This is a genomic window from Streptomyces sp. NPDC017890 (assembly GCF_044328675.1).
Taxonomy (GTDB): Bacteria; Actinomycetota; Actinomycetes; order Streptomycetales; family Streptomycetaceae; genus Streptomyces.
The window spans coordinates 336,463-432,190 of sequence record NZ_JBIRHU010000002.1 but is presented as its reverse complement, the minus strand read 5'-3'; the positions used below and the strand labels follow the sequence as shown (position 1 = coordinate 432,190).

Here is a 95,728-nt window from a genome sequence, read left to right as displayed (position 1 = left end):
CGGCCCGTGTACATCGACGGATACACACCCCGGGTGAAGGGATACTCCCCCGGCTCACCCAGCTTCTCCGCCGGATCCCAGCCCGCCTGGGCATCAGGCCCGTAGACCGGTTCGATGGGCAGTCCGGACTCTGACTCGCGCGCCATGGTGTGATGCCTCCCGCTGAGCACATGTTCGAACTGCTCGAACTACCGTCACTTACTCGCCACTGCAGACCGGCCGTTCGACGGACTGTATCCGCGCGCGTGCACCCGGTGGAGAGGCGCACGCTGGGACCTTGCTCACAACCTCGTTGCGGTCCCGGTCACAACGATGCCGTGCCGTTCGTGGAGCGTCATCCGTGGGGAACATCTCGGGGGACGTCCGTGCGGGGCGGTGAGACGGCGGGGGGCCGTGATGCGTATGACGGGTGCGGGAAAGACGGGGAGGGCGACTGCCGTCGCCCTGGGGGCCGTACTGGCGGCGGCCGGCTGCACCGTGCAGGGCACGGGCGTGGACGGCGAGGGGCGCGCGCCGGTGCACATAGAGGTCACCGGGGCGCCGCCGAAGCGCGCACCGGCCGGTGACCGGCCGTTGAGCGCGCCGCCCGCCCGCAGCGAGCCCCGGGTGCTGTGGAGGCGGGGCGACACCGGCCGGGACGTCCGTGAACTCCAGGCCCGGCTGCGCCAGGTGGAGTGGCTCGTCGACGGCCCGACCGGGACGTACGACGACCTGACCGAGCGCGCGGTGAGCGGCTTCCAGGGCAAGCGCGGGCTGCCCGTGACGGGCCGCACCGACACGGTCACCTGGCAGCGGCTGCTGGGGATGTCACGGGAGCCGGGCAGGTGGGAGCTGTATCTGATGGGCGGGCAGCCGGCCGCCGCACCCGACCCGCGCTGTCTGACCGGGCGGGTGCTGTGTGTCAGCAAGTCGAGCCGGACGCTGCGCTGGATGATCGACGGACGGACCGTGTCGACGATGCCGGTGCGGTTCGGCTCGCAGTACACGCCGACCCGGGAGGGCGTGTTCCAGGTCTACTGGAAGTCCCGCCACCACGTCTCGACGCTCTACGACTCGGCCATGCCGTACGCGATGTTCTTCAGCGGCGGCCAGGCCGTGCACTACTCGGACGACTTCGCCGTCCGCGGCTACGCGGGCGCCTCGCACGGCTGCGTCAACGTACGGGACGAGGCGGCGATCGCGGACCTGTACGCGCAGGTGAGGAACGGCGACAAGGTCGTCGTCCACCGATGAGACGGAGAGGTGCGTGAGGAACGGGCGCGGGCGGGACCGGGGGAACATGCCCCGCCCGCGCCGAGGTGCACGAGCCGTAGGTACGGGGGGAACCCCGGCTCGGTGCGAAAGCCGATGACCAGTCGGCTCACTCATTACTGCGTCACGGCGGCCGAAAGTGTCACACCCTCGGCGGAGAAAACCTCCAGATCCTGCGAAAGCGCAGGTCGGACGGTGTCGACGAGAGCGGACGACGCGTGCGGCGGGTGTGCCGGCCACTGCCGCGACAGGGGTGCGAAGGCCGAGGGGGCGTGCGGACCGAGGGGGTGCCCGACGGGCGGGGTTATGTGAGGGCCGTCGTCGTCATCGTCCTTGGCCCCCTTGTCGCCGTCCCCTTTCTTTCCGCCCTCGTCCCCCTCGTCTCCCTTGCCGCTGTCGCCACCCTTGTCGCTGTTGCCACCCTTGTCGCTCTTGTCGTTGTTGTTGCTCTTGTTGCTCTTGTTGCTCTTGTTGCTTTTGTTGCCGGAGTCACCCGTGCCCTTCTCGGTCTCCCGTTCCCGGACCGACTCCCCGGACTCGTCGGACTCCCTGCCCTCCTTGCCGCCGTTGCGGTTCTGGGCGGCGCCGGCGGGCCCGGCGAGGAGGTCGCCGCAGTACTTCCCGACCCGGGACGGGCCCCCGGCCGCGTCCTTCAGCGCGCGCCTGCGGGCGCCCTCGAGTTCCTTGCCGGCACGTACGTCACGGCAGGCGGCCAAGAGGCCCGGCCGTCCGCCGCCGGAGCCGCTCGCCGCCCGGTCGTCGGAGGGGGCGCCCGAGCCGCGGTCCTCGGCCGTGCCGCCGTCGGCGTCGTTCCTGGCGCCGCCCCGGTCCCGCGCGCCGGGCACCGATCCGCCCTGCACACCGTCCAGCGGCGTGGGCGAGGTGGGCGGGCGGTCCGGGGACGCGGCGGCCGAGACGGTGGCGGCGGGTTCCGGTTCGGCGCTGTCGAACGGCGTCGGCAGGAATCCGGTTCCGGCGGCGACCGCCACCCCGCCGACCATGCCGACGGTCAGCGCGGCGGCCAGCCCGAGTCGCAGCGGACGGCTCCGGCGGGGCCGCCGGACGCCGTCGGCGCGGGGGCCGATGCGGACCAGTCCGGTGTCGGAGGGCTGTGTCGCGGCACCGCGCCCAGGGACGGCAGACGTCCCCGACGCAGCGGCCGCCCGCTCTGCCCGTACGTTGCGGAAGGCGGCCAGCGCGGCGGCCTCGCCGGCCAGTTCCTCGCCGGTCGGCGCCGGTGGCGCGGAGAGTGCGCCCAGGGCCCGGGCGAGCCGTTCGGCCCGGTCGCGGGCCGCGGGGTCGACAGCCTCCGGTGACTCTCCGCGCAGCAAGGTCTCCGCCGTTTCGCGGTCCAGCCACCTGTCCTGCTCGTCGGCCATCACATGTCCTTCTGCGTCCGCGCACGCGTATGCGTCACAGTCGCGGACGTCACCGCACGGCGGTGCGGTTCTCGCTGAGGCGGCAGGGCGTCGAGCCCGCCGCTCGATTCCGGATCGCCGCCGAGCAGCTCGGCCAGGCGCTTCAGGCCGCGGTGCGCCGCCGTGCGGACGGCACCGGGCCGCTTGCCCAGGGTCTCTGCGGCACTCTTGGCGTCGAGTCCCACCACCACGCGCAGGACGACGGCCTCGGCCTGGTCCTGAGGCAGCCGGGCGATGAGGGAGAGGGTGCTGTCGGTGGCCAGGGCCTCCATCGCCTCGTCCGCGGTGTCGGACTCGGCGGGCTTGCCGGTGAGTTCCGACTCGTCGCCGACCGTCGCCGGCCGGCGGCCCCGCATGCGGATGTGGTCCAGCGCGCGGTTGCGTGCGATGCGGGCGGCCCAGCCGCGGAACCGGTCGGCGTCCCCGTCGAACCGGTCCAGGTCACGGGCGATCTGCAGCCAGGCCTCGGACGCCACGTCCTCGGCGTCGGGATCGCCGACCAGTGTCCGTACGTAGCCCAGCAGTCGCGGATGCACCGAGCGGTACACAGTCCGGAACGCGGTCTCGTTCCCGTCCTGTGCCGCACGCACCGCGGCGGTCAGCTCCGCGTCGTCCCCCAGCACCGAGCCTCTCTTTGCGCCTCAGCCGGCGCCGCTCTCGCGGACCGGGTACTCGCCGTCGTGGTCCCTCAATCGATGGTTTGCGGTGGTCACTGCGGGTGTGTGGCGGGAGTGAGGCTCCCACTGATCGGCGCGAATGGCACGTTACGTCTTGAAACCGCCACTCGTCCATGTCCCCATCCCATTGCCGTACAAGATGCAACTAAGCCGTGACGCGGTGAGGTGTGACAGAAAACGCAGTCGCGGCGCTGTAAGGAGTACGGGCCGCCGCGCGGCCCGTACCGCGCGACGGCCGGGGCCTCTCCTGTGGGGGGTGGCGGCCCCGGCCGTTGCCTCGGTCGCCTCGGTCGCCGCAGGTGCGAGGCTACTTGCCCTTGCCGGGCGCCTGGTCCGCCCGCCCCGTGCCGCCCCCGTCGCCGTTCCCCTCGCCCGCGTCGTCGGCGTCGCCGTTCGGCCGCTCCGGCACGGCCGCCCTGCCCGGTCTGCCCGTGCCGTCCCGGGCGGTGGCCGGGTGGTCCGGCCCTGCGGGTCCGCCGGACGCCGTGCGGGCGGGGCGCGGGGTGTTCACCGGCCGGACCTCGGTACCACCCGTGGCGGCGGGCGGACGGGAGCGGTCCGGTCCGGCGTCCGCGGCCGAGCCGCCTTTGCCGCCGATCGCCGCGTGGGCGACGCCGCCCAGGGTGATGCTCGCCGGCAGCACCGAGAGCGCGGTCTCCAGCGTGCGCCCCGCGCCTGCGCGTTCACGCGGGCGCCAGTCGTCCCGCCGGCGAGTGCGCGCCGCCCGGCCCGGCGCTTCCGTAGGGTCCGCGGCCGGTGCGCCGTTTCCGTACGGTCCGCGGCCGGTGCGCCGTTTCCGTACGGTCCGTGACCGGGGAACCGTTTCCGTACGGTCCGTGACCGGGGAACCGTTTCCGTACGGTCCGTGACCGGGGAACCGTTTCCGTGCGGTGCCGGCCGGGCCGTCAACGGGGCGGCGCCGTGTCCCGGCACAGCAGCCGGAGCGACCCGTCGCCGGCGAAGCAGCGGCGGGCCTCGTCGATCGGGTCCCACAGGCGGCCGTCGGGCGTGCGGACCCAGTGGTCGCCGCCGGTCGCCCACCATTCGCCACCGGTCTGCCGCACGATCACCTCGCCCGCGTAGGCGCCGAGTCCGCGCAGCGCCGTCTCCACGGCGGCGTACGGCGCTCCCTCGCGCCGGATGCCGTCGATCACGCGGTCGACGCGCCACAGGCTCTGCGCCGAGTAGTCCAGGCGCAGCCGGGCGCCCTCGCGCATCATGGACACGGCGTCCGCCGCCCACCGCACCGGCTTCGCGGCGGCCGGCGGCCGGCTTTCGTGCTGGGTCGTCAATCCGCTGGTCACAGTCGTCACACCTGCTGGAGCGCCGCCGGGCCGGGTTTCGTCACACGGATGCGCGGGCCGTTCCGCAACCGGCGCAGGACCGCCCCACCTCCACCACGTCCGCCGCACGGCCGCCGCGGGTTCGCCGCACGACGGTCACAGGCGGCACCGTGGTGGGCGCTGCCGTGGTGGGCGCTGCGGTCGTGCGGCGGCCGGCCCGGTCAGCCCCGTCCGCGCGCCCGGCGGGACACCACCGCGCGCAGCACCCGGCGCCCCTCCGTGGAGACTTCCAGGGCCCGGCGCAGCCCGGCCGGGCCGTGGCCGGCGAGCACTTCCAGGACGGTGACCTGGCGGCGCAGTTCGGCGGCGACGAGTGGCGACAGTCCGTCCGTACCGCCCGCCGCACCGCCCTCCCGGCGTACGTCGGCCCCGGGGGCGGTGTCCGCCGCGGGGTCGAGGAGCCGGTGGACGCGGAGCGAGGCGACGGAGCAGGCGTCGGCCCACGCCCGTATCCGGGCACCGGAGCACTCGGCCGGCGCAGCGGCCAGCATCCGGCGGGCCAGGAGCACGGCCTCGTCCTCGCCCTCGGCGTCGGGGCCGGCGAGCTTGTCGCGCACCTGCGCCAGCCCCCGCGCCCAGTCGGGCCCGCCGCCGTCGCCCGCGTCGTCGGCGAGGGTCGCCCACAGAGGTCTGAGGACCTCGTCGTCGCCGTCCAGCAGGGGAAGGCAGCGGTCCAGACAAGCCAGTCCGCTCCCGGCGAGTCCGCGTGAGTCGGCCCGCGCGATCAGTTCCACCAGGCTCATCCGATGCCTCCCTGTTCCTGTCGCTCCGGCCCGCTCACCACCACGGATCCCGCATTTCCCCTTACTGCGTGCGACGGCCCGGGAGTGTCACAGCGGCACCACACCCAGCCGGTCGAGGAACCGGAAGAAGAGATTTTCGGCCACCGGGCCGGCATCTTGAGCGGCACCGGCACCGACACCAGCACCGGTATCGGTATCGGTCCCCGCGCCGGCGCCCGGGTCGGCGGCCAGCACCTCCGCCAGCTCCCCCGCGCTCGCGGTGCGCCCGGCCTCGGCGGCCCAGGCCACGGCACGCTCGGCGGCGTCCCGGGGCTCCAGGAAGTAGTCCTCGAGGGTGAGCCCTTCGTTCTCGGCCCCGAGGTACCCGGCCATCGCGGCCCGGGCCAGGCAGGTCGTCCACGCCCCGCTCTCCGGCGCCGCCGCCTCCACGACCACGCAGTCGCTGTCCATGACGTACCCGAACAGCGCGGGTGCGCCGGTCTGCCCGGCCAGGTCGTTCATGTTCCCGACGTCTCCGTCGCCGCCCGGGAACTCCCACACCTGCCAGCCGTCCGGCGCGGACTGGCGCAAGGTCATGTCCGTGGCGCCCGACAGCGCGTCCAGTTCCGTGAGCGGCCGTTCGGCGCGGCCCACGACGAAATACCCCCAGTAGCCCATGTCCCGGCTCCCCCCGGCGTGTCGGTTCGGATCGTCAGAAGACCACCACAGCCGTACGGGAGTTCGCAGCCGTATCGGGCAATCCGCGCGACGCCCGGGGGGCGTGCGGGATCAGTCGAGCCGGTTCGCCAGCGCCTTGAAGTCCGCCCAGGAAAGCTCGGGCTTGTCCGGGTCCCACAGTTTCTGGACCGTCGCCGCCAGTGGCAGCCGGATGCCTTCGGCGACCTGGGCCTGGGTCTGGGCGTTCGGCAGGTCTCCCCAGACGGCGAAGCTGCCGCCCAGGATCTGGTCGTCGTACTTCGCGTCGACCGCGGTGGTGCCGCGCACGACACGCGGGGTCCACTGCTCGTAGATGCGCTCGCCGGTCGGGTAGACGAAGGTCTGCGGCTCGCCGAGCACGTAGTAGAGGAACTCGTCGTTGTAGTTGATGAGTTCGCGGCCCTCGCTGAGGTACTCCGCGGGCTGGCGGGCGCCGATCTCCTTGCCGGTCCAGTAGGCGACCTTGATGTCCTTCAGGGGCTCGACGGACGTGTCCTTGAAGAAGCCGTCGTTCCAGGCGCGCGGCGTGCGGTCGTGGGCCTGGACCGTCTTGGCGCGTCCGTTCAGCCAGCCGGTGGTGAGGTCGGCGACGGTGGCGCCGGAGCCGTACGCCTTGCGGGCGGCGGCGGCGAGCTGCGGATAGGACGCCTCGGGGTTGGACACCACGAGCGCCTGGTACTCGTCGGCGCCGAGGTGGAACCGGGAGCCGGGGAAGAGGCCGGCGTACTCGTCGATCAGGTCGTCGACGATCTCGGCGGCCTCCGGCTTGGAGATGTCGATCGCGCCGCGCGTGGCCGTGCCCTGGGCGTTGCGCAGCTGGAGGTCGGGGTGGGCGGCGATCACGGCGCCGAGGTGGCCGGGCGAGTCGATCTCGGGGACGACGGTGATGTGGCGGGAGGCGGCGAGGTCGACGATCTCCTTGACCTCGGCCTTGGTCAGGTGGTCGTCGGAGACGATCTCGGGGTGCGAGTCGGACTCGATGCGGAAGGCCTGGTCGTCGGAGAAGTGCAGGCCCAGTTCGTTGAACTTCAGGTCGCCCAGCTCGCGGATCCGGTCCTTTATCCAGTCGGCGTCGTAGTGCTTGCGCGCGATGTCGAGCATGAAGCCGCGCCGCGGTTTGGCCGGCTCGTCCTTCACGACGCCCTCCGGTGCGGTGCCGCCGCCGTCCACGGCCTGCTTCAGGGTGCGGGTGCCGTAGTAGACGCCGGCCTCGGCCGGCCCGGTGACGGTGACGCGGCCGTCGCGGACGGTCATGGTGTACGACTCCGGGTCCGCGCCCTTGTCCTGTCCGACGTCCAGCAGCACGTCCCCGGCGCGCTCGTCGTCCTTCTCCCCCGCGTACGTCAGCCCCAGCTCGCCGGCGACCAGGCGCCCCTCGTCGGCGAGCCCGGCGTCGGCGACGACGACGCGGTGCGCCTTCTCCGGCTGCCAGCCGGGGCCGCGGGCCGCCGCGTGGTCGCGTACGGCGGGTATGGTGCGCGGCTCCTCGGACAGCGGGTAGGAGCGGCTGGGGCTGGGCGCGGCGGCCTCTTGGGAGGGTCTCGCGGCCGAGCCCGCGGGCCCGCCGTCGCCCTCACTGTCGGTGGCCCACAGGCCGGTTCCCACACCGAGCGAGGCGACCACCGCACCGGTGATCACGGCCCGCTGCCTCACATTGCGCGCCGGTGTCCGGCGTCCCTGCTGGCTCACAGCGCCAACCTACGGCCGTGAGCTCCGTCATGCGTCCACCACATGTTCTGAAACTCTCCCGTTCGGGTGAAATTCGGGCATCGGACGGACACGACATGCCGTCACTCGATAACGTGACGCCACATCTTTCGCACAATCCCCTGCCGACACACACGTGAAGCCCACGAGGACCCACGCTGCCTGCGCACCGTCTCCCAGACCTCCCCGGCCGAGTGGCCATACCGGTACCGACGCAAACCCGCGTCACACCGGTAACAGCCTCCTCACTGGAACGCTTCAACACCGCGCCCGCCGACGAGGCCGTCCAGACCCTCCTCGCCTGCCTGAACTGCCGGCACTGGGCCCACCGCCTCACCGCCCACCGCCCCTACCCCGACCTGCCCGCCCTCCTCGCGGCGGCGGACGAGGCGGCCTACGACCTCTCCCTGGACGACCTGACGGAGGCCCTGGCGGCGGAGGCCCTGCCGGCCCTGCCACAGGACACGTACGCGGCGGCTCACACGGCCCTGAGCGCGGCCACCGCGGCCTACGAGAGCCGCTTCGGCCACGCGTTCGTCATCTGCCTGGACGGTCTGCCCGCCGACGAGGCCCTGGACCACGTACTCGAAGGCATCCGGTCACGATTGGCAAACGATCCGGAGGAAGAGCGCGGGGTCGCGGCGGAGGAACTACGGCGCCTGGCGAGGGCCCGGCTGACCGGCGCCCTGCAGGGCACCGGTCGGTGACGTCGGCGGCTCCGCCACTGGGCGCGCCCGGCTTCGGGTGACCCGGGGCACGGCACCCGGGCAAACCGCCTGAACCACCCGCCACACGGCCCGTCCACTGCTCTTTTGAGTGCAACTTTGATCACACAGGCAGGCCCCCCGTAAGCGCCGCAGGCAACCGTCGCTACGATGCTGGGGGCCGGTGGACCGTACCCGGCCGGGCCCGACCGACAAGGAAAGCCGGCGCGGCCCCAATCCCCGCTCCCGGAGGAAACTTCCGTGCCGGCTGGAACGCTGTACCGCGGCCGGGAAGGAATGTGGTCCTGGGTGGCTCATCGAGTCACCGGCGTCCTCATTTTCTTCTTCCTGTTCGTCCACGTGCTGGACACCGCTCTCGTCCGTGTGTCCCCCGAGGCCTACGACACCGTCGTGGCCACGTACAAGTCGCCGATCGTCGCGCTGCTGGAGTACGGCCTCGTCGCCGCCATCCTCTTCCACGCGCTCAACGGCCTGCGCGTCATCGCCGTCGACTTCTGGGTCAAGGGCGCCCGGTACCAGAAGCAGATGCTCTGGACCGTCGTCGGCCTGTGGGTCGTGCTGATGATCGGGGCGATCTACCCCGTTCTCGGCCACGCCGCTCGTGAACTCTTCGGGAGCTGACGCCAATGTCCACGACTGAAACCCCCGCTTCCGGAGTCGGCCCCGTCGAGGGCGCGTCGATCTACTCCGTCGACAATCCGGCGCCGCTCATCGAAGCCCCCCGCCAGCGCACCAAGAAGACCCCGAAGTCCACGCGGGGCAACTTCGAGATGGTCGCGTGGCTGTTCATGCGCCTGTCCGGCGTGGTGCTGGTCGTCCTGGTCATCGGGCACCTGCTCATCCAGCTGGTGCTGGACGGCGGCGTCTCGAAGATCGGCTTCGCCTTCGTGGCGGGCCGCTGGGCCTCGCCGTTCTGGCAGGTCTGGGACCTGCTGATGCTCTGGCTCGCGATGCTGCACGGCGCGAACGGCCTGCGCACGGTCATCAACGACTACGCGGAGCGCCCGAACACCCGGCTGTGGCTCAAGGGCCTGCTCTACACCGCCACGGTGTTCACCATCCTGCTGGGCACGCTGGTGATCTTCACCTTCGACCCGAACATCCGCTAGGCACGGGGCTGCGAAAATCATGAAGGTACACAAGTACGACACCGTCATCGTCGGCGCCGGTGGCGCCGGCATGCGCGCGGCCATCGAGTCGACGAAGCGCAGCCGCACCGCCGTCCTGACGAAGCTCTACCCCACCCGCTCCCACACGGGCGCCGCGCAGGGCGGCATGGCCGCCGCGCTCGCCAACGTGGAGGAGGACAACTGGGAGTGGCACACCTTCGACACGGTCAAGGGCGGTGACTACCTGGTCGACCAGGACGCCGCCGAGATCCTGGCGAAGGAGGCCATCGACTCGGTCCTCGACCTGGAGAAGATGGGCCTGCCGTTCAACCGGACGCCGAACGGCACGATCGACCAGCGCCGCTTCGGCGGGCACTCCCGCAACCACGGTGAGGCGCCGGTCCGCCGCTCCTGCTACGCGGCCGACCGCACCGGTCACATGATCCTCCAGACGCTGTACCAGAACTGCGTCAAGGAGGGTGTGGAGTTCTTCAACGAGTTCTACGTCCTGGACCAGCTGATCACCGAGGTCGACGGCGTCAAGAAGTCCGCCGGCGTGGTCGCGTACGAGCTGGCCACCGGCGAGATCCACGTCTTCCAGGCCAAGTCCGTGATCTACGCGTCCGGCGGCACCGGCAAGTTCTTCAAGGTGACGTCCAACGCGCACACGCTGACCGGTGACGGCCAGGCCGCCGTGTACCGGCGCGGGCTGCCGCTGGAGGACATGGAGTTCTTCCAGTTCCACCCGACCGGCATCTGGCGGATGGGCATCCTGCTGACGGAGGGCGCCCGCGGTGAGGGCGGCATCCTCCGCAACAAGGACGGCGAGCGCTTCATGGAGAAGTACGCGCCGGTCATGAAGGACCTCGCCTCCCGCGACGTCGTCTCGCGCTCCATCTACACGGAGATCCGCGAGGGCCGCGGCTGCGGTCCCGAGGGCGACCACGTCTTCCTGGACCTCACCCACCTCCCGCCGGAGCAGCTGGACGCCAAGCTGCCCGACATCACGGAGTTCGCGCGGACCTACCTCGGCATCGAGCCCTACACGGACCCGATCCCGATCCAGCCCACCGCGCACTACGCCATGGGCGGCATCCCGACCAACGTCGAGGGCGAGGTCCTCGCGGACAACACCACCGTCGTCCCGGGCCTGTACGCGGCCGGCGAGGTGGCCTGCGTGTCCGTGCACGGCGCCAACCGCCTGGGCACCAACTCGCTGCTGGACATCAACGTCTTCGGCAAGCGGGCCGGCATCGCCGCCGCGGAGTACGCCCAGAAGGCGGACTTCGTCGAGCTGCCCGAGGCCCCCGAGTCCCTGGTCGTCGAGCAGATCGAGCGGCTGCGCAACTCCACCGGCAACGAACGGGTGGCGACGCTCCGCCGCGAGCTGCAGGAGTGCATGGACGCCAACGTCATGGTGTTCCGCACCGAGCAGACGATCAAGACGGCCGTCGAGAAGATCGGCGAGCTGCGCGCCCGCTACAGGAACGTGGCGATCCAGGACAAGGGCCGGCGCTTCAACACCGACCTGCTGGAGGCCGTGGAGCTGGGCAACCTGCTCGACCTGGCCGAGGTCATGGCGGTGTCCGCGCTCGCCCGCAAGGAGTCGCGCGGCGGTCACTACCGCGAGGACTTCCCCAACCGCGACGACGTCAACTTCATGCGCCACACCATGGCGTACCGCGAGGTGGGCGACGACGGCGCCGAGTCCATCCGGCTCGATTACAAGCCGGTCGTCCAGACCCGCTACCAGCCGATGGAGCGTAAGTACTGATGGCTACCCCTGTCATGGAGAAGAGCGACAAGGCCCCCGAGCCCGGCTTCGCCGACTCCCCGTACATCACGGTCACCTTCCGCATCCGCCGGTTCAACCCGGAGGTCTCGGCCGAGGCGGCCTGGGAAGACTTCCAGCTGGAGATCGACCCGAAGGAGCGTGTCCTCGACGCGCTGCACAAGATCAAGTGGGACCTGGACGGAAGCCTGACCTTCCGCCGTTCCTGCGCGCACGGCATCTGCGGGTCGGACGCCATGCGGATCAACGGCAAGAACCGCCTTGCCTGCAAGACGCTGATCAAGGACATCAGCCCCGAGAAGCCGATCACGGTCGAGGCCATCAAGGGCCTGACGGTCCTCAAGGACCTGGTCGTCGACATGGAGCCGTTCTTCCAGGCGTACCGGGACGTGATGCCCTTCCTGATCACGAAGGACACCAACGAGCCGACGCGTGAGCGCCTCCAGAGCGCCGAGGACCGCGAGCGCTTCGACGACACGACGAAGTGCATCCTGTGCGCCGCCTGCACCTCGTCGTGCCCGGTGTTCTGGAACGACGGGCAGTACTTCGGCCCGGCGGCCATCGTCAACGCCCACCGCTTCATCTTCGACTCGCGTGACGAGGCCGGCGAGCAGCGGCTGGAGATCCTGAACGACCGCGACGGCGTCTGGCGCTGCCGCACGACCTTCAACTGCACGGACGCCTGCCCGCGCGGTATCGAGGTCACCAAGGCGATCGCCGAGGTGAAGCGGGCGCTGATCACGCGCCGCTTCTGACGTCCGCCGGCGCGTGACGCCGTACGTCCGTGAGGGCCCCGTCTCCCCTGGAGACGGGGCCCTCTGGCATATGCCACACGATCGGGTGACGGCCGCCGGAAGCGCCTCCCGGGCCTTCCCCGGCCTACGATGATGCTCTCGACACCAGCCCACGGGAGGCACGTGATGTCCGCTGCATCCGTCGAGCAGCCCTTCGATCACGACGACGAGCCGGTCACGCTCACGACCATCGCCGACGAGATCATGGAGCGCCATCCGGGCTACCGCGTCGAGATCATCGGAGGGAATCTCCTCGTGACTCCGTCCCCGGATGCCCCGCACGCCCGCGCACTGACCAAGCTCATGCGGCCGTTCATCGCCGCAGGGCTGGACGACGGCGAAACCGAGGTTCTGCAAGGCGTCGGCCTCTGGCTGCCCACCGAGGCCGAGGACTACGCCATCCCCGACCTCGCGGTGGTGGACGCGGACGTCGACGACCACCTGGTCGAGAACAACGCCTACGACCCCGTCTGCTTCCGGCTGGTCCTGGAGGTCACCTCCGGCAACTGGAAGAACGACCTGAAGACCAAGGTCGCCGCCTACGCCGCCGCCAAGGTCCCCGTCTATGTGATCGTCGACCGCAAGCACCAGCGCCTGCACGTCCTCACCGACCCCGACGAGGCCGACTACGCCACCCACCGCGTCCACTCCCCCGGCGAGCAGGTCACCCTCCCGGACGCCCTGGGAGCCAAGGTCACGTTGGACGTCGACGAAATCCTTGCCGCCGGACGGCGCAGGCCGGCACCCGGCCAGGACTGACGGTCGCGGGCCCGTTCCAACGGGCGGCGGCACCACCGCGTCGTCCGGTGGTGCCGCCTTGTTCTGTCTTCAGCGCCGGTCAGGGCCCATGGCCGTACGGCCGCGGGGAGCGGTCCCAGGCCCTGTCACGCCGGGGTCAGCCGCGCAGCGGGCGGCCTTCCTTGTCGGTGCGGTCGTTGCTGACCAGGAAGATGATGCCGTCGATCAGCGCCCAGAAGCCCAGGCCACCGCAGGTCAGCAGCTGGGCGACACCGACGCCGACGGAGCCGACGTAGAAGCGGCCGATGCCCAGGGTCCCCAGGAACAGCTGGAGGATACCGGCGACGATCTTCGACTTGTCGGAGTACGGGCGGCCCTGCGGGTCGACGCCGAAGGGCGCGGCGGCGTGCGGGGGAACGGTCATGGTGGTGCTCCTGGGGAGATGCGGGACGGGCCGGGACGGTTTGCCCGGAGGCCAGGAAGGAACACCGCTGATCGCACACCGACCGTGCACGGCGGCCCACGCACTGCCGTGGCCGTCCCCCCTGTGCGTGAGGAGCATAGAGAGACGGGCGGGGCAGGTGGGAGTGGATTCGATCGAATGTTCCCATTCCGTGATCTGTCGATCTGCCGGTCGTTACCGCGGCGGCATGCCACCACGGCGCCGCGGTGCCGCGGGGGCTCAGACGAGGTTGCGGACCACTGTCCAGGCCACCGCCGCCACCAGGATCAGCACCTGCGCCCACGGGGCGATCCGGGGACTCCAGGAACGGCCGCGCAGGCCCTCCACCGTCCAGCGGCCCCACAACGCCAGCGCGAACGGCGCGGCGAGCAGCAGGGCGCGGTTGTCCAGCCAGGCCGCGGCGAACTGACCGTGCATCAGGTCGTACGTCATGCGTGTGCCGCCGCAGGCCGGGCAGAGCAGTCCGGTGACGTACCGGAACGGGCACTGGGGCAGCAGGTGGCCTGACTCGTGCGGGTCGGTGAACCACAGGTACCCGGCGCCCGCGGCGCCCGCGACGAGCACCGCGAGGGGTGCCGCCGCGGGGTGCCACGGCGTGCGCCGCCCTCCGGCCCGCGCGGGACGGGCCGCGTCAGCCACGCAGGACCCGCCCCTGGGCGTCCGTACGCTCGTCGCTGACGAGGTAGATGATGCCGTCGATCAGCGCCCAGAAGCCGAGACCGCCGCAGGTGAGCAGCTGGGCTATGCCGACGCCGACGGAGCCGACGTAGAAGCGGCCGATGCCGAAGGTGCCGAGGAAGAGCTGGAGCACCCCGGTGATGACCTTCGACTTGTCGGAGTACGGGCGCCCGTAGGGGTCGTAGCCGTAGGGCGCGCCGGGGTCGGCGGCGTAGTAGCCGGGCGCCTGCTGGTAACCGGGCGCCTGCTGGTAGCCGGGCGCCTGCTGGTAGCCACCGGGTGCCTGCTGGTAACCGGGTGCCTGCTGGTGTCCGGGTGCCTGGTAGCCGCCGGAGGGCTGCTGGTAGCCGCCCTGCGGGTAGCCGTAGGGGCCGGCCTGGCCGGGTGCGTCGGGGGCCTGGTTCGGGTAGCCGTAACCGGGCGGCTGGGACGGCTGCTGCGGCTGCTCGCTCACGGTGGTGTCACTCCTGGAAGGTGCGGGAAACTGCCGGTCATACTGTAGGACCAGGCGGTCGAAGTGAAGTCGGGCGCCGAGAACGGCCGTCCGCCCGGGCGAGTGACCCCTGAGCCGCCCCGCCGCCGGGTCCGGATCACTTCACGCCGCGCGCACCTAATGTGACGTCATGTCAGATCATGAGTCGTACGAACTGCTCGGGTTCGACAACGTGCTGCTGCCCGTCGGGGACCTCGCCGAGGCCGTCGGCTTCTACGAGCGGGCCGGCTTCCCGGTCGCCTTCCGGCTCGACGAGGCCGGGATCGCACTGCTGAAGGCCGGCGGCGAGACACCGGGCCTCCTGCTGCGCGTGGAGGAGGAGTTCGGGCGGCGGCCGCCGCCGTGGCCCTCGGCGCGGGTGTGGCTGGAGGTGATGGACGCCCGCACCGCGGACCGGGCACTGCGCGACGCGGGGGTGGAGCCGCTCGGCGAACCCTTCCCCGTCGCCACCGGCTGGACCGTGGAGTTCGCCGACCCGTGGGGCAACGTCATCGGCCTCACGGACTACTCCAAGCGACCGGAGCTGGGCCGCCGCCCCTGAACGGCCGCGGCCCCGTCCCGCCAACCCGGAAGCTCGCTTGAACACGTTCAAAAACAGGTCTAGAGTCTCTCTCGTCAGCGTTTTGAACGCGTTCAAGAAGGGGTGGGGCATGGACCGCACCGTCATCGCCTACGTCATCTACCTGCTGGTCAGCATCGGACTGACCATCTGGGTGGCCCGCACGCTCAGCCGCAACGGCCGGGTCTTCCTCGCCGACGTGCTGCACGGCAACGAGAAGCTCGCGGACGCCGTCAACCACCTCCTGGTGGTCGGCTTCTACCTCGTCAACCTCGGCTTCGTCGCCCTCTACCTGAGCGACGACGAGACCGTCGTCGACACCCGCGGGATCTTCGAGGCGCTCTCGACCAAGCTGGGCGTGGTGCTCCTGGTGCTCGGCGTGATGCACCTGGGCAACGTGTACGTGCTCAACCGGATCCGGCGGCGGGGGATGATGGAGCGGGAACAGGTGCCGCCGGTCCCGCCACAGGGCTGGGTGGCCCCGGCGGCCGGTGCCTGAGCCGATGACACCGACGGCACCCGCTCCCCCGACGGCCGTCGCCCCGGTGCGCCGGCTCACCGTCCTCTACGACGCCGAGTGCTCCCTGTGCACCCACGTGCGGGACTGGCTGCTGCGGCAGCCTCGGCTGGTGCCGCTGGAGCCGGTCCCGGCCGGGTCCGACGAGGCACGCCGGCGCTTCCCCGGACTCGATCACGCGGCCACCCTCGACGAGGTGACCGCCGTGGGCGACGCCGGCCAGGTCTACCGGGGCGCCGCCGCCTGGATCGTCGTCCTGTGGGCCCTGCGCGAGCACCGGCGACTGGCCCACCGGCTCAGTACGCCCACCGGGGCGCGGCTGGCCCGTGGGGCCGTCCTGGCCGCCGCCAAGTGGCGGGGCGCGCAACGGCAATGGGGCGGCCAGGGGTACCGCCGCGCCGACGGGTGGGTCTACGAACCGCGCCTCGGGTGGACGTACGCCGGACCCGGCTGCGACGACGGCACCTGCGCCAGTCGTTAGGCTCACTCCCGTGCCAGCGAAGAACGACGGCTCCGACGACGGAGCCCCCCTCAGCAAGTCCGAGCAGACCCGCGCGCTGATCCTGGAGACCGCCATGCGGCTCTTCCAGGAACGCGGTTACGACCGGACGACCATGCGGGCCATCGCCCAGGAGGCCGGGGTATCCGTCGGCAACGCGTACTACTACTTCGCCGGCAAGGAACACCTGATCCAGGGCTTCTACGACCGGATCGCCGCCGAACACCAGGCGGCGGTCCGGGAGGTCCTGGCCCGGGAGACCGATCTGGAGGCACGGCTGGCGGGCGTGCTGAAGGTCTGGCTGGACATCGCGACGCCGTACCACGAGTTCGCGGTGCAGTTCTTCAAGAACGCGGCCGACCCGGACAGCCCGCTCAGCCCCTTCTCCCCCGAGTCGGAGCACGCGCGCGTGGAGGCCATCAACGTCCACCGGCAGGTCCTGGCGGGTGCGAAGACCAAGGTGCACGCGGAACTGCGGGACGTCCTGCCCGAGTTGATGTGGCTCTCCCAGATGGGCCTCTGCCTGTACTGGATCTTCGACCGCACGGAGGGACGCGAGCGCAGCTACCGCCTCGCCGAACGCGGCGCCCGGCTCACCGCGCGGGGCGTCGCACTGGCCCGCTTCCGGGTGCTGCGCCCGCTGGTGCGCGAAGTGCACGAGCTGTTCACGGACTTCCTGCCCGGGATGACCAAGGCGCTCCCGGACCCGGCGAAGAGGACGGCGCCCGCCGAGGACGCCGCCCGGGAGGACCGCTCAGGCCCGCAGTGAGGCCAGCTCGATCACCGTGACGTCCGAGGGCGCCCCCACGCGCGTGGGCGGCCCCCAGGCGCCCGCGCCGCGGCTGACGTACAGCTGGGTGTCGCCGTAGTGTTCCAGGCCCGCCAGCGTGGGGTTGGCGGCGCCCGCGATGAGGTTGCCCGGCCAGAGCTGGCCGCCGTGGGTGTGGCCGGAGAGCTGGAGGTCGACGCCGTGGTCGACGGCGTCGTGGATCTGCACGGGCTGGTGGGCGAGGAGCACGCACGCGCGGGCCCGGTCCCGGTCGCCGAGGGCCTTGGCGTAGTCGGGGCCCTGGCCCTCGTCCTCGCCCGCCACGTCGTTGACGCCGGCGAGGTCGAAGTGGGGCAGCTCGGTGCGGGCGTTCTCCAGCGGGAGCAGCCCGAGCCGCCGGACCTCGGCGACCCACTGCTCGGCGCCGGAGAAGTACTCGTGGTTGCCGGTGACGAAGTACGCGCCGTGCCGCGCCTTCAGCTGGGCCAGCGGGGCCGCCGCCGGGCCGAGGTCCTTCACGCTGCCGTCCACCAGGTCGCCGACCACGGCGATGAGGTCGGGCTGCGTGGAGTTGATGGTGTCGACGACCTTCTGCGCGAAGCCCCGGCCGAGCACCGGGCCGAGGTGGATGTCGCTGACCACGGCGATGCGGAAACCGTGCGCCGCGCGCGGAAGCTTGGCCAGCGGCACGGTGACCCGCTTCACCGTCGGGCCGTTCAGCACACCGTACGTGCCGTAGCCGACCGTCCCGACGGCCGCCGCGGCGGCGGCGCCGGCGACGACGCGGGAGACGAAGAGGCGGCGGGAGGGGAGGGCGAGGGGGCTCTCGGATGTGCCGCCGGCCGGGGCGCCGGGGGCCGGCGTCCGGGGTGTCTCGCCGGCCTCGGGCGTCTCGGGTGTCCCGCCCCCCTTGGGTGTCTCGGGTGTCCCGCCCGCCTTGGGTGTCTCAGGCGTCCTGGGCGGGGCCGTGCCGGCCGGTATGCGCTCCGTGTCCACGGACGGGGCCCGCAGGGGCTCCGGCTCCGGCTCCGCCTGCCGCGCGGCGTCCCGCCGTTCCAGCAACCGCCGCAGCAGCGGACGGACGACCTCGCCCACCAGCAGCGCCAGCAGCAGGTAGATGGACAGGGCCAGCCACAGGTAGCCCGGCCAGGCCAGGACGCGCTCGAGCCAGAAGGGGGCACCCGCGCGCCCCGCGACCAGCGCGCCGACGGCCAGCGCCCAGCCCCCGGCGACCACCACCGCGCCGATACGGCGCACGGGACCGGGGCCCCGGGTCGTGTCGCGGAACAGGCGCCGCCACACGTACCAGTTGGACGCCACAAGGACGCTCACCACTGCCAGCGCGACAAGCGCGTAGACGACCACCATGCCGTCGTATCCCCTCGGTTGTGGCGTCCGTGACGCCTATGACCTTCGGCGCAGTGCGCGCACCGAGCGCAACCCGATGACCCCGACGGCCGTCCCCAGTACGAAGGAGACGACGGCCAGCAGCAGGTGCACCCAGAAGTACGCCGTGGGGTCGCCGTCCTCGAACGCGAGCCCACTGCTGTCCTTGATCAGATTTTTGACGAAAGTGATCCAGATGATCCAGCTCCACACCCCGAAAGCGAGCAGGAACCAGGAGACGGGGCGGCTGAGCTTCATGCATCCAGTATCGCCGCCGGGTGTCCGGATCCGTGTCCGGGGTGGGGAGGGGAGTGGGACCGCACCGCTCGCGGGAGGTACGTTCTCGCTCGTGCCCGCACCCAAGAAGGCCGTCAGGCGATCCCTGTTGGTCACCTCCGCCGCCCTGACCGCTCTCGCGCTCCTCTCCCCCGCCGCGCTCGCCGCCCCGAGCCCTCCGGCGAACCCGTCGGCCGGTCCCTCGGCCAGTCCGTCGGCCACACCCCCCGCGTCGATGTCGGCCGTGGGCGGCGCCCGGCTCGGCAAGCCCGGTACGCAGGTGGATCTGGCGGGTGGGGCACCCGTGCTGCCCAAGGACCTCACCGCCCGTTCGTGGATCGTGGCCGACGCCGAGTCCGGTGACGTGCTCGCCGCGCACAACGCGCACTGGCGGCTGGCCCCGGCGAGCACGCTGAAGATGCTGTTCGCCGACACGCTGCTGCCGAAGTGGCCGAAGACGACCAAGCACAAGGTCGTCCCCTCCGACCTGGCGGGCATCGGCGCCGGCTCCAGCATGGTCGGCATCAAGGAGGAGGAGACGTACACCGTCCACGACCTGTGGCTCGGTGTCTTCCTGCGCTCCGGCAACGACGCGGTGCACGTGCTGTCCGCGATGAACGGCGGTGTCGGTCAGACCGTCAAGGAGATGAACGAGCACGCCGAGGAGTTGCAGGCCCTCGACACGACCGTGGTCAGCCCCGACGGCTACGACGCGCCGGCACAGGTCTCCTCCGCGTACGACCTGACGCTGTTCGCCCGCTCGGGGCTGCAGAAGAAGGACTTCCGCGAGTACGCCTCGACGGTCCGCGCGAAGTTCCCGGGCGAGACGAAGAAGGACGAGAAGGGCAGGACGTCCCGGCAGCCCTTCGAGATCCAGAACACCAACCGGCTGCTCGCCGGCGGCTCGGACGTCGGCGTCTATCCCGGCATCGCGGGCGTCAAGAACGGCTACACCACCAACGCGGGCAACACCTTCACGGGCGTCGCCGAGCAGGGCGGCAAGGTGCTCCTCGTCACGGTGATGAACCCGGCGAAGGACGAGCAGAACGAGGTCTACAAGGAGACCGCCCGCCTGTTCGACTGGGGCTTCGAGGCGGCCGGCAAGGTCCGGCCGGTGGGCGAGCTGGTGCCGCCGAGGAGCGCCGCGCAGGCGAGCCCCGAGCCCGGTGCGGTCGCCTCCGGGGAGGCCGGCGGCAGCGGGAAGGGCGCTGTGGGCGCGCAGCCGGTGGCGGGTGCCCCGGCCGCGGACGGCTCCGGTGGCATCGGAGTCGCGGCCGGCATCACCGCCGGGCTGCTGGTCCTGCTCGCGGGCGGCGCGTTCCTGGTCAACCGGAAGTGGCCGCTGCCGGACCTGGTCCGTCGCCGGACGCGCCCCTGACGTCCTCTCCCCCGGCTCCCTCCGCTTCCCCCACTTCCTCCGCCTTGCTCCCCGTCGCCGTCCAGGAGGCGCAGAACAGCACCAGCTTCGAGGTGAAGTTGATCCACAGCAGCAGGGCGACGGGGACGCCGAAGGCGCCGTACATGCTCTTCGCGGCGACGCCCTGCATGTAGCCGCTCAGCAGCAGCTTCAGCAGCTCGAAGCCGATCGCGCCGACCAGCGCGGCCACCACCAGGCGGCGGCGCGCGGGCTGGACGCCGGGGAGCAGGGTCAGGACGTACAGCAGCAGGAGGAAGTCGGCGAGTACGGCGACGGCGAACGCGGCGATGTGGAGCAGCACCCCGCCGAAGCCGCCCTCGGCGATGCCGAGCTGCCGGATGATCCAGCCGACCAGCGCCGAGGCGACGGTGGAGATGGCGACGGTGACCAGGAGGGCGCCGCCGAGACCGACGAGGACACCGGCGTCCTTGGCCCGGTGCAGGACGGGGTTCTCCTCCTCGTCGGGCAGCTCCCAGACGGCGCGCAGACAGCCGCGGGTGGCGTCGACCCAGCCGACGCCGGTGAACAGCAGCAGGGCGCCGGCGATGAGGCCGACGGTGCCGGCGTTGTCGATCAGGTCCTGGATGTTCAGCTGGTCGGAGATGCCGGGGATCTGCTCGGCGATCGTGTCCTGGAGCTTGTCCTGCTGGTCCTTGCTGAGCGTGGCGGCGGCGACGGCGGCGGCCAGGCTGAGCAGCGGGAAGAGCGCGACGAAGCTGGTGAAGGTCATGGCGGCGGCCAGTCGCGTCCACTTCACCCGGTCCAGCCGCTCGTACGAGCGCCACGCGTGCGTGGTCATCAGCCGCGCCGTCCACGGCCCCACCACGGGGAGCTTCTTCAGCCAGTCCATGATCCGACTCCGCCCCCGCTCGCCTGGGTCCGTGGTCCCGTCGTGTCACCGGTTCCCGCCCCGGTGCGGAAGACCAGTGTTCTTGTGCCCCAGAAACGCAGGATCGTGGCCAGGACCATGCCGATTCCCGCGCCGGAGACCGTGTCGGCGCGCTGCGAGGTGAGGCCGAGGCCGTAGTGGCTGACGGCCAGGCACAGCAGCTGTACGGCGGCTCCGGCGGCGTTCACCGCGAAGAACACGGCGTAGGGGCGCAGGCCCCGGGGGCGGGTGTGCCGGTAGGTGCCGAGCGCGTTGCCCGCGTACGCCACGGAGCAGCCGGCGACGAAGGAGAGGGTCTTCGCGGTGAGCGGGTCGACGCCCGCCGGGCCGCGCAGGGTGGTGAAGAGGGTGAGATCGACGGCGTAGGCGAGGAGGCCGGCGGCGGCGAAGCCGATCACCTCCCGCCGGGTTCCCTCGGCGGGGCCGTCTACCAATTGGCCACCGCCAGGCCGTACATCGCGACCCACACGGCGCCGATCAGCGCGAGCGCCCGGTCGCGCAGGACGACGTCCTCGGGCTCGCCCGCGGTGCCGCGGTCGGCGAAGACCGCGTAGCGCAGGACGGCGAGGACGAAGGCGACCATGGACAACTGGCGCCAGGGCAGCACGCTGGTGTGCGGGACGCCGCCTTCCTCCATGGCCCACATGCAGTAGCCGAGGACGGCGACGCCGGCCGCGAGCTGCCAGACGAAGCGGAGGTAGCCGGTGGTGTACTCGGTGAGCAGCGCGCGGGTGGCGCCCGCCTTCCCGGCCATCTGCACGGCCTCCGAGTAGCGCTTTGCGGCCACCATGAACAGCGCGCCGAAGCCGGTCGTGATGAGGAACCAGCGCGACAGGGGGATGCCGAGCGCGAGCCCTCCGATGATCGCCCGCATCAGGAAACCGGTGGTGACGACGGCGAGGTCGACGACCAGGACGTGCTTGAGGCTGACGCAGTACGCCAGTTGCATCGCGAGGTAGGCGGTCAGCAGGGCCGCGACGGACGGCGGGCACAGCCGGGCCGCGACGACGGGCGCGAGGACGCCCAGGGCTCCGCCGACGGCGTACGCGACCGGCACCGGAACCTGTCCGGCGGCGACCGGGCGGCGCCGCTTGACCGGGTGGGCGCGGTCGGCCTCGGCGTCGCGGGCGTCGTTGACGAGGTAGACGGCGGCTGCGCAGGCGGTGAACAGGACGAAGACCAGGGCCAGCTGGGTGAGCGCGTGCCGGGAGAACAGCTCACCGGCGGCGGCCGGGGCGGCGACGACCAGGACGTTCTTGACCCACTGGCGTGGGCGGGCGGTCCTCAGCAGGCCGGCCGCGATCCCCCTGGGGCGGGGCGGCGCGGGCTCGGAGGGCTGTTCCGGGACGCGTTGCCGCAGAACGGTCGTGTCAGTCACGGTTGCCTCCGCGCATCCAGTCGGCGCCGAGCCGGGCCGTGAGCGCGCCCAGGGCCGCGCCCGCCGCCACGTCGGAGGGGTAGTGGACGCCGACGACCAGCCGGGAGGCGCACACCGCGGCGGCGAGTGGCCAGGCGGCGTGGACGCCGAGCGCGCCGAAGGTGACGGCTGCCGCCGTGGCCGAGGTGGCGTGGGAACTGGGGAAGGAGTGCCGGCCGGCGGTGCGCACCAGGGGTACGACGTGCGAGGGGCGGGGACGGCGCACGACGCGCTTCACGCCCATGCTGACGATGTGCGCGCCCGCGGTGAGGGCCGTGCCGCGCAGCCAGGCCGCTCGCCGCGTGCCGTCCACGGCGGCCGCGGCGAGGCCCGCCGCGAGCCACAGCGCTCCGTGCTCCCCGGCCCAGGACAGGGCACGCGCGGCTCCGGCCACGCGCGGGTCCGTGCCGCAGGCTCTGAGCGCCGTCACGATCCGGTGGTCCATGTCGTCGAGGTCGTCCATGTGGACTCACTGTTCACCCCGACGGCACGGGAAGTCCGGCATGATCGAGCGACATACCATTAATCACCCGTTTCAGGGATGGGCGGAATGTTTTGGAACTAACCGTTCACATAGTGGCGATACGGTCACCGGCATGTCTGCCGACACCGTTCCCGACGCCGCCCCGGGTTCCGCCGCCGAATCGGGCTCCGCCGCCGAGTCGGGCCCCGACGCCGAGCCGGACTCCGACGCCGGCTGGGGTCCTGTCACCGGATGGGGACCCGACGGCGACTGGGGCCCCGTCACCGGGTGGGGCCGCACCGCGCCGACCGCCGCCCGGCTGATCCGCCCGCGGACGTACGAGGAGGCCGCCGTCGCCGTCCGGGACTGCGGGGCCCGCGGTGGCATTCCGCGGGGCCTGGGACGGGCGTACGGGGACGCCGCGCAGAACGCGGGGGGTGCCGTGCTCGACATGACGGCCCTGGACCGCGTGCACGCCATCGACGCCGACGGCGGCACCGTGCTCTGCGACGCGGGGGTCTCCCTGCACCGGCTGATGGAGGTGCTGCTGCCGCTCGGCTGGTTCGTGCCGGTGACGCCCGGCACCCGCTACGTGACGGTCGGCGGGGCGATCGGCGCGGACATCCACGGCAAGAACCACCACGTGTCGGGGTCCTTCGCCCGGCACGTGCTGTCGTTCGAGCTGCTCACCGCCGACGGCCGGGTCCGCACCGTGGACCGGGGCACGCCGCTGTTCGACGCGACCGCCGGCGGCATGGGCCTGACCGGTGTGATCCTCACCGCGACCGTGCGGCTCCAGCCGGTCGAGACCGCGCTGATGTCGGTCGACACCGAGCGCGCCGCCGACCTGGACGACCTGATGGCCCGTCTGACGGCCGGCGACCACCGCTACCGTTACTCGGTCGCCTGGATCGACCTCCTCGCGCGCGGCGCGGCGACCGGCCGCGCGGTGCTCACCCGGGGCGACCACGCCCCCCTGGACGCGCTGCCGCGCGGCTCCCGGGCGCGGCGGGAACCCCTGGCCTTCCGCACCGCCCGCCTCCCGGCCGCCCCCGACTTCGTCCCGGAGGGGCTGCTCAGCCGGACGACGGTGGGCCTCTTCAACGAACTCTGGTACCGGAAGGCCCCCCGCCGCCGTACCGGCCGGCTCCAGCGGATCTCCACCTTCTTCCATCCCCTGGACGGGGTACCGCACTGGAACCGGATCTACGGCCGGGGCGGCTTCGTGCAGTACCAGTTCGTCGTCGGGCACGGCCGGGAGGACGCCCTGCGCCGGATCGTGCGGCGCATCCGCGAGCACCGCTGCCCGTCCTTCCTCGCCGTCCTCAAGCGGTTCGGGGACGCCGACCCGGGCTGGCTCTCCTTCCCGGTGCCCGGCTGGACCCTGGCCCTGGACATCCCGGCGGGCCTGCCGGGCCTCGGCTCCTTCCTCGACGGCCTCGACGAGGAGGTCGCGTCGGCCGGCGGCCGGGTCTACCTCGCCAAGGACTCCCGGCTGCGGCCCGAGCTGCTCGCCGCGATGTACCCGCGCCTGGACGACTTCCGCGCGCTGCGCGCGGAGCTGGACCCGGGCGGGGTGTTCGTCTCGGACCTGTCCCGGCGCCTCGGCCTCTAGGACCCCGTTCAGGCCCCCTCCAGGCCCCCTCCACAAAACCCCAGGAGCTGTCGTGAAGGACGCCTTCGGCATCCCCCAGTCCCTTCTCGTCCTCGGCGGTACGTCCGAGATCGCGCTCGCCACCGCGCGCCGCCTGGTGGCCCGCCGCACCCGCACCGTGTGGCTGGCCGGCCGTCCCTCCCCCGCCCTGGACGCGGCGGCCGGGCAGCTGCGCGGCCTCGGCGCCGAGGTGCGCACCGTCGCCTTCGACGCGCTCGAGAGCGAGTCCCACGAGGCGGTGCTCGGCAAGGTCTTCGCCGAGGGCGACATCGACCTGGTGCTGCTGGCCTTCGGTGTCCTGGGCGACCAGGCGCACGACGAACGCGAGCCGCTGAACGCCGTGCGGGTCGCGCAGACCAACTACACCGGCGCGGTCTCGGCCGGGCTGGTCAGCGCCCGCGCGCTGCAGGCGCAGGGCCACGGCTCCCTGGTGGTGCTCTCCTCCGTGGCCGGCGAGCGGGCCCGCCGCGCCAACTTCATCTACGGCTCCAGCAAGGCCGGCCTGGACGTCTTCGCCCAGGGCCTCGGCGACGCGCTGCACGGCACCGGCGTGCACGTCATGGTCGTACGGCCCGGGTTCGTGCGGTCGCGGATGACCGCCGGGCTTCAGGAGGCGCCGCTCGCCACGACGCCCGAGGCGGTCGCCACGGCCATCGAGCTGGGGCTGCGGCGCCGCTCGGAGACGGTGTGGGTGCCGGGCGCGCTGCGCGTGGTGATGTCGGCGCTGCGGCATCTGCCGCGGGCGGTGTTCCGGCGGCTGCCGGTGTAGGGCCCCGGACGGGCTCTAGCAGACCGGCAGGGAGCCGCTCTCCACGCGTCCCGCCTGCGGGGGCACGGTGGTGCTGCCGAAGGGGAACTCGCGCAGCTTGCGCCACACCCCGTCGGCGCCCTGCTCGTAGAGCGCGAAGCCGGTGCAGGGCCACTGCGCCTCGTAGTCGGAGAGCTCCTCGAAGGCGCGGTCCATCGCCGCTTCCTCGATGCCGTGCGCCACGGTGACGTGCGGGTGGTAGGGGAACTGCAGTTCGCGGGGGACCGGGCCGGAGGTGTCCCGGACGCGCTTTTGCAGCCAGGAGCAGGCCGCGGCGCCCTCGACCACCTGGACGAAGACCACGGGTGACAGCGGGCGGAAGGTCCCGGTGCCGGACAGCCGCATCGGGAAGGGCCGGCCGCGCGCCGCCACCTCCGCCAGGTGCGCCTCGACCGCGGGCAGCGCGGCGCCGTCGACCTCGGTCGGCGGCAGCAGGGTGACGTGCGTGGGGATGCCGTGAGCAGCGGCGTCGCCGAAGCCCGCGCGCAGCTGCTGGAGCTTGCTGCCGTGAGGCTCCGGGACCGCGATCGACACGCCGATCGTTACGGTCCCCACGTCGTCTCCTGTCGTTACGTGCCACTCGTCGGGTGTCGCTGTGCCGGACACCCGGATATCGACTGTACGGCCACGACCCCGCCCGGGGCAGGCGCAACCGGCGTGATGTGCAGCGCTACGGCGGCGTGCCGGGGCGCACGGGAGGGCTGTGATCAGTGCCGGGACGGCATCCGGTCAGTGCTTGGCGGGCAGGAAACCCACCATGTCGTACGCCCGGGAGAGGGTCTCCGCGGCGACGGCGCGGGCCTTCTCCGCGCCCTTGGCCAGGATCGCGTCGAGCGTCTCCGGGTCGTCCAGGTACTGCTGGGTGCGCTCCCGGAAGGGGGTGACGAACTCCACGACGACCTCGGCGAGGTCCGTCTTCAGCGCACCGTAGCCCTTGCCCTCGTACTTCTGCTCCAGTTCGGGGATCGCCGCGCCGGTGAGGGTGGAGTAGATCGACAGCAGGTTGCTGACCCCGGGCTTGTGCTCGCGGTCGAAGCGGATCACGGTGTCGGTGTCGGTGACCGCGCTCTTCACCTTCTTCGCCGTGGCCTTCGGCTCGTCGAGCAGGTTGATCAGGCCCTTGGGGGTGGCCGCCGACTTGCTCATCTTGGCGGTCGGGTCCTGCAGGTCGTAGATCTTCGCCGTCTCCTTGAGGATGTACGCGGAGGGAACGGTGAAGGCCTCGCCGAAGCGGCCGTTGAAGCGCTCGGCCAGGTCGCGGGTCAGCTCGATGTGCTGGCGCTGGTCCTCGCCGACGGGGACCTCGTCGGCCTGGTAGAGGAGGATGTCGGCGACCTGGAGGACCGGGTAGGTGAACAGGCCGACGGAAGCGCGGTCAGCACCCTGCTTGGCGGACTTGTCCTTGAACTGGGTCATGCGGCTCGCCTCGCCGAAGCCGGTGAGGCAGTTCATGATCCAGGCGAGCTGGGCGTGCTCGGGGACGTGGCTCTGGACGAAGAGCGTGCAGCGGTCCGGGTCGAGTCCGGCGGCCAGCAGCTGGGCCACGGCGAGCCGGGTGTTGGCGCGCAGTTCCTTCGGGTCCTGCGGGACCGTGATCGCGTGCAGGTCGACGACCATGTAGAACGCGTCGTGGGACTCCTGGAGGGCCACCCACTGGCGGACGGCGCCCAGGTAGTTGCCGAGGTGGAACGAGCCTGCGGTGGGCTGGATCCCGGAGAGCACACGAGGTCGGTCATTCGCCATGCCCGCCATTCTCTCAGGTCCCACCGGCGGCTCGTTCCCCCGGGCGGCGACCGTCAGCCCAGGTCGATCTCCGGGTAGAGCGGGAAGCCCGCCACGAGGTCCGTCGCCCTGCGGGAGATCTCGTCCGCGATCTTGGCGTCGAGGACGTGGGACGCCTTGGAGACGGCGCCCGACTTGGTGGTGCCCGGCTCGGTGGTGGTCAGCACGCGGTCGATGAGGCCCGCGACCTCGTCCATCTCGGCGGTGCCGAGGCCGCGCGTGGTCAGCGCCGGGGTGCCGATGCGGATGCCGGAGGTGTACCAGGCGCCGTTCGGGTCGGCCGGGATGGCGTTGCGGTTGGTGACGATGCCGGAGTCGAGGAGGGCGGCCTCGGCCTGGCGGCCGGTGAGGCCGTAGGAGGACGCCACGTCGATCAGGTTGAGGTGGTTGTCCGTGCCGCCGGTCACCAGGGTGGCGCCGCGGCGCATCAGGCCCTCGGCGAGGGCTCGGGCGTTGTCGACGATGCGCTGGGCGTAGTCCTGGAACGCGGGCTGCCGGGCCTCGGCGAGGGCGACGGCCTTGGCGGCCATGACGTGCGGGAGCGGGCCGCCGAGGACCATCGGGCAGCCGCGGTCGACCTGGTCCTTCAGGGAGTCGTCGCACAGGACCATGCCGCCGCGCGGGCCGCGCAGCGACTTGTGGGTGGTCGTCGTGACGATCTGGGCGTGCGGGACCGGGTCGAAGTCGCCGGTCAGCACCTTGCCCGCGACGAGGCCGGCGAAGTGCGCCATGTCGACCATGAGGGTCGCGCCGACCTCGTCGGCGATCTCGCGCATGATCCGGAAGTTCACCAGACGGGGGTACGCGGAGTAGCCGGCGACGATGATCAGCGGCTTGAACTCGCGGGCGGAGGCGCGCAGGGCCTCGTAGTCGATGAGGCCGGTCGCCGGGTCGGTGCCGTAGGAGCGCTGGTCGAACATCTTGCCGGAGATGTTGGGGCGGAAGCCGTGGGTGAGGTGGCCGCCGGCGTCCAGGGACATGCCGAGCATGCGCTGGTTGCCGAAGGCCTGGCGGAGCTCTGCCCAGTCGGCGTCGGTCAGGTCGTTGACCTGGCGTACGCCGGTCTTCTCCAGGAAGGGCACCTCGACGCGGGCGCCGAGGACGGCCCAGAAGGCGACGAGGTTGGCGTCGATGCCGGAGTGCGGCTGGACGTAGGCGTGGCGGGCGCCGAAGAGCTCGCGGGCGTGCTCGGCGGCGAGGGACTCGACGGTGTCGACGTTGCGGCAGCCGGCGTAGAAGCGGCGGCCGACGGTGCCCTCGGCGTACTTGTCGCTGAACCAGTTGCCCATCGCCAGGAGCGTGGCCGGGGAGGCGTAGTTCTCCGAGGCGATCAGCTTGAGCATCTCGCGCTGGTCGGCGACCTCCTGGCCGATGGCGTCGGCGACGCGCGGCTCGACGGTGCGGATCGCTTGCAGCGCGGCACGGTAGGCGACGGACTCGGGGGTGAGTTCTGCGGACACGGGGGCCTCCGGACGTCGGAATCAGCGTTCAGGTCGGCCCAGGCGCTCGGCTCTTGTCGCTCGGACCGCTTCCCGATGGTTCGTCCCATCCTTGCGCGCCAGTCACGGCCCGGGCCCAGGGTACCGGGTGCGTTCTGCCGGTGCCTTCCGTGTCCGCGATGCGGGAGCGTCCGCGTGGTTGTCGTTCCGTCGCGAGTGCGCGTCCGTTGCGGCTGGTCGCGCCCACGCGGCGGAGCCGCACGTGTCACAGCCCCGCACCCCTGCGGGGGCTCTCCCCGAGGCCGGTTCAGAGGATCACGTGGGGCAGGAACCTCGCGTACTCGTCCGTCACCAGGCCGGACGACTCCCTGATGCCCAGGCCCGCCGACTCGTTCTCCACCACCCAGGCGCCCAGGACGACGCGGTTGCCGTCGAAGTCGGGCAGGGGGGCCAGTTCCTGGTAGCAGCAGGGTTCGGTGCGCTCGGGTGCCTCCGTGCCGGGGCGGTGGATCGTGACGCCGGCGCCCTCGCGGCCCAGCAGGGGCTTGGCGACGTAGCCCGTCGTGCCGGCCATCTCCCTCGGGCCGTCGAGGTAGGCGGGGAGGAGGTTGGGGTGGCCGGGGTACAGCTCCCAGAGGATCGCCAGCAGCGCCTTGTTGCTGAGCAGCATCTTCCAGGCGGGCTCGATCCACAGGGTGGTGCCGGTGCCGCCGCCGTTGTCGAGGGTGTCCAGGACGTGGTCGGCGAAGCGGTCGGTGGTGAGCCACTCCCAGGGGTAGAGCTTGAAGATGCTGCGGATGAAACGCAGCCTGGTGTCGACGAAGCGGCCGGACAGGCGGTCCCAGCCGATCTCCTCCACGGAGATCCACTCGGTTTCCAGGCCGGCCTGCTCGGCGGTCTCCTTGAGGTAGGCGACCGTCATCAGGTCCTCGCCGAGCTCGTCGGCCTCGGAGTTCGCGAAGTACAGGGGGCTGCCGGGCGGGAGGAGGGCGGCCTGCTTCCTCCAGGCGTCGACGAGGCGCTCGTGGAGGCTGTTCCACTGGTCGGCGCCGGGGAAGCGCTCCTCCATCCAGAACCACTGCGGGGACGCGGCCTCGACGAGCGAGGTCGGGGTGTCCGCGTTGTACTCCAGGAGCTTGGCGGGGCCCGTTCCGTCGTAGCGCAGGTCGAAGCGGGCGTAGACGGAGGGGAGTTCGTCGCGGCGGTGCCAGGCCTCGGTGACCGCCTGGATCACCCGCGGGTCGGTGATGCCGAGGTCGGCGAAGCGGCCCGCGGTGACGATGTGCCCGGCCGCCGCCAGGCACATGCGGTGGAGTTCCTCGACGACCTCCTCCAGCGCCTCGACCTCCGGGAGGGAGAAGACGTAGTAGGCGCTCTCGTCCCAGTAGGGGCGCAGGGAGTCGTCGGGGTAGCGGGTCAGGGGGTAGATGCAGCCCTGTTCCTCGACGGTCTGCTGCCAGCCGGGGCGGGGCTCGGTGGTGCGGCGTTCCATGTCCGGGCTCAGCCGCCGCCGCTGCCGGAGCCCTCGCAGCCGAAGCCGCCGCGGTCGACGGCTTCCTCGCGGCTGAAGGTGCCGTAGTCGGCCCAGCCGTTGCTGACGTCGGCGTCGTAGTACCAGTCGGCGTCGCCCACGGACTTCGAGCCGGTCTTCTTCTTGCCCTTGCCGTACGAACCGCCGGACGAGCCCGACTTGCAGTTCTTGTCGGCGACGACCTTGTAGCCGTTGACGTAGTCGTAGCTGTCGCGGTCCACGCAGCGCCGGTCGGGGTCCGAGCCGCACGCGCTCAGGGCCGCCGCGAGCACTCCCATGCCGCCGAGCACCACGGTGCTCGACCGCAGCCGTCGCCGGGTCTTCGCCATGTCCGTCTCTCCCCCGTTGTCCGCTTTCCGGTACGACAGTTGGGCCGATCGAGTGTACGACCGTCGCCGGGGGACTCTACGGCAGCGCCCGGCAGAGCGCGTCCAGGGCCCCCGCCCAGGCGTGGTCGGGCGGGGTGCCGTAGCCGACGACGAGGGCGTCCAGCGGGGCGACGGCGGCGTCCGGGTGCCGGAACATGGACAGGCCGTGGACGGCGAGTCCGTGCCAGGCGGCGGCCCGGACGACCTGCTGCTCGGTACCGGGGGGCAGTTGGAGGACCGCGTGCAGTCCGGCGGCGATGCCGGTGACGCGCACCTCGGGGGCACGTTCGGCGAGGGCGGCGACCAGGGCGTCACGGCGGCGCCGGTAGCGCAGGCGGGCTGCGCGGACGTGCCGGTCGTAGTCGCCGGAGCCGAGGAACTCCGCGAGGGTCAGCTGGTCCAGGACGCCCGGGGTGCGGCCCGCCATGCCGTCCATGGCGTCCTCGACGAGCGCCGGCGGCAGCACCAGCCAGCCCAGGCGCAGCGCGGGGGCGAGGGACTTGCTGGCGGTGCCCAGGTAGACGACGCGGTCGGGGTCCAGGCCCTGGATGGCGCCGACGGGCTGGCGGTCGTAGCGGAACTCGCCGTCGTAGTCGTCCTCCAGGATCAGTCCGCCGGTGCGGCGGGCCCAGTCGATCAGTGCCGTCCGGCGCTCGGGGAGCAGCGGCAGGCCCATCGGGAACTGGTGGGAGGGGGTCAGCAGGACGGCCCGCGCGGCGGCCGGGTCGTCGAGGGGTCGGGTGCCGCGGTCGTCGAACGGCAGCGGGGGCGTGTCGCAGCCCGCCCGTCCGAGCAGCCGGCGGTGGTGGGGCAGGCCGTAGGACTCGACCGCCACGGAGCCCGCTCCCCTGCGGCGCAGCAGTTCCGCGAGGACGCCGAGTCCGCCGAGGAAGCCGGCGCAGACGACGATCCTGTCCGGGTCGGCGTGCACGCCGCGGGCGCGGGAGAGGTAGCCGGCGAGCGCGGTGCGCAGCTCCACCCGGCCTCGGGGGTCGCCGTAGCCGAGGGCCTGGTCGGGGGCGGCGGTCAGGGCGCGGCGGGCCGCCTTCAGCCACTGCGCGCGGGGGAACGACGCGAGTTCGGGCGTGCCGGGGACGAGGTCGTAGGCGGGCCGGGCGGGTTCCCGCCGGTGCGGTGCCGGGCGGTGGCCGGGGGTGGCGGGCGTCCGGTCGGCGACCCGTGTGCCGGAGCCCTGGCGGGCGGCGAGCCAGCCCTCGGCGACCAGGTCGGCGTAGACCTCGGCCACGGTGTTGCGCGCGACGCCCAGGTCGGCGGCGAGCGAGCGTGAGGAGGGCAGCCGGGTGCCGGGGGCCAGCCGGCCGCTGCGGACGGCGTCGCGCAGGGCGCCGGTGAGGCTGCGGCGCAGCCCGGGGCCGGAGCGGTCCAGGTGCAGGTCGATACCGAAAGTGGCCCACGGTTTCCCCATGGAAATGGACCATACCTCTGGGCTGCCTGACTCCTAGTCTCGAGGGCATGACGACGAACACGACACACACCGCCACCACCGCCCCCGCCACCACCGCCCCCGACGCCTTCGCCCCCGAGGAGGCCCCCCGGCTGGAGTGGGCCAAGCACGCCCCCGAGGTCTGGAAGGCGATGCTGCGCCTGGAGAAGGCCTCCGCCCAGGGGGTGGAGCCGAAGCTGAGGGAGCTGGTGAAGATCCGCGCCTCCCAGCTGAACCACTGCGCCTTCTGCCTGGACATGCACACCAAGGACGCGCTCGCGGCCGGTGAGAGCGTGGAGCGGATCGTGCAGCTCGCCGCGTGGGAGGAGTCGCGGCACTTCTACACGGAGCAGGAGCTCGCGGCGATCGAGCTGACCGAGGCGGTCACCGTGCTGACGGACGGGTTCGTGCCGGACGAGGTCTACGCGAAGGCCGCCGAGTTCTTCGACGAGACCGAGCTGGCCCACCTGATCGCCGCGATCACGGTGATCAACGCCTGGAACCGGTTCGGCGTGACGTGCCGGCTGACGCCGGGCCACTACACGCCCGGACAGTTCCAGTGACCGCACGTACGACGCACCTGGACGACGGCGTCCGCGCCGCGCTGCGGGCCGTGAGCGCCGCCGCCGGACAGGGCCTCGGCGACCCGCCCCTGGCGGAGCTGGTGCAGATCCGCGCCTCGCAGCTCAACCACTGCGCGTTCTGCCTGGACATGCACCTCGGCATCGCGCGCGAACGGGGGGTGAGTGAACGGCAGCTCGGTCTGCTGAGCACCTGGGAGGAGGCCGGAGACGTCTTCGGCGGGCGGGAGCGGGCCGCGCTGGCGCTGACCGAGGCGGTCACCGTGCTGGCCGGGGGCCCCTCCCGGGCTTGCGGAGCCGGGGGAGGGTCCGTGCCGGACGAGGTGTACGGGAAGGCCGCCGAGTTCTTCGACGAGGCCGAACTGGCCCATCTGATCGCGCTGATCACCGCCGTCAACAGCTGGAACCGGCTGATGGTCAGCCGGCGGATTCCCCCGGGGAGCACTCGATGGTGACCAAGGCGGAACGGTTCCGCGACCTGCACCACGGCCGCGCGCCGGGCGACCCCCTCGTCCTGCCGGGCCCCTGGGACGCGGCGAGCGCCCGCGTCTTCGCGGAGGCCGGGTTCCCGGCGCTCGCGACGCCCAGCGCGGGAGTCGCGGCGTCCCTCGGGTACGAGGACGGGGCGACCCCGGCCGACGAGATGTTCGCGGCGGTCGCGCGGATCACCCGGGCGGTGGACGTGCCCGTGTCGGCGGACGTCGAGGACGGGTACGGGCTGGCGCCGAAGGAGCTGGTGGAGCGCCTGCTGGAGGCGGGCGCCGTGGGCTGCAACCTGGAGGACTCCGCCGACGGCGTGCTCAAGGACCCGCGCGGGCACGCCGAGTGGCTGGCCGAGGTACGGGCCGCGGCCGGGGACCGGCTCTTCGTCAACGCCCGGGTCGACACGTTCGTCAGGGGCGTCGACGATCCGGAGGCGGCGATCGAACGGGCCGCGCTGTACGTCGCCGCGGGCGCCGACTGCGTGTACCCGATCTTCGCCCCGTCCGGCGTACTGCCGGTGCTGCGGGCCGGGATCCAGGGGCCCGTCAACGTCGGCGCGGTACCCGGCCAGGGCCCCTCGCCCGCCGAACTCGGCGGGCTCGGGGCCACCCGGGTCACGTTCGGGCCGGGTCTCCAGCGGCGCGCGACGCGGGCCCTGCGGGAGATCACGGCCGGGCTGACGGAACCGACCGCCCCGGCCGCCCCGGCGGAGTGAGGGCCGGCTAGGGCAGCCACTTCTCCCAGACGGACTCGTGGCTGTCCACCCACTTCTTCGCCGCCTCGTCGGGCCGCATCTTCTGCTCGGCGATCATCAGGGAGACCTGGTTCTGGTCCTCGGTCGTCCAGTTGAAGTTCTTGAGGAACTCCGCCGCGTCGCCGCCGTTCTTCTCGAAGTCGGCGTTGAGGTACTTCTGCAGCTCGGTGACCGGGTAGGCGCAGTCGACCTTCGCCGGGTCGGCGTCGCAGCCCTCCTTGTACGGCGGCAGCCTCACCTCCGTCATCGGGACCTTCTCGAACAGCCACTGGGGGGTGTACCAGTAGGTCAGGAAGGGCTTCTTCTCCTTGGCGAACTGCTTGATCTGGGTGATCTGCGCGGCCTCGGAGCCGGCGAAGACGACCTGGTAGTCCAGGTCCAGGTTCCGCACCAGGGCCTTGTCGTTGGTGACGTAGGACGGGGAGCCGTCCATCAGCTGGCCCTTGCCGCCGCTCTCCGCGGTGCGCAGCAGCCCGGCGTACTTGTCCAGGTTCTTCCAGTCCGTCACGTCCGGGTGCTTCTTCGCGAAGTACGTCGGGACGAACCAGCCGATGTGCCCGGTGACGCCGAGGTCGCCGCCGGGGGCGATGGTGTTCTTGTCCTCGACGTAGCGCTGCTCCTGCTCGGGGTGGCCCCAGTCCTCCAGGATGGCGTCGACGCGGCCCTGGCTGAGCGCGTCCCAGGCGGGGACCTCGTCGACCTGGACGGTGTCGACGCGGTAGCCGAGCTCGTGCTCCAGCAGGTACTGGGCGACGGCCACGTTGGCCTGGGCGCCGACCCAGGACTGCACGGACAGGGTGACGGTCCTGGCGCCCTGCGCGTTCGCGTACGGGGACGCCTGCTCGGTCATGTCGGCGGCGCCGCAGCCGGTGGCCAGCACCAGCACGGCGACGGCCGCCGTGATCCGCTTGCGTGGCATCTCAGGCTCCCTGCTTCGTACGGCGTTCGGTCGGCTGGGTGACCCGGTCGAGCATCAGGCCGAGGCAGACGATCGCCGCGCCGGCCACCAGGCCGGTCGCCAGGTCGCCCTGCGCGAGGCCGAAGACGACCTGGTAACCGAGGGCGCCTCCGCCGACCAGGCCGCCGATGATGACGACGGCGAGGACCAGGACGACGCCCTGGTTGACGGCGAGCAGCAGGGACCGGCGGGCCAGCGGGAGCTGCACCTGCCGCAGTTGCTGCCCGCCGGTGGCGCCGAGCGAGCGGGCAGACTCCATGGCGGCGGGGTCGACCTGGCGCAGCCCCTGGGCGGTGATGCGGACGACGGCCGGGAGGGCGTAGACGACCGCGGCGGCCACGGCCGGGGCGCGGCCCACGCCGAAGAGGGCGACGACCGGGATCAGGTACACGAACTGCGGCATCGTCTGGAAGACGTCCAGCACGGGCCGCAGCACGCGTTCGAAGCGGTCGCTGCGGGCGGCGGCGATGCCCGTCGCGAAGCCGATGACCAGGGTCACGGCGACGGCTGCGAGGACCTGCGAGAGCGTGTCCAGGGACGGCTTCCACACGCCGAGCACGCCGATCGCGGCCATGGCGAGGACGGCGGTGAGCGCGGTGCGCCAGGTGCCGATCAGCCAGGCCAGGGCGGCGACGACGAGGAGTACGGACCACCAGGGCAGCCAGTGCAGGCCGTCCCTCAGCGGGTTGAGGACCCAGCTGGTGAAGTGGGCGGCCCAGTCGGCGGTGCCGCCGATGACGGGCACGCCGGAGTACAGGTGGGCGGTCATCCAGTCGACGGCCCGGTTGACGGGCTCGGCGATGTCCACCTCCCAGGCGTCGGGCCAGTCGAGGAGGCCGGCGATCCGTCCGGCGACCGCGACGGCCGCGGCGGCGGCCAGGGCGTACAGCCAGGTCAGCGGGGGCTTCCCGGTCTCGCCGAGCCGCTCCCCCGCCGCGCCGGTCACGCGGTCCAGGACGACGGCGAGCAGCACGATCGGGATGCCGGCCGCTAGGGCCGCGCCCACGTCGACCGACGCAAGGGCCTGGTAGACGCGGTCGCCGAGGCCGCCGGCGCCGATGACGGAGGCGATGACGGCCATGGACAGCGCCATCATGATCGTCTGGTTGACGCCGAGGAGGAGTTCCCTGCGGGCCAGCGGGATGCGGGCGGTCAGCAGCCGTTGGCGGGCGGTGGTGCCGAGGGACTCGACGGCTTCGAGGACCTCCTTGTCGGCGCCGCGCAGGCCGAGGGCGGTGAGCCGGGCCATGGGCGGCGCGGCGTAGACGACGGTGGCCAGGACGGCGGCGGGGACGCCGATGCCGAAGACCAGGACGACGGGGAGGAGGTAGGCGAAGGCGGGCAGCACCTGCATGGTGTCGAGCACCGGGCGCAGGGCGCGGTCCATCCGGTCGGAGAGACCGGCGGCCAGACCCAGCAGGGCGCCCACGGCGACCGACGCGAGGACGGCGACGGCCATCAGCGCGAGCGTCTGCATGGTCGGCACCCACATGCCGAGCAGCCCGCACGCCAGGAACGCCGCGGCGGTGCCGAGGGCGAGCTTCACGCCGGCCACCCGCCATGCGGTCAGGGCACCGATCGCGGTGACCCCGGCCCAGCCGACGGCGAGGAGGGCGAGGTACACGGCGCGTACGGCGATGACGACGACGTTGCTGACGTGGCCGAAGAAGTAGAGGAACAGCGGGTGGCTGTCGCGGTTGTCGATGATCCAGTCGCTGGCCCTGCCGAGCGGCTCGGAGACGTCGACGGTGAGGGCGGACGGCCAGGTGCCGCCGGACCACTGGGCGACGGCGAGGGGGACGAGGACCGCGGCGGCGACGGCGAGGGCCAGGAGTTTGCGGGCGGCCGGCCGGCGCAGGACGCCGGGGAGCGCGGGGCGGGCGGCGGGTGCGGTGACCGTGGCCATCAGACCGCCTCCTTGCGCTGATCCGCCTCCTCGGCGCGGTCCGGCTCGGGGGCATCAGCCTCCCCGGGGCGTTCCGCCGCCTCGCGGACCTCGCCGCCGGTCCCGGCGACGACGCCGAGCAGGGCGTCCGCGTCGACCACGCCGAGGCAGCGTCCGCCGTCCATCACGCGGGCCGGGGTGCCGGCCCGGGCGACGGCCTCGATGGCCTCCGACACGGTGGCGTCGGGCCGCAGCGCGGGGCCGGTGCCGGCCTCGTCGGCCGAGGAGGCGGGGCGCATGGCCGTACGGACGGTGAGGACCTGCTCGCGCGGGACGTCGCGGACGAACTCGCGGACGTAGTCGTCGGCGGGCGAGCCGACGATCTCCTCCGGGGTGCCGAGCTGCACGACGCGGCCGTCGCGCATCAGGGCGATGCGGTCGCCCAGTTTGAGGGCTTCCTGGAGGTCGTGGGTGATGAAGACCATCGTGCGGCCCTCCTCGCGGTGCAGCCGGACGACCTCCTCCTGCATGTCCCGCCGGATCAGCGGGTCGAGCGCGCTGAACGGCTCGTCGAAGAGCAGGACCTCGGGGTCGACGGCGAGGGCGCGGGCGAGGCCGACGCGCTGCCGCTGGCCGCCGGAGAGCTGACCGGGCTTGCGGTGCTCCAGGCCCTGGAGGCCGACCTTGGTGACGACGGCGGCGGCGCGCTCGCGGCGCTCGGCGCGGCCCATGCCCTGGACCTCCAGGCCGTACGCCACGTTGTCCAGGACGGTGCGGTGCGGGAGCAGGCCGAAGTGCTGGAAGACCATCGCGGCGCGGTGGCGGCGCAGTTCGCGCAGCCGGGACCTGTCCATGGCGCGGACGTCCTCGCCGTCGATGGCGATGGTGCCGGCGGTCGGCTCGATCAGCCGGGTCAGGCAGCGTACGAGGGTGGACTTGCCGGAGCCGGACAGGCCCATGACGACGAAGACCTCGCCCTTGCGCACGTCGAAGGAGACGTCGGCCACGGCGGCCGTGCAGCCGGTGCGCGAACGCAGCTCGGCCGGGCTCAGGGCGGCCAGTTCGGGGTCGGCGGGGATCCGGGCGGCCTTGGGGCCGAAGACCTTCCACAGGCCGTCCACGGAGAAGACGGGAGCGGCCGGCTCGTCGGTACCCGGCGGCGTACCGGCGCCGAGGGCGGTACTCGCGGTACTCATCGGGCGTCACCACCGATCAGGTCGGCGGCGCGCTCCCCGACCATGAGCACGCCGATCATCGGGTTCACGGCCGTCATGGTCGGGAAGACGGAGGCGTCGGCGATGCGGATGCCCTCGAGGCCGCGGATACGCAGCTCGGGGTCGACGACGGCCAGTTCGTCGGTGGCGGCGCCCATCTTGCAGGTGCCCGCCGGGTGGTAGACGGTGTGGGCGACCTTGCGGGCGTACTCGCTCAGCTCCTCGTCACCGGTGACGTCGGGGCCGGGAGACACCTCGCGCCCCAGCCAGCCGGCCAGCGGCTCGGTCCTGGCGACCTCGCGGGCGATCCTGATGCCGTCGACGAGGGTGCGGCCGTCGTAGTCGTCCTCGTCGGTGAAGTAGCGGAAGTCCAGGGCGGGCTTCACGGACGGGTCGGCGCTGGTCAGGCAGAGGCGTCCGCGGGACTTCGGCTTGGGGATGTTCGGGGTCATGGAGACGCCGAACTCCGGGCGCTCGTAGCCGAGTCGCTCGGGATTGTCCGTGAAGGGGATCTGGTAGAAGTGGAACATCAGGTCGGGGCCCGCGTGTCCGGGGTCGCGGCGCACGAAAAGACCGGCGTCGGAGTCCATCGCGGAGTTCTCCGGGATGGGGCCGTTGGTCTCCCACACGATCACCGACTCGGGGTGGTCGAGCAGGTTCTCGCCGACACCCGGCAGGTCGAGCACCACGGGTATGCCGAGCGCTTCGAGGTCATCGCGGGGGCCGATGCCGGAGTGCAGCAGCAGGCGCGGCGAGTCGACCGCGCCGGCGCAGAGCACCACTTCGTTCCGGGCCTCGACGAGGATCTCCTCGCCGTCCTTGGTGCGGACGTGGACGCCCCCGGCGCGGACGCCGTCGAGCTGGAGCTTGTACGCCCAGGTCTCCAGCATGATCGTGAGGTTGGGCCGCTCGTCCATCACCGGGTGCAGGTACGCCACCGACGCCGAGGACCGCTTGTTGTTCTCGGGGTGGTAGGCGAGGTCGAAGAAGCCGACGCCCTCGGTGAACGGCTTCTTGTTGAAGCCCTCGATCCGCGGGACCTCCAGGGCCTTCTGCGCCGCGTCGACGAAGTCGCGGGCGATGGCGTTCCGGTCCTTCTCGTCGACCGGGACGATGTTGTTCTTGAGACGTGCGTAGTACGCCTCCATCGGCACCGCGCCCCAGCCCTCGGCTCCGGCGGCCTCCCACTCGTCCCAGTCGGACGGCAGCGGCTTGAAGGCGATGAGGGTGTTGTGCGAGGAGCAGCCGCCGAGCACGCGGGCGCGGCTGTGCCGGATGTGCGAATTGCCGCGTGGCTGTTCGGTGGTGGGGTAGTCGTAGTCCAGTTCCCCTCCGAGCAGGCCCATCCAGCGGCGCAGGGTCAGCACGTCGTCGCGGCCGACGTCGCTGGGGCCGCCCTCGATGACGGCGACGGTGACGTCCGGGTTCTCGGTGAGACGGGAGGCGATCACCGATCCCGCGGTGCCGCCGCCTATGACGACGTAGTCGTAGACATGGGTGGTCTCGGGCATGGGCGTACTCCAGAGGGTGAGCGGACGGGGAACCGGGCGGGCGGCCCGGGTGGGGACGGGTGGGCCGGGGTCAGCCGGAGAACCAGCGGACGGGCTTGGGGGCGAGGTTCTGGTAGACGTGCTTGCTCTCGCGGTACTCGGCGAGGCCCGCGGGGCCCAGTTCGCGGCCGACGCCGCTCTTGCCGAAGCCGCCCCACTCCGCCTGCGGGAGGTAGGGGTGGAAGTCGTTGATCCAGACGGTGCCGTGGCGCAGCCGGCCGGCGACCCGGCGGGCGCGGCCCGCGTCGGCGGTCCAGACGGCACCCGCCAGACCGTACTCGGTGTCGTTGGCGAGGGCTACGGCCTCGTCCTCGGTGCGGAAGGTCTCGACGGTGAGCACCGGCCCGAAGACCTCCTCCCGTACGACCCTCATCTCCCGGTGGCAGCGGTCGAGGACGGTCGGCTCGTAGAAGTAGCCGGACTCGGGCCGCTGGGGGGACGGCTCGGGGCGCCTGCCGCCGCAGCGCAGCTCGGCGCCCTCGGCCAGCGCGGAGGCGACGTAGTCCTCGGTCCTGGCGCGCTGCTGCTCGGAGACGAGCGGGCCGCACTCGACGCCGTCCTCGGTGCCGCGGCCGAGGCGGATCTTCGCGGCGCGGCGGGCGAGTTCGGCGACGAAGCGCTCGCGGACCGACTCCTCGACGATGAGCCGGCCACCCGCGGAGCAGACCTGGCCGCTGTGGATGAAGGCGGCGTTGAGGGCCTGGTCGACGGCGGTGTCGAAGCCCTCCTCGGTCTCGCAGGCGTCGGCGAAGACCACGTTGGGGTTCTTGCCGCCGAGTTCGAGGGCGACCTTCTTGACGGTGACGGCGGCGGCCTGGGCGACCTTGGTGCCGCTGACCAGGCCGCCGGTGAAGGAGACCAGGTCGACGCCGGGGTGTTCGGCGAGGCGGGCGCCGACGGTGTGGCCCGGGCCGGTGACGATGTTGGCGACGCCGGTGGGGAGGCCGGCCTCGGTCAGCAGGCCGATCAGGGCGACGGTGGTCATCGGGGTGATCTCGCTGGGCTTGATCACGAAGGTGTTGCCGGCGGCGAGCGCGGGGGCGATCTTCCAGCTGGCCTGGAGGAGCGGGTAGTTCCAGGGCGTGATCATCGCGCAGACGCCGACCGGCTCGTGCACGACGACGCTGTGGATGTCGGGCGACCCGGCGTCGACGACCCGGCCGGGGGCCTCGCCGGCGACCAGGTCCGCGAAGTAGCGGAAGGCGTCGGCGACGCAGTCGATGTCGACCCGCCCCTCCTCGACGGTCTTGCCCGCGTCGCGGCTCTCCAGCAGGCCGAGCGGTTCGCGGTCGCGTACGAGGAGGTCGGCCACGCGGCGCAGCAGGGCGGCGCGTTCGGCGACCGGGGTGTGCGGCCATGCGCCCGCGTCGAAGGCGCGCCGGGCGGCGGCCACCGCGAGGTCGGCGTCCTTCTCGTCGCCCTCCGCGACCACGGCGAACGGCAGGGCGTCCGCGGGATCGAGGATCTCGCGCGTCCCCCCGGAGACGGCCGCCCGCCACTCGCCTCCGGCATGGATGGTGTCGCGCGCCCGGAGTTCTGTACTGTCCGCCATGATCGTCAATGCCTTCCGTTCCCTGTTCAGCGCCCGTGGATCACACAGGTGTGATCCACGGGACCGGGTGCACCTGCCCTTGGGCCCCGAATGCATGCGGGCCCGGGACCGGAAGTGTGCCGAGTCACTGAACAAAGGGACGGAACGGCATGTACCGCCCACCCTGTGGGTGATCTTTCACAGGGAGCCGGGCAGCGCAGTCCGTGTACGGGGGGCGGAAGTGGCCGGGGCCGTCCGCGGCACGGCCCGCTCGTCCTCGGGGTCGGCAGGCCTGGAGCGTCAACAGGGCGCCGGGGGAAACGCGTCGGTCCCCGGACCGCCGTGGCGGAACCGGGGACCGGTGCACCGGCCGGATGCGTGATCCGGCGGTGTCGTGGTGCGGGGCGTCAGATGAGGCCGAGGGCGCGGACCGCCTCGCGCTCCTCCGACAGCTCCTTGACGGAGGCGTCGATACGGGCGCGGGAGAACTCGTTGATCTCCAGGCCCTGGACGATCTCGTACTTTCCGTCCTTCGTGGTGACCGGGAAGGAGGAGATGATGCCCTCCGGGACGCCGTAGGAGCCGTCCGACGGGATGCCCATGGAGGCCCAGTCGCCCTCGGCGGTGCCGTTGACCCAGGTGTGCACGTGGTCGATGGCGGCGTTGGCGGCGGAGGCGGCCGACGAGGCGCCGCGGGCTTCGATGATGGCGGCGCCGCGCTTGGCGACGGTCGGGATGAAGTCCTCGGCCAGCCACTTCTCGTCGCCCACCACCTCGGCGGCGTTCTTGCCGGCGATGGTGGCGTTGAAGATGTCCGGGTACTGGGTGGCGGAGTGGTTGCCCCAGATGGTCAGGCGCTTGATGTCGGTGACCGACGAGCCCGTCTTCTTCGCGAGCTGGGTCAGCGCGCGGTTGTGGTCCAGGCGGGTCATCGCGGTGAAGCGCTCCGCCGGTACGTCCGGGGCGGCGGCCTGGGCGATCAGGGCGTTGGTGTTGGCCGGGTTGCCGACGACGAGGACCTTGATGTCGTCCGCGGCGTGGTCGTTGATGGCCTTGCCCTGCGGCTTGAAGATGCCGCCGTTGGCCTCCAGGAGGTCACCGCGCTCCATGCCCTTGGTGCGGGGGCGGGCGCCGACGAGGAGGGCGACGTTGGCGCCGTCGAAGGCGACGTTCGGGTCGTCGGTGATCTCGATGCCCCGCAGGAGCGGGAACGCGCAGTCGTCCAGCTCCATCGCGGTGCCCGCGGCGGCGTTGAGCGCCGGCGTGATCTCCAGGAGGCGCAGCTTGACCGGCACGTCCGCGCCGAGCAGCTGGCCGGAGGCGATGCGGAAGAGCAGGGCGTAACCGATCTGGCCGGCCGCGCCGGTGACGGTGACGTTCACGGGAGTGCGAGTCATGGCGTTCTCCGTATGACAGCTGGCGGTGGGGCGTCCCGGCCCCGGGCGTTTGATCGATCTCTTGGTATCAAGAGATCCATCCAGCCGTCAGGCTATCGCGCCCTCGGTGTCCGGGACGTCCGGGTCGGTGTGGCCCGGCCCACAGGACTGCCACCGGGTCACCCGCGCGCAGGAACGGAGGGGGCCGGGGGACGGCGAGCGGCATGAAAGGGGCGGCCGCCTGTCCGGGAGAGGGGGACGAGGCGACCGCCGTTCGGGGATACCGTTTCCGGACTCCCGTGGGGGTACTTCTCGCGTGCCCGCGCCGCCGCGGGCCATGCCTGCCGCGGAGGATTTTCTTCCGGGGCGGGCCGCACGCCTGTCCGGGCGGCACCTTCCCCCGTGCGGCGTCCACGCCGTACCGGCCCGTACGGACACCGAACGGGCCCGAACGGGCCCCGTGCGGCCTTTCCCCTGCGCGGCCCGCCGCCTGTCGGCTACTCCGTGCAGCCCTCCTGGCCCGACGCCAGCGTCACGCACGCCTTGGCCTCGGCCTCGGACTTCACCGCCACCATCGGGGTGTACGCCACGGTGTCGCCGGCGCCGGTGACCGTGCCCGTCTGCTGGTTACTGCCGCCCGCGCTGACCTGGACCTCGTCGCCCTGTACGGCCTGGGTGACGCGGGCCCACGCGGCGCCGCAGACCTTGCTGTAGCGGACCTCGACGGCGGCCGTGCCGACGGTGGCGGTCGCGGCGGTGGTCACCAGGTCGCCGCCGCAGCCCATGATCTCCGGGTCCTTGCCGGTACAGGCGTCACCGCTGCACTTGACGCCCGGCGGCAGCTCGGTGTCGGTGCTCACGGTGGGCGACGGGGAGGGCTTGGCGCCCTCGTTCGTCTTGTCATCGCCGTCGTTCAGCAGGAAGAAGGCGCCGGCGATCACGACGAGAACACCGACGACACCCGCGACGAACGTCGTCATCCGCTTGCTGCCGCCGCCGGAGGACCGGCCCGCCGAACGGGAGCCGCGGCGCGGTGGCTCTCCGTGCGACCCGGAGGAACCGAAGACCCCGGAGGACCCGGAGGACCCGGAGGACCCGGAGAGCCCTGGGGACCCGGAGGACCCGGAGAGCCCTGAGGACCCGGAGACCTCAGCAGCCCCGGTGGCCACAGACGGCCCGGAACGCACCGAGGGTCCCTGGCCGTTCGGCACGGCGGCGGCCGGCATCACCGTGGTCCGCGCGGCCTCCCCGGTGCCGGTCCGGGATCCGGCCCGCGCCGTGCGGTCAGCGGTGGGCGCCGGTCCCCGGTATCCGGCGACACCCCACGAATTGCCGTCGGCCGCGCGGCCGGACGACGGGGCCGAGGGCGCGTCGGGCGCACCGCCGCCCCGGACCGGGCCGACGGCGGCGTCGGGACTGTCGGCGGCCGTCGGCTGCGCGGGGACCGAAGGCGGCAGCGTGGGCGCCACACCGGCCGGCCCGGCGATGCCGGGAGTGGCCGTCGCACCGCCACCGTGCCGACCGGCCCGGCTCCCCCTGCCGTTCTTGCCGCCGCTTCTCGACGCGGCCGCGGACGCGCCCACGTCGCCGAGCGCGGCGCGCGCCTGAGAGATCCGGATGGCCTCCATCGTCATGTCGTGGCGCATCTCCGAGCGGCTCCAGGCACGCTCGGCCAGCTCCCACATGGTGGTCAGGTGAACGGGATTGGTCCCCGTCACCTCGGCCAGGGCCACGATGGCGCCCTTCGGCGCCAGCAGCCGGCCGTTCAGATAGCGCTCCCAGGACGTCTTGCTGTAGCCCGTCGCGTCGGCGACCGACGCGATGCTCAGCTCACTTCGGTCCACAAGTCGGCGCATCTGGCTGGTGAACTCTCTGATCTGCGGATCGAGTTCATCCGGCAAGGCCTTCCAACGAGGCATTGCTTCCCCCCTCTTCCCCCCGGTGACGTGCTGTTCGTTCCCCCGCTCGGCCCTCGCGCGCGGCGTCCCACACGGAGTCCCGTTCTGGCTACCCACAGGGATGCGCCCGGTCAGGATCTCGGTTCCCGGGGTGGGGGCGCACAGGAGCACAGAGGTCGCGAACGTGCACCGTCGCACGCCCACCGACCCGTGGTCCAGTGTCCCACCGGCATCCCCATGCCTCGAACCGAACCCCTGACGGTAACGCTGTCCTCGAACGACTTCGCGGCAAATCCTCGAACTTGTCAAGACTTCGGCGCACGGTGCGCACATGGACCGTCACGCACGGCGCACACGTCCCCCCTTTCACGGCTCGCTCGCGTAGCGGAGTAGCGGAACGGTCACTTCCGTGCCACAGCGCCCTGACAGGCGTTGAACAGGGCGTTCCACGTGCAGGAGGGTTGGTTCCGGCGACGGCCCGTCCTTCCACGGGGGTGAGGACGGGCCGTCGCCGGTTCAGCGCGCAGTGCGCCGGCTCGTCGTGAAGCGCCGGCGCACCGTCAGGTGCTAGCTCACCGTGAAGTGAAGGGTGTCCTTCAGGAACGGGATCTCCAGCCACGGCTTCGGCTGGGCCATCAACGCCAGCAGGACGATGGAGAGGCCCAGGACGCCGTAGGTGGCGATGTCCGTGAAGCGCGAGCGCACGGCGAGCATGCCGACGTCGGGCAGTACCCAGCGCAGCGCGGCACCGACCAGCAGGGCGGCGCCGATCAGCAGCGTCCCGTAGCGGAACACGTCCATCGCGGTCAGCAGCAGGCCGATGCCGACCAGGCCGACCACGAGGAGGATCGGCCACTGCCGGGCGGGCGCCGGGGCGTCGCCGTTCGCGGCCCGGCCACCGCCCTCGGGGCGCGCGGTGTCACGGGTGAAGAGCGGGAACCGCCGGGTGACACGCCGCGGCCTGCCCTCGGCGTCGGGCGCGCTGACGGGGTCCCGGACGGTGAGGTCCCCCGCGTCCCCCGCCTCCCCCGAGCTCTCCGAGCCTCCCGAGTTCCCCGAGCCTCCCGGGCCCTTCGGGTCCCCCGGGTCCTCCCGGCGCTCGGCGTCGGTGTCCTCAGCCGGCACTGCGCTCCGCCGCCTCCACCACGTTGACGAGCAGCTGGGCCCGGGTCATGGGGCCGACGCCGCCGGGGTTCGGGGAGATCCAGGCGGCGACCTCGGCCACGCCGGGGTGGACGTCGCCCATGATCTTGCCCTCGGCGTTGCGCGAGACACCGACGTCGAGGACGGCCGCGCCCGGCTTGACGTCCTCGGGCCGCACCAGGTGCGGGGAACCGGCCGCGGCGACGATGATGTCCGCGCGCTTGAGGTGGGCGGCCAGGTCCCGGGTGCCGGTGTGGCACTGGGTCACGGTGGCGTTCTCGCTGCGCCGGGTGAGCAGCAGCGGCATCGGGCGGCCGATGGTGACACCGCGGCCGACGACCACGACCTCGGCGCCCTTGATCTCCACGCCGTAGCGGCGCAGCAGGGTGAGGATGCCGTTGGGGGTGCAGGGCAGCGGCGCCGGCTCGTTCAGGACGAGGCGGCCGAGGTTCATCGGGTGCAGGCCGTCCGCGTCCTTGTCCGGGTCCATCAGTTCCAGGATGCGGTTCTCGTCGATGCCCCTGGGCAGCGGCAGCTGGACGATGTAGCCGGTGCAGGCCGGGTCGTCGTTCAGTTCGCGGACGACCGCCTCGATCTCCTCCTGGGTCGCCGTGCCCGGCAGTTCGCGCTGGATGGAGGCGATACCGACCTGCGCGCAGTCGCGGTGCTTGCCGGCGACGTACTTCTGGCTGCCGGGGTCGTCGCCGACCAGGACGGTGCCGAGGCCGGGCGTGACGCCCTTCTCCTTCAGCGCCGCCACGCGGGCGGTCAGTTCGGACTTGATCGCGGCTGCGGTGGCCTTGCCATCGAGAATCTGGGCGGTCATGCACCCCATCCTCGCGGATGACCGGCCCCCGGTTCCAATCCGGCCACCATGCGGGCACCCGCCCGCACCGCCGGAGCACTGTCGAAGCACCCCCGGAGCACTCCCGGGAGACCACCGGAGCACCACTGGAGCGCCCCCGGAACATCATCCGGGCGCTACGGGACGTGTCCCAACGTGTCCGTTCATGATCGACACAGTTGCACTTGCACAACACCTGGTGACCGGGCTGGACAAGTAGGAGACCGGTCAAGAACGATTGGGCAGCACAGTGCCGCGGGGCCGTACCGGGGGGACGAACCGCTACGAAGAACCTCCTCCGCGTCGAGCCGCGCGTCGTCCCCGCACTCGACAGCGACGGAGGAAGTCCCGACATGAGTTTCGGCGACCCGAACAACCCCTACGGTGCGCCGCAGGGCCAGCAGCCGGGCTACGGCCATCCCCAGCAGCCGCCCCAGGGCCAGCCGGGCTACGGCTATCCCCAGCAGCAGCACCCGGGGCAGCCCGGCTACGGCTACCCGTCGGCACCGCCCGTGCAGCAGCCCTACGGCGGCGGCGCTCCCACCTCGATGCCGGGCACCGTGAGCGCCGCCCGCGTCATGCTCTGGGTGATCGTCGGCTTCCAGGTCATCGGCACCGTCCTGTTCGCCTTCTCGGCAGCCGCCGTCGACCAGGCCAAGGACGATCCCGCGTTCGAGGAACTGGCCGACTACCCGACCGGCGCGCTGTGGGGCATCGCGGTGCTCGCGCTGGTCTGGGGCGTCTGGGCGCTCGTCCTGGCCGTGAAGTTCAACTCCGGCGGCAACGGCCTGCGCGTCACCGCCCTGGTCTTCGGCATCCTCACCGCGATCATCGCCGTCTACCCGTTCACCCTGTTCGGCATCATCCACCTGGTGCTCGGCATCCTGATAGCCGTGTTCGTCGGCAACCGCAACGGCGCCGCCTGGTTCCAGCGCCCGCGCTACTGAAGCAGCCGCCGAAGTCCTCACCGGAACACCGCGGAGCGCTTTCGCGCCAATCGCGCCACAGGGCCGTGTCTCACCCGTACGAGGGAGACACGGCCCTGCTGCGTCGCAATAGTCTGACGTGGGTAGCCGTCAGGCACCGGGAGACGCACCTTGTACAGCATCATCGTGGTACCTCCGCCGACCACGGAGGACGAACGCACCCGCACCCAGATCCGGCTCGCACCCGGCGAGCGCCTCGTCTTCGGGCGGTCCGTGCCCGAGGGCGGCCTGCTGATCGGGCACGACGGAGTGTCCCGCAGAGCCGGTGAGATCACCGCCCACGGCACCTTCTGGACCATGAGCAACCTCTCCGCCCACCAGACCTACGTGGTGGAGAACCCGGAGGGCGCCGGCGAGCACATCAAGGTGGCGCCGGGCAGGCTGGACGCCCCGGTGCCGTTCGAGTTCTCGCGGATCGTGCTGCCCGCCGCCGGCGACCTGCTGCCGGTCGAGGTGTGGGCGCCACGCCACGACTACCTGTGCGCCGAGGACGGCGGCGACGGTGAGCCGACCGCCCCGGCCTTCTCCGTGGACCGCACCAAGCGGTACTTCGCGGTGCTGGCCGCCCTGTGCGAGCCACGGCTGCGCGGGGCACCGCACGCGCCGCTGCCGACCGTCGAGCAGGTCGTCGAGCGGCTGCGGCCCGGCTGGCCGGCCGCGTCACGCACGTCCGTCCAGTGGAACATCGACTACCTCGCGGTGAAGCTGCGTCTGAAGCCGGGCCCGGAGACGGCGGAGGCGGGCGCGCGGCTCAACGGCAAGAAGGAGTCCCTGGTCTCCATGGCGCTCCGCTTCGACCTCGTACGGGAGGACGACCTGGTGGTCCTCACGGCACCGCCGCGCCGGGTGCCCCGGTGACCGAGCCGTACGCCGTCACCGTGCCGAAGGGCTACCGGGTCGGCGTCTGGGAGGTGCGGGCGCCGATCGCCACGGGCGCCTTCGGCAGCGTGTACGAGGCCCGCCGCGTCGGTGACGGCGACGCCACCGGCCTGCCGCGCACGGCCGCCCTGAAGTTCCTGCCCACCGGTACGGGCACGCCACGACAGCTGTCCCACCTGCGGGAACTCGTCGAGCGGGAGGTCGAGTTGCACCGCAGGCTGCGGCGGCCCCGGCTGGTGCGGATGTACGAGAGTCTCGTCGTCGACGACCCGGCCCGCCCCGCCCTCGACGGCGCCACCGTCCTCGTACTGGAGAAGGCGGAGGGCTCGCTGTCCGCCCTGCTGTCCGCGTCGCCGCGCCCGGCCGCCGGGCCCGCGCTGCTCGGGCAGGTCTGCGAGGGCCTGACCCAGCTGCACCGTGCCGGGTGGGTGCACGGGGACCTCAAACCGGCCAACGTGCTGCTGATGAGCGACGGTTCGGCCCGGCTCGCCGACTTCAACATGGCGGCCGAGCTGGAAGGCACGCACGCCTACACCCCCGCCTTCTCCACCCCGGACTACACGCCACCCGAACTGCTCTGGTCCGAGATCGGTGAACGCGGCCGCCGCATCCGCCCCTCCGCCGACGTCTGGGCCTTCGGCGTCCTCGCCCACCTCGTGCTCACCGGGTCCTTCCCGCTGCCCGGCGGCACCCCGACGGCCCGCCGCGACGCCGGGGCCGCCTACGCGCGCGGCACCGAGGAACTGCGGCTGTCGCCCGCGCTGCCCGAGGTGTGGCGGGAGACCGTGCGCGCGTGCCTGACCCGTACGCACGCCGAACGCATCGGCACGGACGCCCTGTCACGACGGGTGGCGGCGGTCACGGGCGGTACCAGCGGCCGGTCCGCCCTGGCGTACCGCCCGCGCCGCCCCCGCCGGACGGCCCTCGCCGCGGCGGCCGCCGCCGTGGCCGCCGCGGTGCTCGGCTACGGCCTCGCCACCCGGAGCGACGGCGGCGGCCCCGAGTCCGGCGTCCGGGGCTCCGGGGGCGGCACCGCGACCGTCTCCGCCGCCTCCCACGGCGCCGCCGAGCTGCGCACCGACCGGGGTGTGCCGCCCGCCTACCGCCTGCTCATCGTCGAAACGGCGCACGACTGCGGCCGCGAGGAGGTCAGCCCGCCGCTGATCGCGGCCATACTGAAGGTGGAGAGCGACTTCGACCCGGACCTCGCCGACCCCGTCAACGACGAGTACGGCATCGCCCGCTGGACCCCGACCGTCCTGCGCTGGTGGATGAACGAGGACGGCACACCCGGTGAGACCGTGCCCGAGCCCCCGTTCCCGCCGGCCGAGTCCGTCCCGGCGATGGGCCGCTACCTGTGCTGGATCACGCCCCGCCTCGACACCGGCCTGCCGGGCGACCGGCGGGTGCTGATCGCCGTCGCCTACCGGACGTCGTACGGCAAGGTGAACGACGCGGGCGGGGTTCCCCCGAAGTACCGCGCCTACGCCGACCGCGTCGCTCACCACCTCAAGGAGTACACGCCGCCCGGGCGGAAGTGACCCTGAGAGTTACGAGGTACCGCGCGGCCGACGCCCCGGGCACGGTGTGAGCACACCGCTTCGGCGGTACGACACCGACGTTCATGGGGGAAACACAGTGAACATCATCAAACCCGCCGCGCTGCTCCTCGCGGCCTCGGCCCTGGTCGCCGGCTCCACGCTCACGGCCACCGCCGCCGACCCGGCCGGCACCCGGGTGACCGCTCTCCAGCAGGCGGCCGAGGAGGTGCTGGCCGACAAGCCCGAGCCCCTGCGCGTGACCGCCGACGCGGTCACGTACGAGGGACTGACCGTCACCGAGGCGCCCAGGACCAAGGCCGCCCGGGATCTGGCCTGTGGCTACGGCCACCTGTGCATGATCGTCAACGGCACCAAGTTCGACTTCTACAAGTGCCAGACGTGGAACGTCACCAACTGGACCGGCAACGGCCCGTTCACCAACAACCAGACACCGGGCACGGTCGCCAAGTTCTTCAACAGGGACGGCAGCGTCCGCTGGACGTCGACGGCCTACCAGGCCGGCACGGCCACCTGGGACCCGATCTGGTCCCTGCGCCCCTGCTGATCCGCTCCCCGGAGCCTGCCCGGACGGCGGCCCCTGGTTCCCTCCACGGAGGGGCCGGGGGCCGCTGCTGTGCGTTCTTCGCCGTCTCCGCCGTCTCCGCCGTCTCCGCCGTCTCCGCCGTCTCCGTCCGAAGTCCGCCGACGCGCCGACGCGCCGGAATGCGTAGGTCGCCATCACCCGCTTCCCGTAGCCTGCCCGCCGTTGGACTGGGGAATGTTGACCCCGAGCAATCGGGGGAGGGGGACGACTCCATGTACAGCATCATCGTCGTGCCGCCGTCGTGCGGCAGTGCGACCGACCAGATCAGGATCAGCGCGGGTGAGCGCGTCGAGTTCGGCAGAGCCGAACCGCACGGCGGCGGACTCGCCATCGCACACGCGGGAGTGCCCCGGATCGCCGGGGAGATCACGGCGCACCGGACGTTCTGGCTGCTGAGCAACCTCAGCGAGGACCAGACCTACGTGGTGGAGAACCCGGAGGGCGCCGGCGAGCACGTCAAGGTCGCTCCGGGCCGGGTGGAGGCGCCCGTACCGTTCGAACTGGCGCGCGTGACCCTGCCCGCCGCGGGTGACCTGCTCACCTTCGACGTCTGGGCACCGCGGCACGCCTTCCGCAGCATCGAGCGCCGCGGACTGGAAGGGGCCGGTACCGTCCCGGCGTTCGCCCTGGACCGCACCAAACGGTACTTCGCGGTCCTGGCCGCCCTGTGTGAGCGGCGCCTGCGCGGGGAGCCGTGCGCCCCGCTGCCCGCCGTCGAGGAGATAGTGGAGCGGCTGCGCCCCAGCTGGCCCAAGGTCAGCCGTTCCGCCGTCTACTGGAACATCGACTACCTCGCCGTCAAACTACGGCTGAGGCCCGGCCCGGACACCGCGGAACCGGGCAGGCGCACGCACGGCAAGAAGGAGTCCCTGGCCTCCCTCGCCCTCCGTTTCGACCTGGTCCGCGAGGACGACCTCGTGGTGCTCGCGCCGATTCCGAGCGGAGCGGCACGGTGACCGGGCGGCCGTACGCGGTTCCGGTGCCGAAGGGCTACCGGATCGGGCCGTGGGAGGTCCGCGAGCCGCTCGGGTCCGGCGCGTTCGCCACTGTCTACGACGCGGCCCGCACCGCCGGCGAGGGCGAGCTGCCGCGCCGGGTGGCGCTGAAGTTCCTGTCCACCGGCACCCGCACCCCGCGCCAGCTGCACCACCTGCGCGACCTGGCCGAACGCGAGGTGCAGTTGCTGCGACGGCTCCACTCGCCCCGGCTGATCCGGATGTACGACACGCTGACGGTCGACGACCCGGACCACCCCGAGCTGGACGGCGCCACCGTCCTGGTGCTGGAGCGGGCCGAGGGGTCCCTGGACGCCTTACTGGCGCGGGCCCCGTCCCCGGACGCCGGCCCCGCCCTGCTGGCGCAGGTCTGCGAGGGCCTGCACCAGCTGCACCACGCCGGCTGGGTGCACGGGGACCTGAAACCGGCCAACGTGCTGCTGATGGCGGACGGTTCGGCCCGGCTCGCCGACTTCAACATGGCCGCCGAGATGCAGGGCACGCACGCCTACACCCCCGCCTTCGCCACGCCGGACTACACCCCGCCCGAACTCCTGTGGCCCGAGGTCGACGAGCGCGGGACGCGGATCCGCCCCTCGGCCGACGTCTGGGCCTTCGGTGTCCTCGCGCACGTGGTCCTCACGGGAGCGTTCCCGCTGCCCGGCGCCACCCCGGAGGCGCGCGCCGACGCGGCGACGCGCTACGCGCACGGCCGTGAGGAACTGCGCCTGTCCCCCGGCCTCCCCGAGGCCTGGCGGGACGTCCTGCGGGACTGTCTGGCCCCGACCCACGCGGGACGCCCCACGGACACCGCCGCGCTGCTGCGCCGGGTGGAGGAGGCCGCGGGCACCTCACGGTCGGCCCGGCTGCCGAGGCTGCGTCCCCGGCGGTGGCGGCGCCCTGTTCTGGCGGCGGCGATCGCGGCGGCGATCGTGGGGGCCGTGAGCCTGGCCTACACCGCCCCGTGGGAGCCGGCCCCGGCCGCCGCGGCGCCTCCCACCTGCGAGAAGCCCGTGGTGTACGAGGACGCCAACGGCAGTGGATACATGGCGGGCCACAGCGGCACCTGGGACTTCACCGTCAAGCGGGGAGACGGAGGAAGCCAGGTCAGGGAGTTGCAGTGCCTGCTCAGGCATCTGCACGGAATCGAAGAGGTCGGCGAGGTGGACGGCGACTTCGGCCCGATGACCCACGGAGCCGTCGTCATCTTCCAGAAGCGGGCGGGGCTGGACGCGGACGGGGTGGTCGGGCCGGGGACCTGGCGTGCGCTGCGCGAGGACGGGGAGTCCTGACGTCCTCACCGACCGCTGCCCACCGGTGGGTGGACAGCTGCGGCCACATCCTGTCCCGGGCCTGGGCTCAGAGCGCGCCGACGAAGGCCGACCAGGCCTCGGAGGGGAAGAGCAGGGCGGGACCGTGCGGGTTCTTGGAGTCGCGGACGGGGACGAGGCCGGGGAGATCGTCGGTCACCTCGACGCAGTCACCGCCGGTCCCGTTGCTGTAGCTACTCTTCCGCCACCGCACGGAGTTCAGGTCGATCCTGCTGTTGGGCTTCATCCTGGTACTCCTCTGCCGCAGCCTCGATCATGGCCAGGGACGCCGTCGGCGGCAGTGCGGCGGCCCTGAGCAGATCGTATGACTCGCGATAGTCCTTCACGAGAGCCGGATAGTCGATTACTTGGCCGCTGTGCTCTCCTTCGGTGTACACCAGCGGAGGCGCGTCGGCAAAGGTCATGATCTTGGCCATCCCCATCATCAGGGGGTGAACTGCGGCGGTTTCCGGAACGACTTGCAGAATGGACCGGGTGCCCCTGGCCCGTTCTGCGATGTGCGTCAGCAGTTCGGCCATTCCGGCGGGCGGGAGCACCCGTCTCCGGATCACGGACCCGTCCAGGATCGCCCAGAACCTGGGCGGAGTCTCGCCCTCGAAGAGCCTGGACCGCTCCAGTCGAGCACTGACCTTCTCCGCGATCACGTTGTCCGACGCCCGCCACATCGCCGCTCTCGTGATCGCGCTCGCGTACGCGCTGGTCTGCAGCAGGCCCGGGACGAGCAGGGGCGCCCACTCCTCGATGCCCTCCGCCTGCCTCTCCAGTTCGGCGACATCCGCGAAGTACTCGGCGATGCCCACCCGCCGCGCCTTGGCCGCGTCTTCACAGCGGCGCTGGAAGAACCCGTCCGTCCCCAGCCGCTCGTCCACATGCCTGGCCAGATCCGTCGGCATTCTGCGCTCCCCCCGCTCGATCTGGCTGAGGAACGAGAGCCCCCGGAAACTGCCCTCGGCCAACTGCTCCAGCGTCAGCCCCGCTCGCTCCCGCTGATAGCGCAACTCCGCGCCGTAGAAACAGGGGACGCTCACCGAAGCGTCCGTGTCCTTACGAGGAGGCACAACCCACCACCGCCGTTCGCCAGTTACCGTGCGCAACCGAAACGTCTTTCACGGTACGCCGCCCCGCGCCACTCTGTGAGCAATTCGTCACGGAACGCACAGGATGCGAAAGGCCTACTCCATGCACCCCCACGACACGACGTCGCAAGTCGAACAGCTCCGGGCCGCCCTGGCGGCGAACGGCATCACGCTCCCCTCCCTCGGAACCGACCTGCCGACCTTCGCGAGCGCGTACGGCACGCCGCCCCTCATCGCGCTCGGCAACTGCAACGAGGAGACCGCCCGTGCCCTGACCGCCGTCCTGCGCAAGGCGGCCGGCGCGTGAGTCCCGACCCCCTCGTCCTGGACCTGCTCGCGCTCCCCAAGGCGGTCCCGGAGGTCCGCCGCCACGTCCGCGAGTACCTGGGCTCTCCCTGCCCGGACGTCCAGCTCTGTGTCAGCGAGTTGCTGACGAACGTCATCGACCACGTGGGCGAGGGCACACCGGTGGCCCTGCGGCTGACACGGAGGCGGGACTGCGTACGGCTGGAAGTCACCGACCTCGCACCGCACGCCCGGCTCGTGCCGCGCCGCGCCCTCGACGACGACGAGAGCGGCCGGGGCCTCCTGCTGCTGGCCGCGGTGGCGCTGCGCTGGGGCGTTGAGCAGGGACGTTGCGGCAAAACGGTCTGGTGCGAAGTGTGACCCTGCAAGGTTTGAGGTACCGCGGGTTCGTCCCCCCGAGCAGAGTGATGGCTGCGCATCCAGTCACATCCAACGGGAGGACATCACATGATCAGGAAGACGCTCGCCGCCACGCTCGGTGCGGTGGTACTCGCGGGGCTGGGCATCTCCGCCACCGCCACGCCGGCCAGCGCGGCGTGGAGCGACTGCGACCCCGGAGCCCTGTGCGCCTACCTGTCCGACAACGGCGGGGGCACCCCGGGCCAGGTGTTCGGGGACAACGCGAACCTGGAGCAGTACGACAAGTTCAACAACGCCGAGTCGCTCTACAACAACGGAAACAGCTGCGACGCCCACATCTTCGACGAGACGAACTACCGCGGCAACAACTTCATCCTCGGCCGTGGCTGGATGATCGGCAACCTCGACGGGGTCTACAGCGGCACGTACGCCGATGACGTCGCCTCCAACAAGTGGGTGTGCTGACGCCATGCGCAGACTGCTGTGGCTGACCGCCGCAGCCCTCCTCGCCGCCGGGTGCTCCACGTCATCCGGCGGCGAGGCCGCGGCGGTGAAGCAGCCTGATCCACGCCCGCTGGGCGGCGCACTCCACTTCACCGCGGCCGAGTCGGCCGCGCTGCACGCGGCCGAGGAGCAGGAAGTACGGAAGTGCATGGCAAGCCGGGGGTTCGACTACGACGCGGTACCCGGCGGCGACGTCCGACGGAGGGCGGCCGAAAGTCCCTACGGCCTGCTGACGCGGAGCCGCGCCGCCCAGGACGGCTACGGCCTGACCGTGGAGAGGCTGAGGAAGCCGCCGGCCGATCCGAACGCCCAGCGGGTGTCGGCGCTGGCCGGCAGCGATCGTCGCGCGTGGGAGGGGGCGCTCAAGGGGTCCGCGGACGGGCCGCGCGAGGAGATCGAGCTGCCGGGCGGGCCGATCGTCTCGGTGTCCACCGACTCCTGCGTGACGGCCGCGTCCCGGGCGCTGTACGGCGCTTCCTGGGAGCGGGACCACTACGCCGTGCAGCACCTCCGCAACACGATCGTGAAGGACACGCTCGACCACCCCCTCGTGAAGTCGGCCGAGCGGAAGTGGGCCGCGTGCATGCGGGACCAGGGCTTCCGGTACGAGCGTCGCGAGGACCCGCTGGTGGCGCTGAAGAAGCGGCTCGACTCCGACGGCTCCGACGCGGCCGCGCTGCGCGCCACGGGACGGGAGGAACTGCGGATCGCCGTGCGGGACGCCGCCTGCCAGGTCGACGCCGGTCTCGCCGAGCAAGTCTCCCGGGCCCAGCAGCAGGTGGAGAAGGCGCTGCCGCCCGCGCGCACCTCCCCGCTCAAAAGGTTCCGTGCGGCACGGGACAACGCGTTGCGGCGGGCGGGCGTACCCGCGTGAGGGAGGGCGCCCCGGTGCCGGTGCACCAGGACGCCCTCGCGCAGCGGCCTCAGTGGAAGAAGTGCCGCGTGCCCGTGAAGTACATCGTCACGCCGGCCTTCTGCGCCGCCTCGACGACCAGCTCGTCGCGGACCGAACCGCCCGGCTGGACCACGGCCTTCACGCCGGCCGCGGTGAGGATCTCCAGGCCGTCCGGGAAGGGGAAGAAGGCGTCGGAGGCGGCGTACGCCCCCTGCGCGCGCTCGGCGCCCGCCCGCTCCACCGCCAGCTTCGCGGAGTCGACCCGGTTCACCTGGCCCATGCCGACGCCGACGGAGGCGCCGTCCTTGGCGAGGAGGATCGCGTTGGACTTGACGGCCCGGCACGCCTTCCAGGCGAAGGCCAGGTCGGCCAGGTCGGACGGGGAGAGCGCCTCGCCGGTGGCGAGCGTCCAGGTGGCGGGGTCGTCGCCGTCGGCCTGGAGGCGGTCGGTGACCTGGAGGAGGGCGCCGCCGTCGATCGGCTTGACCTCGACGGGGGCGGCGGGCGCCTCGGGGGCGCGCAGCACGCGGATGTTCTTCTTCTTGGTGAGAGCTTCGAGGGCGCCGTCCTCGTAGTCCGGCGCGACGATGACCTCGGTGAAGATCTCGGCGACCTGCTCGGCCATCTCCTTGGAGACCGGGCGGTTGACCGCGATCACGCCGCCGAACGCGGACAGCGGGTCGCAGGCGTGCGCCTTGCGGTGGGCCTCGGCGACGTCCGCGCCGACGGCGATGCCGCACGGGTTGGCGTGCTTGATGATCGCGACGCAGGGCTCGTCGTGGTCGTACGCGGCACGGCGGGCGGCGTCCGTGTCCGTGTAGTTGTTGTACGACATCTCCTTGCCGTGCAGCTGCTCGGCCTCGGCGAGGCCGCCGCCCTCGGGGGAGGTGTAGAGGGCGGCGGGCTGGTGCGGGTTCTCGCCGTAGCGCAGGGTGTGCGCGCGGTCGTACGTGGCGCCGAGGAAGTCGGGGAACTGGGAGTCGTCCACGGGGGCGTACTCGGAGGCGAACCAGGAGGCGACCGCCACGTCGTACGCGGCGGTGTGCTGGAAGGCCTCGGCGGCCAGCCGCTTGCGGGCGGCGAGGTCGAAGCCGCCGCCCTTCACGGCGGAGAGCACGTCGGCGTACCGGGCGGGGCTGGTGACGACCGCGACGGAGGGGTGGTTCTTGGCGGCGGCGCGGACCATGGAGGGGCCGCCGATGTCGATCTGCTCGACGCACTCGTCGGCGGTGGCGCCCGAGGCGACGGTCTCACGGAACGGGTAGAGGTTGACCACGACCAGGTCGAACGGCTCCACGCCCAGCTCGCCGAGCTGCTGGCGGTGGCTGTCCAGGCGCAGGTCGGCGAGGATGCCGGCGTGCACCTTCGGGTGCAGGGTCTTGACGCGGCCGTCCAGGCACTCGGGGAAGCCGGTGAGCTCCTCGACCTTGGTGACGGGGACACCGGCGGCGGAGATGCGGCCGGCCGTGGACCCGGTGGAGACGAGTTCGACGCCGGCCTCGTGGAGCCCGCGGGCGAGGTCTTCGAGCCCGGTCTTGTCGTAGACGCTGACGAGCGCGCGACGGATGGCCCGCTTGTTGCTCTCGGCGGTGGCGGTCACTGGATAACTACCTTTCGTCCCTCAATGCGATAGCCGTTGCGGGCGAGCCGCCCCACGACATCGACGAGCAGCCTTCGCTCGACTTCCTTGATGCGCTCGTGCAGAGCGCTCTCGTCGTCCTCGTCCCGGACCTCCACCACGCCCTGCGCGATGATCGGCCCGGTGTCGACGCCGTCGTCGACGAAGTGGACGGTGCATCCGGTGACCCTGGCGCCGTACGCGAGCGCGTCCCGCACACCGTGGGCCCCCGGGAAGCTGGGGAGGAGGGCGGGGTGGGTGTTGACGAACCGCCCCCCGAAGCGGGCCAGGAACTCCTTGCCCACGATCCTCATGAACCCGGCCGAGACGACGAGGTCCGGCTCGTGGGCGGCGACGGCCTCGGCGAGCGCCACGTCCCACTCGTCGCGGGTCCCGTAGTCCTTGACCTTCGTGACGAAGGTCGGCAGCCCGGCGCGCTCAGCGCGCGCGAGCCCCTCGATGCCGTCGCGGTCGGCGCCGACCGCGACGATCTCGGCCCCGTAGGCCTCGACGCCGGTGGCGGCGATCTCGTCGAGGAGCGCCTGCAGATTGGTGCCGGATCCGGAGACCAGCACGACAACGCGCTTGGCTCGCTGGGCCACGGGCTTGGCGGCCACGGTGGGGCCTTTCTCGGGGGAGCGGGTCTGTACGGGGTCGGTCCACGCGATCGTACGTTTTGCACGTTCGTCGGTTTGTGCGGTCGTACGAATGCTTCGCGCCCCCGGATACGGGGAAGTCTACGAAGCGGCCGACCGTCAGCAACGATACCGGCACACCGGACGGCCCCCTCGGGACGGGGGCGTGGCCGGAAGGTAGCGTCTGCGTGGAGCCGGACCGGGAACGCGATCCGTGCGTCACGCGTTCACCAGTCGTGCCGACCAGTTCGCCCGTTCCACCAGTTCGCCCGTTCCTTATCGCCAAGGGAAAGACGCTCAGTTGATGCCGGACCGCAGCCTGCGACTGCTCACGCTCCCCCAGCAGTCGGCGCAGCCAGGGGGGCGCAGCACCGTGTTGCTGCGGGAGCGCCCCTCCTCGCCGCCCGACACCCCGCCGGACGGGACCAACAGCGGCGAGCGGGACGGCGCCGGCGACAAGGACAATCCGTTCGCACCACCCCCGGAGGGCACACCGGACCGCCCCTGGCAGCCTCGGCACCCGTCGGGCGACGGCGGCGATTCCCAGGGCGACGGCGGACGTTCACCGTGGGGTCGCCAGTGGAGCGACCGGCAGCCCGGCCGCTCCTCCGGCGGCTTCGGCGAGCGGCCCGGCGCGTCCGGCTCCGGCCCCGAGGGGCAGGGCGGCGGCACGGGTCCGCGCTGGGACCCGACGGACCCCACCCAGCGGCGTGCCCGCTATGCCCTGCTCAGCGGCATGTGGGCCCTCTTCTTCGCGCTCTTCACCTGGCCGTACGTGGCACTGCTGCTCGGCGCCCTGGCCCTGTACTGGGGCATCAGCGCGCTGAGCGCCAAGCCCCGCGCCGCCGCCGACCCGGACACCCCGGCCCCGCCCGCCGCGCAGACCGGCCGCCCGCAGCGAACCGCCGCGATCAGCGGCATCGTCACGTCCTCCCTGGCCATCACCCTGGTCGCCGCGTCCTTCAGCGCCCAGCTGGTCTACCGCGACTACTACACCTGCCGGAACGACGCCCTGACCAACGAGGCGAAGCAGTCCTGCGAGACCCACCTCCCGGAGCAGCTCCGGGACCTGCTGGGCAACGAGGACTGACACGCCCGGAGGTCGCCTTTCGACGCCGGACACGGCACGTGCGGCCTGTCCGGCTGCCGGCGGCGGGGCGCCGTCACCGATCGTCGTCGCCATCACCGCCCCCGTCCGCCGCCCGACCCCGCCCCCACCACCGCCCCACCGAGAGCAACGGGATCCATTCCCGCCGGCGCCCGCCGGCGTCCTCCGCCGTCCCGTCCTCCTCCGTCCCGTCCTCCGCCATCGGCTCCGGCTCCCGTGCCTCATCGGCAGCGCGGCGCCCCTGGACCGGCCACACCCGTGCCACCACCGCCGCCGGCACCGCCACCACCCCGATCCACACCAGCGTCGCGCCCCCGGCCTGCCACCACACCGGCCCGAACCGGGCCAGGGAGGCACCCCCGAGCGGCCCGCCCGCCAGCGCGGCCAGCAGGGCGACGAGGCCCGCGCACAGGACGGCGGCCAGCGCGGCGGCGGCAACGGTCCGCCACCACGACCACGCCCCGGTGGCCTCACCGCCTGCCGGCGCCGCGTCCGCCGTATCCACCGCGTCCGCTGTCGCCGCCCGCGCCGTGAACCACCCCACCACCACCCCCGCCGCCAGCGGCACCGCCCCGGCCATCCAGTGCAGCGGCGTGCCCGGACCCGCGTCCGGCACCGCCGCCAGCAGCGGAAACGGCGGCAGCAACGGGGCGGGAGCGGAGGAGAGGGGGTCCACGACGTGACCGGTGCCGAGCACGAAACCGGGACCGAGGGCGTACGCCGCCGCCCACACCGCCGCGTTCGGCACCAGCGTCAGACAGAGCAGCAGCACGGCGAAATGCCCCGACCAGCCCTCGGTCAGCTCCAGGAACGCGTCCCGGGCGGCGACTCCGTGCCACAGCAAGGACATCGCGAGCAGCAGCGCTCCGCCGACGACGAGGACGGCCGCACCGGCGCCCGCGGCGCGCGTCGCGGCGCCCAGGCGCGCGTCCGGTTCCACCACCAGCTCCCGAAGATTCCGGGGCAGTACGCGCAACGCCCGCCCCATCGGCCCTCCCGGACGGCCGAACGCCGTCCACATACCCGCGCCCGCCGCACCCATGGCCACCAGCGGCAGCCACACCACGGCCCACCAGGAGGGCCGCAGCGCACCGCCCGCCGAGTACAGGCCGACGGGCGCGGCGACGGCGAGGTAGCCGAGGACGACCCCGGCCCAGGCGTTGCGCGCGGAGACGGGCGGCGGTCCGGCGTCCGGGAGGGCACCGTTCCCACCCGGACACAGCCCGCCTCCCGCCTTCACGCCCCCGCCCGCGCCCACGACGAGACCGACTTCCTCCCCGGAGTCCGTGGCCTCCCGGGCCGCCCGATGCAGCAGCCACACCGGCAGCAGGAGCAGCAGCAACGGAGTGACGCCCACGGGCGCGGAGGCGCCGGAGAGCGTGTCGGCACGGACCAGTTCGGCTCCGTGCGTCAGCACCCACAGCGCCGCGACGACGTGCAGGGCGCCGCCGGGCCCGCTGTCGGGGTACGGCGAACTGACCCACAGCACCATCACGAGCACGGCGCACGACGCCAGTCCCAGTCCCGCCGCGACCGCGCCGCCCAGGAAGCCGGCGGCCAGTCCGGGAGACCGGTCGCGCCAGCGGGTGCGCAGGAGGGACAGCGAAGCTCGCCAAGCGGTCGTCTGGGTCACGCCCGCCATGGTCCCAACGACACGCGCTTTCCCGGCGTAACAGGCGAAGGCCCGCTGTGTCGCTCAATATATGTTTATGTACTTTTTCGTACGAAGGGGCGTCCTGTGACACGGAGCCCCGCAACCCCGCTCCCTCCCCCCAAGGCACGCCGACGCCTGCGCGAGACCGCCTCGCTGACACACGCTCAGGTCGCGGCGCGGGTGGGTGTCACCCGCGAGACGGTCCGCGCGTGGGAGAGCGGCCGCACGACTCCGCGCGGCCGCAAACGGGAGGCGTACGCGAAGCTGCTGAACGCCCTGGCCGAGGAGTCGACGGCACGGCGGTCCGGTCCGGCGCCCGCCGCGGAACCGGTGCCGGCGCCGGTGCCGGTCGTCGTGGCCGTCCGCACCGGATCGGCGAACGCCTCCGCCGAGGCCGCCGACAGCCTCGTACTCCCCGCGAAGCCACTGGCCGAGCGGGCGTACGGGTCGGAAACGGAGCCGGGACCGGAACCGGCGCCGGGACCGGAACCGGCGCCGGAGCTCGCGCTGGGTCCCGAGTCCGATCCCGAGTCCGAGCGCAAGGCCGAGCGCAAGGCCGAAGCGCGGCCGGAACCGGAACCGGGACCGCAGCCCGTGCCGACGCCCGCGCCGGTCGCGTTGACGCCCGCTCAGGCCTTCGACGCCCTCTACGAGTTCGGTGCCCCCGCCCTCGTACGGCAGACCTTCCTGCTGACCGGCCGCCGTGAGCTGGCGCGCGAGTCGGTGGAGCGTGCCTTCCAAGTCGCCTGGGAGCGCTGGCCCGAAGTAGCCCGCGACCGGGATCCGGTGGGCTGGGTGCGGGCGACGGCGTACGAGTACGCGCTCTCGCCCTGGCAACGGTTCCGGCTGCGCCACCGGCACCCGGAGCCACCGCCGGCCGACCCCGGCGACCGTACGCTGCTGAACACCCTCCTCAGGCTCCCCGCACCGCACCGCCGCACGCTCGTGCTGTACGACGGTGTGGGTCTGGGCCTGCCCGAGACGGCCGCGGAGACGGAGGCGAGCACCCCGGCGGCGGCGAACCGGCTGCTGCGGGCCCGCGAGGCCGTCGCCGGCCGGCTGCCCGAGCTGGCCGACCCGCAGGTGCTGCACCGGCGGCTGACCGAGCTGGCGGCGACCGAGCGGCTGCGGGCCGCGAGGCCGCCGACGGTGCGGATGGGCAGCGAACGCCGGGCGCGGTTCTGGACCCGGGCCGCGATCGCCTTCACGGTCGCCCTGATCGGGAGCACCGCCCTGACCCTGCGCACCGCTCCCACACACTACGAGCCGCCCGTGCCTCCCGGCGAGACGGTGCGCGGGGTGCCGCCCCGCGTGGCGCCGGGGGCGCTGTCGGACGAGCAGCTGGAGCTGCGGCAGAAGCTGCGGGACCAGTTGCAGGACGGGCCGGAGCGGCTGACGCCCCGACTCGAATGACGGCGCCGCCCGGCTCCGGAGGACTGCGCCGCCCCTGCCCGGACGACGCCGCCGCCGGGACCCGGAGGAGGCGCCGTACGCCGAGTGGCCCGCCCCTGAACGCGGGGCGGGCCACTCGGCGTGGGAGGACGGCGGTCGGCCGTCCGGGGTGTGCTCAGCCGGCGAGGATGGCCCGGGCGAGCTTCGCCGTCTCGGTCGGCGTCTTGCCGACCTTGACGCCGGCGGCCTCCAGGGCCTCCTGCTTCGCCTGGGCGGTGCCGGACGAACCGGAGACGATGGCGCCGGCGTGGCCCATGGTCTTGCCCTCGGGCGCGGTGAAGCCCGCGACGTAGCCGACGACCGGCTTGGTCACGTTCTTCGAGATGTACTCCGCCGCACGCTCCTCGGCGTCGCCGCCGATCTCGCCGATCATGACGATCAGGTCGGTCTCGGGGTCGGCCTCGAACGCGGCGAGCGCGTCGATGTGCGTGGTGCCGATGATCGGGTCGCCACCGATACCGACGGCGGTCGAGAAGCCGATGTCACGCAGCTCGTACATCATCTGGTACGTCAGCGTGCCGGACTTCGAGACCAGACCGATGCGGCCCGGCTTGGTGATGTCGCCCGGGATGATGCCGACGTTGGACTGGCCCGGCGTGATGATGCCGGGGCAGTTCGGGCCGATGATCCGGGTCTTGTTGCCCTTCTTGCCGGCGTACGACCAGAAGGCGGCCGAGTCGTGCACGGCGATGCCCTCGGTGATCACGACGGCCAGCGGGATCTCGGCGTCGATGGCCTCGACGACGGCGTCCTTGGTGAACTTCTCCGGCACGAAGATGACGGAGACGTTGGCGCCGGTCTTCTCGATGGCCTCCTTGACGGAACCGAAGACCGGTACCTCGTTGCCGTCGAAGTCCACGGACTGACCCGCCTTGCGCGGGTTGACGCCGCCCACGACGTTGGTGCCGTCGCCGAGCATGAGCTTGGTGTGCTTCATGCCGGTGGCGCCGGTCATGCCCTGGACGATGACCTTGCTGTCCTTGTTGAGCCAGATAGCCATGGTGTGTTGGTGTCCTCGTCCTGAGTGCTTACTTGGCGGCGTGGGCCAGCTCGGCGGCCTTGTCGGCCGCGCCGTCCATGGTGTCGACGCGCTGGACCAGCGGGTGGTTGGCGTCGGTGAGGATCTTGCGGCCCAGCTCGGCGTTGTTGCCGTCGAGGCGGACGACGAGCGGCTTCTCGACCTTCTCGCCGCGGTCCTCGAGGAGCTTCAGCGCCTGGACGATGCCGTTGGCGACCTCGTCGCAGGCGGTGATGCCACCGAAGACGTTGACGAACACGGAGCGGACGTCCGGGTCGCCGAGGATGATCTCCAGGCCGTTCGCCATCACCTGGGCGGAGGCACCGCCACCGATGTCCAGGAAGTTGGCGGGCTTGACGTTGCCGTGCTTCTCACCGGCGTACGCGACGACGTCCAGGGTGCTCATGACGAGACCCGCGCCGTTGCCGATGATGCCGACCTCACCGTCGAGCTTGACGTAGTTGAGGTTCTTCTCCTTGGCAGCGGCCTCGAGCGGGTTGGCCGCGGCCTTGTCGTGGAGCTCCTCGAAGTCCGGGTGACGGAACTCGGCGTTGTCGTCCAGCGACACCTTGCCGTCGAGGGCGATGACGTCGCCCGAGACGACCTTGGCCAGCGGGTTGACCTCGACCAGGAGGGCGTCCTCCTTGATGAAGGTGTCCCACAGCTTGACCAGGATGTCGGCGACCTTGTCGGCGACCTCGGCCGGGAACTTCGCGGCCTCCACGATCTCGCGCGCCTTCTCGGGCGTCACGCCGTCGATCGCGTCGATCGGAGTCTTGGCGACGGCCTCCGGACGGGTGGCCGCCACCTCCTCGATCTCCATGCCGCCCTCGACGGAGGCGATGGAGAGGAAGGTGCGGTTGGCACGGTCGAGGAGGAAGGAGACGTAGTACTCCTCGACGATCTCGGGGGCGGTCTCGGCGATCATCACCTTGTGGACCGTGTGGCCCTTGATGTCCATGCCGAGGATGTCCGTCGCCCGGGCGACGGCCTCGTCCGCCGAGGCGGCCAGCTTCACGCCGCCGGCCTTGCCGCGGCCGCCGACCTTCACCTGGGCCTTGACGACGGACTTGCCACCGAGGCGCTCAGTGGCTGCGCGGGCCGCCTCAGGCGTGTCGATGACTTCACCGGCCAGCACCGGTACATCGTGCTTGGCGAAGAGGTCCCTCGCCTGGTACTCGAACAGGTCCACGCGCTTCCGTCCCTATCAGTGATCTCGCGGTTCGTTGGATGCGTGGGCGTGCCGCGAAGGGCAACGTGACGTCCGCCGTGAGTCACAAGGGAGGCGCACACGGTGTCCGAGCGCGCGGCATGTCCGTCTCGCAGGTTATCGCCGCTTGCGGGGGGTCTCTAAATCGTGGGTCACACCTGAGCGGTGATGCCTGTCACATGATGCCGTGCTCACTGGCACGGGGTGCCGGGTGTGAGGGGGGAGCGGGGTCGGGCCGGCCCCGCTCCGGCGCGCTCCGGCGGGCGATCGGCAGGCTTCGACGGGCTCCGGGCCTGGGGCTCCGGGCTTGGGGCTTCGAGCTTCGGGCTTGGGGGCTTCGGGCTTGGGGCTCCGGGCTTGGGGCTCCGGTGGGCATCGGCGGGCTTTCGGCGGGCCGTGGGAAGGGCCTCACCGGGCTGGGGTTGGCCCGGTGAGGCCCGTCGGCTCCCCCGAGGCCGCGCGAACGCGGTCCTTCGGGGAGCGGGCCTGCTGATCCCCACCCCAATGGGGACCGGCAGGCCCCGACCGCGGGGTTTCGGGCCGTACGGAGGCCGATGGCTTTCGGCCGTCCGGGACCTGCCGCCCCGCGGAATCCAAGCCCCGCCGCGGTGGTAGCGCGGTGCCGTGTCGCGCCGTGCCGTGTCGCGCCGTGCCGTGCCGTGTCGCGCCGTGCCGTGCCGTGTCGCGCCGTGCCGGTGTCATGGGACGCCGGTCACGAACGCCCCGCACGCCCGGTGAGCGGACCCTACGGTGCGCGGGCGCTGCGGCGCGGGCGGGCGGTGCTATGCGGTGCGGTGCGGTGCGGTCAGAGGCTGTACGGGGCGTAGCCCGGGGCGACCGACTCGGCGATGCCGTCGACGCCGGCCACGGCGTGCTCGGCCGACGGGACGGCGGTGGTCCGGACGGTACCGGTCAGGTCCTGCGCGAAGGGCCCGGTCCGACCGGTGACGCCGTGCGCGAACGGGACCGCCTCGTCGGCGACGCCGTCCGCGAAGGGCGCCGTGTGCCCGCCGACGCCGTACGCCAGTGCCGTGGTGCTCGCGCCGACGCCCCGGGTGAGCGGGCGGACGGTGCCGGCAACCGTGTCGACGACCGTCTCGGCCACCGGCCGCACAGCTTGGCCGACACCCGCCGCGAACGGCGGCACCTCGCCCACGACACCTCCGGTGAACGAGCCGGCCTGCCCCGCCACGCCGTACGCGAGCGGCGGTACGTCGTCCACGACACCGCCCGCGAAGGGCCGTACGTCGCCCACGACGCCGTACGCCAGACCCCCCGCGTCCCGGACGGCCTGCCCGGCGACGGGCACCGCGCCGTCCACGGTGGTGATCGCGACCGGCGGCAGCACGGCTCCCCTGGTGTCGCCGGTGACCTGGCCGGCCAGTCCGGTGGCGTACGGCCACGCGTCCGCGACGGCAGCCTCGGCGACCGGCACGGCGCCGGTCACTGCCCGGTCGGCGACCGGCGGGGCGACCGCGTCGGCCGTCTCCCGCGCGGCGGCCTGTGCGTGGTCCCCGGTCTGCCGCTGGGCCCGGTCCAGCTCCGGCGCGAAGGCGGAGAGAGGGCCGAAGAGGTAGTCGACGTCGTCGCTCTGGGCGAGCCGAGTGCCGTCAGTCGTGGCCGTCACCGTGTTCGTCGCGGTGTGGGTCACGGCGTCCGGGACGGTGGCGTGGGTGTGGGCGTGGGCGGCCGGGTTCGTCACGGCGTCCGGCACGGCGTCCGGCACGGACACGGAGGCGGCGGGCAGCTCGTCGGCACTGGCCACGGCCGAGCCCAGTGCCCAGGCGCCGGTGACGCCGGCGGCGATGACGACGGAGCGTCGGATGTTCTTGTTCATGGGTACGTCAGGTCCTTCGAAGAGCTTGGGGACATGTCCGAATGCCGGGCCGGTGATACGGCGTCAGCGGCGTCCGCCCGGAGGAGTGTGAGTGTCCGGACGGTGCGGGCAGACCTCTCCACCCCGCGCTGCGGGGTGCGGCAGAGGCGGCCCCTGCTCTAGGCAGGAGAGACGGGAATGTCCCGGTAGCGCTCCAGGGTCCCGGCGGCGTCGGCGCGCACCAGGGCGCCGGGCACGAGCCGGAACGGGATCCGGTGGTGCGGGGTGACCGCGTGGGTGTCACCCTGACGCGGCGTTCCCTGATCGGCACCGGACGCGCTGCCCAGCGTGCCGTCGGGATCCCCGGTGGGCGCCCGGTGCACGGGGGCTTGCCCGGTGGGCGCGGGCACGACGCGCCGGGCACCGACGCGTGCCGCTGCGGGCGCCCCGCCGACGACACGCTCCGGCCCGTACGCGTCTTGCGCCGTACCTCCGGCTCCGTCGGGGACCCGGGCGCCGGTGGGGTCAGGGGCGTCGGGCGTGTCAGCGGCGTCGGACGCCGCGGATGTTCCGGACGCGCCGGGCGCCGTGGTCGAGGGCCCGGGCCGCGAGTCCGGGCCGACCGGCGTCAACCGACCGGGAAGGCCGGTCGTGCCGGACAGGTCCGGAAGCACCGACAGCGGAGGTGACAACGGCAGCGGGGGCGATGACGACAGCGAGGGTGAGGAGGGAAGCGTCGGCAACGCCTCCCACGGCGGCACCTCCGCCCGCGCGACCGCACCGATCCCCTCGGTCACCGTCTTCACCGCGTCACCGCGTCACCGACCGGCCGTACGACCCGGCCCTGCACGGACCGGACGACGTTCTCGACCACGGGACGAGGTTCCGGAAGCACCACGCCGGAGCCCGGAACGTCCCGAGAGCCCTGGGCCACCTGAGAGTCCTGGGCCACCTGAGAGTCCTGCCCCGTGCCGCCGCCCTGTGTGGCGGCTGATCTACGCGCCTCCCGCGGGCGCTCCACGGAAGCGTCGACGACCCGGCCGATCGCATCCCTCACCGACGGCGATCCTTCGGCCGCCTGCGCCCGCTCTCCGTACAGCACCCCGAGCACGAACAACCCGCCCACCAGCAGCGCCACGTGCAGCGCACGCCGCCCGGCCGCCGTGCGCGTCATGCGCAGAGCGGCACCGGGCAGGACTGCTGACCAGAGCAAGAGGGGATTCCTTGCGTGCGGCGGAACGGGTCGCGCGTCGGTCAACGCTCGACACGCCGCGCGATCCTCGCACGGGAGTCCGGAGCTCGCGCAAGCCCGGTCTCCCCGATGGGCGGTCATGTCCGTTTTGCCGGCAGGGACCGGGCCGCCCCGGGTCGATAAGTCGTCACCCGGCATCCGGTATCGGCAAGGGGCGCTTCTCGATCGCCGCGGCCATCACCTCCGGGAAGAGATCGGGCGTGCAGGCGAACGCCGGTGCGCCCAGCGCGGCGAGCGCCGCCGCGTGCTCCCTGTCGTACGCGGGCGCCCCCTCGTCGGACAGCGCCAGCAGGGTCACGAACTGCACCCCCGCCGCTTTCATCGCCGCGACCCGCTTGAGCATCTCGTCCCGTATGCCTCCCTCGTACAGGTCGCTGATCAGCACGACCACCGTCTCCGTGGGCCGGGTGATCTGCGACTGGCAGTACGCCAGCGCCCGGTTGATGTCCGTGCCTCCGCCGAGTTGCGTGCCGAAGAGCACGTCGACCGGGTCGTCGAGCTGGTCGGTGAGATCGACGACCGCCGTGTCGAAGACGACGAGCCGGGTGTCGATCGACCGCATGGACGCCAGCACCGCGCCGAACACGGACGCGTACACGACGGACGCCGCCATCGAACCGGACTGGTCGACGCAGAGGACGACCTCCTTCTTCACGGACCGGGACGCCCTCCCGTAACCGACGAGCCGCTCCGGCACGATCGTCCGGTACTCGGGCAGGTAGTGCTTGAGGTTGGCCGCGATCGTGCGGTTCCAGTCGATGTCGTGGTTGCGGGGCCGGCTGATGCGGGCGCTGCGGTCCAGCGCACCGGTGAGGGTGGCCCGGGTACGGGTGGCGAGCCGCTTCTCCAGGTCCTCGACGACCTTGCGGACGACGGCCCGCGCCGTCTCCTTCGTCGTCTCCGGCATCGCCTTGTCGAGGGAGAGCAGGGTGCCGACGAGGTGCACGTCGGCCTCCACGGCCTCGAGCATCTCCGGCTCCAGCAGGAGCGTCGCCAGACCGAGCCGGTCGATCGCGTCCCGCTGCATGACCTGCACGACGGAGGAGGGGAAGTAGGTCCGGATGTCCCCCAGCCAGCGCGCCACTGACGGCGCGGAGGCCCCGAGCCCCGCCGACCGGTCGCGCCCCGCCCGTGGTGTCTCCCCCTTCCCGTAGAGCGCGGTGAGCGCTCCGTCCATCGCGGCGTCCTGTCCGGAGAGCGTGCAGCCGGTGCCGTCGGCCGGGTCACCGCCGAGCACGAGCCGCCATCGCCGCAGCCGTTCCCGTACCGTGTCGGCACCCACCGGATCGGTCGTCATGCGTCCACCCCCACCGGGTCGTTGTCGTCGGCACCTGGCCGTCGGCCGCCCGCGCCGGGCCGCCCGGCGGTTCCGGTGCACGCGTCCGTCACATCCGTCCCGCCTGCCGGGTCCACGCCCAGCAGCAGCCTGATCACCGGCAGCACGGCGTCGGCGCGCCCGGTGTCGAGCCCGGCCGCGAAGCCTGGTATGCCGGAACCGGCCGTCGTCACACTGCCCCGCCACTTGGGTCCGCGCCGGACCAGCTCGCCGAGGCTGCGCCGCACTCCCGGCTCGTAGGCCGAGAAGGTGCGCCGCAGCAGCGGCAGTACGTCCGTGAACGCCTCCGCCGGCACTCCGGTCAGCCAGGCGTCGATCAGGCCGAGCAGTCGCTCGTCGTGGAGGAGGAGCATGCCGCCGCCCGAGCCGCCACCGGCGAATCCCTCGATCCACGCCGCCGCGTCCGCCGGTGGCGTCCCCCGGGACAGCACCAGGCCCATGAGCCGCTCCGCCTCGTCCGGTGCCAGCTCGCCGTCGTCCAGCAGAAGCCGTACGGCACGCCCCCGGACGACCCCGGGCACGGTGTCCCGCACGGACAGCGTCCGCAGCACGGCCCGCCAGCGGGAACGCAGGTCGCCGTGGCCCGGCGCGGGGGCGTCTCCGAGCAGGCCCACCGCGCCGTGAACGGCATCCACGTGCCGGCGCATCTCCTCGGCCGCGTCCGCGTCCAGCGCGGCGCAGGCCGCGGGCAGACCGACGAATATCCGCTCGGCGAGGCCCGCGGCGACCTCTGAGAGGGCGCCGGTGTCGGTGCCGCGCACATCGCCGTAGCGCAGGGAACGGACGAGCGCCGGCAGGGCCTGGGCGAGGTGGCCGACGTCCGTGTCGAGCGCCGCGCGGTCGGCGAGTATCCGCATCACCGGCGGGAGTGCGTCCGGCAGTTCGGCCAGCAGGCAGCGTTCGGCGAGCGCGGTCACCTCGGCGAGGCCCCGCGCCGTGACGGCTTCGGCCTCGGCCCTTGCCGTCGCGGCGGCGAGCACGGTCGTACCCCACACCCCGGCCTCGGCGACCCGCACCGAAAGCTCTGGCTCCCACCGCAGCCGCCACGTCTCCCGGAACGTGCCCGTGCTGCCCCGCGAGGCGGCCGGCTCGCCCCATCCGACGCCGAGCAGCCGCAGCCGGTGCAGCAGTCTGCTGCGCCCCGCGTCGGTCTCCTTGCGCAGGTCGAGCTCCAGCTCCCGCTCCAGCGCCTCCGGCTTGAGCCGCAGCCGCCGCTGGATCCGGGCGAGGTCCCGCTGCAACGGCACCGCTGGTGCCGCCGCGGGCACCTCCCCCAGCACGTCCCCCACCACCAACCGGTCGTGCACGAGCGCCAGCGGCACGTCCGAGCCCTCGCACATCACCGCCCGTACGGCGTCCGTCGTCTCGCTCAGCCCGGGCAGCGGACGTCCGCGCATCACCGCGAGGGTCCCGGCCAACCGCACCGCCTCGATGACGTGCGCCGAGGAGACGATCCGGTCCTCCTCCCGCAGCAGCCCGGCCACCTTGGTCAGCCACCGCTCGACGGGCCGGTCCGGCGCGCCGAACAGGTGCCCGTACCAGCCCGGCGACTCGATGCCCGCCCCGTAACCACCGGCCCGGGACAGCCTGCGGTGGGTCCAGGGCACCCAGGTCATGTCCACCTTGGTCCTGGGCAGCCCCTTCAGCAGCGCCCGGTCGGCGGCGACGGCGACCCTGCGCCGGAGCGCGGGCACGTGCCACGCACCGCACACCACGGCGACGCCCTCGGCGAACTCGCGGCGCGCCGCCCGCACCTGGAGCCGCATGTACGCCTCCCGCACCAGGTCCCGGTGGCGCCCGCCGTCCTCCTCCGTCTCCCGCAGCGCCCCCATGGCCTCCTCCAGTGCCGTGAACGGCGCGAGTGCGTCCCCGTCCCCCACGCCCCGGTGCTCGACGACGTCCTCCCACCAGCGCTCGGGATCGTCGTGCCCGGCGGCCTCGGCGAGGACGGCGAGCGGATCGCCCCGGACGGCGTGGGGGAGGGCGACGCCTGGCCCGGTGCCCTTGCCCGGGCCGGGCTCCCCCGGCTCCGTCTCCTCCACCGCACCGTCCGGTTCCTGCCACGCCAGCGTGTGCGTGGCAGGGAGGTCGATGAAGCGGGCCGGGACGTCGTGTTCCAGGGCCCAGCGGACGGCCACCCACTCCGGGGAGAACTCGGCCAGCGGCCAGAAGGCCGAGCGGCCGGGCTCGTCCACGGCGTGGGCGAGGAGCGCGACCGGCGGCCGCATGTCCTCGTCGGCGGCCAGCGGGATCAGGGCATCGGCCTCCGGCGGCCCTTCGATCAGCACGACGCCCGGCCGGGCCGCCTCCAGCGCGGCCCGGACCGCCCGTGCCGACCCGGGACCGTGGTGGCGTACACCCAGCAGCAGCGGTCCTTCCACGGGGCTCCCGGAGCCCCCGGAACCCCCGGAGCCCGCGGTTCCGCCCGGCCTGCCGAAGCCGGCGCTCTCGGCCGTGTCAGTACCCGCCATACCGTCCCCCTCGCCTACGGGCCCGGGCCGAGTCCCCGTCGTCCCCCGTCGAGCAGAGCACCGGAGCCCCCGGCCGGGGAGGCTGCCGCATCCGCATGCCGTTCACGAGCTCACCTCCCGGCAGGCCCGGTAGAAGTCCTTCCAGCCGGCGCGCTCGCGGACGACCGTCTCCAGGTACTCCTGCCAGATGACGCGGTCGGCGGCCGGGTCACGGACGACGGCGCCGAGAATGCCCGCGGCGACGTCACCGGACCGCAGCACGCCGTCGCCGAAGTGGGCGGCCAGTGCCAGGCCGTTGGTGACGACGGAGATGGCCTCGGCCGTCGACAGCGTGCCGCTGGGCGACTTCACCTTCGTACGACCGTCGGTCGTCAGCCCGTCGCGCAGCTCCCGGAAGACGGTGACGACCCGGCGGATCTCGTCGATGCCCTCGGGTGCCGCCGGCAGTTCGAGGGAACGGCCGATCTCGCCGACGCGGCGCGAGACGATCTCGACCTCGGCCTCAGCGGTCTCCGGCAGCGGCAGTACGACAGTGTTGAAGCGGCGGCGCAGGGCGCTGGACAGGTCGTTGACCCCGCGGTCGCGGTCGTTGGCGGTGGCGATCAGGTTGAAGCCGCGGACCGCCTGCACCTCCTGGCCCAGCTCCGGTATCGGCAGGGTCTTCTCCGACAGGATCGTGATGAGGGTGTCCTGCACGTCGGCCGGAATGCGGGTCAGTTCCTCCACGCGGGCGGTCATGCCCTCCGCCATGGCCCGCATGACGGGGCTGGGCACGAGGGCGTCCCGGCTGGGGCCGTGGGCGAGGAGCCGGGCGTAGTTCCAGCCGTAGCGGATCGCCTCCTCGGGTGTGCCGGCCGTGCCCTGCACCAGCAGCGTCGAGTCGCCGCTGACCGCCGCGGCGAGGTGTTCGGACACCCAGGTCTTGGCGGTGCCGGGCACGCCCAGCAGAAGCAGGGCGCGGTCGGTGGCGAGCGTGGTGACGGCGACCTCGACGATGCGGCGCGGGCCCACGTACTTCGGGGTGATCACCGTGCCGTCGGGCAGGGTGCCGCCGAGCAGGTAGGTGGCGACGGCCCACGGCGACAGCTTCCAGCGGGCCGGGCGCGGGCGGTCGTCCTGGGAGGCCAGCGCGGCGAGTTCGGCCGCGAACGCGTTCTCGGCGTGCGGGCGCAGCGCCTCGGCCCCGGTGGTGGGGCCTCCGTGGCTCGGTCCCGCGGACGACGGTCCCGCGGGTGTCGGTTCCACGGACTTCGGTTCTACGGACTTCGGTTCTACGGACTTCGGTTCCACGGAATTCGGTTCCACGGAATTCGGTTCTACGGACACAGGCATGGCTGATTCCCCCTCCAGCTCGGCCGGTTCGATCTGTCATCCACGGTGCACCACGCCACTGACAATCGCCCTGACCTGCAAAAACGCTCTCGCTCGGTCGATTGTCAGTGGCGGGACCTACCTTCGATGACATGACTCAGCAGGGGGAACGCTGGACCACGGACCAGGTGCTGGCACTGGCGCCTGACGCCGCGTCGCGCAAAGCGGGAAGCAAGCTCGGCGGGGCGGGTCCGTGGTCGGGGGTGGGAAGTTCCGACGAGGGGACGGTGTGGGGGCTTTGCAAGGGCAGTGGCAGCAAGCCGTATCAGACGGTCGTCGACGTCGCGGGCGAGTCCGGGCCCGCATACAGGTGCGGTTGCCCGAGCCGCAAGTTCCCGTGCAAGCACGCGATCGGGCTGTTGCTGCTCTGGGCCGGCGGCGACGGAGCGGTGCCGCCGGGCCAGGCGCCGGACTGGGCGGAGCAGTGGATCGCCGGACGACGCGAGCGCGCGGAGGAGAAGAGGACGGCACAGTCATCCGGTTCCCCGGCCGGGCCCGGTGAGTCGGAGGCTGCGCGGCGCCGGGCGGAGCAGCGGGCCGAGCGGATCACCGGGGGCGCGACGGAGCTGGAGCAGCGGCTGACGGACCTGCTGCGCGGTGGCCTGGCCGGTGCGGAGCGGGCGGGGTACGGGCTGTGGGAGGAGACGGCGGCCCGCATGGTCGACGCGCAGGCGCCGGGGCTGGCCTCGAGGGTGCGGGAGTTGGGGGCCGTACCGTCGTCCGGTCCCGGCTGGCCGGTCAGATTGCTGGAGGAGTGCGCCCTTCTTCACCTTCTCGACCAGGGCTGGCTGCGCCGCGAGCGGCTGCCGGAGGGCCTGGCCGCGACGGTCCGTTCACGCGTCGGCCTGCCCGCGTCCGCGGCCGGTCCTCCGGTACGGGACCACTGGCTGGTCCTCGCCCAGTACGACACGGTGGACGCACGACTGACGACCCGTCGCATCTGGCTGTACGGCGCGGAGACGCACCGCGCCGCGCTGCTCCTCTCCTACGGCGCCGCGGGCCGGGCCCCGGAGCCGGCCCTGCCGGTGGGACTGGCCCTGGAGGCGGAGGTGTCGGCGTATCCGGGCACCGGTCAGCAGAGAGCGGCTCTCGGCCGGCAGTTCGCGCCGCCCGCACCCGCGGAGATACGCCCGAGGGGGGTGACCACCTCCCAGGCGGCCGCCCGTTACGGCGATGCCCTCCGCGGCGACCCGTGGCTGGAGTCGGTGCCGGTGACCTTGGAGCGGGTCGTCCCGGTACCGGACGGCGATTCCTGGCAGCTGGCCGACGCCGACGGGGACACGGCGCTGCCGCTCACCCCGGCGGCCGGCAACCGGCCGGGTCTGTGGCGCCTGGTCGCCCTGTCGGGCGGCGCGCCCCTCACGGTCTTCGGCGAGTGCGGCCACCGGGGCTTCACTCCACTGACGGCCTGGCCGTCCGGGCCGGGCCCGGCAGTTCCGCTGCACTGACCCGCCCCCGCGATGAACCCGGGCGGGATGAACCCGCAATGAACCGGACCGGCACCTGAAAGGAGCCCCATGACCAGGACGCCCGCTCCCGCGGACGCGCCCGTGCCGGGCGTCTGGGAGGAACTCGTCACCGCAGCGCTGCTCGGCACGGACCGGCGAACTCCCCCGCACTGCGAGCCCGGCCCCGGCGCACCGGCGGCGCTGCTGGACGCGGCGGCGGCGGAGACCGTTCGCCGGCGTGCCGGACTGCGCCCCGCCCGCGCGGCCCGGCGTCCGGAACCGGCTCCGGAGGATCCCCGGCCTCCGTTGCCGGCCGCGGCCGCACACCGGCTCACGATGCTGCTCGCCGACCGCCCCGGCACGGCGGGCGGCGGCCGCAGAGGCACCGCGCCCGACCTGATGGAGCTGTTGCCCCAGTGGCTGGCGGCGGCGAACGCCCGCGGTTATGCGGCACCTCCCCAGGCGCTGCCGGCCCTGCTGGACGCGGCACGAGGGCGTACGGACCTGCGTCCGGCGGCGCTGGCCTTCGCGGGACCCCGCGCCCTGTGGCTGGCCCGGCTGAATCCGGACTGGCGGTTCGCCCTGCGCGCCACACCGGGCGGAGGCACCTCGCTGCCGGGCCCCGATGCCGCGGAGCGGGTGCGCCGACTTTGGGAGGAGGGCCTGTTCGCCGAACGGATCACCCTGCTGGCATCCCTGCGCGCCCGCGACCCCGCGGGCGCGCGCGAGCTGCTCGCCTCGACCTGGGCGACGGAGCGGGCCGAGGACCGGCTGATGTTCCTCGACTCCCTGCGGACGGGCCTGGAGCCGGCGGACGAACCGTTCCTGGAGCAGTCGCTGGCCGACCGCAGCCGCAACGTACGGGCGACGGCGGCGGAGCTGCTGTCGACGCTGCCGGATTCGGCGCTCGCCGCGCGGATGGCGGCGCGAGCCGTGACCTGCGTGTCCCTCGACCGCACCCCGGACCCACCGGCGATCGCCGTCGAGGCGCCCCACGAGTGCGACGCGGGTATGGAGCGGGACGGCGTCGTGGCCAAGCCGCCCTCGGGCCGGGGGGAACGGTCGTGGTGGTTCGGCCAGTTGATGGAGGCGGCCCCGCTCGGGACGTGGTCGGCACGGCTCGGCGGGCGCAGCCCCGAGGAGATCGTCGCCCTGCCGGTGGCGGACGACTGGCAGGGCGACCTGCACGCGGCGTGGTGCCGGGCTGCGGTACGGCAGCGGAACGGCGCATGGGCGAGGGCACTGCTGGGAAGCCCCACCGCGCCCGATGCCGGGGGGCCGGGCGCGGTGTCCCTGGCCGAACGGGCCAAACTGCTCGGCACCCTGGGCTCCGGTGAACGGGCCGAGTGGGTCGCCGGGTTCATCGCGACGCACGGCCTGTCCGAGGCATTCCAGCTGCTCGGCATGTGCGGGGTGCCGTGGGCCCCGCCGCTCGGACGGGCGGTGGTCGACGCGCTCAACATCGCTCGTGACGCCGGGAGTTATCCATGGAGCTTCAGCGGCGTCATGGGTCTGGCCGAGCGCTGCCTCGACCCGTCGGAGGCGGGCCGTCTCGACGGCCTGCTGGCGGTACCGGACGAACCGGAGGACGCGTCGCCGGGGGCCGGGGGGTATTGGGCGGAGGCGTTTCAACGGCTCGTCACGACTCTGCGGTTGCGCGCGGCGATGGCCGAGGAACTCGGCGCGGGAGAGGAAGGTACGCGGCGCTGACGCCGGGCTGGGCCGCGTACCCGACGCGCTGCGAGCGCCGGCCCGCACCCACGACCACCCGCCCGCCCGCACCGCGACCGCCCGCCGACGGCCCATGACCACCGTCGACGTCTCCGCGAACGGCCCGTGGGCGGCCCATGGGCCGCCCATCGGCTACCCGACAGCTGCCGATCGGCCACCGGTGCGGCCGTCACGCAGGGCCGACCCCGCCCGCAGACCGGGCGCCTGCCGGGCCGCTACGCCTCCGCGGGTTCCCGCACGTTCGTCCGAACCCAGTCCACGATCGACGCCGTCGTCGCGCCGGGCGTGAAGATCTCCGCGACGCCCTTCTCCTTCAGCGGGGCGATGTCCGCCTCGGGGATGATCCCGCCGCCGAACACCAGGATGTCCGCCGCGTCCCGCTCCCTGAGGAGCTCGATCACGGCGGCGAAGAGCGTGTTGTGCGCACCGGAGAGGATGGACAGTCCGATCGCGTCGGCGTCCTCCTGGATCGCGGTGTCCACGATCTGCTCGGGTGTCTGGTGGAGCCCGGTGTAGATGACCTCCATACCGGCGTCGCGCAGCGCCCGCGCGATCACCTTGGCCCCGCGATCGTGGCCGTCGAGCCCCGGCTTGGCCACCACCACGCGGATCGGACCGGCTGCCACACCCATCACTGCCTCCATGAAGCGACTACATCCATCCGTACCGACAAGTACCGCACACTTCGCCGACGCCGTACACAGGGGCACGGCACACATGAGAAGCACATCGCGTACATCGCACACATCGCGCACGAAGTACACAAAGCGCATATTTCAGCGACGCAGACGCCCCGCACCACATCGTCCGGGGGAAGTGAACGAACGTTATCTCCAGCATCCCGCAACCGGCAGTTTCGCGGTGGATACAGAGGGGGAAATCACACGGTGGGACACGTTCGCCGCACACCGTTCCAGGGTGCGGCGGCAACACGCGTACGGAGAGCCGCAGCGAAGGCAGAGCAGGGCAGGCAGCGGGCCTCGTCGCCGTTTCAACGACACCACAGGGCTCACAGGGCACTGCCGCCGCGCTTCGGCACGCTCGAACGGGCAAACCTCGCAAACATCACCAATCACTGGTGTCACGGCTCTCCACGAGGGCACACGGGGGACAGAGGCTCCCTGCGCGTGCCGACAGGAGGTCGGCCCATGAAGGTCACCACGGCAGCACTGCCCCTTCTCCCGTTGTGTCAGCGATTCCTGCCCGGACTCCCGGGACTGCCCGGACTCCCGGGACTGCCCGGACTGCCCAGCCTGCCGGGGATACCAGGACTGCCGGGGCTGACAGGCCTTCCAGGCAGGGTGACCGGACTCTCCATGACCCTCCTCAAAGCGAGCGCCCTGGAGGTCGCGATCCTCGCCGGGCACCTCCTCCTCTATCCCTCAGGGATCATCCAGGAGCGCCGCTCCGTCTGCGCCCTCACGCCGCCGGCCGCTCAGGACCGGCAGCCCTCCCCTCCCGCCCCCCGGCTCCCGGCCCGCACCGACCCCCCTGTAGTCCTGCTGCACGGCTTCATCGACAACCGCTCGGTCTTCCTGTTCCTGCGCCGCAGCCTGACCCAGCACGGCAGGCACCAGATCGAGTCACTGAACTACTCGCCCCTGACCTGCGACATCCGCACCGCGGCCGAGCTGCTCGGCCGGCACATCGAGGAGATCTGCGATCGGACGGGCAGCGAGCGGGTCGACGTCGTCGGGCACAGCCTCGGCGGGCTGATCGCGCGGTACTACGTGCAGCGCCTCGCCGGGGACCTCCGCGTCCGGACACTCGTGACGCTCGGCACCCCGCACACCGGCACCCGGGTGGTCCCGCTGGCGAACGCACACCCGATCGTGCGGCAGATGCGCCCCGGATCCGCGGTGCTGGAGGAGCTGGCCCTGCCGTCACCCGGCTGCCGTACGCAGTTCGTCAGTTTCTGGAGCGACCTGGACCGCGTCATGGACCCGCTGGAGACCGCCTGCCTCGACCACCCCGACCTGACGGTGCAGAACGTACGGGTGAGCGGCATCGGCCACCTCGCCCTCCCCGTACACCCCGCCGTGGCCACCGGGATACGGCAGGCACTCGACACGGTCGAACCGGAGGTGGGCGCGGAAACCGGGAAGCGCCCCGGCGGCCTGACGGTCGCCTGAGACACGGGGAACCCCAAAAAGCCCCCAGAAGACCCTTCGGACGACCCCGGGAGACCCCCAGAAAACCCCGCGCAAGACCCCGAGACAACCCCGGCCGGCCCCGAAAACCGGTCGGCGCAACCCGTTCGCCATCGAACAAACATCGAACACAAAGCCAAACTCGTGCCCGCCGTCCCCCAAAACACGGCCGATTGCCCGTTTCCTTCGCGCGTGAAACCTGACGAAGATTGTCGTGCCCGCATACCGCCGGGTACAGTCGCCGCACTGCTCTGGCAGCCCCTGTTGTCGAGGCGAAAGAGAAGTTGGTGAACGACCGTCAACCGTCGGGGACCATGACCACCCCGGCCTCGGCTTCCGACGTCGATCCGGCGCAGTACGCGTCGTACGGCACAGGGGAGGCCCAGTACGGCGACCTCACCACGTACGGCGGATATGCCACCACTGGTTTTTCCACCGGCGATGCCACCACGGCGGGCTTCCACGCGGACCCCCTCTTCGGCTGCCTTCCGGGCCAGGACACCGGAACCCACGACACCACGGGCTCGTACGACACCACGGGTGCCTACGACGCCACAGGCACGTACGACGCCACCCAGTGGTCCACCGGCAGCGGACAGACCCTCAACTACGACGCGTACGCGGCCCAGCACCACGCCGCCTACGACACCGGCGCCTACGACACGACCACGTGGACGGCCGACTACCAGCAGCCCGCCCCCGTGCCGCCGCAGGCCACGAGTGCGGAGGCCACCGGGCAGTGGGACACCGGTGCCTGGGCTCAGCCGGACCAGTCCGGCGAGCCGGCGGATCAGACCCAGCAGTGGCACTGGGGTGCGCAGGCCTTCGAGACCGGCACCTTCGCGACCGGCACCATCAACACCGGCGCCTTCGACAACGGCACGACCGACACCGGCGCCTACGACGCCACCCAGTGGAACGCGGACGGCGCCGCGGCGGAAACCGCCCGGACGGCGCTGAACACCACACCGGACACCACACCGGACACCGCTCCGGACACCCTGCCGACCGCGGAGGAATCCGCCCCGCACGACGACGAGCCGGCCGCCACCGGCGAACTCCCCGTCGTGCCCACGCTCCTGGAAGACCAGGAAGAGGTCACCCCGGCCGCCCGGATCCCGGCCGCACGCACCGCCTCCCGTGGCGGGACGCGTTCCCGCCGCCGCCAGCCCGCCAAGCGTTCGGCGCTGCTGACCATCGCCGTACCGTCGGCCTGCGTGATGAGCGTCGCCGGTATCGCCGCGGCCTCCGTCGGTGGCCTGACCGACGACGACGGCAAGGAGACCAGGGCGTCCGCGGCGGACGCGGGCGCGGCGGGCGACGTGGAAGCGGCGCCGGTGAAGCCGTCCGCCGCCAACAACAAGCTGGACACGCAGCTCACGAGCCTTGCCGCCGGAGCCGACGACTTCGCCGACCGGGCCAGTCGGACCCAGGAACGCATCGATCTCAAGGCCCAGCAGGCCGCCGAGAAGAAGCGGGCGGCGGCGGAGGCGGCCCGCAAGGAGCGGCTGCGCCCCAAGTTCGCGCTCCCGGTCGCCCAGCACGGCCTCAGCGCGTACTACGGCCAGGCCGGCATCAACTGGATGTCCGTGCACAGCGGCATCGACTTCCCCGTCTCGTACGGCACGGCGGTGATGGCCGCGACCGACGGCACGGTCCGCACGCAGTACAACAGCGCGTACGGAAACATGATGATCGTGACCGCGAAGGACGGCACGGAGACGTGGTACTGCCACCTCTCCGGTTACCAGGTTCCCTCCGGTACGAAGGTCAAGGCGGGCGACACGATCGCGTCCGCCGGCGACTCGGGCAACTCGACCGGCCCGCACCTGCACTTCGAGGTGCGTCCCTCGGGCGGCTCGGCGATCGACCCGCTCTCGTGGCTGCGCAGCCACGGCCTCAACCCGTCGTGACGCCGTAACGTCTCAGCAGGCCGCTCCCGCGCCGGCGTCTGAGCAGGCCGCGCCCGCGCCGGCGTCGCGGGCGCTCGATGCGCCGCGCCCGCGACCCGACACGGGCGACGCACTCGCAACGCACCCGCGACGAACCCACGAGCACCCACGGGCGCCCGCGAGCCCCCCGCGACTAACCCAGAGTCGCCGCGACGCGCCCGCGACCCGCCCTCAGAGCTTCTCCACCGGCGCGTACCGAAGCAGCAGCCGCTTCGGCTTGGTGTCGCCGAAGTCGATCGTCGCCTCGGCGTTCGACCCCGTGCCCTTGATCCCGACCACCGTCCCGAGACCGAACTGGTCGTGCGTGACACGGTCGCCGACCGACAGCGAGACCGTCGCCTGCTCGGCGGAGGAGGACCGGCGCGTGGCGAAGCCGGAGGCGCCGGACGCCGAGGAGCGGGAGCGGGACGACGACAGCGAGGCCGCCACGCCCGAGACCGGCGCGGAGGGCGCGGGCCCGTTCGCCCCGGTCCGCTTCCACTCCAGGTGGGGGGCCGGGATCTCCTCCAGGAAGCGGGAGGGCGGGTTGTACGACGGCTGCCCCCAGGCACTGCGCAGCGTCGACCTGGTCAGGTAGAGCCGCTCACGGGCGCGCGTGATGCCGACGTACGCCAGCCGCCGCTCCTCCTCCAGTTCCTTGGCCTGGCCGAGGGCGCGCATGTGCGGGAAGACGCCGTCCTCCATGCCGGTGAGGAAGACGACCGGGAATTCCAGGCCCTTGGCGGTGTGCAGGGTCATCAGGGTGACGACGCCGTCGCCGTCCTCCTCGTCGGGGATCTGGTCGGAGTCGGCGACCAGCGCGACCTTCTCCAGGAAGTCGGCCAGCGTGCCGGCCTCCTCGCCCTCGGCCCGCTCCTGCTCGAACTCCAGGGCGACGGCCGCGAGTTCCTGGAGGTTCTCGATGCGGGTCTCGTCCTGCGGGTCGGTGGAGGCCTGCAACTCGGCGAGGTAGCCGGTGCGTTCGAGGATCGCCTCCAGGACGGTCGCCGGTCCGGCACCGGACTCGACGATGGTCCGGAGGTCCTCCATGAGCGTGTTGAACCGCTTGACGGCGTTCGCGGAGCGCGCGGCCATGCCGTACGCCTCGTCGACCCGCTTCAGGGCCTGCGGGAAGCTGATCTTCTCGCGCTGGGAGAGGGCGTCGATCATGGCCTCGGCGCGGTCGCCGATGCCGCGCTTGGGGACGTTGAGGATGCGGCGCAGCGGGACCGAGTCCTCGGGGTTGGCCAGCACCCGCAGGTAGGCCAGGACGTCCCGGACCTCCTTGCGCTCGTAGAAGCGGACACCGCCGACGACCTTGTAGGGCAGGCCGACGCGGATGAAGACCTCTTCGAAGACACGTGACTGCGCGTTGGTGCGGTAGAAGACGGCGACGTCTCCGGCCTTCGCCTCGCCGGCGTCCGTGAGGCGGTCTATCTCGTCGGCGACGAACTGCGCCTCGTCGTGCTCGGTGTCGGCGACGTACCCGGTGATCTGCGAGCCGGCGCCCTGGTTGGTCCACAGGTTCTTGGGGCGGCGGGACTCGTTGCGCTCGATGACCGCGTTGGCCGCGGTGAGGATCGTCTGGGTGGAGCGGTAGTTCTGCTCGAGGAGGATCGTCGTCGCGTCCGGGTAGTCCTCCTCGAACTGGAGGATGTTGCGGATGGTGGCGCCGCGGAAGGCGTAGATCGACTGGTCGGCGTCGCCCACCACGCACAGCTCGGCGGGCGGGACCTCGGCCTCGGGCGGCACGTCGACGGGGTGCTCGGAGGTGCCGACCAGCTCGCGCACGAGGGAGTACTGGGCGTGGTTGGTGTCCTGGTACTCGTCGACCAGGACGTGCCGGAAGCGGCGGCGGTAGTGCTCGGCGACGTCCGGGAAGGCGCGGAGCAGGTTGACCGTCGTCATGATCAGGTCGTCGAAGTCGAGGGCGTTGGCCTCGCGCAGCCGCGACTGGTAGAGGGCGTACGCCTGGGCGACGGTCTTCTCGAAACCGTCGGCCGCCTGCGCGGCGAAGTCCTCCTCGTCGATCAGCTCGTTCTTCAGGTTGCTGATCTTGGCGCTGAAGGACTTGGGCGGGAAACGCTTGGGGTCCAGGTCCAGGTCACGGCAGACGAGCGCCATCAGACGCTTGGAGTCCGCGGCGTCGTAGATCGAGAACGAGGACGTGAAGCCGAGCCTCTTCGACTCGCGGCGCAGGATGCGGACGCACGCGCTGTGGAAGGTCATCACCCACATCGCGTTCGCGCGCGGGCCGACGAGCTGCTCGACGCGCTCCTTCATCTCGCCCGCGGCCTTGTTGGTGAAGGTGATCGCGAGGATCTGGCCGGGGTGGACGCTCCGCTCGGCCAGCAGGTGGGCGATGCGGTGGGTGAGGACCCGGGTCTTGCCGGAGCCTGCCCCGGCCACGATGAGCAGCGGGGAGCCGGAGTGCACGACGGCGGCGCGCTGGTTGTCGTTCAGCCCGTCCAGGAGGGCGGCGGCGTCCAGGGCGGGGCGCGGGGCGCCGTCGCGGTAGTGGGTGTCCCGGTCCGGCGGCGCGTCGAACTTCCCGCCGAACAGATCGTGCGGGACCGGCTCCGGTCCGTGATCGTCCTCGGGCGGCGGGGGTTCCTCCTCGTGACCGCGCGGGGTCTGGAGGCTCGCCAGGAAGCTGTCGTCAAAGAGGCTGCTCATCGCTCTCCGAGTCTAGGGCGCCGCACCGACAACCCGCCGCCACCCCGGAAAATGGCCGGTATCCCGGCACCGGGCACGCCCTGCGACAGGCCGTGAGACGAAGAGTGACGCCTTCGCCGGAGGTCACGAAAATGTATCGGGCATATCACCCACCAACCTTCACAGGCGCCACACGAGTTGGCTACGGTGCGGGCAGGCCGCACGCCCCCCTCCGGCGAACGTCGCCGGGCCGCGCGGCCTCCGCCGAGTCCGGCGTGCCCGCAACGGCATCCGGAGCCGGGGACCCGACAGGGGAACCTGGGGTGAATCGGCCGCCCTGCCCTCGACTGGACCCGCCGAGGGCGGACCCGCCGAGGGCTGCCCTGACCCGCCGTAGGGCGACTCTGCCGGACCACGCCGCCCGAGCCCTCCCCAGGGCCCGAAAGGCCCGGGACCCCGGCCGCCGGCCCGGCAGGCGGAGCGTGGAAGGAGCCGCCTCCTTGGCGTCGCACCGAAAGTCGCGCCCCGCGGGTACGCGCGTCGCAGGCATACGGACCCCCGCCCTCGCCACGGCGGCCCTCACCTCCGTCGCCCTGCTGTCCCAGACGGCCACCGCCGCACCGTCGGACGACGACAGGCCGAGCCTCGAAGAGGTCGAGAAGAAGGTCGACGACCTGTACCGCCAGGCGGGGTCCGCGACGGAGAAGTACAACGCGGCCAAGGAGAGGACCGCCAAGCAGCGCAAGCGCGTCGACACCCTCCTCGACGATGTCGCCAAGCGCACCCAGAAACTCAACGAGGCGCGCGAGGAGCTGGGGTCCTTCGCCTCCGCCCAGTACCGCACGGGTGCCGCGGTCCCGGAGACCGCGACCTTCCTGCTCGCGGACTCGCCGCAGGACTACTTCGACCAGAACCACCTGATGAGCCGGCTCACCGGCCGCCAGAAGGACGCGGTCGACGACTACGCCACGCAGCAGTCCACGACGATGGAGAAGCGCCGGGAGGCCACCGAGAGCCTCGAGACGCTCACCGAGTCGCAGAACGACCTGCAGACGGCCAAGAGCACCGTCCAGAAGAAGCTCGCCACCGCGCGCGAGCTGCTGTCGGAGCTGACCGCCGAGGAGAAGGCCCGGCTCGCGGCGATCGAGAGGAAGAAGCAGGAAGAGGCCGCCCGCAAGGCCGCGGAGCTCGCGAAGCGGCAGGCCGAGGAGCGCGAGCGGCAGGAGGAGGCCGCCCAGCAGGAGAGCGACGCCGCCCCGGGCTCCTCCGGATCATCCGCCGGCTCCGGTGGCACCGGTACGGAAACCGGGTCCGCCGCACCGGACTCCTCCTACGGCGCCAAGGCCGACAAGGCGCTCGCCTTCGCCCGCACCCAGATCGGCAAGCCGTACGTCTGGGGCGCCACGGGCCCCGGCTCCTACGACTGCTCGGGCCTCACCCAGGCCGCCTGGAAGGCCGCCGGGGTGACGCTGCCGCGCACCACCTACGACCAGGTCGACGCCGGCACGACGGTCGCCGTGTCCCAGGCTCTCCCCGGTGACCTGGTCTTCTTCTACGACGACCTCAGCCACGTCGGTCTCTACATCGGCAACGGCATGATGATCCACGCCCCGAAGCCGGGCGCGTACGTCCGTGAGGAATCGATCTTCTACGACGGCGAGTCGTCGATCCACAGCGTGGTGCGCCCGGCCTGACCCTCGCGGCTCTCTAGCATCGGGCCCATGTCATCCGGCACCTCACCCACCTCCCCCTACCCGCTGCGCGCCTGGTGGGCGCAGCGTCCGCCGGCGGCCGGGGCCGCGGTGATGGCGACCGGCATCCTGTCGGTCGCCCTGCACCTGACGGGCCACGAGATCCTGTCCCGGATCGCCCTGGTCCTGGCCTGCGCCGCCTGGCTGACGCTGGCGGCGAACTTCGTCTACCTGCTCCTGGTCGAGCGCGCGCAGTGGGTGACGCGAGCGGGGACGCCGGGCGCGCTCACCGCCGTCGCCGCGACGACCGTGCTCGGCACCCGCTTCTCGCTGCTCGACCGGCCGGTCCTGGCGTCGGCCCTGCTGGCACTGGCGGCGCTGCTGTGGCCGGTGCTGCTGCTCCTGGTCGTACGGCACTGGGGGCGCAGGATGCCCGGCGCGGTGTTCCTGGGCTGCGTGGCCACGGAGGGTCTCGCCGTGCTCGGCGCCACACTGGCCGCGGCCACCTCGACGCCCTGGCTGGCGTACGCGTCCGTGGTGCCGTTCTGGCTGGGGATCGTGCTCTACCTGATCGCGCTGTTCCGCTTCGATCTGCGGCAGGTGGCCCGGGGCTCGGGGGACCACTGGGTGGCGGGCGGCGCCCTCGCCATCTCGGCGCTCGCCGGTGCCAAGCTGCTCGCGGCGGCCGGGACGGGCATGCACCTGTGGAACAACGACGACTACGCCGTCCTGCACGACGTGACCGTCTTCCTGCTCGCCCTCGACCTCGCCTGGTACGCCGTACTGCTCGCCGCCGAGATCGCGTGGCCCCGGATCCGCTACGACGTGCGCCGCTGGTCGACCGTCTTCCCGCTCGGCATGACGGCGGCGGCGACGCTGTCCGTCGCCGCCGTCATCGACGTCCCGTGGCTGGACGCGCCCGGCCACGCGTTGCTGTGGTTCGCGGTGGCCGCGTGGCTGGCGGTCGCGGCGGGGGCGGTCGCCCAGGCCAGGGCCGGGCTGCGGTCCCCGGCCACGGACGCGGACGCGGCGGCCCTCAGGTCCACAGCACGGCGATGAAGATGTTCGCCACGGTCAGCAGGCCCACCAGGCCGAACAGTGGCTTCTCCACCTTCTCGTCGTCGCGCTTCACGTAGACCAGGCCGAGGATCACGATCAGCAGCGCCAGCTTCACACCGATCTTGATGTTGTCGACGGACTGGTCGTCGGCCTGGTTGAGACCGACCAGGGCCACGCCGGTGACCAGCATCGTCAGCGCGCCGTGCAGCATCGCCGGAACGAAACGGGCCGTGCCCTGGCCCATCGCCTTCATCTGGGTCAGGAAGCCCCCGAGGAGCGACGCGATGCCGATGATGTGCAGGCCGACGAAGATGTGGATGAGTACGTCCATGGGGCCGGAGCCTAATGAGGGCCCCGGACACCCTCCGACACCGGCCCGCCCGGACGCGGGGCGCTGCGCGGCACTCGCCCCGCACATGCGGCCCCATAACACCACACACCCCTCAGCCGCCCCCGATCCGGCACATCGGTCATCACCCTGCGTGAAGACGACGACCCCAGAAGAGGACCCTGCTCACATACGGTCACCGTCCGGTCCGGTACCGCCACTTCCGCGCATCCCGTCACCTGGCCACCACCGCCACGCCTAGCGTCCACCCCCCAGGCAACCGGAGTCGAGCCGTACGGAAGGACGTGGATCGCAGGTGGGAACGCACCGCAGGCCGCGACAGCGCATGACGGGCGGCGGGAGAGCCCGTACGGCGGCCACGATCACCCTCGCGGGCGCGGCCACCGCGGCGAGCCTGGGCGGGACCGGGCACGCCGACCCGGAGCCGACGCCGACGCAGGTGAAGGCCGAGGTGGACAAGCTCTACCAGGAGGCGGAGATCGTCACCGAGAAGTACAACGGCGCGAAGGAGAAGGCGGACGCCGCCGAAGAGCGCCTGGAAGAACTGCGGGACGAAGCAGCCCGCAAGGAGCTCCGGCTGAACTCGGCGCGCGAGGCGCTGGGCTCGGTCGCCGCCGCCCAGTACCGCAGTGGCGGCCTCGATCCGGCGCTGCAGCTCGCCCTCTCCTCCGACCCCGACGAGTACCTCGACGGCGCCGCGTTCGCCGAGCGGGCGAGCAGCAGGCAGACGGCCGCCGTCGGCCGGGCACGCAAGGAACTGCGGGACATCGAGCAGCTGCGCGGCGCCGCGCGCGTCGAGGTGACCTCCCTGACGGCGCGCCGGGCCGAGCTGGAACGCCACCGCGAGACCATCACCGGCAAGCTCGGAGCGGCCCGCCGCCTGCTGTCCCGGCTGACGGCCGAGGAACGCGCCCGCCTCGACGACAGCACCGGCGACCGCGCCTCGCGCTCCTCGGCGGACCCCCGGGCCTCCCTGTCCGCCTCCTCCGCCCAGGCCCCCGGCTCCCGTGCGGCTGCGGCCGTCACCTACGCCCACCAGAAGATCGGCAGCCCTTACGTCTGGGGCGCGACCGGCCCCGACGCCTTCGACTGCTCGGGCCTCATCCAGGCCGCCTACCGCGCGGCCGGCGTCTCCCTCCCCCGCACCACCTACGCCCAGATCGACGCGGGCCGCCGCGTCTCACGGTCCGAACTGCGTCCGGGGGACCTGGTGTTCTTCTACCCGGGAATCAGTCACGTCGGCATCTACATCGGCAACGGCCGCATGATCCACGCCCCGAACCCCTCGGCCCCGGTCCGCGTCGCCCCCGTCGACGAGATGCCGTTCGCGGGGGCTACGCGGGTGGCGTGACGGCTCGGCGGCGTCGGTCAGGGGCGGCGAGTGCCGCCTCGCGGGCGAGGGCGACGGCGCGGGACTCGGCGACCGGCGGAGCCTTCTCGACGGCGTACCGGGCATCACCACGCGGCGCGACGGTACGGCAGCCCTGGCACAGCCCACCGGCGAAGGCGGCGGGAGGCCCCGGTACGCCGCACTCGGTGCACTCCGGCATGAGACGGCCGAGGAGGCGGGGCTCGGCGACGGCCGGTACCGGTTCCCGGTCCATGGAGGGCGTTGGGGTGGGCGGCAGCTTGTCCCGCAGCCGACGGGCCACGAGCCCGCGCGGCGAGTGAACGGCGTCGGGCAAAGCCGCAGGTGAGGGCCTGCATCAGAGAGACAGGACTCGCCCCCCGTTCCGAGCGCCGGTACGCGCGTACGCGATGAAAGCGGTCCAGGCCGCCCCCTCGACGGCGAACCGAGGACTCCGGGGCCTGAGCTTCGAGTCCCGCGTTATTCAACCGACGGGTTGACCACACGGCGATGACGTCCGTAGATTTATTCAACCAATCAGTTTACAACCTGAGGTGTGAGGTGTGAGGTGTCCGACGACCGGCTGACCCAGGTGTTCGCCGCACTGGCCGACCCGACCCGGCGTGACATCGTGGCCCGTCTTGCCGCCGGGGACGCCACGGTCAACGAACTGGCCGACCCGTACGACATCAGCCTCCAGGCCGTCTCCAAGCACATCAGGGTCCTGGAGGACGCCGGTCTGGTCAGTCGCAGCAGGGACGCCCAACGACGGCCCTGCCACCTCGAGGCGAAGGTCTTCGACCTGATGACGAAATGGATCGAGCGGTACCGGCAGGAGGCGGAGGACCGTTTCCGCCGCCTGGACGCCGTCCTCGAGGGAATGGACGAGCAACCGACGACGAGCATCACGACGGAGGGAGCAGCATCATGAGCAACCCCACGCCCGGTCCCCGCGACGGCACCCGAATCGAGGCCGACCCCACCCTCCCCACCATCCTGATCACCCGGGAGTTCGACGCTCCGCCCGAGCGGGTGTTCCGCGCCTACACCGACCCCGGCCTGGTCGTCCAGTGGCTCGGCCCGCGTCGGCTCACCATGCGGATCGACCGGTACGACGCGCGCAGCGGCGGGTCGTACCGCTACGTACACCGCGCGGACGACGGGACAGAGTACGGCTACCACGGCGTGTTCCACGAGGTACGCCGCGACGAGCGCATCGTCCAGACCTTCACCTACGAGGACACGCCGGACAGCGTCAGCCTGGAGACGGCCGTCTTCGAGGACCTCGGTGGCCGCACCCGGCTGGTCGCCAAGTCACTCATGGACTCCGTCGAGGCCCGCGACGCGATGCTGGCCGGCGGGGCGGAGGGCGGCATCCGGGAAGGCCACGAACGACTCGACGAACTGCTCCGCGGCAGGGCGGCCGCCGATGAGCACCGCAGGATCGCCCGGGACTTCACCGAACGGGTACGCGGGGTGTCCGCGGGCGCCTGGGAAAGTCCCGCTCCGTGCGAGGGCTGGGTCGCCCGGGACGTGGTGCGCCACCTCGTCGAGTGGTTCCCCGCCTTCCTGAAGTCCGGCGCCGGAATCGAACTGCCGAAGGGTCCGTCGGTGGACGACGACCCGGTCGGAGCCTGGACGGTGCACAGCGACGGCGTGCAGGCCCTCCTCGACGACCCCGCCACGGCAAAGGAAGTGCTGTCGAATCCGCACATCGGAGAGGTCCCACTGGACCAGGCGGTCGACCGCTTCTACACCTCCGACGTCTTCATGCACACCTGGGACCTGGCACGGGCCACCGGCCAGGACGAGAGCCTCGACCCCGGCAAGTGCGCCCAGCTGCTCGAAGGGATGCTGCCGCTCGACGAACTGCTGCGCACCGGCGGTCAGTACGGCCCGCGGATCGAGGTATCCGACAGCGCCGACGTGCAGACTCGCTTGCTCGCCTTCATCGGCCGCACCCCGTGACGCACCCCCCGACGGTCACACCAGCCGCCGCGCCGTCGCCCACCGCGTCAGCTCGTGCCGGTTGGACAGCTGGAGCTTGCGGAGGACCGCCGAGACGTGGGACTCGACCGTCTTCACCGAGATGTAGAGCTGCTTGGCGATCTCCTTGTACGCGTAGCCTCGGGCGATCAGACGGAGCACCTCGCGCTCGCGCTGGGTGAGGCGGTCCATGTCCTCGTCGACCGGCGGGGCGTCGGTGGAGGCGAACGCGTCGAGGACGAAGCCGGCCAGACGCGGGGAGAAGACGGCGTCGCCCTCCTGGACGCGGAAGACGGAGTTGATCAGGTCCGTGCCCGTGATCGTCTTGGTGACGTAGCCCCGGGCACCGCCGCGGATCACGCCGATGACGTCCTCCGCCGCGTCCGAGACGGACAGGGCGAGGAAGCGGACGGGCTGCTCGGCGTCGCTCATCAAGGGGGCGCAGCGGCGCAGGACTTCGACACCACCGCCCCCTGGGAGGTGTACGTCGAGGAGGACCACCTCCGGCCGGGTCGCGGTGATGACCGTGACGGCCTGGTCGACGTCGGCGGCCTCGCCGACGACCTCCACACCGGTCTGCGAGGTCTGGCCGATCTCGGCCTGGACGCCGGTGCGGAACATACGGTGGTCGTCGACGAGCACCACACGCACGTGGCGCTCCCCCGCGCCGCCGTTCGCCGGCTGTGCGGGCTGGGCCGCCTCGCCCGCTCCCACTGTTCCGTTCGCCTCGGTCGCGTCGCTCATGACGTCTTCTCCGCCCTCTCCATCTCCAGCTCGACCTCCGTGCCGCCGTCCGGCACCGCGCGCAGCCGCGCCGTGCCGCCGTTGCGCTCCATGCGGCCGATGATCGATTCTCTGACGCCCATGCGGTCGGCGGGTATCGAGTCGAGGTCGAAGCCGGGGCCGCGGTCCCGGACGGACACGAAGACCGTCCTGCCCTCGACTTCGGCGAAGACCTGAACGGCGCCGCCCTCGCCACCGTACTTGGCGGCGTTCACCATCGCTTCGCGTCCGGCCTGCATCTGTGCGCTGATTCTCTCGTCGAGCGGGCAGTCGCCGACGACCACGACCTCGATGGGGACGCCGTGCTTGTCCTCGACCTCGGCGGCATTGCGCTTCACGGCCTCGGCGAGGGTGGTGGGTTCGTCGTCCTCGTCCTTGCCATTGCCCTCCGGCTTGTAGAGCCAGGCGCGCAGGTCGCGCTCCTGGGCCCGGGCCAGGCGGCGCACCTCGCCCGCGTTCTCCGCGTTGCGCTGGATCAGGGTCAGGGTGTGCAGCACCGAGTCGTGGACGTGCGCGGCGACCTCGGCACGCTCCTGGGCCCGGATGCGCATCAGCCGCTCCTCCGACAGGTCCTGCGTCATGCGCACCAGGTAGGGGCCCGCGAGGAGCGTTATCCCGACGAGGACGGCGAGGGCCGCCTGGAGAACGGAGCCGAGGTGTGCGGCGGACCCCTGGAGGACGAAGATGCCGGTGACGCCGGCTGTCACCAGCAGGACGCCGGCGACGGTGCGCAGCAGGGTGACGGTGCGCCGATGGCGCCCCACCTCGGCCCAGCGGGCCCGGCGTGCGTTGTCCGCCTGGCGCCAGACGAGGGCCACGCCCGCGCCGACGAGTACGGTCGGCCAGAGGTAGGCCCTGGCTCCGCCGCCGAGATCGACGTTCCCCACGAAGACCAGGGCCACGACGACCATGAGAAGCAGGGCGACGATCTGGCCCTTGTCCGGTTTGCGGGTGACGAGTCTGCGGCGGCCGTCCGGCGAGGTCTCGGCGGTGACGAGGGACGGCGGCCGCTGGGCGTCGACGCCGCCGACGCCCAGCGGTACGAAGAACCAGAAGGCCGCGTACAGCAGCGCGCCGAGGCCGTCGGCCATGAACAGGCCGACGAAGGCGAACCGTACCCAGATGACGGGCAGCCCGAGGTGTCCGGCGAGCCCCCGCGCCACGCCACCGAGCCAGCGTCCGTCGCTGCTGCGGTAGAGCTTGCGCGGCGGCCGCGGTTCGACGAGTGGTGCTGCTGCGGCTTCCGGCATGACACTGATGGTCACACGGCCGGGGGAACCGGAGCATCAGGGTCGGTCCCCGAGACTCCCCTGATCTTCGGGCCGCCCGTGCTCCGAACACTCCCCCGGCGCCGCATCAGGGCCGATATCAGGGTCCGACCAGGGTCGAACCGACTGCCGTCCCGGTGCCGCGCCCGTCACCATGGACTCATGACAGATCACGAGCACGCCGCGACGGGTCCGGGACCCGGCCTCGGCCCGCGCCCACCGCTGGGCGCCGGACCGCAGGCCGCCGCGCCCGCCGCGGATGCCGCGGGTGCCGCGCCCACCGCGGGGGGCGACGCAGCCGACGCGGGCGTTCCCGCCGGCACCGATGTCCCCGGTCCTCCCCACAAGTTCCGGCGCGACCGGCGGCACAAAACGCTCGCCGGGGTGTGCGCGGGCCTCGGACGGCAGTGCGACATCGATCCTGTGATCTTCCGGATCACCCTCGCGGTGCTCTCCGCGACCGGCGGCATCGGCCTCATCTTCTACGGCTTCGCCTGGCTCTTCGTCCCCTACGACGACGAGGACGAGAACGAGGTGCGCAAGCTGCTGACCGGCCGGGTCGACGGCCAGGCGCTGGCGGCCGTGCTGTTCGCCCTGGTCGGCTGCGGGGTCTTCCTGACCATGCTGAACAACGGCGGGGTGCTGACCTTCGCCGTCATACTCTCCCTCCTGCTCGCGGGCGCCGGGTACTGGTCGCGCCAGCGGAAGGCTCCCGACCCCGACCCCCTCTCCGCCCAGGCCGTCGCCGACGCCCCGCCGGAGGCCCAGGCACCCCCGATCATGTTCACCTGGCCCTCCTGGTGGCGCGACCCCATGGTCAAGGACGGCAGCCACGTCGGCGGGACGGGCTATCTGTGGGGCCCACCGGACTCCGAGGACCGGGACATCGCGGCGGCCGTCAACATCGGCCGCGGGATCCAGAGCGGCGACCGCGTCGCTGCGGGCGACCGCTGCTCGAGGTCTCCTCAGCCGCGCGGCACCCGCGGCATCGGCGGCTGGGTGTTCCTCTTCGCCCTGCTCGCCGGCTTCCTCGGCACCCGGCTGACCTGGGACGAACACCCACTCGGCACCAGTCTGCAGACCGGCCTGGCCTGTGCGCTCGCCGTCTTCGGCGTCGGTATCGCGGTCAGCGCCTTCCTGGGGCGCACGGGAGCCGGGTCGATCTTCCTGGCGATCATCACGGCGGGACTGCTCGCCGGATCGGCCGCCCTGCCGAAGGACGTCGGCACCGAATGGGTCCGGACCACCTGGGAGCCCACGACGGTGGCCGGCGTGCGCGAGCAGTACGACATCGGTACCGGCAGCGGCACCCTCGACCTGTCCCGGCTGGACCTGACCGAAGGCCAGACCGTCACCGCTCGGGCCGACGTGGGCGTGGGCCGAATACGGGTCATCGTGCCGCAGGACGTGACCGTGCGGCTGAGCGTCGAGGTGGGCGTGGGCGACATCCAGCTGCCCGGCGACGACAAGAAGGACGTGGACGTGGCACCGGGCAAGCACAAGGAGGTCACCCTGTCCCCCACCACGGGCGGCAAGGACACCGGCACGCTCGACCTCGACCTCCAGGTCGGCGTCGGCCAGGCGGAGGTGACCCGTGCTGCGTCATAGGTTCCAGCCCGGACGGCTGGTCGCCGGCGTCTTCCTGACCCTGGCGGGCGTCATCTACGCCGGCGACGCGGGCGATCTCTGGGACACGCCGTGGTTCGTGGTGATCCCCGTCGTCATGGGCGGCCTCGGTCTGGCGGGAGCGGTCGGATTCCTGACCCGGTCCGTACACCGACGCCGCGGTGCACTCCACGCGGCGAGAGGGGACGAGCCCCGGGCGGACCTCCCCGGTTGAACGGCTGACGGTGCTCGGACCGTCGATGCCTGGGCGGCCGCCCCACGGAGTACGGCCCTGCCGGGCGCCGGCTCCCGCGGGACACGGCTCACGGACGTACCGTCGGCCAGCCTCGGGTCGGGCGGCTCACATGAGCTGGGCGTGAACATTGCGGGAGCAAGTGTTCACGCAGGGCGCGGAGGGTCCCGAGGAGCACTCCGCCCGCAGGCTCCGCCGACAAGGCGTGCGCTGCCGCACCTGCCGGCTGCGGACCTACCGGCTGCGGACCTACCGGTACCCGCCCGTCCGCTGGCGCCGTCGGGAGCGCAGGGCGGCGTCCACCGAGAGCAGCGGGGCGCCCGCGAGGACGAGGGGGACCCAGGCCATGAGGTAGGCGAGATCGTTGCCGTAGTAGTACGGGTCGGAGGCCCAGCTGACGGTCAGCCACAGGCTGAGTGAGATCAGCGCGCCGCCGAGCGCCGCCAGGCGGGTCAGCAGTCCGAGCAGGGTGCCGATGCCGACGGCCAGCTCGCCCAGCGCGATGGCGTAACCGAAACCGGCGGGGCTCTTCAGGGCCAGGTCGACCAGGGAAGGGATGGCCGAGGAATCGCGGACGGTACGCATCATGTCGCCGACGGAGCCGGCGCCCGCGTCGTTCATGAAGGCGCTGTCGGTGAGTTTGTCCAGGCCCGCGTAGATGAAGGTGACACCCAGGAAGATCCGCAGAGGCAGGAGGGCGTACCGGGTGGCCTGGTCCCGCCAGTCGCCGCCGCCCGGGTGCGAGGTGTACGCATCCGTCCGCATGCCGTGAGTCATCTTTGCCAGCCGCCTCTCGCCCGCGCGTGCCGAGACCCGCTCAACAGACCATACGTACGACCCATACGTACGACGTGCAGGCCTCGCTCAATCCTTCTTCGACCGGTTTCTTCCTGTCGGTTCCGACAGACTGCCGCTTTCGACAGATTGCCGCTTTCGAGAGGCTGCCGTTTTCGAGAGGCTGCCGTTTCGACGGATCGCCGGTCGGCAGCGGGCCCGGTGCAGTGGACTCGGCGGCGGTCTCGGCGGCGGTGTGTCAGTCCGTCACGTCGATGGCGTACCGATTGGTTTCCACGCCCGCGCTCGTGACCACCTGGACGTCCACGCGGCCCGGTTCCACGTCCGCCGGCACGGGGACCGTCAGCAGGTCGTCCGTGGGGTTGCTGAAGCCGCCGGTCACGGGGACCAGGGGCACGTGGACGTTGACCGCGCCGATGCGGACGACCATCCGGGACAGCCGGTCCGCGCGCTGAGCACCCGGTGGGACGAAACCGGCGCCGCGGATCTCGATGTCGTCACCGGTGCGGATCGGCGCGTCCAGATCGCCGGCCTCCCGCGCCCGGACCACGGACAGGATCACGGGACGCCCGCCCTCCGCGTACTTCCCCGCCACGTAGGTCGCCGCCGAGACCAGCACCAGGATCGCCAGCCCCCACGGCAGGTCGGGCAGTTGTTCCGGGCGCCGGGCCAGCCGTACCGCCGCGAACACCAGGGCGACGGTGCTGATCACCACGTACTGGATGTCGGCGAAGGTCCCGCGTCCCGCGTCGTCCGTCAGCAGGTCGGCCGCGCGTGGCCGGTCCGCCCGTACCTTCTGCAGCCGCTGCCCCAGCACCCGCAGTCCGACGACCCGCCGCACCAGGACCGCGATCCCGCACACCACCGCGAGCACGGTCACCGCTCCGGCGCCGCGGGCGAGTTCGAGCCCGGAGATCAGCGCGTCCCGCCGGCCGTGGCCCGAGGCAACCGCCAGCTGTCCGGCCAGGACGAGTACCGCGTAGGCGACGAAGAGCACCCAGAGGGCCGCCACGGCCCGGGACGTGGACAGACGGTTGTCCTCGCCGATGACCGGGGCCAGCGCCCCGCCCCGTGCCCGGTGGAACCACGACGCCGCCGTCAGCGCACCGGCCACGACCAGCGCAGCCGAGAGCCCGGCGGTGCGCGCCGCCGTCCAGCCGGCACCGATCGCGGTGAGCGACTGTCCGAGGAGCAGCAGCACGACCGCGGCCCACACGACGGCCGCCGTGCGGCGCCCCAGGCCCGCGAGCCAGGCGCGGCCCTCGGCGCGACCGCGTTCGGCGACGAGCCCCGCGGACTGGGTCAGCTCCTCCGAGACCCACTGCCGGGAAGCGGAAGGTGAGTGGGCCACCGCGGCCGGCAGCCCTTGTCCGGCCGCGAACTCGTCCCGCCTGAGCAGGAACGCGGCGACCGCCCGGCGGTGCCCCTCACGGGCGCCGTGCGGACAGTCCCCGCAGGTGCAGCCGCCCCCGTGCGCCGCCTCGTACGCATCTTTGTCCGAGCCGCTCCCGCGTCTCGCCTCCTGCACCGCCACGCCCGACGCCCGCCTTCCCGAACCCTGCGAAAACCCAGTATCGACAACTCCGGCTCCGCCCGCGGCAGAACTCGTAAGTCCCGTGGGACGACTGCGGATTGTGCCGTACACAGCCCCCTGCGCGCCTGCCGCCCCCGGTCCGCTCTGCTCAGCGCGGGTGACACGCGGACCGTCGTGTTGACCCGGCTGCGAGAATTCCCTTATGGCCGAGATCATCCAGCGGGACGGGACCTGGGCGTTCGACGGCGGCACGGTCCGGATCACGCCGGGTCTGCACCGCTCGGTGCCGTTGTTCCGGCAGACGTACGGAGAGGTCTCGGTGCCGCTGGAGGCCGTCGCGGGCATCGTCTTCGAGCCGGAACGCAAACGCGGGCGGCTGCGTCTGAGACTGCGCGAGGGCGCCGACCCACTCCTCCAGGCGACCGGCGGCCGGCTGCCCGACGCGGCGGACCCGTACCGGCTGACGGTGGAGGCCGACCGCTGCGGGGTCGCCGAGTACGTCGCCGAGGAGATCCGCCAGGCGCTGCTCCTCGACCAGGTCCCCAAGGAACCCACCAAGACCTACCTGCTGCCCGGGCCGCCGGTGCCGGTCTCGGTGCGTTCCTCCGACGGCACGGTCTCCTTCGACGGCACCCGGGTGCGGGTCGACTGGGCCGACACAT

General features: G+C 72.4%; 94 protein-coding genes and 1 riboswitch (1 of these 95 cut by a window edge). Of the genes, 41 read left to right on the top strand and 53 right to left on the bottom strand.

The genetic code is table 11. The annotated features are described in order from the left end of the window. Positions 1–146, bottom strand: a 146-nt coding sequence (locus ACH4F2_RS04945; protein WP_398131274.1) for a methylmalonyl-CoA mutase family protein, incomplete at its 3' end; no start/stop codon positions are given. A gap of 250 nt (positions 147–396) precedes the next feature. On the opposite strand from ACH4F2_RS04945, the gene ACH4F2_RS04940 reads away from it, so the two are divergent. Beyond that, positions 397–1,233 (top strand): L,D-transpeptidase family protein, encoded by an 837-nt coding sequence (locus ACH4F2_RS04940; protein ID WP_398131255.1) that lies wholly within the window; start codon positions 397–399, stop codon positions 1,231–1,233. 134 nt (positions 1,234–1,367) lie between these two features. Here the strand turns inward: ACH4F2_RS04940 and ACH4F2_RS04935 are convergent, their stop codons facing one another. From ACH4F2_RS04935 to ACH4F2_RS04905, 7 genes are all read right to left on the bottom strand, one after another. Continuing rightward, positions 1,368–2,630 carry a hypothetical protein gene (locus ACH4F2_RS04935; RefSeq protein WP_398131254.1) on the bottom strand — a complete coding sequence of 421 codons (1,263 nt, stop codon included), beginning with the start codon at positions 2,628–2,630 and terminating at the stop codon, positions 1,368–1,370. Further along, positions 2,630–3,292 carry an RNA polymerase sigma factor gene (locus ACH4F2_RS04930; protein WP_398131253.1) on the bottom strand — a complete coding sequence of 221 codons (663 nt, stop codon included), beginning with the start codon at positions 3,290–3,292 and terminating at the stop codon, positions 2,630–2,632. The genes ACH4F2_RS04935 and ACH4F2_RS04930 overlap by 1 nt, the downstream gene beginning before the upstream one ends. Before the next feature lie 361 nt (positions 3,293–3,653). Next, the gene (locus ACH4F2_RS04925; protein WP_398131252.1) at positions 3,654–3,989 is read right to left on the bottom strand and encodes a hypothetical protein; all 336 of its coding nucleotides are present in this window, start codon (positions 3,987–3,989) and stop codon (positions 3,654–3,656) included. A 262-nt stretch (positions 3,990–4,251) separates the two neighbouring features. Further along, complete coding sequence (locus ACH4F2_RS04920; RefSeq protein ID WP_398131273.1) at positions 4,252–4,638, bottom strand: hypothetical protein; 387 nt, start codon at positions 4,636–4,638, stop codon at positions 4,252–4,254. 212 nt (positions 4,639–4,850) lie between these two features. Further along, a complete protein-coding gene (locus ACH4F2_RS04915; RefSeq protein WP_398131251.1) occupies positions 4,851–5,432 on the bottom strand; it encodes a hypothetical protein in 582 nt (193 codons plus the stop codon). An 87-nt stretch (positions 5,433–5,519) separates the two neighbouring features. Further along, a complete protein-coding gene (locus tag ACH4F2_RS04910) occupies positions 5,520–6,089 on the bottom strand; it encodes a hypothetical protein (protein ID WP_398131250.1) in 570 nt (189 codons plus the stop codon). 111 nt (positions 6,090–6,200) lie between these two features. Beyond that, positions 6,201–7,766 (bottom strand): glycoside hydrolase family 20 protein, encoded by a 1,566-nt coding sequence (locus ACH4F2_RS04905; RefSeq protein WP_398131272.1) that lies wholly within the window; start codon positions 7,764–7,766, stop codon positions 6,201–6,203. A 263-nt stretch (positions 7,767–8,029) separates the two neighbouring features. Here ACH4F2_RS04905 and ACH4F2_RS04900 point away from each other — a divergent pair, with 263 nt between their 5' ends. The 6 genes from ACH4F2_RS04900 to ACH4F2_RS04875 all read left to right on the top strand — a co-directional run bounded on the left by ACH4F2_RS04900 (position 8,030) and on the right by ACH4F2_RS04875 (position 13,014). Next, positions 8,030–8,542 (top strand): 2-oxo-4-hydroxy-4-carboxy-5-ureidoimidazoline decarboxylase, encoded by a 513-nt coding sequence (locus ACH4F2_RS04900; RefSeq protein WP_398131249.1) that lies wholly within the window; start codon positions 8,030–8,032, stop codon positions 8,540–8,542. Between the two features lie 258 nt (positions 8,543–8,800). Continuing rightward, on the top strand, positions 8,801–9,181 hold the full coding sequence (gene sdhC / locus ACH4F2_RS04895) for a succinate dehydrogenase, cytochrome b556 subunit (RefSeq protein WP_398131248.1): 381 nt from the start codon (positions 8,801–8,803) through the stop codon (positions 9,179–9,181). Between the two features lie 5 nt (positions 9,182–9,186). After that, positions 9,187–9,669 (top strand): succinate dehydrogenase hydrophobic membrane anchor subunit, encoded by a 483-nt coding sequence (locus tag ACH4F2_RS04890; protein ID WP_398131247.1) that lies wholly within the window; start codon positions 9,187–9,189, stop codon positions 9,667–9,669. A gap of 19 nt (positions 9,670–9,688) precedes the next feature. Next, positions 9,689–11,443: a succinate dehydrogenase flavoprotein subunit gene (sdhA, locus tag ACH4F2_RS04885; protein ID WP_398131246.1), complete on the top strand. Its 1,755-nt coding sequence runs from the start codon at positions 9,689–9,691 to the stop codon at positions 11,441–11,443. Continuing rightward, the gene (locus tag ACH4F2_RS04880; RefSeq protein WP_398131245.1) at positions 11,443–12,216 is read left to right on the top strand and encodes a succinate dehydrogenase iron-sulfur subunit; all 774 of its coding nucleotides are present in this window, start codon (positions 11,443–11,445) and stop codon (positions 12,214–12,216) included. Before sdhA ends, ACH4F2_RS04880 begins: the two co-directional genes overlap by 1 nt. A gap of 165 nt (positions 12,217–12,381) precedes the next feature. After that, a complete protein-coding gene (locus tag ACH4F2_RS04875; protein WP_398131244.1) occupies positions 12,382–13,014 on the top strand; it encodes a Uma2 family endonuclease in 633 nt (210 codons plus the stop codon). Positions 13,015–13,150: 136 nt separating this feature from the next. Here the strand turns inward: ACH4F2_RS04875 and ACH4F2_RS04870 are convergent, their stop codons facing one another. The 3 genes from ACH4F2_RS04870 to ACH4F2_RS04860 all read right to left on the bottom strand — a co-directional run bounded on the left by ACH4F2_RS04870 (position 13,151) and on the right by ACH4F2_RS04860 (position 14,588). Beyond that, positions 13,151–13,417 carry a TM2 domain-containing protein gene (locus ACH4F2_RS04870; protein ID WP_398131243.1) on the bottom strand — a complete coding sequence of 89 codons (267 nt, stop codon included), beginning with the start codon at positions 13,415–13,417 and terminating at the stop codon, positions 13,151–13,153. 258 nt (positions 13,418–13,675) lie between these two features. After that, complete coding sequence (locus ACH4F2_RS04865; protein WP_398131242.1) at positions 13,676–14,095, bottom strand: DUF2752 domain-containing protein; 420 nt, start codon at positions 14,093–14,095, stop codon at positions 13,676–13,678. Beyond that, on the bottom strand, positions 14,088–14,588 hold the full coding sequence (locus ACH4F2_RS04860; protein ID WP_398131241.1) for an NINE protein: 501 nt from the start codon (positions 14,586–14,588) through the stop codon (positions 14,088–14,090). The genes ACH4F2_RS04865 and ACH4F2_RS04860 overlap by 8 nt, the downstream gene beginning before the upstream one ends. A 169-nt stretch (positions 14,589–14,757) precedes the next feature. On the opposite strand from ACH4F2_RS04860, the gene ACH4F2_RS04855 reads away from it, so the two are divergent. The 4 genes from ACH4F2_RS04855 to ACH4F2_RS04840 all read left to right on the top strand — a co-directional run bounded on the left by ACH4F2_RS04855 (position 14,758) and on the right by ACH4F2_RS04840 (position 16,971). After that, on the top strand, positions 14,758–15,168 hold the full coding sequence (locus ACH4F2_RS04855; protein ID WP_398131240.1) for a VOC family protein: 411 nt from the start codon (positions 14,758–14,760) through the stop codon (positions 15,166–15,168). 109 nt (positions 15,169–15,277) lie between these two features. Further along, positions 15,278–15,685, top strand: coding sequence for a hypothetical protein (locus ACH4F2_RS04850; protein WP_398131239.1), 408 nt, complete (start codon positions 15,278–15,280; stop codon positions 15,683–15,685). Positions 15,686–15,689: 4 nt separating this feature from the next. Further along, complete coding sequence (locus ACH4F2_RS04845) at positions 15,690–16,184, top strand: thiol-disulfide oxidoreductase DCC family protein (protein WP_398131238.1); 495 nt, start codon at positions 15,690–15,692, stop codon at positions 16,182–16,184. Between the two features lie 10 nt (positions 16,185–16,194). After that, on the top strand, positions 16,195–16,971 hold the full coding sequence (locus ACH4F2_RS04840; RefSeq protein ID WP_398131237.1) for a TetR/AcrR family transcriptional regulator: 777 nt from the start codon (positions 16,195–16,197) through the stop codon (positions 16,969–16,971). Here the strand turns inward: ACH4F2_RS04840 and ACH4F2_RS04835 are convergent. Continuing rightward, positions 16,957–18,339 carry a metallophosphoesterase gene (locus tag ACH4F2_RS04835; protein ID WP_398131236.1) on the bottom strand — a complete coding sequence of 461 codons (1,383 nt, stop codon included), beginning with the start codon at positions 18,337–18,339 and terminating at the stop codon, positions 16,957–16,959. The two genes, ACH4F2_RS04840 and ACH4F2_RS04835, sit on opposite strands and share 15 nt — an antisense overlap. A 36-nt stretch (positions 18,340–18,375) precedes the next feature. After that, on the bottom strand, positions 18,376–18,615 hold the full coding sequence (locus ACH4F2_RS04830) for an SCO4848 family membrane protein (RefSeq protein ID WP_398131235.1): 240 nt from the start codon (positions 18,613–18,615) through the stop codon (positions 18,376–18,378). A 91-nt stretch (positions 18,616–18,706) separates the two neighbouring features. Here ACH4F2_RS04830 and ACH4F2_RS04825 point away from each other — a divergent pair, with 91 nt between their 5' ends. After that, positions 18,707–20,011: a D-alanyl-D-alanine carboxypeptidase family protein gene (locus tag ACH4F2_RS04825; RefSeq protein WP_398131234.1), complete on the top strand. Its 1,305-nt coding sequence runs from the start codon at positions 18,707–18,709 to the stop codon at positions 20,009–20,011. Here ACH4F2_RS04825 and ACH4F2_RS04820 read toward each other — a convergent pair. Genes ACH4F2_RS04820 through ACH4F2_RS04805 form a run of 4 tightly spaced genes read right to left on the bottom strand, consistent with a single transcriptional unit; the run spans position 19,959 to position 22,819 of the window. Continuing rightward, entirely contained in the window at positions 19,959–20,900 is a 942-nt protein-coding gene (locus tag ACH4F2_RS04820; RefSeq protein ID WP_398131233.1) for a YihY/virulence factor BrkB family protein, read from the bottom strand. The genes ACH4F2_RS04825 and ACH4F2_RS04820 overlap by 53 nt on opposite strands. Beyond that, positions 20,888–21,373 carry a GtrA family protein gene (locus ACH4F2_RS04815; RefSeq protein WP_398131232.1) on the bottom strand — a complete coding sequence of 162 codons (486 nt, stop codon included), beginning with the start codon at positions 21,371–21,373 and terminating at the stop codon, positions 20,888–20,890. The genes ACH4F2_RS04820 and ACH4F2_RS04815 overlap by 13 nt, the downstream gene beginning before the upstream one ends. Beyond that, positions 21,367–22,317, bottom strand: coding sequence for a decaprenyl-phosphate phosphoribosyltransferase (locus ACH4F2_RS04810; RefSeq protein WP_398131231.1), 951 nt, complete (start codon positions 22,315–22,317; stop codon positions 21,367–21,369). The genes ACH4F2_RS04815 and ACH4F2_RS04810 overlap by 7 nt, the downstream gene beginning before the upstream one ends. Further along, the gene (locus ACH4F2_RS04805) at positions 22,310–22,819 is read right to left on the bottom strand and encodes a phosphatase PAP2 family protein (protein ID WP_398131230.1); all 510 of its coding nucleotides are present in this window, start codon (positions 22,817–22,819) and stop codon (positions 22,310–22,312) included. The genes ACH4F2_RS04810 and ACH4F2_RS04805 overlap by 8 nt, the downstream gene beginning before the upstream one ends. A gap of 133 nt (positions 22,820–22,952) precedes the next feature. Here ACH4F2_RS04805 and ACH4F2_RS04800 point away from each other — a divergent pair, with 133 nt between their 5' ends. Beyond that, complete coding sequence (locus tag ACH4F2_RS04800) at positions 22,953–24,434, top strand: FAD-binding protein (RefSeq protein WP_398131229.1); 1,482 nt, start codon at positions 22,953–22,955, stop codon at positions 24,432–24,434. Positions 24,435–24,486: 52 nt separating this feature from the next. Next, positions 24,487–25,242, top strand: a complete 756-nt coding sequence (locus tag ACH4F2_RS04795; protein WP_398131228.1) for a decaprenylphospho-beta-D-erythro-pentofuranosid-2-ulose 2-reductase — start codon at positions 24,487–24,489, stop codon at positions 25,240–25,242. A 15-nt stretch (positions 25,243–25,257) separates the two neighbouring features. Here ACH4F2_RS04795 and ACH4F2_RS04790 read toward each other — a convergent pair whose 3' ends face one another. From ACH4F2_RS04790 to ACH4F2_RS04765, 6 genes are all read right to left on the bottom strand, one after another. After that, positions 25,258–25,836 (bottom strand): 2'-5' RNA ligase family protein, encoded by a 579-nt coding sequence (locus tag ACH4F2_RS04790; protein WP_398131227.1) that lies wholly within the window; start codon positions 25,834–25,836, stop codon positions 25,258–25,260. Positions 25,837–26,010: 174 nt separating this feature from the next. Continuing rightward, positions 26,011–27,024 (bottom strand): tryptophan--tRNA ligase, encoded by a 1,014-nt coding sequence (gene trpS, locus ACH4F2_RS04785; protein ID WP_398131226.1) that lies wholly within the window; start codon positions 27,022–27,024, stop codon positions 26,011–26,013. A 53-nt stretch (positions 27,025–27,077) separates the two neighbouring features. Further along, positions 27,078–28,523 carry a glycine hydroxymethyltransferase gene (locus ACH4F2_RS04780; protein WP_398131225.1) on the bottom strand — a complete coding sequence of 482 codons (1,446 nt, stop codon included), beginning with the start codon at positions 28,521–28,523 and terminating at the stop codon, positions 27,078–27,080. Between the two features lie 29 nt (positions 28,524–28,552). After that, a riboswitch (ZMP/ZTP riboswitch) is annotated at positions 28,553–28,639 on the bottom strand. A gap of 170 nt (positions 28,640–28,809) precedes the next feature. Further along, on the bottom strand, positions 28,810–29,994 hold the full coding sequence (locus ACH4F2_RS04775; protein ID WP_398131224.1) for a glutathionylspermidine synthase family protein: 1,185 nt from the start codon (positions 29,992–29,994) through the stop codon (positions 28,810–28,812). Positions 29,995–30,002: 8 nt separating this feature from the next. Continuing rightward, complete coding sequence (locus ACH4F2_RS04770) at positions 30,003–30,362, bottom strand: hypothetical protein (protein ID WP_398131223.1); 360 nt, start codon at positions 30,360–30,362, stop codon at positions 30,003–30,005. Between the two features lie 76 nt (positions 30,363–30,438). Then, complete coding sequence (locus ACH4F2_RS04765; RefSeq protein WP_398131222.1) at positions 30,439–31,827, bottom strand: PLP-dependent aminotransferase family protein; 1,389 nt, start codon at positions 31,825–31,827, stop codon at positions 30,439–30,441. A gap of 47 nt (positions 31,828–31,874) precedes the next feature. On the opposite strand from ACH4F2_RS04765, the gene ACH4F2_RS04760 reads away from it, so the two are divergent. The 3 genes from ACH4F2_RS04760 to ACH4F2_RS04750 are packed head-to-tail and all read left to right on the top strand — an operon-like array spanning position 31,875 to position 33,624. After that, positions 31,875–32,408: a carboxymuconolactone decarboxylase family protein gene (locus ACH4F2_RS04760; protein WP_398131221.1), complete on the top strand. Its 534-nt coding sequence runs from the start codon at positions 31,875–31,877 to the stop codon at positions 32,406–32,408. After that, a complete protein-coding gene (locus ACH4F2_RS04755) occupies positions 32,405–32,881 on the top strand; it encodes a carboxymuconolactone decarboxylase family protein (RefSeq protein WP_398131220.1) in 477 nt (158 codons plus the stop codon). Before ACH4F2_RS04760 ends, ACH4F2_RS04755 begins: the two co-directional genes overlap by 4 nt. Continuing rightward, on the top strand, positions 32,875–33,624 hold the full coding sequence (locus ACH4F2_RS04750) for an isocitrate lyase/phosphoenolpyruvate mutase family protein (RefSeq protein ID WP_398131219.1): 750 nt from the start codon (positions 32,875–32,877) through the stop codon (positions 33,622–33,624). Before ACH4F2_RS04755 ends, ACH4F2_RS04750 begins: the two co-directional genes overlap by 7 nt. A gap of 7 nt (positions 33,625–33,631) precedes the next feature. On the opposite strand, the gene ACH4F2_RS04745 is transcribed toward ACH4F2_RS04750, so the two are convergent. The 9 genes from ACH4F2_RS04745 to ACH4F2_RS04705 all read right to left on the bottom strand — a co-directional run bounded on the left by ACH4F2_RS04745 (position 33,632) and on the right by ACH4F2_RS04705 (position 46,044). Further along, the gene (locus ACH4F2_RS04745) at positions 33,632–34,582 is read right to left on the bottom strand and encodes an ABC transporter substrate-binding protein (RefSeq protein ID WP_398131218.1); all 951 of its coding nucleotides are present in this window, start codon (positions 34,580–34,582) and stop codon (positions 33,632–33,634) included. Position 34,583: 1 nt separating this feature from the next. After that, positions 34,584–36,527, bottom strand: a complete 1,944-nt coding sequence (locus tag ACH4F2_RS04740) for an ABC transporter permease (RefSeq protein ID WP_398131217.1) — start codon at positions 36,525–36,527, stop codon at positions 34,584–34,586. Next, positions 36,527–37,702, bottom strand: a complete 1,176-nt coding sequence (locus ACH4F2_RS04735) for a glycine betaine/L-proline ABC transporter ATP-binding protein (protein WP_398131216.1) — start codon at positions 37,700–37,702, stop codon at positions 36,527–36,529. Before ACH4F2_RS04735 ends, ACH4F2_RS04740 begins: the two co-directional genes overlap by 1 nt. After that, complete coding sequence (locus tag ACH4F2_RS04730; RefSeq protein WP_398131215.1) at positions 37,699–39,231, bottom strand: GMC family oxidoreductase; 1,533 nt, start codon at positions 39,229–39,231, stop codon at positions 37,699–37,701. The genes ACH4F2_RS04735 and ACH4F2_RS04730 overlap by 4 nt, the downstream gene beginning before the upstream one ends. 70 nt (positions 39,232–39,301) lie before the next feature. Beyond that, a complete protein-coding gene (locus ACH4F2_RS04725) occupies positions 39,302–40,822 on the bottom strand; it encodes an aldehyde dehydrogenase family protein (protein WP_398131214.1) in 1,521 nt (506 codons plus the stop codon). Between the two features lie 386 nt (positions 40,823–41,208). Beyond that, entirely contained in the window at positions 41,209–42,198 is a 990-nt protein-coding gene (locus tag ACH4F2_RS04720) for a malate dehydrogenase (protein WP_398131213.1), read from the bottom strand. A 476-nt stretch (positions 42,199–42,674) separates the two neighbouring features. Next, positions 42,675–44,096 (bottom strand): DUF2690 domain-containing protein, encoded by a 1,422-nt coding sequence (locus ACH4F2_RS04715; RefSeq protein WP_398131212.1) that lies wholly within the window; start codon positions 44,094–44,096, stop codon positions 42,675–42,677. A 546-nt stretch (positions 44,097–44,642) separates the two neighbouring features. After that, complete coding sequence (locus ACH4F2_RS04710) at positions 44,643–45,200, bottom strand: DUF3017 domain-containing protein (protein ID WP_398131211.1); 558 nt, start codon at positions 45,198–45,200, stop codon at positions 44,643–44,645. Next, entirely contained in the window at positions 45,190–46,044 is an 855-nt protein-coding gene (locus ACH4F2_RS04705; RefSeq protein WP_398131210.1) for a bifunctional methylenetetrahydrofolate dehydrogenase/methenyltetrahydrofolate cyclohydrolase, read from the bottom strand. The genes ACH4F2_RS04710 and ACH4F2_RS04705 overlap by 11 nt, the downstream gene beginning before the upstream one ends. A gap of 371 nt (positions 46,045–46,415) precedes the next feature. Here ACH4F2_RS04705 and ACH4F2_RS04700 point away from each other — a divergent pair, with 371 nt between their 5' ends. The 6 genes from ACH4F2_RS04700 (at position 46,416) to ACH4F2_RS04675 (ending at position 52,359) form a co-directional block, all read left to right on the top strand. Further along, positions 46,416–47,009, top strand: a complete 594-nt coding sequence (locus ACH4F2_RS04700) for a hypothetical protein (RefSeq protein ID WP_398131209.1) — start codon at positions 46,416–46,418, stop codon at positions 47,007–47,009. A 150-nt stretch (positions 47,010–47,159) separates the two neighbouring features. Then, positions 47,160–47,906, top strand: coding sequence for an FHA domain-containing protein (locus ACH4F2_RS04695; protein ID WP_398131208.1), 747 nt, complete (start codon positions 47,160–47,162; stop codon positions 47,904–47,906). Further along, complete coding sequence (locus ACH4F2_RS04690; RefSeq protein ID WP_398131207.1) at positions 47,903–49,468, top strand: serine/threonine protein kinase; 1,566 nt, start codon at positions 47,903–47,905, stop codon at positions 49,466–49,468. The genes ACH4F2_RS04695 and ACH4F2_RS04690 overlap by 4 nt, the downstream gene beginning before the upstream one ends. Positions 49,469–49,565: 97 nt before the next feature. Continuing rightward, positions 49,566–50,033 (top strand): hypothetical protein, encoded by a 468-nt coding sequence (locus tag ACH4F2_RS04685; protein WP_398131206.1) that lies wholly within the window; start codon positions 49,566–49,568, stop codon positions 50,031–50,033. Positions 50,034–50,284: 251 nt separating this feature from the next. Then, on the top strand, positions 50,285–51,028 hold the full coding sequence (locus ACH4F2_RS04680) for an FHA domain-containing protein (RefSeq protein ID WP_398131205.1): 744 nt from the start codon (positions 50,285–50,287) through the stop codon (positions 51,026–51,028). After that, positions 51,025–52,359: a protein kinase gene (locus ACH4F2_RS04675; protein WP_398131204.1), complete on the top strand. Its 1,335-nt coding sequence runs from the start codon at positions 51,025–51,027 to the stop codon at positions 52,357–52,359. Before ACH4F2_RS04680 ends, ACH4F2_RS04675 begins: the two co-directional genes overlap by 4 nt. A gap of 67 nt (positions 52,360–52,426) precedes the next feature. Here ACH4F2_RS04675 and ACH4F2_RS04670 read toward each other — a convergent pair whose 3' ends face one another. Next, entirely contained in the window at positions 52,427–52,624 is a 198-nt protein-coding gene (locus ACH4F2_RS04670) for a DUF397 domain-containing protein (protein WP_398131203.1), read from the bottom strand. Continuing rightward, positions 52,572–53,456, bottom strand: coding sequence for a Scr1 family TA system antitoxin-like transcriptional regulator (locus tag ACH4F2_RS04665; RefSeq protein ID WP_398131202.1), 885 nt, complete (start codon positions 53,454–53,456; stop codon positions 52,572–52,574). The genes ACH4F2_RS04670 and ACH4F2_RS04665 overlap by 53 nt, the downstream gene beginning before the upstream one ends. 103 nt (positions 53,457–53,559) lie before the next feature. Between ACH4F2_RS04665 and ACH4F2_RS04660 the strand changes: the two genes are divergently transcribed. The 4 genes from ACH4F2_RS04660 to ACH4F2_RS04645 all read left to right on the top strand — a co-directional run bounded on the left by ACH4F2_RS04660 (position 53,560) and on the right by ACH4F2_RS04645 (position 55,518). Beyond that, positions 53,560–53,781, top strand: coding sequence for a hypothetical protein (locus tag ACH4F2_RS04660; protein ID WP_398131201.1), 222 nt, complete (start codon positions 53,560–53,562; stop codon positions 53,779–53,781). After that, positions 53,778–54,140 (top strand): ATP-binding protein, encoded by a 363-nt coding sequence (locus ACH4F2_RS04655; protein WP_398131200.1) that lies wholly within the window; start codon positions 53,778–53,780, stop codon positions 54,138–54,140. The genes ACH4F2_RS04660 and ACH4F2_RS04655 overlap by 4 nt, the downstream gene beginning before the upstream one ends. A gap of 87 nt (positions 54,141–54,227) precedes the next feature. Then, positions 54,228–54,605 carry a peptidase inhibitor family I36 protein gene (locus ACH4F2_RS04650; protein WP_398131199.1) on the top strand — a complete coding sequence of 126 codons (378 nt, stop codon included), beginning with the start codon at positions 54,228–54,230 and terminating at the stop codon, positions 54,603–54,605. Positions 54,606–54,609: 4 nt separating this feature from the next. After that, positions 54,610–55,518, top strand: coding sequence for a hypothetical protein (locus tag ACH4F2_RS04645; RefSeq protein ID WP_398131198.1), 909 nt, complete (start codon positions 54,610–54,612; stop codon positions 55,516–55,518). Positions 55,519–55,567: 49 nt separating this feature from the next. Here ACH4F2_RS04645 and purH read toward each other — a convergent pair whose 3' ends face one another. Both purH and purN read right to left on the bottom strand, forming a co-directional pair. Further along, a complete protein-coding gene (gene purH / locus ACH4F2_RS04640) occupies positions 55,568–57,139 on the bottom strand; it encodes a bifunctional phosphoribosylaminoimidazolecarboxamide formyltransferase/IMP cyclohydrolase (RefSeq protein ID WP_398131197.1) in 1,572 nt (523 codons plus the stop codon). Further along, positions 57,136–57,774, bottom strand: coding sequence for a phosphoribosylglycinamide formyltransferase (purN, locus tag ACH4F2_RS04635; protein WP_398131196.1), 639 nt, complete (start codon positions 57,772–57,774; stop codon positions 57,136–57,138). Before purN ends, purH begins: the two co-directional genes overlap by 4 nt. A 322-nt stretch (positions 57,775–58,096) precedes the next feature. Here purN and ACH4F2_RS04630 point away from each other — a divergent pair, with 322 nt between their 5' ends. Beyond that, the gene (locus ACH4F2_RS04630) at positions 58,097–58,882 is read left to right on the top strand and encodes a hypothetical protein (RefSeq protein ID WP_398131195.1); all 786 of its coding nucleotides are present in this window, start codon (positions 58,097–58,099) and stop codon (positions 58,880–58,882) included. Positions 58,883–58,955: 73 nt separating this feature from the next. Here the strand turns inward: ACH4F2_RS04630 and ACH4F2_RS04625 are convergent, their stop codons facing one another. Then, complete coding sequence (locus tag ACH4F2_RS04625; RefSeq protein ID WP_398131194.1) at positions 58,956–60,542, bottom strand: DUF6350 family protein; 1,587 nt, start codon at positions 60,540–60,542, stop codon at positions 58,956–58,958. Positions 60,543–60,638: 96 nt separating this feature from the next. Between ACH4F2_RS04625 and ACH4F2_RS04620 the strand changes: the two genes are divergently transcribed. After that, positions 60,639–61,967 (top strand): helix-turn-helix domain-containing protein, encoded by a 1,329-nt coding sequence (locus ACH4F2_RS04620; RefSeq protein ID WP_398131193.1) that lies wholly within the window; start codon positions 60,639–60,641, stop codon positions 61,965–61,967. Positions 61,968–62,121: 154 nt separating this feature from the next. Here ACH4F2_RS04620 and sucD read toward each other — a convergent pair whose 3' ends face one another. The 8 genes from sucD to ACH4F2_RS04580 form a co-directional block, all read right to left on the bottom strand. After that, positions 62,122–63,006 (bottom strand): succinate--CoA ligase subunit alpha, encoded by an 885-nt coding sequence (sucD, locus tag ACH4F2_RS04615; RefSeq protein ID WP_398131192.1) that lies wholly within the window; start codon positions 63,004–63,006, stop codon positions 62,122–62,124. A 28-nt stretch (positions 63,007–63,034) separates the two neighbouring features. After that, the gene (gene sucC, locus ACH4F2_RS04610) at positions 63,035–64,216 is read right to left on the bottom strand and encodes an ADP-forming succinate--CoA ligase subunit beta (RefSeq protein ID WP_398131191.1); all 1,182 of its coding nucleotides are present in this window, start codon (positions 64,214–64,216) and stop codon (positions 63,035–63,037) included. 823 nt (positions 64,217–65,039) lie between these two features. After that, positions 65,040–66,071 (bottom strand): hypothetical protein, encoded by a 1,032-nt coding sequence (locus ACH4F2_RS04605; protein WP_398131190.1) that lies wholly within the window; start codon positions 66,069–66,071, stop codon positions 65,040–65,042. Positions 66,072–66,229: 158 nt separating this feature from the next. Next, a complete protein-coding gene (locus ACH4F2_RS04600; RefSeq protein WP_398131189.1) occupies positions 66,230–66,856 on the bottom strand; it encodes a hypothetical protein in 627 nt (208 codons plus the stop codon). Next, positions 66,853–67,263, bottom strand: a complete 411-nt coding sequence (locus tag ACH4F2_RS04595; protein ID WP_398131188.1) for a hypothetical protein — start codon at positions 67,261–67,263, stop codon at positions 66,853–66,855. The genes ACH4F2_RS04600 and ACH4F2_RS04595 overlap by 4 nt, the downstream gene beginning before the upstream one ends. A 166-nt stretch (positions 67,264–67,429) precedes the next feature. After that, the gene (locus ACH4F2_RS04590) at positions 67,430–68,599 is read right to left on the bottom strand and encodes a VWA domain-containing protein (RefSeq protein ID WP_398131187.1); all 1,170 of its coding nucleotides are present in this window, start codon (positions 68,597–68,599) and stop codon (positions 67,430–67,432) included. Then, the gene (locus ACH4F2_RS04585) at positions 68,596–71,109 is read right to left on the bottom strand and encodes a DUF5682 family protein (RefSeq protein WP_398131186.1); all 2,514 of its coding nucleotides are present in this window, start codon (positions 71,107–71,109) and stop codon (positions 68,596–68,598) included. Before ACH4F2_RS04585 ends, ACH4F2_RS04590 begins: the two co-directional genes overlap by 4 nt. 102 nt (positions 71,110–71,211) lie before the next feature. Further along, on the bottom strand, positions 71,212–72,441 hold the full coding sequence (locus tag ACH4F2_RS04580; protein ID WP_398131185.1) for an AAA family ATPase: 1,230 nt from the start codon (positions 72,439–72,441) through the stop codon (positions 71,212–71,214). 131 nt (positions 72,442–72,572) lie between these two features. Between ACH4F2_RS04580 and ACH4F2_RS04575 the strand changes: the two genes are divergently transcribed. After that, positions 72,573–73,928 carry an SWIM zinc finger family protein gene (locus ACH4F2_RS04575; protein ID WP_398131184.1) on the top strand — a complete coding sequence of 452 codons (1,356 nt, stop codon included), beginning with the start codon at positions 72,573–72,575 and terminating at the stop codon, positions 73,926–73,928. 69 nt (positions 73,929–73,997) lie between these two features. After that, the gene (locus ACH4F2_RS04570) at positions 73,998–75,638 is read left to right on the top strand and encodes a DUF5691 domain-containing protein (protein WP_398131183.1); all 1,641 of its coding nucleotides are present in this window, start codon (positions 73,998–74,000) and stop codon (positions 75,636–75,638) included. A 236-nt stretch (positions 75,639–75,874) separates the two neighbouring features. Here ACH4F2_RS04570 and ACH4F2_RS04565 read toward each other — a convergent pair whose 3' ends face one another. Next, positions 75,875–76,291 (bottom strand): cobalamin B12-binding domain-containing protein, encoded by a 417-nt coding sequence (locus tag ACH4F2_RS04565; protein ID WP_398131182.1) that lies wholly within the window; start codon positions 76,289–76,291, stop codon positions 75,875–75,877. A 516-nt stretch (positions 76,292–76,807) separates the two neighbouring features. Between ACH4F2_RS04565 and ACH4F2_RS04560 the strand changes: the two genes are divergently transcribed. Then, positions 76,808–77,791 (top strand): esterase/lipase family protein, encoded by a 984-nt coding sequence (locus ACH4F2_RS04560; RefSeq protein WP_398131181.1) that lies wholly within the window; start codon positions 76,808–76,810, stop codon positions 77,789–77,791. 305 nt (positions 77,792–78,096) lie between these two features. Then, positions 78,097–79,722, top strand: coding sequence for a peptidoglycan DD-metalloendopeptidase family protein (locus tag ACH4F2_RS04555; RefSeq protein WP_398131180.1), 1,626 nt, complete (start codon positions 78,097–78,099; stop codon positions 79,720–79,722). Between the two features lie 210 nt (positions 79,723–79,932). Here ACH4F2_RS04555 and pcrA read toward each other — a convergent pair whose 3' ends face one another. Continuing rightward, positions 79,933–82,416: a DNA helicase PcrA gene (gene pcrA, locus ACH4F2_RS04550; protein ID WP_398131179.1), complete on the bottom strand. Its 2,484-nt coding sequence runs from the start codon at positions 82,414–82,416 to the stop codon at positions 79,933–79,935. A gap of 479 nt (positions 82,417–82,895) precedes the next feature. Here pcrA and ACH4F2_RS04545 point away from each other — a divergent pair, with 479 nt between their 5' ends. Continuing rightward, complete coding sequence (locus ACH4F2_RS04545; protein WP_398131178.1) at positions 82,896–84,089, top strand: NlpC/P60 family protein; 1,194 nt, start codon at positions 82,896–82,898, stop codon at positions 84,087–84,089. Positions 84,090–84,116: 27 nt separating this feature from the next. Continuing rightward, positions 84,117–85,145 carry a tellurite resistance/C4-dicarboxylate transporter family protein gene (locus ACH4F2_RS04540; protein ID WP_398131177.1) on the top strand — a complete coding sequence of 343 codons (1,029 nt, stop codon included), beginning with the start codon at positions 84,117–84,119 and terminating at the stop codon, positions 85,143–85,145. Here ACH4F2_RS04540 and ACH4F2_RS04535 read toward each other — a convergent pair. After that, positions 85,123–85,476 (bottom strand): hypothetical protein, encoded by a 354-nt coding sequence (locus ACH4F2_RS04535; RefSeq protein ID WP_398131176.1) that lies wholly within the window; start codon positions 85,474–85,476, stop codon positions 85,123–85,125. The two genes, ACH4F2_RS04540 and ACH4F2_RS04535, sit on opposite strands and share 23 nt — an antisense overlap. Positions 85,477–85,789: 313 nt before the next feature. Between ACH4F2_RS04535 and ACH4F2_RS04530 the strand changes: the two genes are divergently transcribed. Then, entirely contained in the window at positions 85,790–86,845 is a 1,056-nt protein-coding gene (locus ACH4F2_RS04530) for an NlpC/P60 family protein (RefSeq protein WP_398131175.1), read from the top strand. On the opposite strand, the gene ACH4F2_RS04525 is transcribed toward ACH4F2_RS04530, so the two are convergent. Then, on the bottom strand, positions 86,829–87,179 hold the full coding sequence (locus ACH4F2_RS04525) for a hypothetical protein (protein WP_398131174.1): 351 nt from the start codon (positions 87,177–87,179) through the stop codon (positions 86,829–86,831). The two genes, ACH4F2_RS04530 and ACH4F2_RS04525, sit on opposite strands and share 17 nt — an antisense overlap. 231 nt (positions 87,180–87,410) lie before the next feature. On the opposite strand from ACH4F2_RS04525, the gene ACH4F2_RS04520 reads away from it, so the two are divergent. Together ACH4F2_RS04520 and ACH4F2_RS04515 are read left to right on the top strand one after the other, a co-directional pair. Next, entirely contained in the window at positions 87,411–87,773 is a 363-nt protein-coding gene (locus ACH4F2_RS04520) for an ArsR/SmtB family transcription factor (RefSeq protein ID WP_398131173.1), read from the top strand. Continuing rightward, positions 87,770–88,810 (top strand): TIGR03086 family metal-binding protein, encoded by a 1,041-nt coding sequence (locus ACH4F2_RS04515; protein WP_398131172.1) that lies wholly within the window; start codon positions 87,770–87,772, stop codon positions 88,808–88,810. Before ACH4F2_RS04520 ends, ACH4F2_RS04515 begins: the two co-directional genes overlap by 4 nt. Positions 88,811–88,825: 15 nt before the next feature. Here ACH4F2_RS04515 and ACH4F2_RS04510 read toward each other — a convergent pair whose 3' ends face one another. Beyond that, complete coding sequence (locus ACH4F2_RS04510; RefSeq protein ID WP_398131171.1) at positions 88,826–89,572, bottom strand: LuxR C-terminal-related transcriptional regulator; 747 nt, start codon at positions 89,570–89,572, stop codon at positions 88,826–88,828. Then, positions 89,569–90,861, bottom strand: a complete 1,293-nt coding sequence (locus ACH4F2_RS04505) for a PspC domain-containing protein (protein ID WP_398131170.1) — start codon at positions 90,859–90,861, stop codon at positions 89,569–89,571. The genes ACH4F2_RS04510 and ACH4F2_RS04505 overlap by 4 nt, the downstream gene beginning before the upstream one ends. A 180-nt stretch (positions 90,862–91,041) precedes the next feature. Between ACH4F2_RS04505 and ACH4F2_RS04500 the strand changes: the two genes are divergently transcribed. Together ACH4F2_RS04500 and ACH4F2_RS04495 are read left to right on the top strand one after the other, a co-directional pair. Further along, positions 91,042–92,487: a PspC domain-containing protein gene (locus ACH4F2_RS04500; protein WP_398131169.1), complete on the top strand. Its 1,446-nt coding sequence runs from the start codon at positions 91,042–91,044 to the stop codon at positions 92,485–92,487. After that, a complete protein-coding gene (locus tag ACH4F2_RS04495; RefSeq protein ID WP_398131168.1) occupies positions 92,474–92,719 on the top strand; it encodes a hypothetical protein in 246 nt (81 codons plus the stop codon). The genes ACH4F2_RS04500 and ACH4F2_RS04495 overlap by 14 nt, the downstream gene beginning before the upstream one ends. 267 nt (positions 92,720–92,986) lie before the next feature. On the opposite strand, the gene ACH4F2_RS04490 is transcribed toward ACH4F2_RS04495, so the two are convergent. Continuing rightward, positions 92,987–93,514, bottom strand: a complete 528-nt coding sequence (locus ACH4F2_RS04490) for a DoxX family membrane protein (protein WP_398131167.1) — start codon at positions 93,512–93,514, stop codon at positions 92,987–92,989. A gap of 256 nt (positions 93,515–93,770) precedes the next feature. After that, the gene (locus ACH4F2_RS04485) at positions 93,771–95,066 is read right to left on the bottom strand and encodes a hypothetical protein (RefSeq protein ID WP_398131166.1); all 1,296 of its coding nucleotides are present in this window, start codon (positions 95,064–95,066) and stop codon (positions 93,771–93,773) included. Positions 95,067–95,268: 202 nt separating this feature from the next. Between ACH4F2_RS04485 and ACH4F2_RS04480 the strand changes: the two genes are divergently transcribed. Further along, on the top strand, positions 95,269–95,728 hold the 5' portion of the coding sequence (locus tag ACH4F2_RS04480) for a DUF4429 domain-containing protein (RefSeq protein ID WP_398131165.1). The gene runs 455 nt beyond the window's last position; only the first 460 of its 915 coding nucleotides appear in the window; it begins with the start codon at positions 95,269–95,271; its stop codon lies beyond the right edge, outside the window.

What these genes read in the sequence shown, in the direction of transcription:
- ACH4F2_RS04540 (WP_398131177.1), top strand. Translation starts at nt 84,117, where the DNA reads ATGTCATCCGGCACCTCACCCACCTCCCCCTACCCGCTGCGCGCCTGG.
- ACH4F2_RS04510 (WP_398131171.1), bottom strand. Translation starts at nt 89,572, where the DNA reads ATGAGCGACGCGACCGAGGCGAACGGAACAGTGGGAGCGGGCGAGGCG.
- ACH4F2_RS04820 (WP_398131233.1), bottom strand. Translation starts at nt 20,900, where the DNA reads ATGGACTGGCTGAAGAAGCTCCCCGTGGTGGGGCCGTGGACGGCGCGG.
- ACH4F2_RS04515 (WP_398131172.1), top strand. Translation starts at nt 87,770, where the DNA reads ATGAGCAACCCCACGCCCGGTCCCCGCGACGGCACCCGAATCGAGGCC.
- ACH4F2_RS04940 (WP_398131255.1), top strand. Translation starts at nt 397, where the DNA reads ATGCGTATGACGGGTGCGGGAAAGACGGGGAGGGCGACTGCCGTCGCC.
- ACH4F2_RS04805 (WP_398131230.1), bottom strand. Translation starts at nt 22,819, where the DNA reads ATGGACGACCTCGACGACATGGACCACCGGATCGTGACGGCGCTCAGA.
- ACH4F2_RS04700 (WP_398131209.1), top strand. Translation starts at nt 46,416, where the DNA reads ATGAGTTTCGGCGACCCGAACAACCCCTACGGTGCGCCGCAGGGCCAG.
- ACH4F2_RS04720 (WP_398131213.1), bottom strand. Translation starts at nt 42,198, where the DNA reads ATGACTCGCACTCCCGTGAACGTCACCGTCACCGGCGCGGCCGGCCAG.
- ACH4F2_RS04800 (WP_398131229.1), top strand. Translation starts at nt 22,953, where the DNA reads ATGTCTGCCGACACCGTTCCCGACGCCGCCCCGGGTTCCGCCGCCGAA.
- ACH4F2_RS04490 (WP_398131167.1), bottom strand. Translation starts at nt 93,514, where the DNA reads ATGACTCACGGCATGCGGACGGATGCGTACACCTCGCACCCGGGCGGC.
- ACH4F2_RS04580 (WP_398131185.1), bottom strand. Translation starts at nt 72,441, where the DNA reads ATGCCTGTGTCCGTAGAACCGAATTCCGTGGAACCGAATTCCGTGGAA.
- ACH4F2_RS04740 (WP_398131217.1), bottom strand. Translation starts at nt 36,527, where the DNA reads ATGGCCACGGTCACCGCACCCGCCGCCCGCCCCGCGCTCCCCGGCGTC.
- ACH4F2_RS04500 (WP_398131169.1), top strand. Translation starts at nt 91,042, where the DNA reads ATGACAGATCACGAGCACGCCGCGACGGGTCCGGGACCCGGCCTCGGC.
- ACH4F2_RS04890 (WP_398131247.1), top strand. Translation starts at nt 9,187, where the DNA reads ATGTCCACGACTGAAACCCCCGCTTCCGGAGTCGGCCCCGTCGAGGGC.
- ACH4F2_RS04590 (WP_398131187.1), bottom strand. Translation starts at nt 68,599, where the DNA reads ATGACGACCGATCCGGTGGGTGCCGACACGGTACGGGAACGGCTGCGG.
- ACH4F2_RS04735 (WP_398131216.1), bottom strand. Translation starts at nt 37,702, where the DNA reads ATGAGTACCGCGAGTACCGCCCTCGGCGCCGGTACGCCGCCGGGTACC.
- ACH4F2_RS04705 (WP_398131210.1), bottom strand. Translation starts at nt 46,044, where the DNA reads ATGACCGCCCAGATTCTCGATGGCAAGGCCACCGCAGCCGCGATCAAG.
- ACH4F2_RS04935 (WP_398131254.1), bottom strand. Translation starts at nt 2,630, where the DNA reads ATGGCCGACGAGCAGGACAGGTGGCTGGACCGCGAAACGGCGGAGACC.
- ACH4F2_RS04725 (WP_398131214.1), bottom strand. Translation starts at nt 40,822, where the DNA reads ATGGCGGACAGTACAGAACTCCGGGCGCGCGACACCATCCATGCCGGA.
- ACH4F2_RS04870 (WP_398131243.1), bottom strand. Translation starts at nt 13,417, where the DNA reads ATGACCGTTCCCCCGCACGCCGCCGCGCCCTTCGGCGTCGACCCGCAG.
- pcrA (WP_398131179.1), bottom strand. Translation starts at nt 82,416, where the DNA reads ATGAGCAGCCTCTTTGACGACAGCTTCCTGGCGAGCCTCCAGACCCCG.
- ACH4F2_RS04745 (WP_398131218.1), bottom strand. Translation starts at nt 34,582, where the DNA reads ATGCCACGCAAGCGGATCACGGCGGCCGTCGCCGTGCTGGTGCTGGCC.
- ACH4F2_RS04505 (WP_398131170.1), bottom strand. Translation starts at nt 90,861, where the DNA reads ATGCCGGAAGCCGCAGCAGCACCACTCGTCGAACCGCGGCCGCCGCGC.
- ACH4F2_RS04830 (WP_398131235.1), bottom strand. Translation starts at nt 18,615, where the DNA reads ATGAAGCTCAGCCGCCCCGTCTCCTGGTTCCTGCTCGCTTTCGGGGTG.
- ACH4F2_RS04910 (WP_398131250.1), bottom strand. Translation starts at nt 6,089, where the DNA reads ATGGGCTACTGGGGGTATTTCGTCGTGGGCCGCGCCGAACGGCCGCTC.
- sucD (WP_398131192.1), bottom strand. Translation starts at nt 63,006, where the DNA reads ATGGCTATCTGGCTCAACAAGGACAGCAAGGTCATCGTCCAGGGCATG.
- ACH4F2_RS04855 (WP_398131240.1), top strand. Translation starts at nt 14,758, where the DNA reads ATGTCAGATCATGAGTCGTACGAACTGCTCGGGTTCGACAACGTGCTG.
- ACH4F2_RS04680 (WP_398131205.1), top strand. Translation starts at nt 50,285, where the DNA reads ATGTACAGCATCATCGTCGTGCCGCCGTCGTGCGGCAGTGCGACCGAC.
- ACH4F2_RS04570 (WP_398131183.1), top strand. Translation starts at nt 73,998, where the DNA reads ATGACCAGGACGCCCGCTCCCGCGGACGCGCCCGTGCCGGGCGTCTGG.
- ACH4F2_RS04605 (WP_398131190.1), bottom strand. Translation starts at nt 66,071, where the DNA reads ATGAACAAGAACATCCGACGCTCCGTCGTCATCGCCGCCGGCGTCACC.
- ACH4F2_RS04585 (WP_398131186.1), bottom strand. Translation starts at nt 71,109, where the DNA reads ATGGCGGGTACTGACACGGCCGAGAGCGCCGGCTTCGGCAGGCCGGGC.
- ACH4F2_RS04915 (WP_398131251.1), bottom strand. Translation starts at nt 5,432, where the DNA reads ATGAGCCTGGTGGAACTGATCGCGCGGGCCGACTCACGCGGACTCGCC.
- trpS (WP_398131226.1), bottom strand. Translation starts at nt 27,024, where the DNA reads ATGGCGAATGACCGACCTCGTGTGCTCTCCGGGATCCAGCCCACCGCA.
- ACH4F2_RS04660 (WP_398131201.1), top strand. Translation starts at nt 53,560, where the DNA reads ATGCGAAAGGCCTACTCCATGCACCCCCACGACACGACGTCGCAAGTC.
- ACH4F2_RS04775 (WP_398131224.1), bottom strand. Translation starts at nt 29,994, where the DNA reads ATGGAACGCCGCACCACCGAGCCCCGCCCCGGCTGGCAGCAGACCGTC.
- ACH4F2_RS04645 (WP_398131198.1), top strand. Translation starts at nt 54,610, where the DNA reads ATGCGCAGACTGCTGTGGCTGACCGCCGCAGCCCTCCTCGCCGCCGGG.
- ACH4F2_RS04765 (WP_398131222.1), bottom strand. Translation starts at nt 31,827, where the DNA reads ATGGGGAAACCGTGGGCCACTTTCGGTATCGACCTGCACCTGGACCGC.
- ACH4F2_RS04845 (WP_398131238.1), top strand. Translation starts at nt 15,690, where the DNA reads ATGACACCGACGGCACCCGCTCCCCCGACGGCCGTCGCCCCGGTGCGC.
- ACH4F2_RS04535 (WP_398131176.1), bottom strand. Translation starts at nt 85,476, where the DNA reads ATGGACGTACTCATCCACATCTTCGTCGGCCTGCACATCATCGGCATC.
- ACH4F2_RS04625 (WP_398131194.1), bottom strand. Translation starts at nt 60,542, where the DNA reads ATGGCGGGCGTGACCCAGACGACCGCTTGGCGAGCTTCGCTGTCCCTC.
- ACH4F2_RS04715 (WP_398131212.1), bottom strand. Translation starts at nt 44,096, where the DNA reads ATGCCTCGTTGGAAGGCCTTGCCGGATGAACTCGATCCGCAGATCAGA.
- sdhA (WP_398131246.1), top strand. Translation starts at nt 9,689, where the DNA reads ATGAAGGTACACAAGTACGACACCGTCATCGTCGGCGCCGGTGGCGCC.
- ACH4F2_RS04770 (WP_398131223.1), bottom strand. Translation starts at nt 30,362, where the DNA reads ATGGCGAAGACCCGGCGACGGCTGCGGTCGAGCACCGTGGTGCTCGGC.
- ACH4F2_RS04650 (WP_398131199.1), top strand. Translation starts at nt 54,228, where the DNA reads ATGATCAGGAAGACGCTCGCCGCCACGCTCGGTGCGGTGGTACTCGCG.
- ACH4F2_RS04850 (WP_398131239.1), top strand. Translation starts at nt 15,278, where the DNA reads ATGGACCGCACCGTCATCGCCTACGTCATCTACCTGCTGGTCAGCATC.
- ACH4F2_RS04560 (WP_398131181.1), top strand. Translation starts at nt 76,808, where the DNA reads ATGAAGGTCACCACGGCAGCACTGCCCCTTCTCCCGTTGTGTCAGCGA.
- ACH4F2_RS04835 (WP_398131236.1), bottom strand. Translation starts at nt 18,339, where the DNA reads ATGGTGGTCGTCTACGCGCTTGTCGCGCTGGCAGTGGTGAGCGTCCTT.
- ACH4F2_RS04880 (WP_398131245.1), top strand. Translation starts at nt 11,443, where the DNA reads ATGGCTACCCCTGTCATGGAGAAGAGCGACAAGGCCCCCGAGCCCGGC.
- ACH4F2_RS04565 (WP_398131182.1), bottom strand. Translation starts at nt 76,291, where the DNA reads ATGGGTGTGGCAGCCGGTCCGATCCGCGTGGTGGTGGCCAAGCCGGGG.
- ACH4F2_RS04760 (WP_398131221.1), top strand. Translation starts at nt 31,875, where the DNA reads ATGACGACGAACACGACACACACCGCCACCACCGCCCCCGCCACCACC.
- ACH4F2_RS04575 (WP_398131184.1), top strand. Translation starts at nt 72,573, where the DNA reads ATGACTCAGCAGGGGGAACGCTGGACCACGGACCAGGTGCTGGCACTG.
- ACH4F2_RS04730 (WP_398131215.1), bottom strand. Translation starts at nt 39,231, where the DNA reads ATGCCCGAGACCACCCATGTCTACGACTACGTCGTCATAGGCGGCGGC.
- ACH4F2_RS04670 (WP_398131203.1), bottom strand. Translation starts at nt 52,624, where the DNA reads ATGAAGCCCAACAGCAGGATCGACCTGAACTCCGTGCGGTGGCGGAAG.
- ACH4F2_RS04630 (WP_398131195.1), top strand. Translation starts at nt 58,097, where the DNA reads ATGCCGGACCGCAGCCTGCGACTGCTCACGCTCCCCCAGCAGTCGGCG.
- ACH4F2_RS04750 (WP_398131219.1), top strand. Translation starts at nt 32,875, where the DNA reads ATGGTGACCAAGGCGGAACGGTTCCGCGACCTGCACCACGGCCGCGCG.
- ACH4F2_RS04875 (WP_398131244.1), top strand. Translation starts at nt 12,382, where the DNA reads ATGTCCGCTGCATCCGTCGAGCAGCCCTTCGATCACGACGACGAGCCG.